Here is a 115,343-nt window from a genome sequence, read left to right as displayed (position 1 = left end):
AATCTTAGCGAAGTATAAGGATGAAATGTCCAAGGATAAATGGACACCGCATACACTATTAACAATGGCATCCTTAATTGAAGAAGAAGCAACTGAGAAGGTGGATAGGGATAAAATATCTGCTGTGTTTAAAAACAGGATGGAGAAGGATATGCGATTGCAAACTGATCCAACTGTTCTGTACGCATTGGGAGAGCATAAAGATCGGGTGACATACAAAGACTTAGAAGTCGACTCACCATATAATCTTTATCGACATAAGGGGTTAACCCCTGGACCAATTGCCAATGCAGGTGAAACCTCTATTCAGGCGGCATTAAACCCTGCAGATATTGATGACCTATATTTCCTTGCTACTAAATCGGGAGAAGTCATCTTTAATAAAACATTAGAAGAACATAATAAAGATAAGGCAAAACATATAACGAATAATTAAGCATTTGGAGGGGAACTATGGAAGAGAAGAAACGTTTCGCTTCTTTCCCCTAAATATGCTAAAATATTCGAAGTGCATAAAAATAGTGTATGTATTTAAAGAAAGCCACCTGGCTTTCTCATTTTTTTGAATTAAGCAAAGTACAGGGTTTGGAGGAATAAGGATGAATAAGAATCTTGATCACTATTTACAGACTCTTGTACCTTCCCGAAATGATTTATTAAGTGAAATGGAAGAGTATGCAAGGGAAAATGGTGTTCCGATTATGGAATTAACCGGTATGGAGTCTATGTTACAGATTCTAAAAATCCAAAAGCCGCGAAAAATTTTAGAAATTGGAACAGCAATTGGTTATTCTGCTTTACGAATGGCGTATACGCTGCCAGAAGCTTCAATACTGACAATTGAAAGAGATGAGGAACGTATTGAAAAATCTCATCATTTTATTGAAAGAGCGGACATGAAGAGTAGAATAAAGATTATAAAAGGTGACGCCCTTGAGACAGAATCAGCTGTCTCTCCAGAAGGACCTTTTGATTGTATATTTATCGACGCAGCTAAAGGACAATATAAACGTTTCTTTGAAATATATGAAAAGTCTTTGGCAGAGGGAGGAATTATCCTTTCCGATAATGTTCTCTTTAAAGGCTTGGTGGCTCTTGAACAGGAAGAGATTGAATCTAAACGAACAAAAAATTTAGTTAATAAAATAAAAGGCTATAATGAATGGCTCATGAATAAGGAAAACTTTGATACTGTCATTATCCCTGTCGGGGATGGTTTGGCTATCAGTATTAAACGAGGTGAAAAGGCATGAAAACCCCTGAGCTATTACTAACACCTACTAAGGTTGAAGATATCATCCCATTAATTGATGCAGGTGCAGATGCATTTGTTATAGGGGAACAACGTTATGGACTGAGACTGGCTGGAGAATTTAACAGAGAGGCTGTTAAAGAAGCAATCCAGCTAGCCCATTCAAAAGGAAAGAAAGTATATGTGGCTATGAATGCCATCTTCCATAATGAGAAAGTGGACGAGCTGTCCGATTATTTGCGTTTCTTAGATGCCAATCAAGCTGATGCTGTCATCTTTGGAGATCCAGCTGTTTTGATGGCTGCTCGTGAAGCAGCTCCGAACCTGCCACTGCATTGGAATACAGAAACAACAGCGACCAACTGGTTCACGTGTAATTACTGGGGAACAAAAGGAGCTAAGCGTGCAGTCCTTGCCCGGGAAATTAATATGGACGCTATCATTGAAATTAAAGAACATGCCAAAGTCGAGATTGAAGTACAGGTGCATGGAATGACAGCCATGTTTCAGTCAAAACGGACGCTTATCGGGAATTACTTTAATTACCAAGGCCGCAATATGAAAGTGGATAGCCTGGAGGATCAAAAAAGCTTATTCCTGCACGATCCTGAGCGTAACGCTAAATACCCAATCTTTGAAGATGAAAACGGCACTCATATTATGAGTCCGAATGATATTTGCATTATTGATGAATTGGCAGAAATGCTCGATGCTGGGGTAGACTCCTTTAAAATTGATGGAATCTTAAAGGATTCTGACTATCTTATTGAAGTAACCAAATTGTATCGCGAGGCAATTGATTTATATGCAGAGAATCCGGATCTATACGAAGATAAGAAGGAAGAACTGCTGCAGAAAGCTGAAGAAATTCAACCGGCAAACAGATCGCTGGATACAGGCTTCTTTTTCAAGGAGACTGTTTATTAACAGGGAATGGAGGATGACCGAATGTCCGTGTCAGAAAATAAAATTTCCGAGATTATTGACGGAAAACGCGTTATTGTAAAAAAACCGGAATTACTGGCTCCTGCCGGTAACCTGGAAAAATTAAAAATCGCTGTCCGTTATGGTGCCGACGCAGTATTTATTGGCGGTCAGGAATATGGATTGCGCTCCAATGCCGGAAATTTTTCATTGGCAGAAATGAAAGAAGGCGTGGAGTTTGCTAAACAATACGGCGCTAAAATATATGTGACCACTAATATTTTTGCTCATAATGAGAACATCGATGGACTTCCGGAGTATTTAAAAGGGATTGAAGAAGCTGGAGTAACAGGTATTATAGTAGCTGACCCGTTAATAATTGAGACCTGTAAAAAGGCTGCTCCAAAGCTGGAAATCCACTTAAGTACACAGCAATCCTTATCAAACTGGAAAGCTGTACAGTTTTGGAAAGAAGAAGGGCTGGATCGTGTTGTTTTGGCACGTGAGACGAGTGGAGAAGAAATCAAGCTAATGAAAGAAAAGGTTGATATTGAAATTGAAACCTTTATTCATGGGGCGATGTGTATTGCTTATTCAGGGCGCTGCACGCTATCTAACCATATGACAGCCCGTGATTCTAATCGAGGCGGCTGCTGCCAATCATGCAGATGGGATTATCATTTATTCGCTAATACGGAAGATGGTGAAAAACCATTATTTGAAGATGAAGACCAACCGTTTGCGATGAGTCCTAAAGATTTGAAACTGGTTGAATCCATCCCAACTATGATAGAGATGGGAATCGACAGCTTAAAAATCGAAGGCCGTATGAAATCCATTCATTATATTGCAACAGTTGTCAGTGTTTATCGCAAGGTTATAGATACTTATTGTGCGGATCCGGACAATTTTGTTTTCAAAGAGGAATGGATTACAGAGCTCAATAAGTGTGCGAATCGGGAAACAGCTCCCGCATTCTTTGAAGGTGTACCAAGCCATAAGGAGCAAATGTTTGGCAATCATAATAACAAAACAACGCATGACTTTGCCGGGCTTGTCTTATCGTATGATGAAAATACATCTATAGTCACGTTACAGCAAAGAAATTACTTTAAACCGGGAGACGAAATTGAATTTTTCGGACCTAATATCGAAAACTTTACGCAAACAGTCGGAACAATCTGGGATGAGGACGGCAATGAATTAGATGCTGCAAGACATCCGCTTATGACTGTCCGCTTAAAAGTCGATCAACCGGTTCATCCATATGATATGATGAGGAAGGAGAACAACTAAAAATGACTAAGCCAATTGTAATTGGGGTTGCAGGTGGCTCGGGTTCAGGGAAAACGAGTGTAACAAAAGCAATCTATGAAAAATTCAAGGGTCATTCCATCATGATTCTAGAACAAGATTATTATTATAAGGATCAAAGCCATCTTCCTTTTGAGGAACGACTAAAGACAAACTATGATCATCCATTGGCTTTTGATAATGATCTATTGCTGGAGCATATTAACAAATTGCTTCGTTATGAAGCAATTGAAAAGCCGGTTTATGATTATGCTATGCATACACGCTCTGAGGATGTAATTCCTGTTGAACCTAAGGACGTTATTATTCTCGAGGGAATCTTGGTACTTGAAGATGAGAGATTACGCGATATAATGGATATTAAACTATTTGTTGATACCGATGCAGATCTTCGTATAATACGTCGTTTAATGCGTGATATAAAAGAACGGGGCCGTTCAATTGATTCAGTCATTGAACAATACACATCTGTGGTACGTCCTATGCATAACCAATTTATTGAGCCTACTAAGCGCTATGCGGATATTATTATTCCTGAAGGCGGACACAATTACGTGGCTATTGATGTAATTGGTACTAAAATCCAAACGATTTTGGAGCAAAAATCCCTTTTATAGGAATATTTTGTTTTTACACCAATTTCCATAAAAATAACAAAAAAGTTACTCATTTTTGAAAAAATTTTGATAAAATTAATAGACAAATCGATAAAAAGAAATTAAGCTAACAATGAGTGTAAATTGCGCGTTCGATTGAGAACGCGCAATTCCTATACCAATAAAGGTATATACATAGTTATTAAGTGCATATATATACACATGATCACATGGAGCGGTTGGTGCTGCATGGTGAAAGTACAGAAGGAGTGAAATTTTTTGGCTACTGAAAAAGTATTCCCAATGACTAAAGAGGGAAAAGAAAAATTAGAGAAAGAATTAGAACTTTTAAAAACGGTTAAACGTAAAGAAGTTGTAGAACGAATTAAAATTGCACGCAGTTTCGGTGACTTATCCGAAAACTCTGAGTATGACTCTGCTAAAGAAGAACAAGCATTTGTTGAAGGAAGAATCACTACACTTGAAAATATGATTAGAAATGCACAAATTATTGAGTCAGGTGCATCTCAGGATGGAACGGTTACATTAGGAAAATCCGTAACATTTAAAGAATTACCTGATGGTGAAGAAGAAACTTATATAATTGTCGGTTCTGCAGAAGCTGACCCATTTGAGTATAAAATTTCAAATGATTCTCCTATTGCCCGCAGTTTAATGGGAAAAAAACCAGGTGATGAAGTAACGGTTTCTACTCCAGGTGGAGATATGGAAGTCGTAATCGTATCCGTTCAATAATTTGAAATTTAAGAAAGAACCAGCAAGGCGCCTATTTTAGGTGCCTTTTTTATTTGTTCAATTATAGTTTGAAATAGGCAAGCCCCGTCGAAACTGGTAACAGTAAGGGGTGTGTTAAATGAAAAAAAGAATATTGGGGACAGGAATTATTTTTCTATTTCTGTTTACTTTATTAATAGCCAAGCTGGTACATATACAGATAGTGAAGCCAAAGGAATATTCCAAACACCGGGTAAATTTATTAGAGAATAGTGTGAGACAAAGAATTGACGAAATCACTTTGGATGATGGGAGAGGTGGATTTCTTGATAGAGAAGGTAAGTCGATATCCTATCAGGACAAATCGGTGTTAGTACTCTTTCCATTTGTTAAACATTTAGATTGGCCTGCAGATAAAGTGGCAGACATTCTTGAGATAGAGAAAGAAATACTACTACAAAGGCTAAAGAGTGAAGAGGAACCATTTATTTATGAAAATAAAGGTATAACAGAATTAACAGATAGCCAAATTGCGCAAATTAACAATCTTCATATTCCAGGTATTATAGGTGTAAAGAAGAGAGAGGTTATAGCAAATCCTTCAGCAAGCCATCTTCTAGGGTCCCTGACATTAAATAAGAATGAAATAGATGAAGCTAATAAAATAGGCTATACACCGGTTGATTATCAAACAAAAGTAGGGAAAACAGGATTGCAAAAAGCCTTTCAGATCTTCCTGCAGGGTAATGGCAGTAAAAAACTAGTTTATCACAAAGCAGCCAATGGACTGCCAATGTTTGGAGTGGATATCCGTTATTTGGACGAAGGTCAATCTGGTGAAAGAATTAATATACAGACTACTTTGGATCAGGACTATCAAAAACTTGCAGAACAAGTTGCTGATGATAGTGGGCTGAAAAAAGGCGGAATCATCATTTTAGATGTTGAGACTAATGATATTCTGACTATGTTTTCCACACCGCTTGTAAATAAAGATGTAAACAATGAGGGTAACCATAATCAAATGATTACTCCACAGACTCCTGGTTCCGTATTTAAAACGGTTATAGCAGCTGCTGCCATAGAAGAAGGCCTAAACCTGAATGGAAGAGAATTTAACGGTAATTTGGATCATTTAGGGCGACCTGTTGATAAAAATACAGGAAGATTGCTAGGAATGGTTGATTTTAAGCGAGGGTTTGCATTAAGCAGCAACCAAGTTTTTGGAGTTCTGGGAAAGGAATTGGCAGATAAAAATCCGAATCTTATTGAAGAGTATGCTGAGCGGCTTGGCTTAATTCAACCAATTGGGTGGAATGGAAGTGTATTCCATACATCTCTCATTAAACAACTGCCGGAAGAAAAATCTGGGGTCATATGGACAGAATCCTCCATGAAGAAGGATGAGAATTTTGTGGCGAATACATCGATTGGTCAACTAAATGTAAAAGTAACTCCGCTTGCCATCGCCAATATGATGGCCACGATTGCCAGAGGCGGTGAAAGAATGATGGCTAGAGCTGCCACTAAAGCGGTCGATGATGACGGATTAACCATTGCCACCTTCAAAGAGCAGCCTATAGAAGGTAAAGCCATTTCAAAAATAACAGCCAGCAAGCTACAGCAATTATTAAGAGGAGTAGTAACAACAACAGGGAAATATGCCACTGCGGGTAATCTACATACAGCCAAGTACGATGTTGCTGGTAAGTCAGGAACAGCAGAAATTGGGGCCAAGGAAGATAAAACAAAACAGATGTACAATAAATGGTTTGCAGGTTATTTTCCTTTTCAAAAACCTAAATATGCGATGGTGATTGTAAATCTGGATACAGCGAGCAAGTCGGGTGCGGTAACTCCTTTATACTTACAAATGGTCAATGGGATACATGCAATTAATCAAAAAAGAGGCCTGGAATAAAAAATATGACGAAAAATTGAATAACTTTTAGTGATTACCTATCCATGTTAAAATAATCTTTATTATAAATTTGAGGAGGAAGTGTATATGGATAGGCAAGATAAATATCCTTCGCGTATGGATAAACGTCAGGATAAAAAGGTAAACAAAGTCTACAATATACTGATTACAGTTGTAGTTCTCCTTATTGTCGTTGTGGGAGCTACTATATTTTTAGGTAATAATGATGAACCGGCAAGTCAGAAGGCTGATACCAATCCTGAAAGTAATCAATCGGCAACCAATAAAGAAGACGAAGCTGACAAAGAAGAAACTGCAATGAATGAAGATGAGCAAGCATCTGAGAATGAGGACGAAGAGGGCCAAGATCAAGACCAAAACGCTGATCAAGATTCCTCTGAATCTGAAGATGCAGTAGAGTCTGAGAAAGTTGAAGAAACAGCTTCTGATGGAAATGTGGAAGAAGCGTATTCTGATCCTTCATGGAAGCCAGTAGGTACGGAACAAAGTGGAGAGCATGTTACACAATACGAGAAAGGTTCCACTGATTGGAATGAAATGGAGCAAGCCATTGCCTATGGAGCTGGCATAGATCAAAGTAATATGACCTTATGGTATTTACAAAATGGCGGTGAACCGAATAAGGCAATTGGTACTGTATCACCTAAAGATGGATCAAGCACGTATCGTGTATATATCGAATGGGTTGATGGTGAAGGATGGAAACCGACAAAGGTAGAAAAACTTATAAAGAATGACAAAGCTAGTTAACCAAATAAAAATACTTTTAAAGCTGCCGTGTTTGGCAGCTTTTTTGATTGTTACTTTTAAGGGAAATCCAGATAATTTGAAGAGTGGAAATACAAAGAGGTAATCGTAGCCATTTCAAAAAGGATGTATCATGTCAGTCAATATCTCTTAAATGTGTTCGAATCTCGGATGCGGTTTTTGTGGGATTTTCACATTGGAAAATAATATATCTATACTTTTTATGTCCTTGCAATTCTATGATGACCAACGGTATCCTACCGCTGTATGAAAGAAAATACCATTCATTCTGATATTTATAACTTCCTTCATAAATATTTAAGAATGAAATAGAAGAACCAGGCATCCGTATCATCCGTGTAGGAGCGTCGAAATAATCTACTAAAACATTTTTTATTAGAGGGTAGGGCATTTGAATCTTTCGTTTTAAAGCAAAAAAAGTTGTTAAACCTGTAAGAGTTAAAATCAGTTCATGCTTATCGTCATCAAACTTTATTTCTCTCCCCATATATAGCACCTCCTATTATTCATTTCTGCAGGTCATAAAGGCGTTGCCGCACGAAGTAGTGTACTTAAGCCTTTAATCCCTAATAAGCTCCCTACGGTGCCTCCTCTTATGCTTCGGAGGCCTAAAAGATGTAGGTCATGAAGATGTTGCCACAGGACGTGACGATTTTAGTCTTTGTTCCTTAATATACCCGTTTTTGGATTTTTAGTTAATCCAGCTTCGACTCCTAGTCCCTCAAGTCATAAGCAAATACTCTGCGGGAGGGAAGAACGTCTCCCTCTGAGTATTCGTCTTATGCTTTTCGGGCCTGAACAGTCGTCTCAGCTTTTTAGTTAATCTAGCTTCAGGGCCTAACCGCTCGAGTCATAAGTGTAGCTGCTGCGGGAGAAAAAAGCGTTCTCCCTACGCAACTCCTCTTATGCTTGTCGCGGCTGAGCAAGGCCCTTCAGCTTTTTATCTAATCCAGCTTCAGGGCCTAGGAGTTCGGGACATAAGCATAGCCTCTATGGGGGAGAAACATCCCCTTCGAGCCTATGTCTTATGCGGGCCAACAGGATGTTGGTCATGAAGACGTTGCCACAGGACGTGGCGCCTTTAGTCTTCGTTCCTTAACATGAGCCGTTTCAGCTTTTTAGTCAATCCAGCTTTGACTCCTAGTCCCTCGAGTCATAAGCAAATACTCTGCGGGAGGGAAAAACGTCTCCCTCCGAGTATTCGTCTTATGCTTTTCGGGCCTGAACAGTCGTCTTAGCTTTTTAGTTAATCCAGCTTCGACTCCTAGTCCCTCGAGTCATAAGCAAATACTCTGCGGGAGGGAAAAACGTCTCCCTCCGAGTATTCGTCTTATGCTTTTCGGGTCTGAACAGTCGTCTCAGTTTTTTAGTTAATCCAGCTTCAGGGCCTAGGAGTTCGGGACATAAGCATAGCCTCTACGGGGGAGAAACATCCCCTTCGAGCCTATGTCTTATGCTTCTCACTCCTGAACAAGGCCCTTCAGCTTTTTAGTTTATAGTGTACTACGGCTGTGTATATGGGTTTGCCTTCGGGGGTGGTGTGGATTTGGTGGGATATGTGGTGTACGGATAGCATGATTGCTTTGTTTTGATCTATTTTTTGCTGGATTTGTTTTTCAAGGTTTTGAATTGAGGATGCCTCGAAAAATTCAACTTTGTCTTCAATTAGTTCTAATTTAAATTCCACTTTTTTTTGCCTCCTTCATTTTCAAACTAAGTCTACCAAAAATGCCTAGAATACTCTAGCTCCAATAAAGGATTAGTGGTCTGTTTATGCAGATGATTTATGGTAAAATGGTACATGTCATTTTAATCTTTGTAATATAAAGGAGTAATACTAATGAAAATTGCTATTATTGGCGCAATGGAAGAAGAAGTTGCTTATTTGCGTGAGAATATAGAAAGTGCCGAGTCTGTTGTCATTGCTAATACAGAATATACAACTGGACAGATGTTTGGTGTGGATGTTATTTTGTTAAAATCCGGTATTGGCAAAGTGAATGCTGCCATGGGAACAGCTGTCCTTCTTGAAAAATTCAAGCCTGATTTTATCATCAACACTGGCTCAGCAGGTGGCTACAACCCAGAATTAAATGTAGGAGATATGGTCATTTCAACTGAGGTACGTCACCATGATGTGGATGTTACGGCGTTTGATTATGAATACGGACAGGTTCCACAATTACCTGCAGCATTTATTGCTGATGAAAAGCTTGTATCACTTGCAGAGAAAGTGGCCGCAGGCATAGACGGGGTTGGAGTTGGAAAAGGGTTAATCGCAACCGGTGACGTATTTATGTCTGATCCTGAACGTGTTCGATTTGTAAGAGAAAAGTTTCCACAGCTGCAGGCAGTTGAAATGGAAGCAGCCGCTATTGCGCAGGTGGCTTATCAGTTTAATGTTCCATTTGTAGTAACGCGCGCATTAAGTGATATTGCTGGCAAAGAGTCAGATTTATCATTTGATCAATTCCTGGAAAAGGCTGCATTGCATTCAGCTCAACTGGCAATGGGAATTGTAAAAGAATTAAAATAAAATTTTTAAGTTCTGTCGAAATACTAAGACAGAACTTTTTTGTTTTCTTAAAAAAATAATGTGATTGTTCATAACTATTGATACCATTCTGTCCATATATTTTAGTGGTTCGCCTGCCACTATTTACATTAGCATAGGGAGGAATATCGTGTTACTGTATTACTAGTTTATTTGAAAGGTGGTAGTTTCCTTGAAAGAGAAAATGATAGATTATAAACGTTTTGGTACAACTCTCCTAATGTTTGCTGTATTTCTTTTTTTAGGATCCATATTGCCAAAGGAAGGTATGAGTGAAGTAGTAAAGGAATACTTAACTTTTGCTACTGCTGGAGTATTGGCGTTATCCGCATTATTTTTTGCTTTATCCAAGAAATATGGGAAGTTAATACAAGACGAAGAATAAATTCTATAAAATACAGGTCAACTCATTTAATGAGTTGGCTTTTTTTTATAATCTTTTAATCAAGAATCTTTACAGGTACTTGATAAATTTATCATTGACATTGATAATCATTATCAATAATATTAATATATCAAAATAATAATGTACGGGTGGTTTCTAATGATATTGTTGACATTACATAAACTTTCTTTTTTTATTTGCTTATTCTTTGGGGTTTTACACCTGTTTAAAAAGAATAGACCGATAAAACTTACTCATAGATGGAGTGGTTGTATAGCCTTGATAAGTATATTTATATATTTATTTCAAATGAGTTCTAATTTATTTGGTTATATCATTTATATGCTTATCATTGCTCTGACAGCAATAATTCCTTTTTTAAAGAAACAAAAAAATTGTACGGCCGTTCATATAGTTGGAGGGTTAGGCTCTATAGTATGGCTTGTATTGATACATATTTAGTGGGGGAAGACAGATGAAAAAACTAATTTTACTGGGATTGGGATGGATATCTCTATTGTTTGGTTTAATTGGAATCGCAGTTCCTATTTTACCAACGACACCTTTACTATTACTGACAGCAATTTTATTCGCTGGTAATTCAGTTAAATGTGAAAACTGGCTGAAGAAACAGTCATTTTACGAAAAATATGTAGTGAGCTACCAAAGGGATGGTGGTCTTACTTTAAGAAGAAAATTAACGATTTTACTAACCGTGTATTTATTACTTCTAATCAGCGGTTTAATGGTCAATCATTTGCACGTTCGCATTGTTCTATGCGTGTTGGCAGTTGTTAAATTGATTGTTTTTATAAAAATTCCTACGATTAATAATCAAGAGGAAGTGCAACAAATATGATTCAAAAAGAAATGATGATTTATGCAAAAAAGTATGGAATCATCCCTGTTTTGGTTCAAGTTACATTATTGCAATTATTGAATGTTGTTATAAATATAGTGATTGTATTTGAGATTGCGGAATTATTTTCTGCCTTGTTCTATGTTCATAATATCGTTATGGATATGTACTACATTTTATATATTGGATTGATTATAGCTATAAAGTTCGGCTGTCATTATTACTCGACAAAGCTCACACATTATACATCATTTGAGCTAAAGCATAAGGTGCGGAGAGAACTGTTTGAAAAGCTTCTTTCACTGACCCCTCAAGAGATTACCAAACTGGAAATCAGTAAAATTAGCCAGCTCGCGGTAGAAGGTATCGAGAATATCGATGTTTATTACAGTCGTTATCTGCCGCAATTTTTTTATAGCCTGTTGACTCCTGTCCTGCTATTTGTGGTAATGGCAAAATTGAATTGGAAAATTGCGCTTATGTTGTTGATCAGTGGTTTTTTAATTCCGGTTGCCATTGTGGCCGGCGTAAAAATTGGAAAGAGAATTTTTAAAACATATTGGAATAAATACTTGGATGTTGGTAAAAAGTTCGTTGAAGGTGTAGAGGGACTGCGCACCTTAAAAATTTATAACGGAGAAAAGGCATACGGAGAGATTATGAATAAGGAAGCAGAGGAATTCCGCTATATGACGATGAAGGTGCTTAGGATGCAATTGCAATCTATCACCATTATGGATTTAATCGCCTATTTAGGAGCAGCTTTGGGAATCGTCTGCTCAGTGATTGCCTATAAAAATGGAAACTTAAGTTTAACTGGCTTTATCTGTTTTTCTCTGCTGGCGATTGAATTTTTTGTACCATTTCGACTGTTGGGATCCTATTTTCATGTAGGTATGAATGGTACGAGTGCCTTGAATTTATTATCCTCCATTTTAAAAATTGACTCGCAAAAAGAAGAACCAGCTGTTCATAAGGATATCACAGGAGATTTATGCATTAAAAATATAACCTATACTTATCCATATGCTGAAAAACCGGCTTTGCAGGATTGCAATCTTGTCATCAAGCAAAGCGAGGTGACGGGAATTGCAGGTGCTTCTGGTGCAGGAAAAACGACTATTACACATATTCTGCAACGTTTCATTGAACCGGAAAATGGAACAATTGAAATCGGTGGGACATCTTTAGCGGAACTGCCTATTGATCAGGTGCATCGATTGATTGGCTGTGTCAGTAACCGTTCCTATATTTTTGAAGGTACGATTTTTTCTAATTTAATGATGGCTAAACCAACTTTGGAGGTAGAAGAGGCAGAAGAGATTATTAGGTTTGTGAAGCTAGATCAATTTGCTGCTAACCTTCATTATAAAATTCAAAGCGGAGGGACGAATCTTTCAAGCGGACAGCGCCAAAAATTAGCAATTGCCCGAATGCTGTTAAAGAATCCTAAAGTGTTTATTTTTGATGAAGCTACTGCCAATATCGACCGTAGTAGTGAAGATGATATTCTTGATATTATTCAAAGAATCAGCCGTCAGGGAAAAATGGTTATCATGATTACCCATCACTTGCAGCGTTTAGTAGATGCAAATCAAATCTATGTATTCTCCAATGGAAAAATAGCTGAACAAGGCAATCATCAAACACTTATGAACAATGGGAACATTTATGCAGAGCTATTTGAAGAACAACAATCAATCGGAAGGTGTGCAGTATGATTAGCAGCGGAAAGAATTTGATTCAATTAATGAAAATATTAAAGCCGCTTATTCCACATATGATGCTGACAATCCTTCTTGGTACATTAGGTTATTTGGCGGTTTCAGCCATAAGTCTTATAGGAGGGATGGCTTTCTTGGATGTAATGGGCCTTAAGGACTTTGGAAATGGAAGACTGTTGCTTATTATGATTATTACAGCAGGTATAATGCGTGCTGTTTTTCGTCTGTGCGAGCAATATATGACCCATTACATTGCATTTAGTCTTCTGGCTACTATCCGGTCTCATATCTTTAGATCCCTTGGAAAGCTTGGGAATAGGCAATTAATGAGCTTTCAAAAAGGGGAGCTTATGAATGTTATTACTAAGGATGTAGAAATGCTTGAAGTGTTTTATGCGCACACAGTAGCTCCTGTTTGTATTAGCTTTATCACAGGAATTGTTTATCTGGCGATTTTTTGGTCTTTTCATCCATTTTATGCTGTTGCAGCGTTGTTCTCATATTTGTTAATAAGCTATGTTGTTCCGAAAAGTGTGTACAGAAGCGGACAAGAAGCAGGAGAAGCTTATCGTGTTCAATTTGGCATGCAAAGTCAATATATCCTTGATCGATTAAAAGGGTTGAAGGAACTGTACATTTTTGGACAGGAGCAACAGACAATTAATCAAATTGACGAATATAGTGAGGAATTAAATAATTCTACTTTGTCCCTTAAGAAACATGAAGGTCTACTCAAGGCATTGACGGATGGGGCATTATACCTTTCAGTGTTTATACAAATTGGTATATCCATTTATTTATACGGAATTGGTAAAGTGGATGCAGGTACAGGGCTTTTAGCTGTGCTGCTGCTTTATTCTTCCTTTGGTCCTGCACTAGCTTTATCGCAGCTTAGCTCGAGCCTTGTTCATACATTTGCCAGTGCTAAACGTGTCTTAGGAATCATGAATATTACTCCTGAGGTAAATGAGGGAGGCAGTCGTGAACTCGTCCATATTGGTAATATTAAATATAAAGATGTTCAATTTGAGTATGAAAAAGGCAAACATTTATATAAAAACGTTAATTTTGAATGGAGAATAGGAGAAATTATTGGCATCAGGGGAGATAATGGTACGGGAAAATCAACATTGATTTCATTACTGCTGCGGGATATTCCAGTTACGAAAGGTACCATACTATTAAATGGAGTGCCAGCCGAGGAGTATGATGCCGATTCTTACCGGAATCATTTCAGTATGGTTGATGCTCATACAATTGTATTTTCGGATACATTGCGCCGGAATCTGACGATGTATAAAAAATATAAGGATGAAGAAATTTGGGATGCTTGTGAGAAAGCAGGATTGTATCAATTTATAAAAAGTCTTCCAGAAGGATTGGATACACATCTTCAGGAATTTGGTGAAAATCTTTCAAGTGGACAGCTCCAACGATTAGCGTTGGCCAGATTATTCCTGGATGATGCCTCGGTTTTCATCCTGGATGAACCTACGACCAATCTTGATGCGTTGAATGAATCCTCCATTCTTCAGGCCATTAAAGCCCATGCGGGAGATAAACTTGTTATTCTCATCAGCCATCATCCGGAGGTACTGGCTATGGCAGACCGTATTTTTGAAGTGAGCAATGGACAAATAAACGAAATGGAATGCCAGCATTGTAAGAATGTGTAATATAGGCAGTGGGATGATATCAAGACACACTTAAACACTTGTCGGTTCATGAACAACTTGGACAAAACATGATATAAGCCTGGCATTAGAGCTGCAGAATAATTTTCTGCGGCTTTTTGCTTTGTTTAAAATTTATGATATGTAGATACTTACCCATTCTGGTTTTCTAAAGGTCTGTAATGGTCTATATTTTGGTGAAAAATAGTAAATTAAACTATAGGATTTTTATACAATTTTAGTTCTATATTGGTGGTGTGATGAATATATTGATAAAGTGTGCTAAAAACACCGATGATTTGAAGCTTAAGGAGGTAATTGCATGACCTTTAATATGATTCTGTTCACGGTTACAATCAAGTCAAATAAATTGGGCAGGTCTGAATACGTTTCAATACGTCAGGCGGAAAATGAAATACTTGATCGAAAAACAACTATAATTAATAAATTCTATTAATTATATTCCATACTCGAGTATGCGAAGGTTGACCGGTCCAAAAAAATTTGCTCAATCGGAAGGAAGGCGATAGATATGACTAGCAATATGATAGTAAAGACATCAAAATTTTTCTGGATTAATAAGGATAGTGCATAACGAACTGTTCACATTCCTGTAAAGAATTAGTCAATTATTCTTCACATCACGTCGCTTGGGACACCCCTTTATTATGTTAAATTTAGGTAAATGGGAAGAATAAGGGGTTGGTTACCATGTTATTATTCGTAATGGGGGTTGTTACTGCCGTTACAATCACATTTGTCATTGTAGCTGATATCACAACTATAGAATTATAAAAAGAAGAAAAAAACTTATGCAGAGCATAAGTTTTTTTCTTTATTTAGGACCAAGGTATCCCCCGCTCCAGAAACCCCAAAAGCCAAAGAGGAATAATAAAATGAATAGAATAATTAAGATCGCAAATCCGGCGCCATACCCATTTCGGCATGGTGGAGGAGGATAGCCCCAACCGCAACTGGGTCCTCCAAAATGATAAGGATACATAGGTGCACCTCCTTATATACCGTAGATTATTATTATAATATGGGATGATTGCTTATATGGTTGGGCATAAATCAAATATCTTATTTTCAGAAGGACAGGCAAGGGATAGAGGCTGCTGTCATACATATCTAATAGTCTAACTGGTTGGAAACAGTGAGGAGCTGATTTAATTGGCAGGAGTTTTAGCAACGTTTGGCTATTTTATTAAAGAATTGGTTTTTCTCGTCTCCTATGTTAAAAACAATGCATTTCCTCAACCATTATCAGCAAAGGAAGAAAGGGAATGTATTGAAAGAATGGCGGAAGGAGATGCGGAAGCAAGGAATTTATTAATTGAACATAACCTAAGGCTTGTAGCTCACATTGTAAAGAAGTTTGAAAATACTGGGGAAGATACTGAGGATCTCATTTCAATCGGAACGATTGGCTTAATCAAGGGAATCGAATCTTATTCCTCAGGTAAAGGCACGAAACTTGCTACATACGCGGCCCGCTGTATAGAAAATGAAATTTTGATGCATCTAAGAGTGATAAAAAAAACAAAAAAAGATGTTTCGTTGCATGACCCGATTGGCCAGGATAAAGAGGGAAATGAAATTTCATTGCTTGATATATTGAAGTCTGAGTCTGAGGATGTAATTGACACAATTCAGCTTAATATGGAACTTGAAAAAGTGAAGAAGTATATTGATGTGCTTGAGGACCGTGAAAAGGAGGTTATTGTTGGCAGGTTTGGCCTAGATCTAAAAAAGGAAAAGACACAAAGAGAGATAGCGAAAGAACTGGGTATATCTCGCAGCTATGTTTCAAGAATTGAAAAGAGAGCATTAATGAAAATGTTCCATGAATTTTATCGAGCAGAGAAAGAAAAAAGGAAGAAAAAATAGTCAAAACGGGCAAAAGATACTTGTCCGTTTTTTTCGTTAAAAGGAAATAATATTGTCACGCTCAAAAAATTGAGGTGTCAATATGCACGAATCTAAACCCCAACATAATTCTTCTTATTTTTACCGTTTTGGCTGTAAGGTCATTCAATATTATAAAGTTATCCTGCTAGTTTGGGGATTACTGTTTCTTGGCGGAATAATGCTAATACCATCTTTTTTTAACCATCTTTCACCACCGCAATTAAATGTAAAAGGTTCACAATCAGAACTAACTCAAAAATTAATGGAGCATAACTTTGCAGATGATATGGGTGAACAAAATTTTCTTGTTTTTCATTCGAATCAATGGAAAGTAAATGAACAAAAATTTTACGAACCGGTAGATAATGTTCTGGCTGAAATCCAAAAGATAGAAGGGGTAACTGTAGTTGCAAATCCGATGGAGAACCCTCTGCTGGAGGGGGAGAATCAAGTTTCAAAGGATTTGCACACTTGTTACGCGTTACTTTTTATTGAAGGGAATAAAGGTCGGGTTTTAGAAACGATTGATGTACTTAGTGAATATTTGGATGCGCAGAAGGGTGGGCTTGAACTATATTTGACAGGGGCCACTCCGACAATAAAGGATTTGACCCATATGGAAAAGCGGGATCTTACCTTTGCGGAAAAATTGGGCATGCCTTTTGTTCTTGTGGTTCTTTTATTTGCATTTGGTTCTCTTACAGCGGCTTTAATCCCGATTATGTTAGGAGGAATGGCGGTAGTCATTACCTTTGCATGTTTAAGTCTTTCGGGATATCAGGATTTTGACATTATTGTACCAAGTGTAGTCACGATGATTGGACTGGGAATAGGAATTGATTATTCTTTATTTTTGATTATTAGATATAGGGAGGAACTTCAACAAAATGATTCTCATCAGGCAATCGCCATAGCCATTTCCACAAGCGGAAAGTCTATATTTTTATCTGGGTTGACGGTTATGATTTCATTAATCGGACTCCCTCTTGTTCATGCAAAATTATTTCTTAATATAACAGTGGGCACATTTGCTGTTTTATTTATATTATTGTTGCTGACACTTACCTTTTTACCTTCATTATTATGTTTGCTTGGACATCGTCTGAACAGTTTCTCCATACCATATAAAAAGAAGACTAATCAGAGAAAATATCTGTATCGATGGACAAAGCATATCATGAAGTACTCACTTCCTTATTTAATTGGGAGTTTGCTTATTCTAGCAGCATTGACCGCTCCATTATTGCAGATGCATTTGGGAATAGGGCTTAATCAAGATGCCTTAAAGGATTATCCATCTGGAAGAGGAAATACGCTTTTAGAGGATAAGTTTGTGTCCGGTCTATACTCACCGGTTCTCCTGGTAAAGAAGGCTTCAGGTAGTCGGTTCAGTATGGAAGAGCTTAAGGAAATTTCGACTGTTGGAGATATCCTCAAAACCTTTGATGAGGTCCAAATGGTTTCATCCATTACAGAATTGACTGACAATCTTTTAGGTGATGATGATACATACAATGAGGTGGCAGAATTAATAAAACTACCTGAACTTAAGGAATATACCAGTTTTTTGATTAATGACGATTTTAATGTAGCCCCTGTAATGATTACGTTGAAATATGCCCCAGATTCTACTGAAGCAAAAACTTTTGTCTCTAAGCTAAATGAGCGGTTTGAGAAACAGGTGAATGAAGGGAGCCTTTATATTGGAGGGCTTACAGCTCAAGTGAATGATTTGCATGAAGAAACAGCAAAAAAAACACCCATCGTCATTGTGGTTGTTTTAATGATTTCCTATTGTTTCTTGGTAATTGCTTTTAAGAGCATTTTTATTCCAATAAAAGCAATTCTATTAAATATTATTTGTGTAACAGCAGCATGCGGAATGACAGTCTTAGTCTTTCAATTTGGATGGGGAGAAGAGTATCTTCAATTTACTTCTCCAGGATTTATACAGTCTTATTTGCCTGTATTAACCTTCGCAATTTTGTTCGGACTTTCTATGGACTATGAGGTATTTTTAGTCGGAAGGATTAAAGAAGAATGGGAATCATCCCACGATAATGAAGAATCAATAGCAAGGGGAATCGAATCTACAGGTCCTTTTATTACCCAGGCTGCCTTAATTATGATCATTGTTTTTATTTCATTTATCCTGACACGCGTATTAGAAATTAAACAGCTGGGCTTTACTTTAGCGATTGCTGTTTTATTGGATGCGACGATTATTAGGTTAATCCTTGTTCCAATCCTCTTGAAAATGATGGGAAAATGGAATTGGTGGTTTCCGAGTATGAAGAGACGATTTAAATTGAAATGATGATATACTTGACTGTATCAGTAAGAAAAATCTTTCCCTTCCTTTAAAGGAATAGTAAACTAAGTAGAGACAAACACCCTCAATCGTCATGGGTGTTTTTGTTAATTTTATATCCAATCGAAAGATAGCTAAATGTGAGTAGCTATATAACAAGAAAATAGGTGAAGAAAGTGAAGGAAAAGGTATATCAATTATTAATCGAATTAACCAATGGCAGATGGACTTCTTCCCTTTTAAGAAAATTTGCAAACTCTAAAGCAAGCAGGCGGATAATCCCATCTTTTGCAAAGCAATACAAAATTAATTTGACTGAGATGGATCGTCCCATTCAGGAATACACATCCCTGCATGACTTTTTTACAAGGGCTTTAATAAATGGAGCGCGCGAAATTAATCATGAGGAGGGGACTGTTGTCAGTCCTGTAGATGCCGTATTGGAGGATAGTGGGCCCATCCATGAAGATTCTTCTTTCCAGGTGAAAGGGAAGGTATATTCAGTTGAGGAAATGCTTGGGAACACAAAAGATACAGAAAAATATCTAGGCGGCAGATATATGGTACTATATTTAAGTCCAAGCCATTATCATCGTATTCACTCTCCAGTTGAGGGATTGGTTACACGGAAAAGTACTCTTGGACGAAAGTCATATCCAGTCAACAAGTGGGGGATGACATTAGGTAAATACCCTCTATCAAAAAATTACCGTGAAATCACAGAAATCCAGCATGCCGGAGGATTTCTATCTGTTGTAAAGGTTGGTGCCATGTTTGTTAATTCAATAGAGAGAACACATTCGGGGGATACTCTACATAAAGGGGAAGAAATCGGGTATTTTTCTTTCGGTTCAACCGTGGTTCTATTATTTGAGAAGGAAACCTTTACTCCATACATAACAGGTGCTTTGCCGCAACCAGTACATGTCGGTGAGACAATAGGGTATATAAAATAATAATACAAAAAAATTGCCCTGGATCTTAACCAGGGCGCATGATACAAATGAGTTTGGCTCTGCTTAAAATATTTTATAAGATAAGGATCTCCTGTCAATTTCTCTTTCAATTAGACGGATAAATTCTTGGCTTAAGTTTAAATGCCTGGCTTTGTAATATGATTCAATTAAAAGATCATCTGGTAGTTTTTGCATTATTTTGCCTTGCGGCTTCACCTCCAATTTACTGTTCTAAATGGGTGGCAACGACAATATATTAGTAGTTTGCCTTGGTGTACCCTTAATTTAACAGAATCAAGAGGATGGAACAACCGTTCTGTTATCCACAGGGATAGGTGTATAACTTGTGGGTAAATTGTGTGTATCTATAATTTTTATTGGGAAAACGTATCGTATAAAAAGGTAAATGATCTGTTAGTGATGTGCATAAACTTATCCACAGATTTAAATAATGGCGCAATGTGTCGAAAGGTTTTATATTTCGACTGCACTTTTCATCAAATTTAGCTATTTGGCTATGACATAAATTAAAATATCCGTTATGATGGATAGCGGTGAAAAAGAATTAATAGAGGTGTATAGAGTGATAAAAGCATTTTTACCTTCCAAGCATGTTAAAAGTATTTATGAAATCAAACCTCAGGAATTAAAAGATAATGGTATAAAGGGGATTATTACAGACCTTGATAATACCCTTGTGGAATGGGATCGTCCTCTTGCCACGCCAGAACTGATTGCTTGGTTTGAAATGATGAAGCAACATGGTATTAAAGTGACAATTGTGTCCAATAACAGTGAACTACGTGTAAAGTCCTTTGCTGATCCACTTCAAATCCCCTTTATTTTTAGAGCGAAAAAACCTATGGGAGCTGCATTCAGAAGAGCTGTAGAGATTATGGGTATTAAAAGAGAAGAAGCAGTCGTGATCGGTGACCAGCTTTTAACCGATGTGTTGGGCGGCAATCGTAACGGGTTTCAAACAATCCTTGTCGTTCCTGTTGCTCAAACAGATGGCTGGACAACTAAAATAAATCGTAAAATTGAACGCAGAATATTAACATGGTTCCGTAAAAAAGGACAGATAACATGGGAGGACTAGACTTGGAAAAAGAACAAATTAGCTGTGTGGGATGCGGTGTGACTATTCAAACGGAGCATCCTGAAAAAATAGGATATGCACCATCTTCCTCACTTCAAAAAGAACAAATCATTTGCCAAAGATGTTTCCGACTTAAACACTATAATGAGGTACAAGATGTATCCCTAACGGATGACGACTTTTTAAAAATTCTGAATGGAATTGGAAGTAAGGATGCTTTAATCGTCAAATTAGTGGATATATTTGATTTTAATGGAAGCTGGCTGCCGGGAATTCAACGATTTGTCGGCCATAATCCAGTTGTTTTAATCGGTAATAAGAGTGATTTATTACCGAAATCAGTCAAGCCTAATAAGCTGATTACCTGGATGAAGCACATGTCGGCTGAATTTGGCTTACATCCTGTTGATATTATGCTTGTCAGCGGTGCTAAAGGACATGGAATTGAAGAAGCAATGGAGCGTATAGAGGAATTGCGTGAGGGACGTGATGTATATGTCGTAGGCTGTACAAACGTCGGTAAATCCACTTTTATCAACCGTATTATTAAACAGGGCAGTGGTGAAGAAAATGTGATTACGACTTCATACTTCCCAGGAACAACTCTGGATATTATCGAAATTCCACTGGATGATGAAAGAGCGTTAATAGACACGCCCGGAATCATTAATCACCATCAAATGGCTCACTTTGTGGGTAAAGAAGATTTAAAAGTGATTACTCCAAAGAAAGAGATTAAACCAAGAGTTTTTCAATTAAATGCTGGCCAAACTCTCTTTTTCGGTGGCTTGGCTCGATTTGACTTTATTCAGGGTGAACGGAATTCATTTACTTGTTATTTGTCCAATGAGTTAAATATCCACCGGACGAAATTAGAAAAAGCAGACGAGCTGTACAAAACACATGTAGGCGAATTATTGGTACCGCCGCATCCTTCTGAATTAGATTATTTTCCACCGCTAGTAGCTCACCAATTCTCTATAAAAGAAGGGAAGACAGACATCGTATTTTCTGGTCTGGGCTGGGTAACGATTAACAAGCCGGGAGCAGTTATTTCCGCACATGTTCCTAAAGGAGTGCAAGTGACGATCCGTAAATCATTGATTTAAAGGAGAGTAAAATGAAGAAGCTGTTCGGGGTATTAGGGAATCCAATTGAGCATTCAATGTCTCCGCTTATTCATAATGACGCATTTGATAAATATTTAGTAGATGGAGTATATTTGCCGTTTTGTGTTGAGGATATTGAGCTACAACAGGCAGTCGAGGGAATGAAAGCTTTGGGGGCCGGCGGATTTAATGTAACGGTACCTTTTAAAAGTCGCATTATTCCTTATATCGATGTCTTAGACGAATTTGCAAATGAAGTTGGTGCTGTTAACACTGTTGTCATAAAGGATGGACTGTTATATGGGTACAATACGGATGGTCCTGGGTTTATTAAAGGACTGCTGACTATAACCGATCGTATAGATGGTCAAAATGTCTTGATTATTGGTGCAGGCGGTGCGGCAAGAGGAATTTATTTTGCACTGGCTAAAACAGGTGTAGCAAAAATCGATCTCGCCAATCGGACTCATATTTCAGCAGAACAGTTGCTGGCAGATTATCATGGGAATATAAATTCGAGAGCAATCAGCCTGAAAGAAGCAGAGAGCTCTCTCGGCCAATATGATATTATTATTCAGACAACCTCGGTTGGGTTAGCAGACGTACATGCATCACCACTTTCTCTGACAGAACTAAATCAAAATGCAGTTGTGTGTGATATTATTTATAACCCTCTTGAAACCAAAATTTTAAAAGAGGCAAAAGACCGTGGTAATAAGGTTCAAAACGGTGTGGATATGTTTGTAAACCAGGGAGCACTGGCTTTCGAGTTATGGACAGGTGTTATGCCGGATACAGAAAGAATGAAACAATTAGTTTTACAACAATTAGGAGGATCATAAATGTTAAAAGGTAAACAAAAAAGATTTTTGCGTTCGAAGGCACATTCCCTTCAACCGATATTCCAGGTTGGAAAAGGCGGAGTGAATGAAAATATGATTAAACAAATTGGTGAGGCTCTTGAAGTTCGTGAGCTTATCAAGGTCAGCATCTTGCAAAACTGCGAAGAGGACCGTGATACGGTGGCTGAACAGCTTTCAAAAGGTGCACGTGCGGAATTGGTTCAAGTCATTGGTAATACGATTGTTTTATATAAAGAATCAAGAGAAAACAAACAAATTATTCTTCCATCATAATTAAATTCCTATTTAGGGAAGGGGGCACACTATATGAAAAAAATTGGTATTTTAGGCGGAACATTCGATCCCCCTCATATCGGTCATTTAATTATTGCAAATGAGGTTAGGGAGCAATTAGATTTGGATGAGGTACGTTTTATGCCTAATAATGTGCCCCCGCATAAAACCAAAACTTCAACGTCTAATCAAGAGCGCTTGGATATGCTTACATTAGCAATCGGTAGTAATCCATGTTTTATGATTGATACAATAGAATGGGAAAGAAATGGGCCATCATATACGATAGATACCATTAAACTCCTGAAAGAACGGGATACAAACTCAGAAATTTATTTCATTATCGGTGCTGATATGATTGAATATTTACCGAAGTGGAAACAAATAGATGAATTGAGTAAATTAGTCCGCTTTACAGGTGTTAAACGCCCTGGTTACAGTACTGAGACATCCTATCCTGTCACATTGGTGGATATTCCGGAAATCGCTGTTTCCTCTTCGTGGATTCGTGAAAAAATAAGCAATGGAAAGACAATCAAATATTTGGTTCCTGATGCGGTAAAGATATATATTGAGGAGAATCAGTTATATGGATCAACAAAAAGCATTGGAAATCGTTAGGCAGCAATTACCTGATAAACGATATATTCATACATTGGGTGTATTGGAAAGTGCTCAGGAATTGGCAGAACGGTACGGTGCAGATATAGAAAAAGCTAAATTGGCAGCAATCTTTCATGATTATGCCAAATATCGTCCTCTGGATGAGATGGAACAAATCATTAAGAATGAGCAATTACCCCAGGATTTATTGGAATATAATACTGAATTATGGCATGCACCGGTTGGAGCGGTTTTAGTTAAGAAAGAAGCAAATCTTCATGATGAAGAAATCCTTTCAGCAATCAAAAACCATACTTCGGGCTGTGTCGGAATGAGTATGCTTGATAAGATCATTTATTTGGCTGATTATATAGAGCCTGGGAGAAGTTTCCCTGGAGTAGATGAAGTGAGAGCGTTGTCCTTACTAAGCCTGGATAAAGCTGTGCTTCAGGCAATGGGAAATACAATCACATTTTTGATTAAAAAAAATCAAACAATCTATCCGGATACCTTCCATGCCTATAACGATCTTGCAAAGCAGATAGGGAGGAACAATTAAATGAATGGTAAAGAATTATTAGAGGTAGCTGCAAAAGCAGCTGATGACAAAAGAGCAGAAGAGATACTCGTTTTGGATATGAAGGGAATTTCGTTGATTTCTGATTACTTCATTATTTGCCACGGTAACTCAGACAAACAAGTACAAGCAATTGCACGCGAAATGAAGGAAAAAGTCGAAGAAAACGGAGCGACAGTCCGCCGAATGGAAGGCTTTGATGAAGCGCGTTGGGTTCTAGTTGATATGGGCGATGTTGTAGCGCATATTTTCCATAAAGATGATCGTTCATACTATAAATTGGAAAGATTATGGGGAGATGCCCCAGAAGTATCATTGCAGGAACTTAATATATGAATGTAAGTTATCAAAACTTTGCTTATGTTTATGATTACTTAATGAAAGATGCTCCCTATCAGGAATGGGTTGAGTTTTTAAAAAAAATTGCCCGAAAATATCAATTAGATGAAAAATCAATTCTTGATATTGGATGTGGGACTGGTGAGCTTGCTATTCGTTTGAAAGAAGCAGGCTTCCAGCCAACCGGCGTTGATTTATCAGAAGAAATGCTGGCTGTGGCAATTCAAAAAGCAAGCGAGAATCAGCATGACATCCCGTTTTATCACCAGGATATGCGAGCTTTAGAAGGATTGAATCTATATGATATAGTTGTCATCTTTTGTGACTCATTAAATTATCTTGGTGATGAGAATGATGTAAAGGATACTTTTAAAGGTGTTTTGAACCATATGAAAGAGGATGGTTTATTTATCTTTGATGTTCATTCTGTGAAAAAAATGTCCACTTTTTTTAGTGATCAAACCTATGCAGATAATGGAGATGATATTTCCTATATCTGGAATGCGTGGAAAGGGACAGATATTCCTCACAGTGTCGTACATGAGTTGACTTTCTATGTTTATGATCATGAGCTTGATGCGTATAACCGGTTTGATGAAGATCATTTTCAACGTACATACCCGATCGATATGTATAAAACTTGGCTTGATGAGATTGGATTTGAGCTTGTGGAACTGATGGGTGACTTCGGAGGAAATTCCCTTGATGAGGCCGATCGAATCTTCTTTGTTTGTAAAAGGAAATAATGTAAAAAAACCAGGAAACGTGATGTTCCTGGTTTTTTAGTTATATTGACACAATGTTTTCATAAATACCTTTGTTTTCGTAAAGGACTTTTATAATATGATTAGAATTAATGATATGAAACCCCAAACTGATTTTCAATTCCCTTTAAATCCTCTTCAAATTTCCGATGCGTAGCCTGAAAAACATGACTAAAAACCTCACCTAATTCACTTTCCAGCACTTTGATACCTTCACCTGTAATACCGCCTTTCACACACACCTTTTCTTGCAAAGCAGGCAATGAAAAATGCTGCTGACGTAATAATTCACCGAGCCCAATCAGCATTGATTCGGTTAGCTGGGTGGCTTCTTCAGTGCTTATTCCCGTATGATCAACCGCAGCTTCGATAAAGTTTCTTGCAATAAAACTAAAAAAAGCCGGACCGCAGCTAACAATATCTGAGGATACTCTGGTATATTTGTTGTCGATTTCGAGCGGCTTTGAAATTGCTGCTGCCATCTGCTGAAGTTGGTTCCGCCAATATGGACTGCAGGATTCACCAAATGTCAGCAGTGTTGCGCCTGCCAAGGCGCGATTGGTAATAGATGGAATAAATCTAGCGCATGAGCAGGGGACGACAGCTTCCAATTGTTTGATGGAGATTGGACTTGTGATGGAAACAATGCAATTATCCGAACTTAGATGAGGTTCAAGAATTTCAATTAATGGATACATTTCATGCGGCTTTACACATAAAAAGATTAAATCCGCTTGTTTTGCAAGTTCAATACTTGTGTGTGCTGTATGGATTCCTGGTAATTCAACAGCCAGGGATTGGGCTTTGTGTTTAGTCCTGTTCATGATGATTACATCCTTTGCTGCAACGGCCGAAGACCCAATTAAACTTTGAATTAAGATGGTTCCCATATTACCTGTGCCAATTATGCCGGTAATCATTATAAATCCTCCTTATCGGATAAATATCACGATATCCACTATTCCTTATAACAAATTTATGCAAGTAAATATCAAATATGAAGAGGAGCGTAAATTAAATGAATGAGAAAATCGTACAGTTTATCAGGCGAAATGGAATCCTACTAGCAGGTGCAGGCGTAGCCTGTACTGCACTCTTCTTTTGGAATATGCAATCTGAAGATGGGCAAATCGAACAAAGTGAAATAAATTGGACGGAGGAGAGTGCAATAGAAAAAAAGAATGAAGATACGGAAAAACTGGTGGCAGAACCTGAGGTGAGTGCTACTTATAAGGTTGATGTGAAGGGTGCCGTTCAAAAACCTGGTGTATATGAATTTTTGAAGGGGGATCGAGTAACGGATGTCATTCAAAAAGCAGGTGGATTGAAAAATGGGGCTGATAGTAAGCAAGTGAATATGGCGCAATTAGTAGAGGATGAAATGGTCATCTATATCCCAATCAAGGGTGAGACAGCAGAGGCTTCTAATCATACAGCTGGGGAAAGTTCAGGGAATACAGTCTCAGCGGCCAAGGGGGATGGTACAATTAATTTGAATAAAGCAACATCTGAAGAACTGCAGGAACTTCCGGGAATCGGTCCGAGTAAAGCGACAGCGATTTTACAAAAACGGGAAGAACTTGGATCATTCAAAACGATTGAAGATTTGAAGGAAGTTACAGGCATAGGTGATAAAACATTTGAAAAGCTCAGGGAATTAATAACTGTTAAGTAAGAAAAGAATAGTTGTAGGAAGGATACAATTCTTGTTAAAGTGAAGGAAAGTTCATTGAAAGAGGAGAGAGAAATGGAACGTATTTCATGGGATCAGTATTTTATGGCGCAAAGCCACTTACTTGCATTAAGAAGCACATGTACAAGGTTAATGGTTGGAGCGACAGTCGTAAGGGATAATCGCATTATTGCCGGCGGGTATAACGGATCAATTGCTGGAGGTGTGCATTGTGTGGACGAAGGATGCTATGTTATTGATAACCATTGCGTTCGAACCATCCATGCTGAAATGAATGCCTTGTTGCAATGTGCTAAATTTGGTGTACCAACTGAGGGGGCTGAGATTTATGTTACTCATTTCCCTTGCTTGCAATGCTGTAAAGCCTTAATTCAAGCAGGAATTAAAACAATCTATTATGCCGAATCCTATAAGAATCATCCATATGCTGAAGAATTATTTGAACAGGCAGGTGTGCGTGTTAAACAGGTGATTGTTGATGAAAAGTGGGTTGATTTCCATGATGAAAAGAAAATGAATTTTGTCATGGAGCTTATTAATGAGCTAAAAGAAAGAGGAGCTTCTGAATCTGATCTTGCACGCTATCTGAAAGATGCAGCAAGTTTATTTCCGCAATTTGACTGATATGAGCAACCGATTTTTATTTTATAGTGCTGTAATTGCTATTTCAGGGATTACAGCACCCATTTACTTAAGTAAAACTTTTCTTCTGCTAATAGTCCTCGTATTTTGTTACATTCTAAACAAATTTCCAATTAAGCAATCGATTCTCCTGTATATTATCTTTTCAATATTTTGTGTCCATAGCTTTTTTTGGGATCGTTCAAATACCAGCCAGTTGACCGGGGCTGAAACTCAGCTTTTAATCCATTTTACATCCTATCCCCAGATTAAAGGGGACCGGGTTAGTGGTCTTGCTGAACTCTCAGATAACGAGAAAATATGGATTACTTACCGGATTAACAATGAAGAGGAGGCAAATGTCTTAAAAAATACGATTCTAACGGGAAAGTCCTTTCGCGTAAACGGAAATCTGACAAAACCAACTCGTGCAACGGTCGAGAATGGATTTGATTTTCGAACCTATCTAAGGTTTAATAGAGCGCATTGGATTTTGGAAATCGAAAATAAAGAAGATATATCCAAAGATAGCCGCAATTTGTTTGTAAAACTGGCACAAATGAGAGAGCGGGAAATTAAGCGGATTGATCATTTATACTTAGGAACCGCTGGCAGCTTTACTAAAGCACTCATATTTGGTGAACAAAGTGGTATATCAGAGGATATGTATAACCAATTTAAGAAACTGGGGATTGTCCATATCTTGGCTTTGTCAGGGATGCAAGTTGCATTAGTGGCTGCTATTTTATTTTATGGATTCTTAAGAATCGGCTTTACTCGGAGGCAAACCTTTTTGCTGCTAGCTTGTTTACTTCCTTTTTATGCGGTCATCACCGGATTGTCTGCTTCGATTGTCAGAGCATGCATGATGGCTTCCATATTTATGTTTGGTCAGTTTATCGGACTGCGGTTGACAGCTTTTAAAACAATAACGATTTGTCTAATGGGATATCTACTTATTAATCCGTATCAAATTTTCCATATCGGTTTTCAGTTATCCTTTTTGCTGACTTATGGGTTAATACTTTCAACAAAAATCCTTCAAAAATCGCCGCATTCACCTGTTTTCAGTCTTTTTATTATGACGGCAATATGCCAAATCATCTCCACGCCAATCATCATCTATCATTTTTATGAAATTTCCCTCATTAGTTTTATTTCTAACTTACTTTATGTACCGTTGTTTACTTATTTATTATTTCCTTTAACCATTGGTGTTTATTTGCTGATAATCCTTGAAATTCTTGTTGAGCCGGGATTGCTGATGCTCAATTTTATTTATTCTTTATTGGAGAAATCTACAGAGCTTATGTCTGCCTTGCCCTCCTCCACTCTTATATTTGGTAAGCCATCCAAACTGGTAATGGTATGTATTGTGGTTTGTTTTATCTCTATTCTTAATGGAATAGAAATCCGCTCGAAACACCTGTTTAATACGTGTCTAATCACGATTTTAATGCTCTTTTATCAATATAACAGTCAGTTTTTTTCAGGAAATGGAGAGATAACCTTTATAGATGTAGGGCAGGGGGATTCAACGTTCATTCAATTACCTGGTGATAATGGAACATATCTTATTGATACAGGTGGAGCCACTCTGTTTGGAAAGGAGGAGTGGGCAGTACATAATAGCCAGTTCGATCCTGGAAAAGATACTATATTACCATTTTTAAAAAGTAAAGGAATTAAAGTCATTGATAAACTAATCCTTACGCATGCTGATCAGGACCATGTCGGAGGAGCAAGAGCCATTGTTGAGGAATTGAAGATTGGTGAGATATTGATACCATTTGAACAGCGTAAGGAGTTTAGAGAGACGGAAGTAATAAAGGAAGCGATTGATCAGAAAATCCCCGTTAAAGAGGTTCAAGCAGGAATGGGGTGGACTGCGGGAGATGCTAAATTTACCATTTTATCGCCAGTAGAGAAAGTGGAGGAAAAGAATGAGTCTTCAATTGTTATAAAAGCAAGTATTAATCAGGTAGATTGGTTATTTGTTGGAGATTTAGGTGAACTCGGAGAAGACAAGCTTTTGCAAAATAAAATGAACCTAAGGGCTGATATTTTAAAAGTGGGACACCATGGCAGCAGAAACTCTTCCCAAATAGATTTTATAAGAGAGGTAGATCCTAAAATAGCTGTCATTTCATCGGGAAGAGATAATCGTTTTGGCCACCCGCATGAGGAAGTCATTCATTTGCTTGATAAAGAAAATATTATTATTTACAGAACAGATTTACAGGGCAGTATTCAATATACGTATACGAACAAAAAAGATGGAACGATTTCTATTCAAAGTCCATAGTATGTGTAAGAAATGAAAAACGGCCATGAGGCCGCTTGAAAAAATGAACTATGCACCGATTAATTGGATGACCATGGCAATAATAAACATGGTAGCGAAAAAACCAAATGATACAACAAATCCCATGATGGAATCTGATACGTCATTTGTTTTTGATTGTACATTCTTTTCAAACTCGTTCATTAATCCACCCCCCGACCTCTTTTATCATAGAACATTTAGTAAAAAAAATCCACAATCTCCAAATTTATATAATTATTATCCTGCTATTTTCCAAATAAACATTTCAGTACATGAAAGAGTCATTTAAATGGTAACTGATCTATAGCGCTTTTTCGCTTTTTTGTTAGGTATCCCGGGTCCGGCAAGAAGGCGTTGATATAGATTCTGGGAACCGGTTATTTTTTCCGGTTCCTCTTGAAAGACTTGTCAAAATTGATGGTGGGGATTAGGATGAAAGAAGGAATTTATAAACAGAGGCGATTATATTGGTAATGGATTTATGGAATACAATTAAAAGTAAACGGTTTAGTCCTGTCTACCTTTTATTTGGCGAAGAAGAGTATTTTATAAAAAAAACAAAGGCTTTAATCTGCGAGCATGCTTTATCAGAGGATGAAGCAGAGTTTAATTTGGCTACTATTGATCTGGAGGAAACACCTGTAGAGTTGGCAATCGAGGAATTGGAAACCTTACCGTTTATCGGGGAGCGCAGGGTTGTTATATTACATAATCCCATATTTTTGACAGCCGAAAGAAAGAAGGAAAAGGTTGAGCATGATCTAAAAAGATTGGAAAGCTATCTGGCTAATCCTTCACCGACATCAATTGCCATCTTTATAGCTCCATATCCAAAGCTGGACGAGCGTAAGAAAATAACGAAGGAATTAAAGAGAAATTCTGCAGTCTTGGAAGCGAAACCGCTATACGAAAAGGAATTATCTAAATGGATCACTGCCAACGCTAAATCCTTAGGAGTGAAAATTACACCTGAGGCGGTAGAAACTTTATTATCTCTGACGGGGAATCACTTAATGATGGCTGCAAGTGAGTTAGAAAAGCTCGCTTTGTATGCGACGGTCGAACAGGAAATTGACAAGGCAATGGTAAATAAACTTGTTCCCAAGACCTTTGACCAAAATGTATTTGATTTGGTCGATTATATTATGAATGGCCAAAAAAAAGAAGCTATCCAGTTATATAAAGAGCTTCTGATTTTAAAGGAAGAGCCAATTCGTATATTAGCAGCCATTGCACGGCAATACAGGATTATACTTCAGGTTAAAAAACTATCAGGACAGGGCTACAATGCCCAGCAAATAGCATCTAAATTAAAAATGAGCCCTTATCCGGTAAAACTTGCACTGAAGCGTGTGAATGATTTTACAGAAATGAAATTGATGCGTGCTCTCTCTGAATTGGCAGAGCTGGACTATAAAATGAAGAGCGGTGCCGGAGACAAAGAAATCCTTTTAGAGCTATTTATATTAAAATCATAACAGTACCTGGTAAAACGAAAGGTATCATGGCGAGTGCATGATACCTTTTTTGTAATCCTATCTTTTAATGGTTGTGAAGTTGTTTTCTATTAGGAGCCAGTTCTGCGGAAACGATAATCCTAATTTCCAATAACTCATCCCCCGAAGATTTAATTCCTTTAGTAGATTAAATTTTGCCTGTATGGAGCGAGCATCCTCAAACCATACCTCGTGTTCTCTTCCTTCGGCATCCCTGTATCTAAAATAGGGTGCCTGAGCATTATTGTCATAAAGAATTGGTACGTTATTACGTCGTGCCAGATCAATGGCCTGCTGAGGGGAGAGCGCTCTGGCTGTAGTACCCTGTACGAAGGGGAGTGTCCAATCATAGCCATACAGATTTTGCCCCATCATAATTTTACGTGATGGAATCTCTGAAATCGCATAGGTAAGCACCTGGCGAACAGGTCCTATAGGAGATACAGCCTGAGCTGGCCCACCGCTGTATCCCCATTCGTACGTCATTATGAGCGCCCAATCTACAACTGCACCCTGTGCTTTGTAATCATGTGCTTCATACCACTTACCTGTTTGAGTAGCGCTGGTTTTAGGAGCGAGTGCGATTGATACCTGCCAGCCCTGCGGTGAAAATCTTTCCTTTGCCCTTCTTAAGAAGTTTGTATATGCTTCCCGATCTTCACCTCTAAGACTTTCAAAATCAAAATGAATATCTCTAAATCCTTGAGCTTTGGCAGTATCTTCAATGTTGGTAAGTAATTTATTTTGGATATCTGTATTGTTTAAAATAACTTCCCCGAGTTCACTACTGAATGCGTCATTTTCTAAATTAGTGATAACCATTGCAAGCACATTATTATTTTCTCGAGCAATCGTCGGAAAATCACCCAAAAGAGGTGGTTTCAATGTTCCATCTCTTTGTACCTGATAGCTGAACGGTGATAAGTATGTAAGGTGAGGTGCTGCAATTCTTGCTTCTCGTTCCAGATTGGGAGAAACAGTATTTCCTCTTGGTTCCACATAGGCATTAAATTCAGCTTCACGTCTAGGGATTGGAGGGATATACAGCCTTAATCCTACAGTTAATGGTGTGTTTAATGAAATATTATTTACTTCTGCAATTTCTTGAGCAGTTCTTCCAAACCTCCGGGCAATTGTATATAGGCTATCTCCTGGTTGCACAAAGTAATAGCTCCCTGTAATCGGAATAACAAGTGCCTGACCTATAACCAAATCATTTGGATTTTCTAATTGATTTGAAGAGATAATTTGTTCAGGAGTAGTATTAAAGGTCTGCGCAATGGAATAGATACTCTCTCCTTGTCTGACAACATGTATTTGCATTTCTTTTCTCCTTTCAGTGGCTAATTATATTAAATGTATGTAGAGGAAGGAATAAGAATAACCAAAATGGATATTGGTCTATGCAAGAGGATAAAATAGAAAGTTCTTTATTTGTTCATATTTAGAACATGGAAGTTTGCTATTCGAATTAATTTGGTATAAAAAATAGACTATAATTTAAATGTGAAGTTTGTTGCATCATAGAGGAGTGAAATTGTGTTAAATAAGAAGTATAAGGGATTGCATCCCATTACCATACTACGGATTACGGGAATACTGGATGGTATCTCACTGCTTTTATTATTGGGCATAGCCATGCCGCTTAAATACTGGGCAGATTTACCCTTTGCCGTTACTCTTGCGGGTTCAATCCACGGTGGGATATTTATTGGATATATAGCTTCCATTATTTATACTCAAATTCGAATACAGTGGAAAATAGGCTGGTCTCTGTTAGCCTTCCTTGTTGCTTTCATCCCATTCGGTAATTTTTGTTTTGATGTGTGGCTGAAAAAGCATCAATCATTGTACGATGTAAAACCCTTACCGAAGCTGTGGATTGTATATGCCATTATCATGTTTACGTTTATCGATTTATTTACACAGCTACCAGTTATGAGTACATATGCTACTTCGCTTGGCGCAAGTGTAATGATTGCAGGGGTTGTTGTGGGAATGTATTCATTGACGAATACTTTTGGGAATATATTGTCTGGGATTTTTACGGATAAATATGGATCTTTTATTGTACTTTGTACAGGCTTGCTTATGACGAGCATTTCTTTACTGCTTTATAATTTTGTAAATGATGTACCTGAACTGATCATCGTACGTTTCCTCCATGGCTTCCTTGGTGGATTAATTGTACCTGCTGCTTTTACGTACTTAGCTAACCAAATGGATAGTAAGAAGCAAGGCAGCCAAAGTGCTGTGACAGGTTCATTTATTGGAATCGCAGCTATTTGCGGTCCTGCATATGGCGGTATTATGGCTAGCAGGACATCTGTGCCATTTGTTTTTACGACCATTGCTGCGTGTGGAATTATTCTTTTGCTTGCAACATTGTTGTTTTTGAGAACTCATTCTGAATCGAAACAGCATAAGACGGAGAAGAGGGGAAAACTTATCTTTAATAAAGGGATACTCCAAGCCTACACCGGAGCATTCTTTTTAATGTTTTCACAAGGGGCACTTGCGTATTTGCTGCCCTTGCACATTGATGTATTAGGTTATAGTTCAAGATTAAGCGGTACTTTAATGAGTATATTTGGATTGGTTGCTGTTGCTATATTTATTCTGCCGACGAATAAATATTTTGATCGAATTCCGCCATTGGTTAGCTTTTCGATTGGATTAGCATGTATGGGGATCAGCCAAGTTTTACTGGGGCAATCAAGTGAGCTAATGATTCTTTATTCTATAATGGTTTTATACGGGATTGGGTTTGCTTTCTTATTTCCTGCCGTAAATTCATTATTGGTTCAATCGACTACTAAAAGGATGCGCGGGAAGGCATATGGATATTTTTATGCGTTATTTTCATTAGGGGTTGTTGCCGGATCATCAGGTCTCGGATTAATACCAGCTTCTATATCCACGCAATTTAGCTTAATTGGAATCTTATTACTAGTTTGTGCAACAGTAATATATATGCAGGCAAAGCAACCGGAAACAGATACTGTAGAAGACAGTGTTGAAGGCTAAATAGAGTTTTTATCGGAAGGAGCTATCAGGCTCCTTTTTTTTAGGCCTGAAAAAGTGAGGGTGTTATACAGGGTTCGTCTTTATAAAAGTTAAAATGGAAGCTGCAATGCTGCTCCTGCAGCTTTCTGTTGTGTACTAATTTCGTTCAAGCTCCCAAAATTCAACTGGTAATCATCTCTAAAGTGATTTCCCATCAATGAAATAATCCATATTCTCATAATAAATCACACAAAAAAAAACGACCCTCTAGAGGGTACGTTTCATTAAGCGTTCAACTTGTTTACTTTTTTCATAAGACGAGATTTTTTACGAGCAGCAGCATTTTTGCTGATTAAGCCTTTAGTTGCAGCTTTATCTAGTCCTTTAACAGCAGCAACGATAGATTCGTTAGCAGCAGTAGCATCGTTAAGAGCAATTGCAGATTCTACTTTTTTAACGTTTGTACGTACAGCAGATTTTTGAGCAATATTGTTAGCTCTAGCAGTTTCGTTAGTTTTAACGCGTTTAATAGCTGATTTGATATTAGCCATTCTTTTCACCTCCAGAAGAACCGAGATTATGTCAACTCGATATTCTAATCAAATAACATTCACAACATATGATATTCTATCAAAATGTATGTCTTTATGCAATACTCAGATGCATCAAATCAAAAAAAACCATAGTGATAAGTAGTTTTTTCTGTTTAAACAAAGCTCTTTACATATTAAAAGAATGAGAAGAAAGAAATACGGGGAAAATAGCTCCTAAAGATCATTTCATGGAGGTAATCATTTGAATAAAGATTTAGATATGAGTCAGTATCAAATAAGGACTGATTTGGCTATTGAGGCTAGGGAACTGGCTATTCCGCTATCTGACGCACCGGACACATCGAATATCGAAGGTGTAATTTTTAAAGAGCGAGAGATGGATGGGATTAAATTATCGCATGTTGAAATAACGAAAGAAGGCGAAAAACAGGTAGGAAAAAAGCCTGGCTTTTACATAACACTGGAAGTTCAAGGAATTCGTGAGCAGGATTCTGAGCTGCAAAAAAAAGTCGAGGTTGTGTTTGCTAAACAACTGGCCTATCTAATAGACAGAGTTGGATTAAAAAAAGATGCACATTGTCTTGTTGTAGGATTGGGAAATTGGCATGTAACACCGGATGCTCTTGGTCCTACGGTAACGGATAATTTAATCGTAACTAGGCATCTGTTTAAATTTCAGCCTGAATCTGTTTCTGAAGGATTTCGTCCGGTCAGTGCCATCTCACCAGGGGTTATGGGTGTGACGGGAATTGAAACCAGCGATATTATTAAAGGAATCGTAGACAATATTCATCCTGATTTCATCATTGCTATTGATGCACTGGCAGCTCGTTCTATTGAACGTGTAAATACTACCATTCAAATTACAGATACCGGAATTCATCCTGGATCTGGTGTGGGCAATAAACGGAAAGAACTTAGTAAGGAAACATTAGGAGTGCCAGTTATCTCGATTGGTGTACCAACAGTGGTGGATGCTGTATCGATTACCTCTGATACAATTGATTATATATTGAAGCATTTTGGACGTGAATTAAAAGAGGGAGACCGTCCTCGCCGAGCTCTTGCTCCGGCCGGGATGACATTTGGAAAGAAACGTAAATTAACAGAAGAAGACTTACCGGAAGAAGAACACAAAAAGACATTTCTTGGTATTGTAGGCACACTATCCGATGAGGAAAAGAGAATGCTGATTCGTGAAGTGCTCGCTCCTTTGGGACATAATTTGATGGTTACGCCTAAGGAAGTGGATGTATTCATAGAGGAAATGGCAAACTTGATAGCCAATGGTATGAATGCAGCTCTGCATGAGGCCATAAATCAAGATAATACAGGCTATTACACACATTAATCTCCGAGTATGGTTCTAGTTACTCTATCAAAGCATACATTTTACTAGAATGCTTCTGAAAGGGTGGAACCATGAAAGCAAAAAAACCTAGTTTTGTCGTAGTTGCACTTCAAGCAGCCACCATCATTCGTTTCATACTGATTATACTTGTTACGATGGTTTTTATATTTTTGGTAACCGGATTATTGACATCGCTTAAACCAGAATTTCGACCAAGTTCAGATTCGGTGAATGAAGCGACTGGACAAGTTCCCGGTAAAATTTTATATAAGTATTTAGGGCAAGGGAATAAGTACTTTTTGCAATCATTCCCCGAAGAGGAGACAGAGTCTGTTTCGAGGCAGATTTTCCAATCACTGACAAATATCTCATTAAATGATCCACGGAGTTTATTGGGACATGAGCTACCGGGATATTCCTTGTTTGATGGGGAGATTTTAGTGGCAGGTGAGGGTACTAATTACACAAATATGCCAATTGAGTCTCCTCCATCAGAGGAAGCTATGGAAAAAGATACAGAGACTGAGGAAATCGTGGATGAAGAAGAACCTGTTAAACCAGAACAGGCTGGTACTCAGAAAACGAAAGAAGAAGTAATGTACATCTATTTCTCACATACAAGGGAATCGTATCTTCCTTTATTAAAAGGTGTGACAAATCCTAATTCTGCCTTTCATTCAAAAGCAAATGTCACGCTTGTCGGTGAGAAGCTCAAGAAGTCGCTTGAAGCGAAAGGCATTGGGACAAAGGTAGATAAAACAGATGTTAATGCCATATTGAACAAGAAAGGGCTGCAATATGGCAGTTCATACAGCCAATCGCGAAGTCTTGTCCAAGAGGTTATGGCTAACGACAAAAACTTGAAATATTTTATTGATGTTCACCGTGATTCGCAGCGAAAAAAAGTGACGACTATTTCAATTAACGGAAAAGCTTATGCTAGATTATGCTTCATAATTGGTGGTGAAAATCCAAATTATGAACAGAACTTAAAGTTGGCAGAGGAGATGCACAAGAAAATTTCAGAAAAATATCCTGGTTTAAGTCGCGGTGTCTTTGAAAAAAGAGGTGCGGGGACGAATGGGAAGTTTAATCAAGATTTATCCGGAAATGCCATGTTAGTTGAAGCTGGCGGTGTGGATAATACATTGGACGAATTAAGTGCTTCAATGGAAGTGTTAGCTGATGTATTAGCTGAGCATTATTGGGATGCCGAGCCAGTACAGGGAAATGCTGCAGAGTGAGAAATAAATAAAGGAGAATGCCAAGATGGGTAAATTTATTTTAAAAATAAGTATGCTTCTTTTCCTCCTTCTCTTTGGGGTCATCCTGGGAATGCAGCTGGCCAATCAAAATATGAAAAAAATGCAGGGATATGATGATCCAAAAATGTATGAAGCCTTTACAATTGATAAACAGGATGACGGAGACATTAACGCTACGGTTCTCGGAAATCAGGTTTCGACAACTGACCTGGAGGAAAAGAAAAAGGAAATGGAAGAATGGAAGGCATTTAATGTTTTATCCAGTGCAGGGAAAGGCATATCTGATACCTTAACAAGTTTATTTAAAGGGATGGCAGGAATGATTTCAGATGAATAATATAATCCAAGCGAGCTCGTACGGAGCTGATTAAAACTCCGCGAGCTTTCTTTATTTATCTATTTAATTCCCTCATTTCTCCTAAACCGTTTACGGTTTGAATTTATTTCTGCTATAATCAGTAATATCTGTGTTTTGAAAGTAACAGGAGTGAACAGAATGAATAATCAGGAACGGCTAAAACGACAAAGTAAAATCCGTAACTTTTCGATTATTGCTCATATTGACCATGGGAAATCGACATTAGCGGACAGAATATTAGAAAAAACGAATGCTCTTACTTCCAGAGAGATGAAAGACCAGCTTCTTGATTCCATGGATTTGGAAAGAGAGCGCGGAATAACAATCAAATTGAATGCTGTTCAATTGAAATATAAGGCGAAAGACGGCGAGGAATATATTTTCCATTTAATTGATACTCCGGGACACGTGGATTTCACGTATGAAGTATCCAGAAGTTTGGCAGCTTGTGAAGGTGCTGTGCTAGTGGTCGATGCTGCACAGGGAATCGAAGCGCAAACTTTGGCCAATGTTTATTTGGCATTAGACAATGATTTGGAGATCTTGCCAATCATTAATAAAATAGATTTGCCTAGTGCTGACCCGGAACGCGTTCGTGGTGAGATTGAAGATGTAATTGGGCTGGATGCATCTGAAGCTGTTCTTGCCTCTGCTAAAGCTGGTATCGGGATTGAAGAAATCCTCGAACAAATTGCGGAAAAAGTACCTGCTCCAACTGGAGATCCCGAAGCTCCTCTGAAAGCATTGATTTTTGATTCAATCTATGATGCATATCGTGGAGTCATCGTATCCATTCGAGTGATGGAGGGTACGGTAAAACCGGGTGATAAGATCAGAATGATGGCGACAGGTAAGGAATTTGAAGTTCTCGAGGTGGGTGTCCATACTCCAAAAGCAACTCTATGCGATGAACTAACAGTAGGAGATGTTGGATTCCTGACAGCTGCCATTAAAAATGTCGGCGATACACAAGTCGGGGACACAATCACCAATGCTAAAAATGGAGCAACAGAACCATTACCGGGGTATCGCCGTATGAATCCGATGGTTTATTGCGGTCTATATCCAATTGATACAGCAAAATTTAACGATTTACGTGAAGCACTTGAAAAACTGGAGCTAAACGATTCTTCCTTGCAATATGAACCAGAAACCTCTCAGGCGCTTGGATTTGGTTTCCGTTGCGGATTCCTTGGATTATTGCATATGGAAATTATCCAGGAAAGAATTGAACGTGAATTTAATATTGATTTGATTACAACGGCACCAAGCGTAATTTATAAGGTTAAGATGACAGATGGCAGTGAGATTAATATCGATAATCCATCTAACATGCCTGACCCGCAAAAGATTGAAAGTATTGAGGAGCCATATGTAAAAGCTACCTTGATGGCACCAAATGATTTTGTCGGTGCAATTATGGAGCTTTGTCAAATGAAGCGTGGGAATTTCATCGATATGCAATATGCTGATGAGAACCGCGTAACTATCATTTATGAACTGCCATTATCCGAAATTGTTTATGATTTCTTTGACCAATTAAAATCAAATACAAAAGGATATGCATCTTTTGACTATGAGTTAATTGGCTACCAAGAATCTAAACTGGTTAAAATGGACATCTTATTAAACGGTGAAACCGTTGATGCATTGAGCTTTATCGTTCATAGAGACTTTGCATATGAGCGTGGAAAAATTATTGTAGAAAAGTTGAAGGAGCTTATTCCTCGACAACAATTTGAGGTGCCTATACAGGCAGCAATCGGCAATAAAATCATTGCACGTTCTTCGATTAAAGCAATGAGGAAGAATGTACTTGCAAAATGTTACGGTGGAGATATTTCACGTAAACGTAAACTATTAGAGAAACAAAAAGAAGGTAAAAAACGCATGAAACAAGTTGGTTCTGTAGAAGTTCCGCAAGAAGCGTTTATGGCAGTTCTGAAGATGGATGACTCCAATTCAAAAAAATAAAATAGTAAGAAAAGCAGGCCAGACATTTTTGTTCTGGCCTCTATTTTATTATGATAGATATAACGTTTTTTTTCGATCTTAGAAAGGGGTGTTGGAATTGGTTAAAAGTTTATATATCCACATTCCATTTTGTACACAAATATGTCACTACTGTGATTTTAATAAATTTTTTATTCAGAACCAGCCGGTGGATGAATATATCCAAACATTATTGACTGAGATGGATTTATATAATCTGTCTCAAAATGAACCCTTATCCACTGTTTTTATTGGGGGAGGTACTCCATCTGCTTTAGAACCTCTGCAGCTGGAACAATTGTTATTTTCCATGAAAGAAAAAGTTACGCTTGCGCCAGGGTATGAATACACAGTTGAGGCCAATCCAGGTGATTTGTCAAAGGATAAATTGAGAATTATGAAGGAAGCAGGCGTCAACCGATTAAGTCTGGGTGTTCAATCATTCAACGAAGAACTATTGAAAAAGATTGGCCGTGCGCACAATGTCAAAGATGTGTATGAGACCATTGATATGGCAAGAGAAGAAGGTTTTGACAACATTAGCATTGACTTGATTTATTCCTTGCCCGGTCAAACACTCAGTGATTTAGAGGATACAGTAGATCGCGCTTTACAATTAAATCTTCCGCATTTTTCAGCTTACTCTTTAATTATTGAACCGAAGACTGTGTTTTATATCATGCTCAATAAAGGTAAATTATCCTTACCGGGTGAGGATGCTGAGGCTACTATGTATGAATATGTCATGGAACGTTTAGTAGAAGTGGGCTACAATCAATATGAGATTTCAAATTTTGCAAAAAAAGGATTTGAAAGCAGGCATAACCTCGTATATTGGAACAATGAAGAATACTATGGTCTTGGTGCTGGTGCTCATGGATACCTCGATGCTGTCCGTTATCATAATCATGGACCCTTGAAGAAATATATGAATGCTATTCAGGATGGCAGGAAGCCGATCGTTGAGCAAGCAACCGTTACGCGAAAGGAACAAATGGAAGAAGAGATGTTTTTGGGGCTTAGAAAAATGGAGGGAGTTTCTCTGGAACATTTCCAAAAGAGATTTTCTGTAAACATAAATGACGTATTTGGGGAAACAATAAAAAGAATGGTTTCAGAGGGGTTATTGGAGTTGGTAAACGGAAGAGTCCGACTGACACATCCGGGTAAATTAATGGGGAACGAAGTGTTCCAGGCATTTTTATTATAGTTTAAAAATGAGAGAGAAAACATAATCATAACCGTTGACACATAACGACGGTTTTGTTACTTTATTTATAGACTTAGCACTCAGTAGTAAAGAGTGCTAACAGGGGTGATTATCGATGTTAACAAATAGACAACTGGCAATTTTACAGGTGATCATCGATGATTTTATTTCTACCGCCCAACCTGTGGGGTCCAGAAATATTTCCAAAAAAGAAGGCATTTCGCTAAGTTCTGCCACAATCAGAAATGAAATGGCTGATTTAGAGGAAATGGGGTATCTCGAAAAAACACATACCTCTTCAGGGCGTATTCCCTCTGAAAAAGGGTATCGGTACTATGTGGATCATCTTGTTTCACCTCAGCAGCTGCAAAAGGATGATGTTCTTAAGCTTAAATCTGTTTTTAAAGAGAGATTATTTGAGTTAGAGAAGATAGTGCAACGTTCTGCCGGCATACTATCCGAAATTACGAATTATACGGCGATTATGCTTGGACCTGCTGTTTTAGAAAATCACTTACGTCGAATCCAAATTGTACCGCTTGATACAAATAAGGCAATTGCTATCATCGTGACGGATACTGGTCATGTTGAAAATAAAATGATTTATCTTCCTCCAGGATTTGATATGAATGAAATGGAGAGAGTGGTAAATATCCTGAATGATCGCTTGAGCGGTGTACCATTGGTGCAGCTTAAAGATAAGATTTTCAGGGAAGTAGCTGTATTATTAAAACAGCATATTACAAATTATGATATGGTTCTGCAAATGCTAGCAACATCTCTGCAATTGCCGGAGAACGAGAAACTTTTCTTTGGCGGTAAGGCGAATATGCTAAGCCAGCCTGAATTTCATGATATTGAAAAAGTAAAGGCAATCTTTAAAATCATGGAACAGGGAAGAGACTTGTATGAGTTGGTCAGTAAAACACATGAAGGAATCAATGTGAAAATAGGCACCGAAAATAATAATATGGCGCTTGAAAACTGCAGTATTATCAGCACTACCTACTCCATTGGAGACGAGAATCTTGGAACTATAGCTATTCTTGGACCTACTCGGATGGATTATTCCAGAGTGATGAGTTTATTGTCATTTTTTGCGAATGACTTAACTGAGATGCTGACAAAACAGTATCAAAATAAAAAGTAACGGTAATAGTAGTAATACTGCTTTAACGTATATAGAACAACACTTTCAGGGAGGTGAGAAGCAGTGTCTGAAAAAAATCAAGATAATATTGAAGAAATATTTGATGAAGCAGAAGAAAATAAAATGAATGATACAGCCTCTGAGGAAACCACTGAAACAAGTGAACCTGTTGAGGAAGCTTCCGAAAATGATGGGGATAGCAAAGTAGCTGAACTAGAAAAGAAATTGCAGGAAGCTGAAGCAAAATATGTTCGTCTTTATGCAGATTTTGATAACTATCGCCGCCGTGTTAAATTGGATGCTGAAGCAGCGCAAAAATATAGAGCTCAATCTCTTGTAACAAATCTTTTGCCTGCTTTAGATAATTTTGATAGGGCGATAAATAGTACAACTGAAACAGATGAAACAAAACCGCTTCTTCAAGGAATGAATATGGTTTTAACAAGTATTTTATCTGCCTTGAAAGAAGAAGGTGTAGAGGTAATCGAATCAGTAGGTCAAGAATTCGACCCTCATGTTCATCAAGCGATTATGCAGGACAATAACGAAGAATACGGTTCAAATATCATTGTGGAAGAATTCCAAAAGGGTTATAAATTAAAAGACCGGGTTATTCGACCATCAATGGTTAAAGTGAATCAGTAATCAAACACATAGGCTACATAATTAATGGGAGGTAAAAAGTAAATGAGTAAAATTATTGGTATTGACTTAGGAACTACCAACTCTTGTGTATCCGTATTAGAAGGCGGAGAACCAAAAGTTATTCCAAATCCAGAAGGTAATAGAACCACTCCATCTGTTGTTGCATTTAAAAACGGAGAACGTCAAGTTGGGGAAGTAGCGAAACGCCAAGCTATCACAAACCTGAATACGATCAGCTCCATCAAACGCCATATGGGTACAGATTACTCAGTAAATATCGAAGGAAAAGATTACTCTCCACAAGAAGTATCTGCGATTATTCTTCAATATTTAAAATCCTATGCTGAAGAATACCTGGGAGAAAAAGTAACAAAAGCTGTTATTACAGTACCTGCTTACTTTAACGATGCTGAACGTCAAGCAACAAAAGATGCTGGCCGTATCGCTGGTTTAGAAGTAGAACGTATTATCAACGAACCAACTGCTGCTGCATTAGCGTATGGTTTGGATAAAACTGAAGAAGATCAAAAAATCCTTGTATTCGACCTTGGCGGCGGTACATTTGACGTATCCATCCTTGAGCTAGGTGACGGTGTATTCGAAGTACGCTCAACAGCTGGTGACGCACGTTTGGGTGGAGATGACTTCGATAACGCAGTAATGGAATATTTAATCGAAGAATTCCGCAAAGAAAATGGAATCGATCTATCTAAAGATAAAATGGCTCTTCAACGTTTGAAAGACGCTGCTGAAAAAGCGAAAAAAGATTTGTCAGGTGTAACATCTACACAAATTTCCTTGCCGTTCATCACTGCGGGTGAAGCAGGTCCATTGCACATGGATTTAACATTAACACGCGCGAAATTCGATGAAATCACTGCTTCTTTAGTAGAAAGAACAATGGGACCTACTCGCCAAGCTCTTCGTGATGCAGGCTTGTCTCCGGCTGAGATTGATAAAGTTATCTTAGTTGGTGGTTCTACTCGTATTCCTGCTGTTCAGGAAGCAATTAAAAAAGAAACTGGTAAAGAGCCTCATAAAGGGGTAAACCCTGATGAAGTTGTTGCTATGGGTGCAGCAATCCAAGGTGGAGTTATCTCCGGTGACGTTAAAGATGTTGTATTACTTGATGTAACTTCTTTATCTCTTGGTATTGAAACAATGGGTGGAGTATTTACTCGTTTAATCGACCGTAATACAACAATCCCAACTAGCAAATCTCAAATTTTCTCTACAGCAGCTGATAACCAAACAGCAGTAGATATCCATGTTCTTCAAGGGGAACGTCAAATGGCAGCAGATAACAAAACGCTTGGTCGCTTCCAATTGACTGATATTCCACCGGCACCACGCGGAATCCCGCAAATTGAAGTAACGTTCGATATTGATAATAACGGTATCGTTAATGTACGTGCAAAAGATCTTGGTACAAATAAAGAGCAGGCGATTACGATTCAATCAGCTACAAGCTTAAGCGATGAAGAAATCGATCGCATGGTTAAAGAAGCGGAAGAAAATGCAGAAGCAGATAAAAAACGTAAGGAAGAAGCTGAATTACGTAACGAATCTGATGCTTTAGTATTCCAAACAGAAAAAACATTAAAAGATCTTGAAGGTAAAGTAGAAGAAGCTGAAGTTCAAAAAGCAACAGAAGCTAAAGATGCTTTAAAAGCAGCAATTGAGAAGAATGATCTTGCTGAAATGAAAGAGAAAAAAGAAGCATTGCAGGAAATTGTGCAAGCTCTTAGCGTGAAACTTTATGAGCAAGCTGCTCAAGCTGCGCAACAACAACCAGGTCAAGATGGTGCGGGCAAGGCTGATGATGTCGTAGATGCAGAATTTACTGAAGTTGACGACGACAAAAAATAATGATTGAACGTAAAAAAGTCAAAGTCAGGATCTCCTTGACTTTGACTTTTTTTAACAAATTGGACATTTTCTGTTTATATTGCGCCGCAGCTTAGTCAAGTGGTACAATGATTTTTATGTGAAACGACGGATTATATAGAATCAGGAGTGTGAGGAATGAGCAAACGGGATTATTATGAGGTGTTGGGGGTTGGCAAAAATGCCTCGAAGGATGAGATAAAAAAAGCATATCGCCGCCTTTCCAAGCAATATCATCCTGACCTCAATAAAGCAGCAGATGCTACGGAAAAATTTAAAGAGATCCAGGAAGCTTATGAAGTGTTAAGCGATGATCAAAAGAAAGCGAGATATGATCAATTTGGCCACGAAGATCCAACACAGGGATTTGGTGGAGGCGGAGCTGGTTTCGAAGGCTTCGGTGGTTTTGAAGATATATTCAATTCTTTCTTTGGCGGAGGGGGAAGAAGAGATCCAAATGCTCCCCGTCAAGGTGCAGACCTGCAATATACAATGACATTATCATTTGATGAAGCTGTATTTGGTACAGAAACGACCATTGAAATACCGAAAGAGGAAGAGTGTGATACATGTAAAGGGTCAGGAGCAAAACCTGGCACAAAACCGGAAACATGTTCTCACTGTAATGGTACAGGCCAATTAAATGTAGAACAAAATACTCCATTCGGACGAATTGTGAACCGCAGAGTATGTCAACATTGCAGTGGTACAGGAAAAATTATTAAGCAGAAATGTGCTACCTGTCACGGTAAAGGTTCTGTGAAAAAACGGAATAAAATTCAAATCAAAGTACCTGCAGGTGTTGATGATGGTCAACAATTACGTGTTCCTGGTAAAGGTGAACCTGGTATTAATGGCGGCCCTCCGGGAGACTTGTTTGTTGTGTTCCAAATCAGACCGCATGAATTCTTTGAGCGTGATGGTGACGATATTTACTGTGAAATGCCTATTACCTTTGCACAGGCTGCATTGGGTGATGAAATTGAAGTTCCAACCATGCATGGTAAAGTGAAACTGAAAGTGCCGGCTGGAACACAAACAGGTACTCGCTTCCGCTTAAAAGGAAAAGGTGTTCCTAACGTTAGAGGATATGGTCAAGGTGATCAGCACATCCGTATTTTAGTTGTAACGCCAACCAAATTATCCGATAAACAAAAAGAATTAATTCGCGAATTTGCTGAAATCAGTGGTCAAGGACAATTAGATGAACATGATGAAGGTTTTTTTTCGAAAGTTAAAAGAGCAATCAAAGGTGAATAAACAGGTAGGAGTTGGTAGAAAATGAAATGGTCCGAATTATGTATTCATACAACGAATGAAGCGATCGAACCAATATCGAATATATTACATGAGGCTGGTGCAAGCGGGGTAGTGATTGAAGATCCGCTTGAATTGGTTCGTGAAAGGGAGAATGTATTCGGAGAAATCTATCAACTTAATCCTGCTGATTTTCCTGAAGAAGGCGTACTTATTAAAGCTTATCTCCCTGTCACAAGTTTCCTTGGTGACACAGTAGATGGCATTAAGGACCTTATCAATAATCTAATAAAATATGATATCGATCTAGGTCATAATAAAGTAACCATCAGTGAGGTTAATGAGGAAGAATGGTCCACTGCATGGAAAAAGTATTACCATCCAGTCAAGATTTCGGAACAAGTCACAATCGTTCCGACGTGGGAGGAATACACTCCGGTTCATACAGACGAAAAAATTATTGAATTGGATCCAGGCATGGCATTCGGCACAGGTACACATCCTACAACTGTACTTTGTATTCAAGCACTTGAGAAAACAGTCAAACCTGGGATGAAGGTCATTGATGTAGGGACTGGTTCAGGGGTACTTACAATCACTGCTGCTAAATTTGGCGCCGAGTCTATTTTGGCGCTTGATCTGGATGAGGTAGCTGTGAACAGTGCCAGGGTGAATTGTAAATTAAATAAGGTACATGATAAAGTTACAATTAAACAAAATGACCTTTTAAAAGGAATTGAATTTGAAGCAGATATAGTTGTAGCCAATATTTTGGCTGAAATTATTGTACGTTGTACAGAAGATGTAGCCAGAGTGCTTAAACCAGGCGGAACCTTTATATCTTCCGGCATCATCCAGCAAAAACGCCGGGAAGTGGAAGAAGCTATTCAGAAAGCCGGACTTGTAATTGAGGATGTCATGACAATGGAAGACTGGGTCTCCATTACAGCTCGTAAATTATAAGTTTTACTTGTTTTAAGTGAAATCACCACATCAAGGTGGATGTTAGAGTATAGTGGGAGTTCAAACTCCCACTTACTTAAGTTAAGGACTCTAGCGGAAGACCGGAATTTCGTAAGGGATTATTAGGCAGGAGCCTAAACGTTTTTCCGCCGCAATAATGCTTTAGGCGTTATTGATTTTAAGGATAGAAAGGTGCAGGCCATGCAGAGATATTTTATTGAGAAATTAGAAAATCAATTTGAAGTAACGATAACCGGAGATGATTTTCACCATATGACCCGGGTCATGCGAATGAATCCAGGTGATACATTTTATGGAGTTATTGATAAAAAAACGGCGATCGTCAAAATTGAATCCATTCAAGATAAAGCTCTGACTGGCCGCATTATTGATTGGATAGAAGGAACAAAAGAACTGCCCATTCAAGTTACCATTGTGAACGGTTTGCCTAAAGGGGATAAACTAGAATTGATTATCCAAAAAGGGACAGAATTGGGTGCAAATACCTTTATCCCTTTTAATGCAACTCGTTCTATTGTAAAATGGGATTCTAAAAAAGCTGCAAAGAAAACAGAACGGCTTCGGAAAATAGCGAAGGAAGCTGCAGAACAATCCCATCGTACTGAAATACCCAGTGTTTACGATCCTGTAGATATTCGCAGATTGTTAGATCTTGCTGAAAGCTATGATTATAAGCTAGTTGCTTATGAAGAAGACGCTAAGCAAGGGGAATCTTCGCAATTGGCGAAAACAATTAGAGGGATGGTACCAGGGCAGTCTCTTTTAATGGTATTTGGCCCTGAAGGCGGCTTGGATACCGCGGAAGTGAATCAACTTTTAGAAAATGGCTTTCAAACATGCAGTCTTGGACCGCGTATTTTACGTACAGAGACTGCTCCTTTATACGCATTGTCAGCCATATCTTATCAATTAGAATTAGCGAGGTGAAGGGAATGGCAACTGTAGCGTTCCATACATTAGGATGTAAAGTGAATCATTATGAGACAGAAGCGATATGGCAGCTGTTTCAAGCTTCAGGATATGAAAGAGTCGATTTTGAACAACGCTCGGATGTTTATGTTATTAATACATGTACTGTTACGAATACAGGAGATAAAAAAAGCCGGCAGATTATTCGCAGGGCAGTGCGTAAGAATCCTGATGCTGTTATTTGTGTAACGGGTTGTTATGCACAAACCTCACCGGCAGAAATTATGGCGATTCCAGGAGTGGACATAGTTGTTGGAACGCAGGACCGTGATAAATTAATAGGTTATATCGATACGTATTTAACTGAAAGACAGCCTATTAATGGCGTAAGAAATATCATGAAAACGAGAGTTTATGAAGAAATGGATGTACCTGCTTTTACAGATCGTACGCGTGCCTCCCTGAAAATTCAGGAAGGATGTAATAACTTCTGTACATTCTGTATTATTCCTTGGGCGCGCGGATTGCTACGCTCCCGTGATCCGCAGGAAGTTATTCGTCAAGCTCAGCAGCTTGTCGCAGCGGGCTATAAAGAAATTGTCCTGACAGGTATTCATACAGGTGGTTATGGTGAAGACTTGAAGGATTATAATCTCGCTATGCTATTGAGAGAACTCGATCAAAAAGTGGCAGGTTTGAAACGAATTCGTATTTCATCCATTGAAGCCTCTCAAATAACAGATGAAGTGATTGAAGTATTGCGTGAGTCTGATAAAGTAGTGCCTCACTTGCATATTCCGATACAATCAGCTTCTAATACGGTCCTTAAACGTATGCGTCGTAAGTATTCTACTGAATTCTTTGCAGAAAGACTGGAAAGATTGCGTGAAGTACTTCCTGACTTAGCGGTTACATCAGATGTGATTGTTGGGTTCCCTGGTGAAACAGAGGAAGAGTTTATGGAAACATATAATTTCATAAAAGATCATCGTTTCTCTGAACTGCATGTATTCCCTTATTCCAAACGTACTGGTACACCAGCTGCCCGCATGGAAGATCAAGTGGATGAGGATGTTAAAAACGATCGAGTGCATCGCTTGATTTCACTATCTGAGCAAATTGCGAAAGAATATGCTTCCAGCTATGAAAATGAAGTTCTAGAAGTGATTCCAGAGGAACTATATGAAGATGGAGAGACAAAAGGACTCTATCAAGGATATTCAGATAACTATTTGAAAGTCGTGTTCCCTGCAACGGAAGATATGGTTGGAAAGATTGTGAAAGTAAAAATTACAAAAGCCGGATATCCATACAATGAAGGACAATTTGTCCGTGTGATGGATGATATGGTCGAACAAGCTGTAGTTAATTCATAATATTAGGCAGTGGGGCTGGTGCAGATTGCATCAGCCCGTTTTTATTTTTTTAAAATGAGGTATATATAGATAGGAAGATTGGAGAGTTTAAATCTGTATTATAAATATCATTTAATTAACCTACACGATTATAGGAATAACAGTTGACCTTGAACGACACATATATTATAATTTGAAGGTACATGGTTTCCTTCTATGTGTAGGAAATTAGAGTTGTTGTGCTCGGAGGGAGGGAAAGAGATGTCTAAAACAGTCGTTAAGAAAAACGAATCGCTTGAAGATGCTCTTCGACGCTTCAAACGCACAGTTTCCAAGCAAGGTACTATGCAGGAAGTAAGAAAGCGCGAATTCTATGAAAAACCTAGTGTAAAACGTAAGAAAAAGTCTGAAGCTGCGAGAAAACGCAAGTTCTAAAAGAGGTGCCCTTAAATGAGTCTTGTTGAGCGTTTAAACAGCGATATGAAACAAGCTATGAAGAACAGAGAAAAAGACAAGCTCTCCGTCATCCGAATGGTGAAGGCTTCTCTTCAAAATGAAGGAATAAAGCTTGGTAAACAAGAATTATCCGAAGATGAAGAGTTAACCGTACTTTCTCGCGAATTAAAGCAACGCAAAGACTCCCTCCAGGAATTTGATAAAGCAGGACGCCAAGATTTGGTCGAAAAGCTTCAATCAGAAATCGAGATTGTCGAGGCATATTTGCCACAGCAATTATCCGAGGATGAGTTAAATGCGATTGTTACTCAAGCGATTGCCGAGACGAATGCCACTTCCAAGGCTGACATGGGCAAAGTAATGTCCGCAGTCATGCCAAAAGTGAAGGGTAAAGCTGATGGATCTTTAGTCAATAAACTTGTACTGCAAAATCTTACAAAATAAGACGTTTAAAACCCGCAATTTTAATTGCGGGTTTTTTATATCCCGTAAATTAATTATATGATGAATATCAAAGTATTGTGAAACTTATGCATGTAAATAACGTATAATGAATTAAGACGTCAAAAATGGAGAAGAAAGGAGGGGTGAACAGGTATGAGGAAAAGATGGTGGTCAATTATGATCATCTTTGCATTTTTTTTAATTGGAATTGCAGGTCCGCCGTCAGGAAATGCGAATACTGATAAAGTATACATAGTCCCTCTGCAAAATGAGGTGGAAAAAGGTCTATCTAACTTCCTGAAAAGAGCAATAGCAACCGCTGAGAAGGATGGGGCAGAAGCGATTATATTCGATATTAATACACCTGGCGGGGCGGTAGATGCAGCAGATGAGATCGGTGAAACATTTGCAAATACTAAATTAAAAACAATAGCCTTTGTTAATAACCGAGCCCTATCTGCCGGTGCATTTATTTCTTTAAATGCTGATGAGATCTATATGGTACCCGGTGCAACAATGGGTGCAGCTGCTGTCATAACATCTGATGGTAATGCAGCTGATAAAAAAGCGCAATCCTATTGGCTTGCAAATATGCAAAAGGCTGCTGAATCAAGTGGAAGAGATCCGTTATATGCTAAAGCAATGGCTGATGAGGATATTGATTTGCCAGAGTATGGAGCGGAAAAAGGAGAGCTGCTTACGCTGACAGCAAACCAGGCTGTAAAGGTTGGTTATAGTGAAGGTACAGTTGGAAATCAAAAGGAATTATTAAAAACGCTGGGATATGAAAAAGCTGAATTAATTCAATTTGGTGAAAGCTTTGCTGATAAAGTAGCCCGTTTCCTTACGAATCCTATTGTGATTCCTATTTTATTGTCGATTGGCACAATAGGTCTTGTCGTTGAGCTTTATTCACCTGGTTTTGGCTTACCTGGTTTTGCCGGTATTACGTCTCTGTTATTGTTTTTTTATGGACATATGGTATCAGGTCTGGCCGGATATGAACCGTTAATCTTATTTATAGTTGGAATAGCATTCCTATTACTGGAATTATTCCTTCCTGGCGGTATTGTAGGAATTATTGGTTTTATGGCAATTATAGCAAGCTTCTTTCTTGCTGCGGGGGATGTGGAGCATATGGCAATCGCAATATTAATTGCATTGATTGCAGGATTTATAGCAAGTGTGATATTAATTAAAGTATTTGGAAAGAAAATGACAGCCTTTAATAGGATTATACTCACAGATTCTACGAATACGGAGAGTGGATATGTTTCCAATATTAATCGTCATGATTTAGTTGGAAAAGTAGGTGTTCTTGTCACTGACCTGCGTCCTTCTGGAACACTCTCGCTTGAAGGGGAAAGAATTGACGTGGTAAGTGAAGGTAGTTTTGTAACGAAGGGAACGCATGTCAAAGTAATTAAAACAGAAGGTTCCCGTATAGTAGTACGACCATTAGATTCATAATAATTAGAAGTATGAAGGGAGTTATAAACAAATGGTATTAACATCAGCATCTATTTTTGCTCTTGTGGGCATTGCTTTAGTTATCATTTTATTGGCAGTACTATTCACTTTTGTACCAGTTATGCTTTGGATTTCAGCGATCGCTTCAGGAGTGAGAGTAAGCATCTTTACATTGATTGGGATGAGATTGCGTCGAGTATCTCCAAGCCGTGTTATCAATCCTTTAATTAAAGCGTCAAAAGCAGGTCTAAATGTAACAACGAATCAACTGGAAAGTCATTATCTAGCCGGTGGTAATGTAGATCGGGTTGTTAATGCGCTAATTGCGGCTCATCGTGCCAATATTGATTTGACATTTGAACGTTGTGCAGCTATTGACCTTGCAGGACGTGATGTGCTGGAAGCTGTACAAATGAGTGTTAACCCTAAAGTCATAGAAACGCCGTTTATTGCGGGTGTTGCTATTAATGGGATTGAGGTTAAAGCAAAGGCTAGAATCACTGTACGTGCCAATATTGAGCGTTTGGTTGGGGGTGCAGGTGAAGAGACTGTTATCGCGAGGGTTGGTGAGGGTGTAATCTCCACCATTGGTTCCAGTGAAAGTCATACAACTGTGTTGGAAAATCCGGAACGTATCTCTCAAACTGTCTTAAGTAAAGGTCTGGATGCCGGAACAGCATTTGAGATTTTATCTATTGATATAGCTGATGTGGATATCGGCAAAAATATTGGTGCAGAGCTGCAAACAGAACAAGCAGAAGCAGATAAAAAAATTGCGCAGGCAAAAGCTGAAGAGCGCCGTGCTATGGCGATTGCACAAGAACAAGAGATGAAAGCAAGAGTAGAAGAAATGCGTGCAAAAGTTGTTGAGTCTGAAGCCGAAGTACCGCTTGCAATGGCTCAAGCTTTCAAAGCGGGGAATATGGGCGTTATGGATTATATGAACTATCAAAACCTTGCATCTGATACACATATGAGAGAATCCATAAGCAAAGCCAACAAGGATGATCGAAATACAGATGATGAATAATTTCCCTATCTGATTGCTGGGAAAGGAGGTCCTGCCCATGAGTATGGGAGCTATATGGGATAATCCCATTATCCTGTTTTTGATTATAACTTTAATAAGCTGGTTCTTTCAAAGGGATAAAGGTACAGAGAAGCCTGATGAAACGCAAAATAGAAAATATACATCTCCTCCAAAAAACAAAAGTGAACCTGTTAAGGGACAATCACAACCTATTGGGGGGAAACAGGATGATGATATCCGGAAAAAAATCCAGGAACGCGAAAGAGAAATTAAAAAGAAATTAAGCGGGCATCCTGATTTGCAAAGAGAAGCAACCTCTCTTGCTCAAACAATAAAGGAGCAGTACGAAGCTCAGAAGAAGAAAGTACAGCAAGCTGAGAAGCCGGTTGTTATAAAGGAAACCCCGGTTGATGTAATTGTCCCGAGGGAATTCAAGCCAATAGTTCAAAAAGCAGTAAAACAAGCAACAGAAAGACATGTCAAGCCTTCTAAACAGGGATTTGATGTACGGAATATCAACCTGCAGGAAGCGTTTGTTATGTCAGAAATATTGGGTCCTCCCCGTTCAAAAAGGAAACAGATTAGATAAAAGTTACTTATAGTGCCTGCAGACAGAAACTTTTTGAAGTTTTCGTCTGCAGTTTTTTTATTGTTAAAAATGAAATTTTTCCAGAATTACATAGATCAACGCAGAGAGTTTGGCGTCTATCAAGAATAAGGGAAATCGAGAATTTGGCTATCTAATCTTACTTTGTTTAATTATGCCTAATATGATGGGGATAGAAACACCCACTATTAATACTGGTAAGAACCATGCTCCAAGTCCGTCGCCCCATTCTAACGCGATTGAAACGGATTCAATAATAATTAATGTAAAAATAATGAGACAAATAGCTTTTAATTGATTTGTTATTTTTCTGCTATTTAAATAAAATTCTTTAGCGTTCTCTTTGTTTAATCGTTGAGGATAATTATGTGATTCTGGAAATTTCTCGACAAAATGCATTGATACAGCAAGAAATGCACCTATAATAGGCAAAATAAGAAGTTCTAGTTTTGAACCCCAACGATCAACTTCGCCCTTAGCATTAAAATGAGCTGGTACTTTATCTGGAAGTTCACCCCAAATATAGATTAAAAAAAGTAAAGATCCAATATAACATGAATAACCAATAGTATCCCATATCCTCTCACTTTTTGTTTTCGGTATGTGTATTTTAGGTCTTGCATTAGATTTTGGCATTCCGGTCAGCTCCTTTATTTACCCTCAATTATATAGTTGAAAGTCCACTTTTACATGATTTAGGTTATTTAATTGAATAGTCTGAATTAACTTTTACAAAATATTTTAACATTTAATCCCAATTCTTTCTATGGTAATTGGTCATAGCTTTTACTTGATTGATTTAAACAGATGAAATCTGACCAATCAAACTCTACAACACTATTTGCTAATCAAGTAAACGTTAGAATGTACATCGGATTATAAATGATAACAACGTCTTCTCTCCGTCAGATTATTGATAACGGAACGTTTTAATTAAGCATTTAATGACCTCTTAACGAATAAGTATGATTATGAGGTGATTTTACAGAACAGCCTGTAACGATTACGAAGATATTAACCGGCGGAAAGGGAGGTTTCCTTATGGCTCGTGCATGGGGGTATCGTTTGAAGAGGTGGGTCACGGCCGCAATGGACCTGCCCCAGGATATCATGATGGATTTGCCAAGGATTACGATGGTGGGTCAAATTCATATTTACATAGAGAATCATAAAGGCTTACTTACATTTTCAGACCAGGAATTAAGATTGCTGCTTAAGAACGGACAACTCCTTGTCAAAGGTCAGGCTTTTGTATTAAAAACTATTCTTCCGGAAGAAATCTTACTTGAAGGGAAAATTGATCAAGTTATATTCCTCGAAGAATAACCTAATAGGAGGTTCTTATGAAAAACCAATGGACGAATACTATTACTGGCTATATTAAAGTGAAAATAAAGGGACAAGGTACAGAACGATTTATAAACAGAATGCTTAAAGAGGGTATTCAAGTTTGGGATGCGAAAAATATGGGCACAGAAACAGTTGTTTTTTATATGAAGCTATCTGACGTTCCTCAATTGAGGAAGGCAGTAAGAAACAGCGGCTGTAAGGTCTCTTTTTTAGAAAGAAGAGGAGGGCCTTTTTTTGCCTTAAAGCTGAAAAGGTACAGTGGTCTCGTGGTCGGTGTGATGATGTTTTTTATGATCATTTTTATTCTATCCAATATGATTTGGGGGATAAAAATAGAAGGAGCCAGTCCGGCAATTGAACATCAAATCAGTAAAGAATTGGATGATATGAATATAAAAGTTGGGAAGCTCCAGTTTGCTGTTGGGGATATGGAAGATATACAAAAGGAGCTCAGTGAACGGGTACCGTCCATTACCTGGATTGGCGTACAGCTGGAAGGGACGACCTTTCATTTTCAGGTTGTTGAAAAAAAGCAGCCTAAAAAGAATTCTGCTGATTTATATGTGAATCTCATTTCCGCAAAAAAAGCGACCATTGTCCAAACGATGGTTGAAAGAGGACAAGGCTTAGTAGAAAAGCATCAGGTTGTCAGCAAGGGGCAAATCCTGGTTAGCGGTTTTATTGGTAAAGAGGATAATCAAAAATTTGTAGGAGCTAAAGGAAAGGTCATGGGTGAAGCCTGGTATAAAACAAGCGTGGAGGTTCCGCTCGAAACGAATTTATATGTGTTTAATGGTGATGCTAAAAATAAATACAGTCTAAGTTTTGAAAATGCCCATGTGCCGATATGGGGATTTGGTGAACATAACTTCAAAGAATATGAAGTGGAAGAGGATGAAAAAACATTTAAATTTTTGAAGTGGGAGGTTCCTATTGCCTTTCATAAAAAGATCTATCGCAGTAAAGAAAAGGTGACACGGATCTATACAAAAATCGAGGCGGAGAAGCAGGCGATGAATATGGGGAAAAAGGATGTTCTAAAGAATGCCCCTGATGATGCAACTATTTTGAATGAAAAAATTTTGAAAAACCAGCTTGACAATGGTAAAGTTAAAATGACTATACATTATAAAGTTTTAGAAAATATTGCAATCGGACAACCGATGATTCAAGGAGACTAAGGAATGTCAGAGAAGTCTAAATTGATTAATTTACAATTGGAATCACCAAATGAGGCAGTTGAACTATTTGGTGTACATGATAGTAATCTGAAGATATTGGAAAGCGAGCTTGGAGTCAGTATTGTTTCCAGGGGCGAAACAATAAGTGTGTCCGGTAATCCTGAGAACTTAGAAAAAGCGGATGAGATTCTGCAAACGCTTTTAGTCATTATACGAAAAGGAATTAAAATCGGACCTCGTGAGGTTGTTTATGCCATAAATTTATCCAATAGCGGTACATTGGAGTATTTTTCTGATTTATATGATGAGGAAATTGCCAGAAGCGCTAAAGGTAAATCAATTCGTGTAAAAACATTGGGCCAGAAAGAATACATCTCTGCTATTAGAGCAAAAGATCTAGTATTTGGAATTGGACCTGCCGGAACAGGAAAAACGTATTTAGCTGTTGTTATGGCTGTGACTGCGTTGAAAAATGGACATGTTAAACGAATTATTTTAACAAGGCCAGCTGTCGAAGCAGGTGAAAGCTTGGGCTTTTTACCGGGAGATCTAAAAGAAAAAGTGGATCCATATTTACGACCTCTTTATGATGCTCTTCATGACATCTTAGGATTAGAACAAACAACCAGGCTGATTGAGCGTGGCACAATCGAAATAGCTCCCTTAGCCTATATGCGGGGAAGAACGCTTGATGATGCATTTGTAATCCTGGACGAAGCTCAAAATACAACACAGGCCCAAATGAAAATGTTTTTAACTCGACTGGGATTTGGCTCTAAAATAGTTGTTACGGGTGATACTTCACAAATAGATCTGCCACGTGGTGTCCAATCAGGGTTAAGGGAAGCTGAACGAATATTAAAAGATGTTTCAGGCATTAAGTTTATCCACCTAGATCAAACTGATGTGGTCAGGCATCCGCTTGTTGCAAAAATCATTCAGGCATATGAAAATTTTGGACCAACTCAACAGTGATAATAAAGTTAAGAAACATGCCACAGAATCAACTGTGGCTTTTTTTATTATAAATTTGTTATTCTTACAATTGTAAGTGAAAGGAACAATAAAACCTGTTATTATTACAGAAAGTGTTAGAAAATTATATATAAATAAAATCCTCCGCCGGAAAGGGAAACGTATGAAATTCAAAACCATAGGCAGCTCTTTTAAAAATTGGGTATCCAAACCAGTTTCGCAGATAGGTGTTCTTTTATTAATGGCGTTCATTTCCTTTATTTTTTTGTTTGACAGTGTTAAACCGGAAAAACTTAATGTTGAACTTTACAATGTTGCTGAAACGACAATTCGGTCTCCGAAGACAATAGAAGATCCAGTCGAAACAAAAGAAAAGCAGCAAAAAGCAGTTAATAGTGTTGAGGATGTTTATACAGTTAATAAAGAATATGTGAAAAAGAGAGTTAATTTAATAAATGAAATCTATACATCGGCAGAGAGTGTGGTTAGTGCCGGTTTGAAAAATCAAGAGGTGGAGAAAGATGAGAAAAATACGGCACAAACACTCTTGAAGCCATCAGATTATGTATCTGATTTAAGAGGGAAATTATCTGATAATGTTAATAAAGATCTAACTGATGAAACATTGATTAATCTACTGGGATCATCCTTATCTGACTTATCGATAGCTAAGGATATTACGATGACCAGCATTAATGAAACCATGAAGGATGGCATAAGGGCAAATGAGGTGGAAAATGCCAAGATGAAGGTCGAAGAGGGGATAAAATACTCAAGTCTCCCTGTTCGATTAAAATCTGCTTCGATTGATTTAGGAAGGTATGCAATCATTCAAAACGTGTTTTTTGATCCTGAGTCAACAGAGAGAGCAAGGGAAAATGCAAGTGAATCCGTTGAACCTGTCAGGATTCTTCAGGGACAGATCATTGCCGAGGAAGGATATTTAATTGACGCAGATGTTTATCGCCAATTAAAGCTGGTTGGTCTTCTGAATAGTGAGGATTCCCTTCTTCCGTATGTTGGATTGGCTGCAGTCATTGTGTTAGTTTTTGCTGGTGTCTATGTAATGTTTGGTAATACAATCAGAAACGAAGAACATGAAGACTATCGGGATAATCTATTCATCTTCAGTATTGTTTATCTGCTGGCATTACTACTTATGAAGATAATTCATATATTTGTTGGGTTAAGCCAGGAATCAATCGCTTATTTCTTTCCCGCAGCGATGGCGGCAATGCTTGTAACAATCCTCATGAGAGAGCGCTATGCTGTGGGAATAACTATTGTCCTTTCCGTTATCGGCAGTATAATGTTTAAAGAGGAATTAGCGGGAACTGTACATGTGACGATGGGGATTTATATTCTTGTAAGCGGCATCTCGGGAATCCTTCTATTAAAACAAGGGATAGCGCGTACTAGCATATTAAGAGCAGGTATGATTAATGCAATTATTAATTTGATAGTGGTATTAGGCCTGATCTGGATCGGCGGAAACGGTATTAATCACATTATGATTCTTGTCGCGGCGATTGCCTCAGGGGTCATCTCTGCTGTCTTTACGATTGGAATTCTTCCTTTTATTGAAACAGGGTTTGGTATTTTCTCTTCTATGAGGATGATTGAATTATCAAATCCGAATCATCCGCTTTTGCGAAAAATATTAACGGAGGCTCCCGGTACCTATCATCATAGTGTGATGGTTGCTAATCTTGCTGAAGCAGCTTGTGAAGCGATTGGAGCCAATGGATTGCTTGCGAGGGTTGGATGTTACTATCATGATATAGGGAAAACGAAGAGACCGTATTATTTTATCGAGAATCAGGTCAATATTGAAAATCCGCATGATCATCTATCACCGGAGAAAAGTACAAAAATTATTGTTTCCCATGTGACTGATGGTGCTGAGTTGGTGAAAAAATATAAAATGCCGAAAGAGATTGTCGATATTGTTGAGCAGCATCACGGGACAACCCTGCTAAAGTTCTTTTACCACAAAGCATGTGAAGCAGGGGGCGAGGTTAAGGAAGAAAACTTCCGATATCCAGGGCCGAAAGCACAAACGAAGGAAGCAGCAATTATTGGGATAGCGGATAGTGTAGAAGCAGCTGTGCGATCCTTAAAGTCTCCTACGCAGGCTACAATCGAAAAGCTTGTAAAGTCCATAATTGCTGATAGACTAAATGATGGACAGTTGAATGAGTGCGATTTAACGTTTAAGGAATTGAATAAAGTAAGTCAGTCTTTGTGTGAAACGTTAGCTGGTATATTTCATAATCGCATTGAATATCCAGAATTAGAAAAAGAATAGAGTAGGTGAAAGAAATGAGTTTAACCATTGATATCTTAGATGAAACGGAGCAAGTAACTCCAGAACAACAGGAGCTCGTCACAAAATTGCTTGAATTTGCAGCTATTCAGGAAAAGGTGACAGAAGGCAGCGAAGTTTCTCTAACTTTTGTAAATAACGAACGTATTCATGAAATTAATAAAGAGTACCGTCAAAAAGATGCGCCAACCGATGTTATCTCATTTGCTATGGAAGAAATGGGAGAGGGAGAAATTGAAATTATCGGAGAGGACGTTCCGGCAGTCTTAGGGGATATTATTATTTCTATTGACCGTACGAAGGAACAGGCTGAAGAATATGGCCATTCTTATGAACGTGAACTTGGTTTTTTAGCAATCCACGGATTCCTTCACTTGCTGGGCTATGACCATATGAATGAAGAGGACGAAAAAGTAATGTTTTCACGACAAAGAGAATTGTTGGAACAGTATGGACTCACAAGATAAGAAACCATTGTACCGTTTTTTTAAAGGATTTTATTATGCTTGGCAGGGAATCCTCTATGGAGCAAAAAAAGAAGCAAATTTCAAGTTCCATTTGACTGCCGCTATAGTTGTTTGTATAGCGGCTTCTTACTTCTCTATTACAAAAATAGAATGGTTATTTGTCCTTATTGCGATTGGCGGTATGCTGACGTTAGAGCTTATTAATTCAGCGATAGAAAAAGTGGTGGATCTAGTAACAGGAGAATATCATCCGCTAGCAAAGGCAGCAAAAGATTTAGCTGCCGGAGCAGTATTGGTGTATGCTATTCTTTCGGCTATTATCGGTTTTATAATTTTTCTGCCTAAGATCTGGAGCATGCTTGTTTAATTGAAGAAGAGAAAGTAAGATATGGATAATCAAGGTTTAATTATTGAGTAAAAAGCGCGGTAAGATATATGCACTAACCCTATTGGAAGCAGATGCCGGAAAAGGTGACTGATTCATTGCTGTTACATAAAAGTGCAGCTTATTCTATGTATGGCTGTGCAAGAAGCATTTTTTCAGTCTTTTTCTCATGGATTAACCAAATATAAAAAAATTGGCGATAGCAGCTGATACTGATCATCCTGTTACTTCTTGTGGAGCTGCCGGTAGGTAATTTTAAGCTAATACAAGGTGTGACAAAAGAGGATTCGAAAGATCAGGAGCTGTTATCCGGAGCCTTACACCGGAGGAAATGCATGACTAATCAAACTAATAAACCATTTAAATCAGGATTTGTATCTATTATTGGAAGACCAAATGTGGGTAAATCGACTTTTATCAACCGAGTTATTGGGCAAAAAATTGCCATTATGAGCGATAAACCGCAAACCACACGTAATAAAGTTCAAGGCGTATTAACAACAAATGAAAGTCAAATCATTTTTATTGATACACCGGGAATTCATAAACCAAAGCACAAGCTTGGTGATTTTATGATGAAAGTGGCTTCAACTGCGTTGCAGGAAGTTGATGCTATTCTCTTTATGGTAAACGCCGAGGAGGGCTTTGGGCGCGGTGAGGAATTTATTGTTGAAAAGTTAAAAACATGTAAGACACCTGTTTTCCTTGTCATTAATAAAATTGACCAGATTCATCCCGATGAATTATTCAGCATCATAGATACGTATAAAGAGAAATACGATTTTGCTGAAATTGTTCCTATTTCTGCTCTTGAAGGAAATAACATAGAAACTTTATTAAAGCAAATTAATGCTTATTTGCCAGAGGGGCCGCAATATTATCCAGCTGATCAAATAACAGATCACCCAGAACGTTTTATTATTTCAGAGATGATTCGTGAAAAAGCGCTGCATTTAACAAGAGAAGAAGTCCCACATTCCCTTGCAGTAGTGATTGATAAAATTGAGCGAAAAGAAAAATCAGAGACCGTCCACATTATGGCAACGGTGATTGTAGAACGTGATTCCCAAAAAGGAATCATTATTGGAAAAAAAGGCGCGATGCTAAAAGAAATAGGACAGCGCGCCCGCACAGACATCGAAAACCTACTAGGCTCCAAAGTATTCCTAGAACTATGGGTAAAAGTCCAAAAAGACTGGAGAAACAAAGCCTCCCACCTAAGGGACATTGGATTTAGGGAAGATGATTATTAAGATGCTGAGACGGCTTGGTCAGGAGCGAGGAGCATAAGACAGAGGCACGAAGGGGAAGGTTCTCCACCGCAGTGGCTATGCTTATGTCCTGAGCTCCTAGCCGTCGAAGCTCGATTTTAACCAAGATGCTGAAGGGCTCAATTAAGGAACGAAGACTAAAAACGCCACGTCCTGTGGCAACGTCTTCATGACCTACTTCCTATAGGCCCGCGACAAGCATAAGACGAATACTCGGAGGGAGGATTTTTCTCCCGTAGAGTATTTGCTTATGACTCGAGCTCCTAGGCCCTGAAGCTCGGATTGCATAAAAAGCAGGACGTAGGAGCTGAATCAAGGATCAAAGACTAAGAACGCCACATCGTGTGGCAACGTCTTTGTGACCAACATCGTGTAGGCCTCCGCAGTGGCTATCCTTATGACTCGAGGAGTTAGGAGTCGAAGCTCAATTGCGTAAAAGCAGGACGTAGGGTCTGAATCAAGGATCAAAGACTAAAAACGCCACATCCTGTGGCCAAGTCTTCATAACCTGCTTCCTTCAGGCTTTTCCATTGAAAAATAATTTTATTCGGCAATATAGGGAAACGGAATTAGTAAATTTTTAATCACATGATTTTTTTCAGGTTGGTGAAGCTAATGTTAGGTAAGGGGAGACAATTAGCGTTTCTATGAACGAAAGGTGGAATAAGTATGATTAGCTTTACCTGGAATGTTTTTAGACAAACCGGCAGTGTGGATACTTATCTTCTTTTTAAGGAACTTGAAAGACAGAATGAAGGCCAACCTGATGTGATTAAAGAGGATCACGAAGAAATGGAAATCCCTATAATTTAATAATCTTGCCGTCATATTGGAGTGAGTGACGTGCTAACAAAGTGCGAAGGAATTGTCATTCGCAGTACTGACTATGGTGAAACAAATAAAATTATTACGTTATATACCAGAGAATTTGGAAAAATTGGAGTGATGGCTAGAGGAGCGAAAAAGCCAAACAGCCGCTTCTCAGCTGTCACTCAGTTGTTTCATTATGGTACATATTTATTTCAGGCGAGCCGTGGGCTGGGTCAATTACAGCAAGCGGAGACCAAAGAATCCTTCCGTTCCATTCGTGAGGATATTTTCTTAACTGCCTATGCTGCCTTTATCGCTGAATTACTGGATAAAGGAACAGAGGAGAGAAAACCTCACCCATCCTTATATGACCTAATTTATTTATCGCTCCATTATATCAATGAGGAATATGATCCGGAAGTCATTATGAATATAGTCGAATTGAAGATGTTAAACGTTTTTGGATTCGGACCTGAGTTAAGCCGATGCGTGAATTGTGGAGCACAGGACGGTACATTTTCCTTTTCTGTAAGAGAAGGCGGGTTATTATGTCATCGATGCGAGCATATTGATCCTTATAAAATTAAGATATCACCGGCTGTCGTTAGGATTTTGCGTATCTTGTATTACATGGACTTAAATCGCCTTGGTACCATATCTATTAAAGATGAGACCAAACAGGAAATCCGAAAAGTCCTGGATGCGTACTATGGCGAGTACTTAGGTGTAGAATTAAAGGCAAAGCGTTTTTTAAATCAAATGAATAAATTTAAAGGGAATTTTTAATCATTTCCTTTATATGATTGTATTGACAATGTAGGTCGTTATTGTATAGAATGTGAGATAAATTAATATGTAGTTACAGTGAAGGAAAGTAGTATTTGGATTACGATATGCCAAGCGAGTCCGGGGCTGGTGTAAGCCGGAACATATCAACCAAAGAAGGCAGTCTGGAGTAACGCATACAAAGTGGCCGGAAAACCGGCAAATAGGGTGGAACCGCGGGTTAACTCTCGTCCCTATGCTCTTAAAAAGCATAGAGACGAGAGTTTTTTTAATTTGTACAAAGGAGAGAACGAATATGACAGTATCAATGGATCAAATTGTGTCACACGCGAAACATAGAGGATTTATTTTTCCCGGCTCCGAAATCTACGGAGGACTTGCGAATACGTGGGATTATGGCCCTCTTGGCGTAGAGGTAAAAAACAATATTAAAAAAGCATGGTGGAAGAAGTTTATTCAAGAATCACCATACAATGTGGGCCTTGATTCTGCAATATTAATGAATCCACGTACGTGGGAGGCTTCCGGTCATATCGGAAACTTTAATGATCCAATGATTGATTGTAAGAAATGTAAAGCTCGTCATCGTGCGGATAAATTGATTGAGGATGCATTGCAAGCTAAAGGTACAGAAATGATCGTGGATGGCTTATCTTTTGATAAAATGCAAGAATTGATTCAAGAGAATGATATTGCATGTCCAGATTGTGGAGCAAAGGATTTTACGGAAATTAGACAATTTAACCTAATGTTTAAAACATTCCAGGGTGTTACTGAAACAAGTACAAATGAAATCTTCCTTCGTCCTGAAACAGCACAAGGTATTTTTGTTAATTTTAAAAACGTACAGCGTACAATGAGAAAGAAATTGCCTTTTGGTATTGCTCAGGTTGGTAAGAGCTTCCGTAACGAGATTACACCAGGTAACTTTACATTCCGTACACGTGAATTTGAACAAATGGAATTGGAATTCTTCTGCAAACCAGGTTCTGAACTGGAATGGTTCCAATATTGGAAAGATTATGCTGAAAATTGGCTGTTATCATTAGGTATGAAAAAGGAAAACTTCCGCCTTCGTGACCATGAGGAGGAAGAACTATCTCATTACAGTAATGCAACCACTGATTTTGAATATAAATTCCCATTTGGCTGGGGAGAGCTTTGGGGGATTGCTTCTCGTACAGACTTTGATTTAAAGAGACATATGGAGTATTCAGGAGAAGACTTCAACTACTTGGATCCTGAGACAAACGAAAAGTATATTCCTTATTGTATTGAGCCATCTCTGGGAGCAGACCGCGTTACATTGGCTTACTTAATTGATGCATATGAAGAAGAACAGCTTGAAGATGGTACTTCCCGTACGGTAATGCATCTTCATCCGGCACTGGCGCCATACAAAGCTGCAGTATTGCCGTTGTCCAAAAAGCTTTCTGAGGGGGCAAAAGAAGTATTTGCCAAACTGTCAGAGGACTTTATGGTAGACTATGATGAAGCTGGTTCTATCGGTAAACGATATCGTCGTCATGATGAAATTGGAACACCTTTCTGTATCACATATGATTTTGATTCAGTTGAGGATAAGCAAGTAACTGTACGTGACCGTGATACAATGGAGCAAACTCGTATCAGTATCGAAGAACTTCCAGCCTTTTTACAAGCAAAAATTAAATTTTAAGGTAAAGCTTGCTCAATAAGGAATGCGATGTCCCCTTATTGGGCAGGCTTATTTTAAATTAAGTGGATTTATTACACTTCATGGATAAATAGTTTATAATTAAATTATATAATTTAAGTATATGGGCACTTTAGGGTGGTGAGTAAGATCGAACTAAGCAAAAGACAAGAACAGATCCTTCAAATTGTTAAAGATAATGGGCCGATTACAGGCGAAAATATTGCCGAACAATTAAATTTAACACGTGCAACATTGCGCCCAGACTTAGCGATTCTGACAATGGCTGGTTATTTGGATGCAAGGCCGCGTGTAGGGTATTTCTACACAGGCAGGACGGAAACCCAATTGCTCACGGATAATCTTAAAAAGCTATTGGTCGGAGATTATCAGTCTATACCGATTGTTGTCAGTGAAGGTGTATCTGTTTATGATGCAATATGCACCATGTTTTTGGAAGATGTGGGTACTTTATTTGTTGTGGATAAAGAGTCGCTTCTTGTTGGTGTTCTTTCCAGGAAAGATCTGTTAAGAGCTAGTCTCGGTCAACAGGAATTAAGCAGTATTCCGGTACATATTATTATGACAAGGATGCCTAATATTACGATATGTACGAAAGAAGATTTGCTGATTGATGTGGCAGAGAAATTAATCGATAAGCAGATTGATGCCCTACCGGTTGTTAAAAAGAGTCCAAAAGGCTTTGAAGTCACAGGCCGGTTAACTAAAACAAACATTACAAAGGCGTTTGTTGGTTTGGCGAGAGACGACCATTAACCAATTTTAGATAAAAGAGAAATTATTCATTACTGGAGGAGACAATGAATCAATCTATCATATATGTGGTTTCGGATTCAGTGGGTGAAACAGCTGACCTTGTGACAAAGGCAGCAGTGAGTCAATTTAGTAATCATAATATCACGCTTAAGCGAATACCATTCGTGGAAGATATATCGACCATTGATGAGGTATTGAGCTTAGCTGAAATGGATAATGCAATTATTGCTTATACATTGGTAAAGCCGGAAATACGCGAGTATATGGCTAAAAAAGCTGCAGAAAAAGAGATCGTATCCTTTGATATAATTGGACCTTTCATCGATACGCTTGAAAATAAGTTTGGAGAACAAGCTTTAAATGAACCTGGATTGGTTAGAAAGCTGGATGAAAATTATTTTAAGCGTGTTGAGGCAATTGAATTTGCAGTGAAATATGATGATGGAAGAGATCCAAAAGGAATTGTCAAGGCTGATATTGTACTATTGGGTGTATCACGTACCTCAAAAACTCCTTTATCTCAATTTTTGGCACATAAACGATTTAAGGTGGCGAATGTCCCGCTTGTTCCAGAAGTTGAACCTCCTGAAGAATTATTCAAGATAAATCCTAATAAGTGCATTGGATTGGCGATTAGCAGTGAAAAATTAAACAATATCAGAAAAGAACGTTTAAAGTCTCTTGGATTGAATGATAGTGCGGTTTATGCAAATATGGATCGCATAAAAGAAGAATTAGCTTACTTTGAAGCAATTGTTAATAAATTAAATTGCCCAGTTATTGATGTAACTAATAAGGCCGTAGAAGAAACTGCAAATATTATTGTTAATATCGTAAATAAACAACAATAAAAAAGGCATGCGGAAGCATGTTTTTTACATGTAAAATATAGGATTATGTTATACGAGTGAAAAGTGTGGCAATTTGACAAGATTTATTTTATAATAAAAAATCGTGATAAAATACCTTTCATCAGGTTTAGAGTTATTTATAAAGGAATAAACTAGAATAAGCTTTTAAAAAACAAAAAGTCAAGAAGTCCTAAAAAAAATAATTCGACAAATGGATAATCAGCCTGGAAAAAAGAAGGATTAAGATGAGAGATGTAGAAATACAAAGGAAGAGTCGTTTAACGGTTTTTGTAGATGCGGATGCCTGCCCGGTTAAAGAAGAGGTTTTGAGCGTATGCAAACCATATGAAGTAGATATTAACTTTGTGGCAGCCTATACCAATACTACCGACCGTTATCCTGATGTTACCTGGAAATGGGTAGAACCGGGAAGAGATGCGGCAGATTTATATATATTAAATCATTTAAAGCGGCATGATATTGTAATTACTGAAGATATAGGATTGGCTGCAGGATGTCTTGCTAAACATGCTTACGTCTTAACATCAAGAGGTAAAGAGATAACAGATAATGAAATTGATTCATTTCTTGAAACCAGGCATTTGAATGCAAAAGCAAGGAGATCCGGCAAGTATGAAAAAGGGCCAAGGAAAATAAAGGACCTTGATAAAAATAAATTTTCGGAAGCATTACAAAAAATATTGTCGAAAATTGAAGGATTTCAGGGACCGATATAGAATTAAGTTATTCATGCTTATTATGAAACAGGTGTTAAAATTTGAAAAACCAATTAATACCAGAAGAAACAGTGAACGCAATTCGCAATAAAAATGATATCGCTGATGTCGTTGGTGAATATGTTCAGCTAAAAAAACAAGGTCGAAATTACTTTGGTCTATGTCCATTTCATAATGAAAACAGTCCATCATTTTCTGTAGCCCCTGATAAACAAATCTTCCATTGTTTTGGATGTGGTGCCGGAGGGAATGTATTTACATTTTTAATGGACATAGAAGGATATTCCTTCACAGAAGCTGCAAAAAGTTTGGCTGAGAGGGCCAATATACCATTAGATATTCATGAAAATGAATCTTCGGATGGGACAAAGCCCCGTCATGAACTCGATGATATGAAGGAAGCACATGAGCTGTTAAGGAAATTTTACCATCATTTGCTTGTAAATACAAAACAGGGTCAGGACGCCCTGGAATATCTGCTGAGTCGTGGATTTACAATGGAATCCATAGAAAAATTTCAGATAGGGTACTCATTGGATTCCTGGGATTATGTGCATAATTTCCTAAAGAAGCGAAACTTTTCAATCGAACGTATGGAAAAAGCAGGTTTGCTGGTTAAACGGGAAGACGGACAGAATTATTTCGATCGATTCCGAAATAGAATTATGTTTCCGATCTTTGACAGGCAAGGTAAAACAATTGCTTTTTCTGGAAGAGCGCTTGCAGCCGGTGATGAACCAAAGTATTTAAATAGTCCTGAGACACCTCTATTTAACAAGAGCAAAATAGTATATAACTATCATCTGGCTCGCCCGTTTATAAGAAAAAAAGGCGCAGCTATCTTGTTTGAAGGATTTGCTGATTGTATATCTGCAGATCGTGCAGAGGTACACAATGGTGTTGCAACGATGGGTACAGCATTAACGGAACAGCACCTTCAATTGCTTAAACGAAGTACAGATACCATTATCATCTGTTATGATTCGGATGCCCCGGGGATAGAGGCAGCAAATAAAACGGCTGATTTGATCCGGGAGAGCGGCTGTCAGGTGAAAATTGCAGTCATGCCTAATGGGTATGATCCCGATGACTATATCAAGGAATTTGGAGAAGAAAAATTCCAAAATGATATAATAGGGGCCGCTCATACGTATATCTCTTTTAAAATGATTTACCATAAAAGAGGGAAGAACTTTGCAAACGAAGGAGATAAGATGGACTACATCGATCAAGTCCTTCGTGAAACAGCAAAGCTTGATAGTGAAGTGGAAAGAGAATTTTATTTGAGGCAAATTGCTACAGAATTCACACTTTCTCTTGATTCTTTGCTTAATCAACAGAGCAAAGTGGGTAAACATAATAAGAAGGCAAAAAACTCTCCTAATCCGAATAACCAAATGCAAGCATTTGCTACTGTGCGTAGGGATAATCGGATGAAACCTGCTTATATAAAAGCAGAGGAGACTTTGCTGGCTTTAATGCTCCATGATCGTGAACTTGCATTTCGTATTCAAAAAATGCTTGGAGAAAATCAGATGATAGTGGATGATCACCAGGCCATTATTACGTATTTATTTGCTTTTTATGAAGAAGACCACGAAGCTGATACAAGTTTGTTTCTGCATTTTCTTCCGGATCCAAATTTACGTAAGATTGTAACAGAAATCGAAATGATGACCTATAATCACGATCCGAGTGAACAGGAATTAAATGATTATGTCCACCAAATCACTAAATATCAAAAATTATTAGTCATTAAGGAAAAAGAGGCAGAGCTACTTGAGGCCACAAGAAGACAGGACACAAGCCGTGCTGTCGAATTAGGAATCGAGCTCATCTCGTTAAGAAATTCTTTATGACTTTAAATAAGAAGTGGATTGAGAAGGAGGGGAACAAATGGCTGAAAAGTCAGCACGTTCCAAAGAAAAAGAAGTAGATAACAACACAGAAATGACATTAGATCAGGTAAAAGAATTTATTACAGAGCTAGGGAAAAAGCGAAACCGCCTTACCTATGAGGATGTAGCAGAGAGACTTTCCAGCTTCGTGCTTGATTCAGAACAAATGGATGAATTTTATGAATATCTTGGAGAACAGGGTATTGATATAGTGAATGAAAGTGATGCTGATGATAATCCAGGGACTCAGGAACTTGAAAAAGAAGAAGAGTTTGATTTAAATGATCTAAGTGTTCCTCCAGGTGTAAAAATTAATGACCCTGTACGCATGTACCTAAAGGAAATTGGTCGTGTTGATCTATTATCTGCTGAAGAAGAAATTGTTTTGGCAGAGCGTATAGAAGAAGGCGATGAAGAAGCGAAAAGACGTCTGGCGGAAGCTAACCTTCGTCTCGTTGTCAGCATTGCGAAAAGATACGTAGGACGCGGCATGTTGTTCCTTGATTTGATTCAGGAAGGTAATATGGGGTTAATTAAAGCAGTTGAGAAATTTGACTACCGTAAAGGTTTCAAATTCAGTACGTATGCAACATGGTGGATCAGACAAGCTATCACTCGTGCTATTGCTGACCAAGCCAGAACAATCCGTATTCCGGTGCATATGGTAGAAACCATTAATAAACTAATCCGGGTCCAAAGACAGCTCCTTCAAGATTTAGGACGCGAGCCTTCTCCAGAAGAGATAGCTGAAGAAATGGACTTAACACCGGAAAAAGTTCGCGAGATTTTAAAAATTGCTCAAGAACCTGTATCATTAGAAACACCAATTGGTGAAGAAGATGACTCTCACCTGGGAGATTTCATTGAAGACCAGGATGCCACATCTCCTTCTGATCATGCAGCATATGAATTATTGAAAGAACAGCTGGAAGATGTATTGGATACTTTAACAGACCGTGAAGAGAATGTTCTTCGTTTACGTTTTGGGTTAGATGATGGCAGAACCCGTACATTGGAAGAGGTTGGTAAAGTATTTGGTGTAACACGTGAGCGTATTCGACAAATCGAAGCGAAAGCTCTTCGTAAATTACGCCATCCGAGTCGCAGTAAACGTCTTAAGGATTTCTTAGAATAGAATATACCATAAATTGGTTTGAAAATAAAACAGCTCTACTGGATTTTCTAAGTAGAGCTGTTTTTTTATTGTAATAAAGTAGACCTTTTCATTTTGACCTCGAGTGGTTCGGTTTATCAGTACATATTAATGTTGTTTGAAATCAATAAACTGGCTTAGGGGAGTGTATGTAAAGAGTTTTCAGTGGGGTGGAATATAGAGAAATACCATGTCATTGACTGGGAATGTTATCCCGAAAATTGATTTGAATTGTAGAAACTATGGAAAACTTTGAAGAAAATGCAAGTTATAACTTTTCCAAAATTGGTTTTTACAGTAAAATAAAGAAGGGTAAATGTAAGTTGATGGTTAATTAGTATTTACATAGGGGAGGGGAACTACTATGAAAAACAATGCATTTATGCCATACATTTTAATTATGGTGATTGGTCTTACACTAGTCTTTTTCTTATCCATTAAGGGCCTTGGGGATGCTGATAAAATGGCCAAGGAGAAAGAAGAAGGTGGAAAAACAGAAGAAACAGCAAGTGCTGATAAACCTGAAGACATTTATAAAGCACAATGCTTATCTTGTCATGGCGGTAATTATGAAGGTGGAGCAGGTCCGAAGCTAACTGGGGTTACGGATAAAGAGCTTATTAAAGATCGTATCGTAAATGGTAAAGGCATGATGCCTGGCGGACTTGTCCCAGAAGACAAAGTTGACGATATGGTTGAGTTTATAGCTGGCTTAAAATAAGTATACGAGCGGGACTCTAAAAGAGGTTCCCTATTTTAAAAACAGGTTAAGGAAACGATTTCGTTTTCCTTAGCCTGTTTTTGTCTTTTTCTGTTATTTGAGAATAAGCTTGCTTAAGTGGAAAGTTCTTTACATTAGCTAAGCATATCCTGTCGGGTAAATACAATAAAGGAAACAAGCAGGGCGCCAAGTCCCCATATTGCTAAAATGGACAAGGAGAAAGGTAAAGTCATTCCATCAACCATGGGCATACTACCTGATAGATAGTCGATTAATTCCATATTCACACTGTAAATATATTTTGCCCCATCCCAGGCCGTTGCAAATCCTTTTAAAATAGCGCCTGCAATAAGGGAAGCAAACATAACCCCCATACCACCAGGCGTGTTACGAATCAGTATAGAGACCATAAGAGCGATTGTACCTACGATAACGCTGACATACCAAACGAGTCCTGCTGACATTAAAATATATTGCCACTGTGGAATGAGCCGGATGGAATCAGTAATCAAGTTGCCATTAGCATATTCGAACCCTGTCGCTATCGGTAATTTCCAGCCCGAAAAATTAAAGAATATTCCAGCTAACAAATAAGCCATAGCTATAACAATTAAAACAATTAATGAAATAAATAGGAGCAGTGTCACATATTTGCTTAAAAGAATCTTCCACCTTTTCACAGGTCGGGTTAGCAATAATTTTATTGTGCCGTCACTGCGCTCTCCGCTGATTATATCAATCGCCACTATCATCACGAGTAAAGGTATAAACATGCCGATTCCCTGCTTTAGGAACTCCCTTACAAATGTTGGAGCACCCGGAGAGCTTGGATTAATATCATGCTCCAAATAGTATTGTTGCTGTTTAACCTGAATGCTTAAATAATGTTTCCACTCTTCTGATATCCCGGTACTGCTAAGGCGGTTCTGACCTTCGACAATTCTCTGCTGAAGAACAACGCGCCAGTCATCTGTACCCATCCGTTTCTCAGTTTCTTTTGTCTGTTGGTTTTGAGCATAAAGGAAAATTGGAATCAGAACTAACAGGATTAGGATGATAACCGCAATACGCCGCTTTTTAATTATTTTTTCTGCTTCGTTAAATACGAGTTTACCGAACTCAATCATGATTGATTCCCCCTGTCAGCTCCATAAATAGATCCTCTAAGGTTAATGTCTTTTCATAAACAGAATGTACGTTAATCCCATTTTCAATCAATAATCGATTGTATGTACTGATTAAATCCGATTGTAAACTGCAAATCAGCAGATTATCTTTTATTTGTAGATCTTGTATGTTTTCTTTTGTTTTCAATAGGTCATATGCTTCTCTTATAGGAGTGACCTTCCACTCGACCCTGTCTCTGGAATGATCAAGTAAATCCTTAACCGTAGAAACGGTAATCATTTTTCCTTTATTGATAATGGCTACCCGGTCACACATTAATTGGATTTCACTTAATAAGTGACTGGATATAAATACGCTGATACCTTCTGTTTCAACTAAATAACGGACAAATTCACGTAATTCCCGTATTCCCGATGGATCAAGGCCATTAGTAGGTTCATCTAATATTAATAATTGCGGATTTCCTAGTAACGCTTGGGCAATTCCAAGGCGTTGCTTCATCCCAAGAGAATAAGTTTTAACTTTGTCGTGTATTCTGCTTTCAAGATTTACCTGCCTTATAATATCCTCGATTCTGTTATCCGGGACATCTCCGAGCATCCGGGCAAACTGTTTGAGATTTTCCCAGCCTGTCAGATACGTATAGAGCTCGGGGTTTTCTACAATCGAGCCTACCTGGCGCATGGCTTGCTTAAATGATGTTCGCAGGTTGTAACCAGCAATTGTAATGGTTCCTTTTGTTGGTTTAATTAAACCGACCAGCATTCGGATGGTAGTTGTCTTACCTGCACCGTTAGGCCCTAAAAAACCAAAAACTTCTCCATGCTTCACTTCAAAGCTGATATCTTCAACAAGGTGATTTCCCTTAATGACTTTGGTTAAATGATCTACTTTTAATACAGATTGACTCATTAATCAATCCCCTCCCAACTGTTGTTGGCTTGCGATGGACTGGATTAATCGTTCTGATATAGCCTCGTAGCCTTTTTTATTTGGATGAAAATGATCCGTGTACAAAAAGTTTTTTCCTTGACCCTGAAATAAGTCAAATACCGGAATGATATGTAATTCGGGGTATTGGGTAGCTAATGTTTGCAGCTGGTGATTCCAGTCAATAACAAACTTAGACGTGTCCCCTAATTCCTTGAATTCTTCAAAGGGATTGTACAGGCTGATCCAATAGATAGGTGCATCCGCATTATTTGACCGGATTATCTCGATAATTTTCTTGCTGTTATTAACAAAAGTATTTGTATCTGGTGTATATTCAGCGAGGTTGGTTGTTAATGTTTCGACACCGGGAAAGAGATCATTTCCTCCAATTGTCATAACTATTAAATCAGCATTCTTAAGAGTATGCTTGGTGCCTGAAGTATCAAGAAGGGTTAGTAAATCGGTTGTTTTAGCTCCGCTGATTGAGAGGTTGGACAAGCTAATCTTCTGATTATAGTCCTCTGTTAATTTGGTGCTTAATCTTTTTACATATCCATCTCCGCTATCATCGCCAACACCTCGAGTTAAAGAATCGCCAAGAGCAACAATAGACAATTTTGTGGTGTCTTTTTTAGTAAGCGGCTCTTTCTCTTTTACCGTTTTATACTGATTAATCTCCTTAGGGTTTATAACTGCCCTGGTACCCTGAATAAAGCCAACGAGTAATAGAAACGTTGTCAGTAAACTAATGATAAGGATTGTACCGGTTACCCACCTTTTTCTCATTTACGCACCTGCTTTACTATAGTTTGGATGTTGATATAGTTTCAGTTTTCACGTTCCTATCTCTATTAAACCAAAATATTGAAACAAGGAGGAATATTTTGGCTGAAAAATATGTTCTGAAGAAAGTCCTTTGCAATAGGGGATGAGTTTTCTTATACTAAAGAAATAAATGAATTCCTATTAAGAGTGGAGTATGAAGTAATGAATGTAGATAAATTATCAAAAAGATTAACGCGAGTAACCTCCTATGTGCCAAAGGGCAGTGTTTTGGCTGATATTGGATCTGACCATGCTTATTTGCCTTGCTATGCAGTTAAAGAAGGCATCGTGCAAAAAGCTATTGCAGGAGAAGTAGTGGAAGGTCCGTTTCAATCTGCGTTAAGCCAGGTGAGGGAATCTAAGCTAGAAGACTCTATATCCGTTCGTAAAGGAAATGGGCTGGAAGTCATATCTCATGGAGAAGTAACATCCATTACAATATGCGGTATGGGTGGGTCTTTAATAACGAGTATTTTAGAAAACGGAAAATCTAAACTATCAGGACGGGAGACCTTAATTCTTCAACCCAATATTGGTGCTCAGTTTATCCGGAAATGGCTGATTGCCGAGGGTTGGGAATTGAAAGCGGAAGAAATCCTGGAAGAGGACGAAAAAATATATGAAATTTTAGTAGCGGAAAAAGGAGAGCCATTGAAGTCTTATCGAGAATTACCTTTTGAAGCAGCAGAATTAATGGGGCCATTTTTATTGAAAGAAAAGAATCCTATCTTTATGAAAAAGTGGACAATGGAGTTAAAGCATTGGAATAAGATTTTGAAACAAATAGAGTCCAGTGAAAACGAACGGACTCAGGAAAAGAAAGAAGAAATCCAAAAATCCATAGAGTTGGTAGAGGAGGCGCTTCAATAATGAAAACACCGAATGGTTATGAAGTCATCCAGCTTTTTGAAAGCTTTTCTCCCAAATATTTAGCTGAGGATGGAGATCCAATTGGATTGCAGGTAGGTAGTCTTGCTAAAAAAGTAAAGAAAGTTATTGTGGCATTGGATGTAACGGAAGAAGTGGTTGATGAAGCTGTAAATCAAGGTGTAGATTTAATAATTGCACATCACCCGTTAATTTTTCGGCCATTAAAAAAAATCATCCCTGATCAGCCTGCAGGGAGAACGATTGAAAAATTAATTAAAAATGATATTGCTCTGTATGCAGCGCATACGAATCTTGACATCGCGGAGGGCGGGGTCAATGATATGCTTGCTGATGCATTGGGACTAGAGAATACTTCTGTTTTGAAGGTTACCCATCGAGAAAAACTTTACAAATTAGCCGTATATACGCCTACTTCAGCTGAAACTGAAGTGCGTGAAGCATTAGGAAAAGCTGGTGCAGGCAATTTGGGCAATTACAGTCATTGCAGTTTTACCCTATCAGGCACGGGTAGATTTAAGCCAAATCAAGAGGCAGATCCGTATATTGGGTCTTCTGGCGAGTTTGAATACGTAGAAGAAGTAAAAATAGAAGTAATTGTTCCGGAATCTATTACAAACAAAGTCGTAAAAGCAATGCTCAAAGCTCATCCTTACGAAGAAGTCGCTTACGATTTGTATGTTCTTGAAAACGAGTCAGGTAAGGAATTTGGTTTAGGTCGAGTAGGTGCTATCTCAGAGGCTATGTCTTTAAGAGAATATGCAGAGCATGTCAAACAGGCACTGGATGTAACTTCTGTTCGTGTAATCGGGAATCTGGACGCGATAGTGAAGAAGGTAGCTGTTTTAGGCGGAGACGGTGATAAATTTGTAAGAACAGCTCAATTTGCTGGTGCTGACGTATTTATTACTGGAGATATTTATTACCATACAGCCGTTGATTTTAAACAAGAAGGGATGAATATCATTGACCCTGGCCATAATGTTGAAAAAATTATGAAACAGGGCGTCGCCAAAAAAATGACATCCCTATGCAAAAACTCCGGCTATGAAATAGAATTCATAGCATCTCAAATAGACACAAACCCATTCCAGGTAATCTAAAAAGCTGAGGCGGCTTGCCCAGAAGCGAGGAGCATAAGACAGGGGCTCGGAAGGAGGTGTTCTTTCCTCCTGTAGAGGTCATGCTTATGTCCTGAGCTTCTAGCCGTCGAAGCTGGATTGACTAAAAGGCTGAGACGACTGGTTGAGGAACAAAGACTAAGAACGCCACGTCGTGTGGCAACATCTTTGTGACCTACATCCTGTAGGCCTCTGAAAAGCATAAGAGAGAGGCTCGGAGGGGATGTTCCTCCCCCGCAGAGGCTATCCTTATGACTCGAGGGACTAGGAGTCGAAGCTAGATTAAATAAAAAGCTGAAGGGCCTTGCTCAGGAGCGAGGAGCATAAGACAAAGGCACGTAGGGGATGCACTTCCCCCGCAGTGGCTTTGCTTATGTCCCGAGCTCCTAGGCCCTGAAGCTAGATTACATAAAAGGCTGAAGGGCTGTAAAAGGAACGAAGACTAAAAGCGCCACGTCCTGTGGCAACGTCTTCATGACCTACATCCTGTAGGCCCGCGAGGAGCATAAGACAGGGGCTCGGAAGGAGGTGTTCTTTCCTCCTGTAGAGGTCATGCTTATGTCCTGAGCTTCTAGCCGTCGAAGCTGGATTGACTAAAAAGTTGAGACGATTGGTTGAGGAACAAAGACTAAGAACGCCACGTTGTGTGGCCACGTCTTTGTGACCAAAACGTCCTGTCTTATGATGACTCGAGCGGTTAAGGCCTGAAGATAGAGTAATACAAAGAAAAAAGGACCCCTGGGTCCTTTTTTCTTTGTAGCTATTGCATTATTTCACTTTCACTTTAGGTAATATTTTGGAAAGAGGTACTTTCTTTTCCGTTTTCCATGTCGATGAATCAGCCGGGTCGAACTGTTCCAAGAATGTAATGACTTCTTTGGTAATAGGTGTTGGTGTGGATGCTCCAGCTGTTACACCAACTACTTGAGCATCTTTAATCCATTCTATTTCCAACTCGCTGACATCAGCAATTCGATAGGCTTTTGTATGGGCGATTTCTTCCGATACCTGTGCTAATCTGTTTGAGTTATTACTCTTAGGATCTCCAACTACAATAAGAACGTCAAGGTCTTTTGCTTGCTCAGCAACAGCTTCCTGACGGACTTGAGTAGCCATGCAAATTTCTTTATGAATTTCTGCTGCAGGATATTTTTTCTTAACTTCATCTATTAAGTCGGCAACATCCCACTGACTCATAGTTGTTTGGTTGGTCACAATGATTTTCTCGTTTTCAATTGTGAGGTCATCAATATCTTGTTTGGACTCAACGAGATGGACGATATCCGGGGCTACACCAACGGCGCCTTCAGGTTCCGGGTGGCCTTTCTTACCGATATAAATGATATCATATCCTTCTTTTTCTTTTGCTTCAATTAAATTATGAGTTGCTGTTACATCCGGACAGGTTGCGTCAATCGTTACAAGCCCCTTTTGTTTGGCAATTTCTCTTACTTCAGGTGAGATACCGTGAGCAGTAAAGATGACAGTGCCGGAATCAACCTTCTCGATTATTTCTTTACGGTCTTTGCCGTCGAGGGTGATAATCCCATCTTGTTCAAACGCTTCCGTTACATGCTGATTATGAACAATCATACCCAGAATATAAATAGGGCGTGGCAAAGTTTTATCTAAAGCGGCATTTCTGGCGATAACCATCGCATCAACAACGCCGTAACAATATCCTCTTGGGGAAATTTTAACTACTTTCATTAATTCAAAAAAACCTCCTTGCTCCATGTCTGTTTGACAGATGGAGTGTTTCTTATATTATAAGCGAGTGATTAAAAACTTACAAAAAGAAATCCTTCGGGAGATATTGCATATGTAGAAAAGCGCTCCTTTTAGGGGCGCTATATAGTTAGATGAAAAGCTTTGGCAGGGATGGTTTCACATTTTGAGGTTTCGATTTTATTATTGTGCTTCCAGGAAGCTCGTGTGAATAGTCTATTTCGCTAGATTCATTCTTTTCCTTTTTAGAGCTTTTAAGAGAAGCTGAAGATTCTATATGGTTGGATGACTCCAAAATGTTTGAGTCGACCTGATCGATAGCTTCTTCTTGATCTTCTGCTGTAGTTGCATTTAATCCCCGATAAATTTTCCACATGGATGGTAAATTTTTAATTAAAGGTCCATATTGCTGAACTTGGCGAACCATTGGTACCACACGTTCCCCTGCTGCTAACACCTTTTGCGTACTGTTCATAAAATTTGTTAAAGTGGAACCTCCTCCGGCAGCTTTAGCAGCTGTACCGGCACCCTGTGCCAAGCCGGAACCTCCTCCTCTGCCAAACAAAGAAGCCAGAAATCCTCCTCCTTGCTTGGGAGCACTTGCTGCTCCAAAAGGAATTCCTCTCCTTGGCATAGGTGGACCGAATAATCCTCTTGTATTAAATTGTGGTGGGGCAGAACCTCTGATAAAGCCTGGTCCTCGTGGCGGGCCGAAAATGGGTGGTCTCATAGGCGGCATATTTAACCCTCCTTTCTATTCAATATTTTACTTAAGTTCCCATAATAGAATATGTCAGTTAGGGACGGTAAAGTGCGAATATATGAAAGAATAGGCTTTTAATCTACAAAAACTTGTTATTAGTCCTTCACATAAGGTAATATGAGAAGGATAGTTGCTAAAAAGCTTGTAAGCATGTCAGAAAGTTGGTAAAAAATGAGTTCATTTAAAATGTTTAAGTTACCCGAATATGTATTGGAAGCTGTTGAGAAGGTAGGATTTAAGGAGCCGACAATCATACAGGAAAGAGTCATTCCAGCTGTATTTAGCGGTAAGAGTATTATAGGGCAGTCACAAACTGGCACTGGAAAAACCCATTCTTTTCTATTGCCGATCATGGCTAAAATCAATCAGGAAAAGATGGAAGTACAGGCTGTAATTACGGCACCGACGAGAGAATTAGCGGCCCAAATTTATAAAGCTGCTGTTTCTTTGAATGAGAAATTTCCTGAAGATAAACAAATTCATATAAAAAGCTATGTAGGTGGAACAGATAAACAACGTTCAATTGACAAGCTCACCGTTCAACCACAGCTTGTGATCGGTACACCTGGTCGTATTAAAGATTTATCGGAAGAAAATGCGTTGAGTGTTTTTTCTGCCGATATTTTAGTAGTTGATGAAGCTGATTTAATGATTGATTTAGGATTTATGGAAGATGTGGATAAAATCGCTTCAAGGATGGCTCCTAAGCTGCAAATGCTAGTATTTTCTGCGACAATTCCAGAAAAGCTACAGCCATTCTTGAAAAAGTATATGAACAATCCGAAACATATCCATGTGGATCCGACAAAAGTGTCTGTAGAAAAATTGGAGCACATTCTCGTTCCTGTTAGACACCGAGACAAGGTTCAATTGGTTAAGTCAATTATTGAACTTCAAAATCCTTTCCTTGTGCTTATTTTTGCTAACACAAAGCAAAACGCAGATGAGCTGGCAGATGCCCTCCTTGAAAAGGGATTGCAGGTAGGAAGACTACACGGTAACTTACCGGCAAGAGAAAGAAAAAGGGTTATGAAAGAGATTAATGCTCTTAAATATCAATATGTTGTAGCGACAGACCTAGCAGCAAGAGGTATTGATATTGAAGGTGTAAGTCATGTGATTAACTATGAACTTCCTCAGGACTTGGATTTCTATATCCATCGCTGTGGCCGTACAGCGCGCGCAGGTATGTCCGGAGTCGCTGTTACCCTTTATGAAGAGAAGGATGATCAAGCTCTGAATAAACTCGAATCCATGGGTGTAACATTCAGCAACCGTGACGTAGTAAAAGGTGAATGGGTTGAAATTGATGACCGCAATAAGCGTAAAAAACGTAAAAATTCACCTAAAGCAGCCGGTGAGGTAAAGAATTATGGTAAATTCTCTAAGCATTTACGTAAAGTAAAGCCTGGCTATAAAAAGAAAGTTAAAGCAGAAGTAGAAAAAATCAAAAAGAGAGAAAGACGCTTAAAGAAAAGATAAAAGGGGGCAAATGGATGCTTAAAATTGGATCACATGTTTCCATGAGCGGAAAGAAAATGCTTTTAGGCGCAAGTGAAGAAGCAGCTTCTTATGGTGCCAATACATTTATGATTTATACAGGCGCTCCTCAAAACACAAGAAGAAAGAAAATCGAGGATTTAAATATTGCAGCAGGCCTATTGCATATGGAGGAAAATGGAATGAGCGATATCGTTGTCCATGCTCCTTATATTATCAATATCGGTAACGCAGTAAATCCCGCTACTTTCCAATTGGGTGTTGATTTTCTTCGTTCGGAAATCGAACGGACGGAAGCTCTGGGGGCCTACCAAATTGTATTGCATCCAGGTGCTCATGTCGGAGAAGGTTCAGAAGTAGGTATTAAAAAGATCATCGAGGGATTAAATGAAGTCATTACCCCTGATCAAAAAGTCCAAATCGCATTAGAAACGATGGCCGGCAAGGGCTCAGAGTGTGGAAGAAGTTTTGAAGAATTAGCGATGATTATCGATGGAGTTACACACAATGATAAGCTGAGTGTTTGCTTTGATACTTGTCATACGCATGATGCGGGTTATGATATTGTGAATGATTTTGATGGCGTTTTAAATCATTTTGATAAAACTGTCGGTGTAGATCGTATTAAAGTGCTGCATATTAATGACAGTAAAAATGAATGTGGAATGAGAAAAGACCGACATGAAAATATCGGGTATGGAAATATTGGTTTTCAGCCTCTTCATTACATTGTCCATCATCCACAATTAAGCTCTGTACCAAAAATATTGGAGACTCCATTTGTAGGTACGGATAAAACAAACAAAAAAGCACCGTATAAACATGAAATTGATATGCTAAGAGATGGAGCTTGGGTAGATTTTCAAGCTTCCATGCTTGGACAAACGGTATAAAGAGAAGGGGAGCAGTACAGATGTACTGCTTCCTTTTTAAATTCCGATCATGCTATAAAATATTTTCTCGATTTTCTGCGCTTTCTCAGCACCGGTAATTTTCTCGATATTTTTTAAAAGCTGTTTTCGTTCAGTCTGATCAAAAATATTAACGGATTTCCCCCGGATTAGTTTGGTTATTTCCTCAGCTTCCGTTTTTGTTAAAGTTAAACCATTCTGCCCGGCAAAATCAAGCAATTCACTGGCAGTGATACGATTGATTTTTAAGTTAACAATGCTTTCAAATAGCTTCAAATTACCACCCCATGTTTACCATATGAAAAGGACAGAAAAAAATGAACTAAATTATACAATATTAAGTAAATGTGTTTACTTTACTGAAATTGTCCTGTATACTACTTGAGGTAAATCGTAATCATTCTTATTAACAGGTGGCCGATTATGAATAATGACTTAATTAAAATTGAACATGTTACTTATAAATATGAGAGAGAAAACGTTCTGGAAGATATTAATTTATCCGTCAAGGATGGAGATTTTCTAGCTATTGTCGGACCGAACGGTTCTGGCAAATCAACATTGCTGAAGCTGATGCTTGGATTAAATAAAGTACAGCAAGGAGAAATTTTCTTATTCGGTGAGAAAATAAACAAATTTAAAAATTGGGAGAAAATTGGCTATGTATCACAAAAGGCCAATTCCTTTAACAGTGGTTTCCCAGCTACAGTGGAAGAAGTTGTAGCAAGCGGATTAACGAAGAAAATAGGACTTTTTCGTTTCTATAATAAAACTCATCGCCAAAAAGTGGTGAAAGCGCTCAAAGAAGTAGGAATGCAGGATTTCATCAAAAGACCAATTGGAGAATTATCGGGCGGTCAGCAACAACGGGTATTCATTGCAAGAGCACTGGTCAGCGATCCTGCTATGTTAATACTGGATGAACCTACAGTTGGTGTAGATGTAAAGAATGTTACTAATTTTTATGACCTGCTTTACGATTTAAACCGTAACCTTGGATTGACACTTATTTTGGTTACTCACGATACTGGTACCATTACAGAAAAGGTCACTCATATTGCATGTCTAAATAAACAATTGCATTTTCACGGGAATACATGTGAATATGAACATTTAGATGATAAGGATATGTCAGCTTTTTATGGCCATGATGTTTATACATTAACACATGATCATTAATTTGGAGGAAGTAGTATGTTATCAATGTTTCAGTATGAATTTCTACAAAATGCCTTTCTAGCGGGGATTGTGATTGGTATTATTGCTCCGCTGTTGGGTGTATTTATTGTAGTTCGAAAACTCTCCTTAATTGCAGATGCCCTTAGCCATGTAACCCTGACTGGAATTGCATTCAGTTTGTTACTAAGTAAGGAAGTGCCTGCACTGGGTCCTATCAACCCTTTATATATGGGGATGGCCTTCTCGGTAACGGGATCGCTTTTTATAGAGCGACTGCGTTCAGTCTATAAACATTATCAGGAACTTGCCATTCCAATCATTCTTTCCGGAGGAGTAGGGTTGGGAGCGATTTTTATCTCGCTCGCTAATGGCTTCACGACTGATTTATTTGGATATTTATTTGGGAGTGTCAGTGCGGTAAGTCGGACAGACTTATGGATTGTTTTGGCAATCAGTATTGCTGTTATCGCAATTGTTATATTCTTATATAAAGAATTATTCCTTTTATCCTTTGATGAGGAGCATGCTAAAACTTCCGGAATACCGGCTAAAGCGATTCACTTTATCTTTATCGTGCTCGTTGCTTTGGTCATTGCCATTTCTATGAGAATTGTGGGTGTCCTGCTTGTTTCTTCATTAATGACTTTACCGGTAGCGGCTGCCTTAAAAGTAGCGAAGGGGTTTAAACAAACCATTTTTATTTCCATTCTGTTTGGAGAATTGGCTGTAATAGGCGGATTATTCACATCCTATTACTTAAATCTTGCTCCGGGTGGTACAATCGTTGTATTGGCAATTATCATTCTTTTAATCACAATTTTTATCAAGAAATGGAGAATGACTGCGTAAGGAGGTATCTGAAGATGGATGTTAAAGAAGCAATACAACTCTTGAAAGATAAGGGCTACAAATACACTGAGAAGCGTGAAGACATGCTTGAACTTTTTTCGAAGAGCAATCGTTATTTAACAGCCAAAGAAGTCCTTGAAAAATTGAAAAGTTCGTACCCAGGTATGAGCTATGACACGATATACCGAAATTTATCCTTGTATGCAAACTTAGGGATTCTAGAAACCACTGAGTTATCTGGTGAAAAAAGATTTCGATTTGCTTGTGTTGGAAATCATCATCATCATCATTTCATTTGTATGGAATGCGGAAAAACTCGTAATGTAGAGTTATGTCCAATGGAAAAAATAACAGAGGATTTTAAAGGATATGATATTTCAGGACATAAATTTGAAATATACGGAAGATGTCCAGATTGTTTGCAGGAGAATATACAACAAAGTAACTAGAAAGGAGCCATTCTGCGATTGGAGAGTGGCTCCTTTTTATTACCGATTTTCCTTAGTCCAATGGTTTACCCACTGATAGGCTTCTGCCCAATTTTCCACCCTGATCACATTGTTTGGGATAGCCATTCGATTATAAGGTGCGTCAAATAAGATGACTGGAATTTCACATTCTTCAGCAATTGCAACAGCGTTATCGTGCTTATCCTCAAAGAAAAGATCGATTTCGTGTTTTTTTACCGTTGCAATTTTATTATGCGTACCGATTAATTCGATGTGGTGATACAGTAAATCGTTTTTACTGAACCACTCCTTTGTAACCGGCAATAAAGTTTGATTTCTGGCACTGATGAAAAACAGTTCATATATTTCTTTCCATTCCTGTAAAACTCGTTTGGCATCCTTTGCCATAGGTGATTCAGAATAGATGATGGGTTCGTGTTTTTGAAACCAAAGATCAAATTCATGCTCTGGAACATTTACAAACGGATAAAATTCATATTGGTTAATATCCTCTAATGTTAATTGTAAGCGAAAGGCTTTGTTGATATAAGGAAGCATGGAATCCTGTGTAGTGATGGTACCATCAATATCTATTCCAAAACGTTTAGGTTTTGACATGAAGCATTTCCTCCAAAATATGTTTGTATGTAGTTTACATCAAAATGCGACAAATTGCTTTTCTAAATTTTGTAGATTCATGCAACAATCTCTGCTTATGAGTAAGCCTTTTATGGAGCAAACTAGGAAGGCTTCAATAAAGGAAGGTAGGGAATGCTATTGTCAGCCTCAAAAAGACATTGGAATGCAAGAAATAAAAGAGATAAATTTAAAAATGAAGTCGTGTGTCAAAAGCTAAATTATCATGAGGAGACCGGAGCAGAATTTATGGATTCTGCTGAATACAGACGTCATAGTCAAACAGGAAATAATAATAAGACCACTTCTAAAGCTAGCAGCTTTGGTATAGTGGCGTTAGCCTTGTCAATTGCCTCTCTATTTTTTATGCCGGTGATTTTTGGAACAATTGGCATTGTCGCAGGGATTTTTGCGATGAAAACTGAATCGCGTATGATGGGGATAGCAGCAATAGTAATTGGTGTATTTTCTGTTGTTGCTGGTCTTTTGGTATATCCCTTTTTCTAATACAGTAGGCATGCTATCGTTTATGGGCTTTCAAATCTCAAATAGTTTAGGGGTTGGATTTTTATCCAATCCCTCCAATCATAAATAACAGATATAAAACAAAGAACTTCAAAATAATTATTATTTTGAAGTTCTTTGTTTACATATACTAGGCAAAAGAATAAATTCTCATACCTTTAATAAAGTTTAAAGTTTTTGGTTCGAACCTGAATTGCTTCTGCTTAATTTAAGACAGGCTTGCTTTTTCTTTTTCAATTCTTTGTTTTTCGTAATACTCTTCAGCAAGGATATCGATTTCTTTTTTTAGTTCCTCAACCATTATTTCTTCTGGTACTTTACGAACGATTTTACCCTTGCGGAACAATAGACCTTCTCCGCGAGCACCAGCAATGCCGATATCTGCTTCTCTTGCTTCGCCAGGTCCGTTAACGGCACATCCTAATACCGCCACTTTAATTGGAGCTTTAATTTTTTGAATATATTCATCCACTTCGTTAGCAATGGAAATTAAATCAATCTCTATACGTCCGCACGTCGGACATGATATTAAGGTAGCGGAATTGGCTGATAAACCAAATACTTTTAACAGCTCTCTGGCTACTTTGACTTCTTCAACCGGATCAGCACTTAAAGAAATACGCAAAGTATTCCCAATACCTTTACTTAATAAGGCACCTATGCCGGCAGAACTCTTAATCGTTCCTGAAAATAACGTGCCGGATTCTGTGATTCCAAGGTGAAGTGGATAATCAAAGGCCTGTGCTGCCTTTTCATAGGCTTCAATTGCCAAGCGTACATCAGATGCTTTCATTGATACAATGATGTCATGGAAGTCTAAGTCTTCTAGAATTTTTATATGATGTAAAGCACTCTCAACCATACCGTCTGCAGTTGGGTAACCGTATTTTTCAAGGATTTTACGTTCTAAAGATCCTGCGTTGACCCCGATACGAATTGGAATCCCTTTCGCTTTAGCTGCTTTTACAACGGCTTCCACTTTTTCGCGTCTGCCAATATTGCCCGGGTTAATACGGATTTTATCAGCTCCGCCTTCAATCGCGATTAAAGCAAGACGATAGTCAAAGTGAATATCAACTACTAAAGGTATATTAATGCGTTTTTTTATTTCAGAAATTGCATGAGCAGCCCGTTCATCAGGACAAGCTACACGTACAATTTGGCAGCCCGCTTCTTCTAAACGATTTATTTCCGCGACTGTTGCTTCTACATCATGTGTTTTCGTTGTCGTCATACTTTGTATTATAACTTCATCGTTGCCACCGATAGTCAGTGGTCCCACTTTTACGGGGCGGGTTTTTGTACGATGTATTAGTTCACTCACTGGTCATTCTCTCCTTTTAGGCTGTCTGCCTCAATACCAATAAATATATTATCTTCTAAATTATTGTATCAGCGTTTTAGCTAAAATAACAATAAAGTTGATTATGAATTGGCTATTTAGTAATTTTTAAATCGGTAAGTTTGTCCGATTTCTATTTCTTCCGGTTTCATTCCGTTATTTAATAAAGAAAAGTCTTCAATCATTTGATCAATCGGTACTGGTATAGTACCTTCATTTTTCTCTATTATAGAAAGAACGGTATCTCCCGGCTCTACTTTTATATTATAGTAGTTTTCATTCATTTTATCCATATTCTCGGAGGAGTAGGCAGGAAGGGTGCCTACACTTATATCAAAATATATCGAGTAAGCTACTATACAAAAGCCGATAAACAGGATTATTCTTTTCATCTCTTTTAGCACTCCCTCCATCTTTTACTAGAGTATATGAAGTTAGTAGAGATAATAGAATTGATTTTGAAGGATTTTTTTAGAGCTAACGTTTAGATAGAATAGAGGACATGTTGACCTGGATGACCCGCATTTAATACTAGAGGCTAAAGATAAACCCTTCCGCAGAAATTCGGAAGGGCTACACTTTATGATTGTACGGTCTTTTGTTTACTTTTTTGAATAGGCATTTCTTTAATAGTCAGGTAGATCATCATTAGTGTAATAAACCATTTGACATAAACATCACCTATTACAGGAACCTGAATAAAATTCATAAACGTAAAGAACGTTACGGCTAATGTAAAGCTGTAAGTGGCTATCCTCCACTGCTGTCCAAAAGTAGCTTTTCTGTTCATGGAAGTTACAAATAAGCCGGTAAGGTAGGCTAGAAGTGTAATCTCCAAGAAGAATATTGCTGTTGTAAATAGATACATGACTAACATACATAGACCGATTATTATGTATAAAGATGTTTTTGCAGATTTAATATAATCGCTGGCCTTTTCATTGGTTAATTCAAGACCGGGTATCATAGAATAAGGAATTGTTTGTGATTCCCCGTCTGCAGCAATGACAAATTCATCCTTTAGAATTCCAAAGTCTACTCCGGTAGGGCTGGTGATATCATTTGCATTCAAACTACCGGTGCTGTCAAAATGGAACGTAGCTACATCATCATTAATAATGACAGGTAATGATTCATCTGAATGAAGTCTGCCATCTTTAATTTCAAATTCAGGAAAATCTGTTGTTAATGTTTTTGCCATATGATCTGCCCCATCTAGGATTGCATTTGTAAGATAGATCGATGATGGTAAAATAGTTATTAGAGATAATAAAAAAGCATAGAGGATGGCTTTCCCTATACCCTGAAAGCGAAAGGACGCAATATGCTTTGGCGAGTATAGACTTTTAATAAATTGTGAGAATATATTCATGGGCTACAACACCTTTTTTTAAATTCATTCTTTATTCTATCTGGCTTATGTCGATAAGACAAGAAAGTTCTGCTTATTATAGCGAAACAAATCGAAAAAGTGTTAAGTGTGTATTGAATTAGGGTATTTGAGAGGAGTGTCGAAGATGGATTGGATGAATTGGCTTATTATTTGGCTGGTATTTATTATTGGGTTTGTAGGATTGATATATCCTATTATTCCAAGCGTTCTATTTATAGTAGGTGGAATGCTTTTATATGGGGTATTCTTTTCATTTGAACCGTTTTCGTGGTTTTTTTGGATTGTACAGGGAATGTTTGTTTTACTTTTGTTTGGTGCAGATTATTTGGTTAATCTTTTTGGTGTTAAGAAATTTGGGGGTTCAAAAGCAGGTGTTTGGGGTAGTACGATAGGATTGCTGATTGGACCGTTTGTTATTCCTTTTCTTGGTATTATACTGGGGCCGTTTTTAGGTGCAGTCATAGCTGAATTGTTGGTACATAAACAGTCGCTAAAAAATGCAGTGAAAATTGGTATGGGTTCTGTCGTTGGATTTGTCGGCAGTGTGATAACCAAATTTATCATTCAGACCATTATGATTGTGTATTTCTTTATCCGAGTGCTTTGATAAGGCATAAAGGTTGAAATAAACGGTTTCAATTGCTAATCTAAAGATAAAGACTTTCGTAACACACGAACTTACAGAATTGCCCGAAAGTACTTATTCTTACAATTATTAGGAGGAGAGAATTATGGCTTATTCTTTACCACAATTACCGTATGAGTATGATGCGTTGGAGCCTCATATCGACAAAGAAACAATGAATATTCATCACACAAAACATCATAACACGTATGTGACTAACTTAAACAATGCTTTAGAAGGACAGGAAACATTGGCAGCAAAAAGCTTGGAAGATCTTTTAGCTGACATCGACTCTGTACCTGAAAGCATTCGTACTGCTGTTAGAAACAATGGCGGTGGACATGCTAACCACACATTATTCTGGAATATTCTATCTCCTAATGGGGGCGGACAACCAGAAGGTGAATTAGCTGATGCACTAACAGCTAAATTTGGAAGCTTTGAAAACTTTAAAGAAGAGTTTGCGAAAGCTGCTACAACTCGTTTTGGTTCCGGTTGGGCTTGGCTTACTGTTAAAGATGGTGAGTTAGAACTTTCCAGCACTGCTAATCAGGATTCTCCATTAATGGAAGGTAAAACACCAATCCTAGGTCTTGATGTTTGGGAGCATGCATACTACTTAAACTACCAAAACCGTCGTCCTGAATACATTAATTCTTTCTGGAATGTTGTAAATTGGGATGAAGTTTCTAAGCGCTACGCAGCAGCAAAATAATCGTATAATAAGTGTGGATACAGGAAATGAATCCGATTCGTTTCCTGTATCTTTTTTTGTGCAAAAAATAAAGGATTGTGCTGTTAACAAATACCAAATGATTTAATTCTACATAAGAGGATTATCTACAGGAAAACTAACCGGAAGTGAAGGGGAGTTTTTATGAAAATGGATAATCAATTTGTCAATAAAATAAAAACAAATAAAGAACTTTATATCCTTTTGTTAATTGGAGCACTTTATTCATTGAGTACGGCTCTTTCCAATACTTTTGTCAATATCTATTTATGGAAACAGTCTGAGGCATTGATCAATCTGGGGATTTATAATCTGTCCGTTGTAATCCTACAGGGAGTTACCTTTATTTTAGCTGGGAAATTGGCTAAACGCATAGATCGTATTATTGTACTGAGGATTGGAATCTTGTTTTTAGCTGCATTTTATATAGCGGTCCTGACATTCAGTTCTACCTCTCACCTTTATCTTGTTCTGATTGGTGGTTTACTTGGAATAGGATATGGATTCTATTGGCTTGCATATAATCTCATGACATTCGAAATTACCGAACCTGAAACTAGAGATACATTTAATGGGCTCCAAGGGATAACTGGGTCTATCGGCGGAATGATTGGTCCTTTTTTTGCGGGATATATTATTACGGTTTTGACTGATAACAATGGTTATCTGTTCATTTTTGGAGTTTCCCTGTGTTTGTTTATCGTGGCAGTACTTGTCAGTTTCTTATTAAAAAGCAGAGCAGCTAATGGGAAGTATATGCTGAAGCGTATTCTTGATGAAAGAAAAAATAATAAAGATTGGAGAAGAATTACGTATGCTAATTTTTCGCAGGGGCTAAGGGAAGGGACGTTTCTCTTTGTTGTTTCCGTTTTTGTATTTGTCGAAACGGGTAGCGAAATGGCTTTAGGTACATATGGATTAATTAGTTCAGGAGTATCATTTATTGCTTATTTTTTAGTCAGCAGATATATAAAGGTTCGTTACCGAAAATGGTCGATGCTGGTGGGGGCCATTTTCCTTTATGGTTCAATCTTTTTTCTGATATATCAAGTGTCATTCACTAAACTGCTTACATATGCGTCTATTCTTGCAGTAGCTTATCCCTTATTGCTTGTCCCCTATATGTCTGTCACGTATGATGTAATAGGACGATCCTGGGAAGCGGGGGAACATCGTATCGAATATGTGGTAATCCGGGAATTATTTTTAAATATGGGAAGAGCCGCATCGATTCTTATGTTTATATTGTTCATTAAAATTTTGCCGGAGAGTACCGGCATCAAAATATTGCTATTATTATTAGGGTCCGGACATCTGTTTGTTTATTATTTTGTAAAAGACATCAAGATGTAAGAAACTAAAAGTTGCTGGAATCTTTTACTTCTGTTAATCTTTAAAAATTGATAATAAAATGATAAGAAATGTGTATTAGAAGGGATGGGGACAGTGAAAGTCAGAAAAAAGAAAAAGAAAAAACATGTACCTGTTCGCCTGAATCTACTGTTTTTTGCAGTATTTGTAATGTTTTCTGCATTAATACTCCGTTTAGGAATTGTTCAGATTGTATATGGAGATGACTATAAGCGTGAAATAGAGCGGACAGAGGATGTAACTGTGAGCAATTCTGTGCCGAGGGGAAAAATATATGATCGAAATGGAAAAATCATCGTTGATAATCAACCTTTATATGCGATAACTTACACACGTACACAAAAAACCTCAAGCAAAGAGATGCTTGAAACTGCTGAAAAACTTTCCAAGCTAATTGAGGTTGATACTGATAAAGTTCGTGAAAGGGATATGAAAGACTTTTGGATTTTAAATAACCCAGAAGCTGCTAAAAAGAAAGTAACAGAAAAAGAATATCAGCAATTAAGTGATGGAAAGCTGACAGATGATGATATATACAAATTACAGCTTGAGCGAATTACTGAAAAAGAAATAGATTACAGTCAAAGTGAGTTGGAAGTGCTGGCGATCTATAGCAAGTTTATTGCCGGTTACTATTTAACTCCGCAAATTGTGAAAAATAAAGGAACGACATATGAAGAGGTAGCGAGAGTTAATGAGCAGATTGAATCTCTTCCAGGCGTTGATACAACAACAGATTGGGAACGTAAATATGCGTATGGCGATACGCTTAAATCTGTTTTAGGTAAAGTATCAAGTGCCAGCGAAGGATTGCCCTCTGATAAAACAAGTTATTATTTAGCTCGGGGCTACAGTCGAAATGATAGAGTTGGAACCTCCTACTTAGAACAGCAATATGAAGATTTATTACGCGGTCAACAGGAGAAAATTAGAAATGTAACTAATACATCCGGCGATATTGTCAGCACGGAGGTTATTTCTGAAGGACAAAGAGGTAAGGATCTTGTATTAACAGTTGATATGGATCTTCAAATAGCCACAGAAGAAATTATTGAAAAGCAATTGAAGGAAAAGAAAGCAAGCGGGAATACAAAATATCTCGATCGTGCTTTTGTTGTTGTAACGAATCCTAATACTGGTGAACTCCTAACTCTGGCTGGTAAACAATATGCAGCCGATGATAATGGAAAAATGCAAATGAATGATATGGCATTGGGAACTTTTACTTCATCCTATGCCATGGGCTCTTCAGTTAAAGGAGCAACTATTTTAACGGGATACCAGACCGGTGCAATAAAACCTGGACAAGTCATTTATGATGGACCAATGAAGATTAAAGCCACGCCAATTAAAAAATCATGGAAGAATTTTGGGAATATTAGTGACATTGAAGCACTGAAAGTATCCTCCAATGTCTACATGTTTAAAACAGCGATTGCTCTTGGTAAAGGAAACTATGTTCCGGGAGGCTCTCTGAAAGTTAATAACTCAGCATTCAGCACAATGAGGAATTATTACAGTCAATTTGGCTTAGGTGTTAAAACAGGTATAGACTTACCTGGTGAACAAATCGGCTATAAAGGATCCTCGCAGGGTGCCGGATTATTAATGGACTTTTCCATTGGCCAATACGATACGTATACTCCATTGCAGTTGGCTCAATATGTTTCTACCATTGCAAATGGAGGTAACCGTATAAAACCGCATGTTTTAAAACAAGTCCGTGAGCCAGTGGATGATGATGAAGATAATACGCTTGGACCGGTTATTAAAGAGGTTAAAACAGAAGTGATGAATACTCTTCCAATGAAAACTGAATGGATTGAACGTGTCCAGGAAGGATTTAGACAAGTTACCCAATCCACCGGAGGAACCGCCTACTCTTATTTTGGAAATGCTGACTATAAACCAGCAGGTAAAACAGGTACAGCGGAAGCCTTTTATGATGGACCTAAATGGGAAAAGGGTACTGTACAGCCAGAAACCTATAATATAACCTTTGTTACCTATGCTCCTGCCGATAACCCGGAAATTGCCATGAGTGTAGTAGTACCATGGGCTTACCAAAATTCGTCAGGACATAAAATGAACCTCGAAATCGCAAAAGAAGTTTATGAAAAATATTATGAATTAAAAGAAGAACGAGCTAAACAAAAATAAAAGATTAATAGAAAATTGGGTCTGCCTTGATTTATGGGGCAGACCTTTTTTATTTACTGCCAGCATAATTTAGGTAAGTATCATTCTTTTGGATTATTATTACAAATAAATAGTGCGGTTTCTAGGATTTTGCAGTCATCTTTACAATAAACTTTTGATTTTTTACACTACGTTTACAATTCTTTAACACAGTATTTAAACTTTATCTTTACTATAGAAAATGTAAAGGGTGAAAATTAAAAATTACAAATAAATAGCCAAAGTATATGGGAGGATTGGAAATGCGTAGAAGGAAAACAGCATTTATGATTACTTTGATACTTATAATCGGATTGCTGGCAGCTTGTACCAGTAATAATGGAGGAGGAGCAAAGGCGGGAAGCGGCTCTGAAGAAGAAGGATACACAGGAATCATAAATGCAGCTGGTTCTACAGCTTTACTACCATTGGCAGATGAAGCAGCAACTGAATTTATGGCGAAAAATCCAAATGTATCGGTTACTGTTCAAGGCGGTGGAAGCGGAACAGGTATAAATCAAGTGGCGAGTGGTGCAGTCAATATCGGAAACTCTGATCTACCTTCAGCAGATAAAATTGAAGATGAGAAATTAGCAGAAGAACTGGTCGATTATAAAGTAGCCGGTATTGCGTTTGGCATAGTGGTGAATGATGATGCCAATGTAGATAATTTAACAATTGAACAAATCCAAGGAATCTTCTCCGGAAAAATTAAAAACTGGAAAGAGGTTGGCGGAGCTGATTCAGAAATAAATGTCGTGAACAGACCAGAATCATCAGGCACCCGATATGCCTTTGAAAAAACAATCATGAAGGATGTCAGCATGAATACAGGGGTTGGAACAACTCAGGATTCTAATGGTGCTGTAGAAAACTCGATTAATTCCACACCTGGTTCTATTAGTTATCTGGCTATGAGCTACCTAGCTGAGGGGAAAGGCTCATCCTTAAAACCGGTAACTATTAATGGAGCTGAACCCACAATTGAGAATGTGGTAAATGGCAGCTACCCTTTTTGGTCCTATGAATATATGGTAACGAAAGGAGAAATAGGCGGAGCTGTTAAAGGTTATATGGATTTCATTAGGAGTGATGAGTTTGCTGAAACCGTTACAAAAATGGGATACATTCCAATGTTAGAGCTAGAAAATAAAGAATAATCCCAAGGATAAAGTAAACAGGAAGTCAAACAGCCTGGTTATCATCTGTTTGTCGGAAGGAGCGAAAAGGCTTGAATGATCATAAACCAATCAACTATTGGAAGAGTGAATATATCGGTCGGATTCTTGTTACATTATGTGGACTATTAATCGTCGTAACAACTTTGGCTATTATCGTTTTTATAACAGGAAAAGGTATTCAGTCATTTACAAACAGTAATATCTCTATCGTGGAGATGTTGACCTCAACAAACTGGAGTCCCAATGATGGGGAATATGGAGCTTTGATCTTTATCATTGGTTCTATACTTGTATCAATTGGTGCTATTGTTATCAGTGCACCTATTGCAATAGCTCTAGCAATATTTACGAACTTTATTTCCCCGAAATTCGGAAAAAAGGTCTTGCAGCCGGTTTTGGAATTGCTGGTTGGTATTCCATCCGTTGTTTATGGTTTGCTGGGTGTGACTTTATTAGTTCCCCTACTTAGAAATACATTCGGCGGAGTGGGATTCAGTTTAATAGCCGGGATAATAGTACTTAGTATCATGATATTACCGACAATTGCAAGCTTGGCAACAGATGCGTTAAAAAATGTCCCGCCACAACTTCTGGAAGCCTCCTATGGGCTCGGTTCCACGAGATGGCAGGCAATCAGCCGAGTAATCATTCCTGCCGCAAAGAATGGCATCTTTACAGGAATCGTTATGGGGCTTGCCCGTGCTTTTGGTGAAGCACTTGCCGTTCAGATGGTTATCGGAAATACGGTTAAATTGCCGACTGGCTTAAATGATCCCACGGCAACGTTAACTGGAATTTTAACGATGGACATGTCTAATACAATGAATGGAACTGCATGGAATAATGCATTATGGAGCCTCGCGCTAATTCTTTTAATCATGTCATTCTTATTCATCATGATTATTCGTTTTATCGGGAATAGGGGGGCACAGAAATGAGCGCTAGAACAGTAAATAAAATCTGGACGGGTATTTTCTATATCGTTGCTATTTTTGTCATTATTTTATTGAGTTATTTAGTATTTGAAATACTCAAAAAGGGCTGGGGTTTCTGGGATCCATCTTTTCTAACTGGTCGTTCCAGCAATATAGATGCTGGTGGGGGAATAGGATATCAGCTATTTAACTCTTTCTATATGTTAATTATTACTCTGATAATCTCTGTACCGCTTGGCTTAGGCGCAGGTATTTATTTGGCGGAGTATGCCAAACCCGGAAAGTTATTAACATTTATCCGGTTATGTATTGATACGATGGCATCTCTCCCGTCCATTGTAGTTGGTTTATTTGGTTTATTGGTATTTGTCACAGCTACAGGTTGGGGGTACACCATTATCGGAGGGGCACTAGCAATTACGATCCTGAATTTACCGAGTTTAACACGTGTCAGTGAAGCGGCAATTACAGAGGTATCAGCCGGCGTTAAAGAAGCCAGTCTGGGACTTGGGGCTACCAAATGGCAGACAATTGTAAAAATTGCTCTTCCTACAGCAATGCCTCAAATTATAACGGGAGTTATCCTGGCAGCCGGTCGTATTTTTGGTGAAGCAGCAGCGTTAATTTTTACAGCAGGATTGACAACACCAATCTTGAATACAGCAGCCGATCTAACAAGTCCGGTTAATCCTTTTAATATATTCAGACCTGCAGAGACATTGGCTGTTCATATTTGGAAATTAAATTCTGAAGGAATTGTTCCGGATGCAACGGCAATCGCAACTAAATCAGCAGCAGTATTGATTATAATGGTATTAATCTTTAATCTCCTTGCACGTTTATTCTCAAAAATTATCCAAAAACATTTTGAAGGCGGCAAAAGTAAAACAAAACAAAAGGCATCTGTGTCTTAAGTGAAATCACCATTACCAAGGGGGAAATTGAGATGATAGAATTAAAAGAAGCCAACCCGGCTAAAACGGAAAAGTCTAGTAAACTTGTTTACGATACACAGGGTTTGGATTTGTGGTATGGTGATCACCATGCTTTAAAGGATATTAATCTTGCCATTAATGAAAATGAAGTTACAGCCATTATTGGCCCATCTGGATGTGGGAAATCTACTTATATTAAAGTATTAAATAGAATGATTGAGCTTATTCCAAGTGTTCGTACTTCTGGTGATATATTTTACCGGGGACAGAATATCTTTGATAAAAATTTTCAAGTTGAAGAATTACGGACAAAAGTTGGAATGGTATTTCAGAAGCCAAATCCTTTTCCAAAGTCTATTTATGAAAATGTAGCATACGGACCTAAAATACATGGTATTAAAAACAAAAAAGAATTGGATGAAATTGTAGAAAAAAGCTTACGTGGCGCAGCAATCTGGGACGAAGTTAAGGATCGATTGCATACAAACGCCAACGGACTATCAGGCGGACAGCAGCAACGTATTTGTTTGGCACGATGCCTTGCCGTTTCTCCTGATGTGATATTAATGGATGAACCGACTTCCGCATTAGATCCAATTTCAACATTAAAGGTTGAAGAACTCGTACAAGAGTTGAAAGAGAAATTCAGTATTATTATCGTTACGCATAATATGCAGCAAGCAGCTCGTATATCTGACAAAACTGCCTTCTTCTTGAATGGTGAAGTCATTGAATATGACAAGACAGATAAGATTTTCTCAAACCCATATGATAAGAGAACAGAAGATTATATAACAGGACGTTTTGGATAAGCCAGATCATTTTGAAGGGAGAATAAAAAATGGTTTTAAGAGAAAAGTTCGAGAGCGAGCTAAAGGAATTAAAGCTTAAAGTAATAGATATGGAACGTTTTGCTTCATCTGCCTTGAATAAATCGTACCAAGCATTGCTGAAAAATGATGTAGAGCTAGCACTTTCTGTTATAGAGGATGATAAAAAACTTGATAAAATGGAAGAAGAGCTTGATGAACTGGCTATCTTGATGATTGCAAAGCAGCAGCCTGTTGCAACGGATTTAAGGCATATTGTTTCAGCTATTAAAATCGGTTCTGAAATTGAACGGGTTGGTGATTATGCAAAGAATATTGCCAAAACTGCGATTAGATTATCAAAGGAAGAAAAGCCCTTTGTTAATGAGGCTGTAGGCGAAATGCACGCCACTTGTATGAAGATGCTTGATATGTTCAATAAATCCTTTATGGAGGAAGATATTGTCCTTTCTAAGGAACTTGCAGAGCTTGATGATACAGTGGATGATTTATATGGACAGGAAATCCGTAAAATACTTGAAATGAAGCATCCTGAGTCTGCTACGGTTAACGAAAATTCTCAGTTATTGTTTATTGTCCGCCACTATGAAAGAATAGGCGATCATATAACTAATATGGCGGAAGAAACCCTTTATATGATTAAAGGAAGACACTATCATTTAAATGAATAGAATTGTGATAATAAAAATGGAGATTCCCATATAGGGTACTCCATTTTTTTCTTGTGCCTATTTTTAATGCTTAAAAAAACAGTGTCTTTATGCCCTGAAAACCAAAGTATGCCCCAAAACCGATTAGAGAAAGTCCTGAAAAGGCTGATATAGCTTTCAAGCTAGTGTCATTTAAAAATCTTCTGAACCCGGTTGTTAGAAAGGCAACGGTAATGTCCCAAAAGGTTAAGCCGAGGAAAATCATCAAGCTGTATACGAGAAGAGAGCTTGTTCCGTACGAAGTAACTGTTTTAGCGAGAACCGACCCATATATCCCTATCCAAAAGAGGATGGATAATGGACTTGTAATGGACATTATAAATCCAGTTAAAAAAGATTTCGATAACGAGTCCTTCGTACGATAATCTTCTAATGAAAGTGTATGGACCCTCAAAATGCTTTCAATTCCGGTATAAATAAGAACAAATCCTCCGAAGAGCCACAGGAAAATCTGGACATATGGAATCGTAATAAATTGTACAAAACCCAAATAGACCAATAACATGAATATTCCATCCGCAATCATAGATCCTGCGCCTACTATCCAGGCGTGTAAAAAACCATTTTTGATCCCCTTATCAATTCGGGCTGAGTTAACCGGACCAATGGGTGCCGCTAATGTTATTCCTAACAAAAAATAACTAAACATAATATGTCCGCTCACGCTTTCACTCCATCTTCTTATGTATTAGTAACTTGTACATATTATGAGGAAAGGTGGATAAGTATGTATAACAGTTTTATTGAGGCTGTAAAAAGTGTTTAACTAAACTCTAGCTTTATCTGACTAACGGACAATTCTTAAAGAGGTTTATAAATTGGTGACTTGGATATAAGAAAATAACATTTATTCATAAAAGGAGAATGAGAAGAATGAAGGAAAAAGAGACAGTAGAAGTGGACGGAGTACCTATAACCTATTTTCTGAGTGAAAAAGCGGTTCATATAGACAATAATAAAGAATTGGAATCCATCATCCCAAACCCTAAAACAGCCATTAAGCTGGCAAGGAAACTGAAAGCAAACTATCAAAAGAAATACGGAAGGGAATTATCGGTATCTGAGCTCTCTATGGCTATTGAAATCTACGGGCATATCTATCCAGAAAAAATGGCCAAAGCGATAAAAGAACTGCCTTTACCCGGTTTTGTTGATCAAGCGATGGAAAATTTGATTGAAAAAGCCGATATTATCGATTCAGGGGAAGAGAGTATTGATCAAAACAGAAAAATCTGGGATGTTATCGCAAAGGTCATCCCAGTTTGAAAATCTGCCACTTTGATGCACTATTTACCCTTCGTTAAAATGGCAGATAAGGCAGCATAGTCCATGTTTTTATAAACTGTATAGGTCCCAGTCTGAATCTTTTTTGTGAGATCCCGATCATTCAAGTAGGTAGAAAACTTTTCAGTATCCTCAATCACGCGCTCCTCTTTTAAAAGGCTGATAATCTCGTCGGTAGCCATTCCAGGCTTAATCGATAATTTAATGGCTACAGTTTCTTCTTTATTACTTTGTTGATTTTCTGTTTTTAGTTGATTAATAGATTGAAGGTTCTTTTGATAGTCATCCCACTCACTTTTTGATAAAACATGATAACCATCCTCCTGTAGAGTTTTATGAGCGTCCTCGCTTGAAAGAGGCACCCTTTTAGCTGTTGATTCATCTGCAGAAAGATAATATGCCGTAAATACGCTTGTGGCTAAAAAAATACCTGCAGCTGCTCCAGATATGTATGGTCGGTTCAATGAAGATCGCCTCCCTGACTTTCAAGGATTCTAATTACCTCATTGTTTGATAATGCAGATTGTCTGGAAATTTGTTCAATCGATAATCCTTGTTTGTACAAATGAATGACCTGATTTTGAATAACCTCGTGTATGGGCGAGGAATTAGTTAAAAAAGATACCTCTGATAACGATTCCTCGTGCAGGATTTCCTCTTCAAGTGCACGAATTCGTTTTTTATTATATACATTTCCTGTACATGCTCTAATGAAAGCTGTTCAATCTCTTTTTCTACTTTAGTTTCCTGTCCTTTATAAAATAACCATAGCAAGAACAGTAAGGCAGATAGAGAAAATAAACAAATCATAATGACTATCATGAATACCTCCCAAATTAAATTACAATCCCTATTGTACAACAATTTTCACTTGATTTTGGTAAAAATATATGAAAAAGGAAGTATTACTCATAATTTGGAAGTAGGTAGTGCTTCTTCGACAATTTGCGTTCATTGTCATCTGGTTCATGGAGTGTTAGGATTTAATGGAAGATATTAGTGGTTCGCTAAAGAAGGCAAGATGAATGAAAGGGGTGGGACCGCATGGACCAGTTAGACTCTTTAAATAAAAATACTAAAAAAGCCAGCTGTAAAAGGCTTGTCGATGATAAATCCGGATTAATTGTACCCTATCTTTGGTGCAAAAACGATCAAGATCAAGAGGGGATATCTGCTGCAGTACAGTTAACAAATAATGATTATTTCGATAGAGTAGATGTAGTCTGCAAAAATGATGGGGATCGGCCACTTGAGATGAAGATATTTTTTGTCCATGAGGCCTTCAGTGAAGTATCAGCAAGTTTTTATAGTCCTGCGGATTCTTTAATCTATTTATATGGTAAGAATACGATAAGCTTATTAAATGGAAATGATTGTGCATCTATATCGATAATGGAACGAAAACATAAAAAAGCGGTGTACGAATTAATGGAAAATGGCCAAATTATCCACTCTCCTTTAGCCAGAGGCCTAGTTGTCTGTACAACGATGTACAAGCTTTTAGTTGAGCCCGGAGTAAAAATGGGGGTCTCTAATTGGATAATTACAGGCAAGAATAAAGAGGAAGTTATGCTGTTTGATTACTTGGTCAAAAATCAGACTAGCATTTATTAGTGAAAGGTGATATTATAGAAAAGTCGTATAAAATGAAGTTTTGAATGAACTGGAGGGACTCACATGCGTGTAAACATTACTTTAGCTTGCACAGAGTGCGGTGAGCGTAATTATATCAGCACAAAAAATAAACGTAATAATCCTGATCGTCTTGAGCTTAAAAAATATTGCCCAAGAGAGAAGCGTACAACTGCACACCGCGAAACAAAATAAAACAACAGGAGGTTCTCTCCTGTTGTTTTTTTTGGAATTATATAGAATTTAAGGGGATTTAACGTAATGTTAAAGGGAGAATTGAGATCGACTTATCGGAGTTTATTAGCGGAATTTCCATCATACGAGCGGGATATATATACATCTAAAATTGTCGAATACTTATTTAGTCATGATATATGGAAGAATGCAAAGACAATCGGAATCACAATTTCTCGGCATCCTGAGATTGAAACCAAAGGGATTATCGAGAGAGCGTGGAAAGAGAATAAGAATATCGTGATTCCAAAATGCTATCCACATACAAAACAAATGGAATTTTATGACTATTATCCGAATACGATACTTGAGTCAGTTTATAGTGGCTTAAAAGAGCCCAGACCGGATAAAACACAAAAGATAGAATCCGACCAAATCGATATAATGGTTGTTCCGGGACTCCTATTCTCAACATCTGGATATCGGATTGGATTTGGCGGCGGCTATTATGATCGTTATTTGACATCATTTTATGGAATCAAACTTTCGCTGGCGTTTATGATGCAAATAAGAGATGATATCCATACAGAAGAGTTCGACATCCCTGTCGACCATCTATTCACAGAACAAGGGGTAATAAATTGTGGGTAACTTAATCATTTATGGCGCTGTTGCTATCGGCTCCTACGGGGCTTATCGGCTTAAAGCTCTGAGTAAATCCGGTGCTCTCGCAGCATTTCTTTTGGGAGCTTCGATTGTTATAGGACTTGGATGGGAAGGTTTACTGCTAATTGGTTTGTTTTTTTCCTCATCTAGTTTGTTTTCCAGCTACAAAAAAAGAATTAAGCAGAGTATTGATAAAAAATTAGCAAACGGAAGCAGGCGAAATTGGGCCCAGGTGGCAGCAAATGGCGGTCCTGCTGGTATAAGTTCTTTATTTTATTTTATATCTGACGGTTCGGATATCTGGTTAATTTCCTTTATCGTATCAATTTCAGCAGCTACTTCTGATACATGGTCATCTGAACTTGGAGTATTGAGTAAATCTGACCCAATCCATATAATCAGTTTGAAAAGATGTGAACGGGGTACTTCAGGGGCAGTCTCAGTCCATGGAACTCTGGCCGGGCTGTTTGGCTCCATATTCATTGCAGTAATAGCAGGTATACTGTTTAATCTGTCATTTTCAACAATTCTCCTACTGAGTGCATTCGGATTTCTGGGCAGTATTCTGGATACCTTACTGGGGGCTTTCCTGCAAGTCGAATATATATGCCCAGTTTGTTCGGTTCATACGGAGAAAAAAGTGCACTGCAATACACGGACTGTTAAAAGGAAAGGAATTAACTGGATTAATAACGAAACTGTAAATCTAAGCTCAATTCTGATAAGCACTATTTTTTGTATAATAACTTGGTATAGTATCACATAATACTAGGGTATAAAGAGCTTGTATGCAGTGTGAAAAGGTGGTTTTTGTTAATGAAAAAGAATGTAAATCGTGTTGTCCTTGTTGGTACAGGTTTTGTTGGAAGCAGCTATGCATTCGCTATGTTAAATCAGGGAATTGCTGAAGAATTTGTTTTAATTGATTTAAATAAGGATAAAGCAGAAGGCGATGCAATGGACTTGAATCATGGAACTCCATTTGCACCGAATAGAACGAAAATTTGGTTCGGAGATTATTCAGACTGTAAAGATGCAGACATTATCGTTCTAACTGCAGGAGCGAATCAGAAGCCTGGTGAAACACGCTTAGATTTAGTTGAAAAAAATATGAAAATCTTTAAATCCATTGTTGGAGAAATTATGGCTAATGGATTTAATGGGATCTTTCTTGTGGCTGCGAACCCAGTTGATATCCTTACATATGCAACATGGAAATTTTCAGGTCTTCCTAAACATCGCGTACTTGGCTCTGGTACGATTCTTGATACGGCCAGATTTCGATTTATGTTAAGCGATTATTTTGAAGTGGATCCTCGAAATGTCCATGCCTATATCATTGGAGAACATGGGGATACAGAATTACCTGTATGGAGCCATGCCAATGTAGGCGGAAAGAATATGAACGAACTGATTAAAGATAAACCTAATCATTCCATGGAAGATTTGGATAAGATTTTTATTAATGTACGTGATGCAGCTTATGAAATCATTAATCGAAAAGGTGCAACATTCTATGGAATTGCCATGGGTCTGGTTCGTATTACAAAAGCCATCCTTCAGAATGAAAACAGCATTTTGACAGTGTCAACCTTCCTAGATGGGGAGTACGGACAAGAAGATGTGTATGTAGGTGTCCCTGCGATAGTAAACCGTGAAGGAATTTCTGATATCCTCGAACTGAAATTATCAGATGATGAGCAAGAGAAATTTTCACATTCTGTTAAAGTATTAAAAGAAACGATGAATCCAATTCTTGATCAGTTACTATAAGTAGAATAAAAATCCCTCCTGTTCACCAAACTATATGGTAATACAGGAGGGATTTTTACATGAATAAATTCTTAATTATTTTCGTATCTGGCATAATAGGGTATATAGTGTTTCAAAAGAGGTCTTCCATTATGAAGAATCAAGTACTGCGCAACATCCTTATAGCCGTTCTAATGGAATTGCCAATTTTTAAAACTGTGCAAGATCAAACATAATGACCAGAGGAATTATTTCTGTTCCTCTTACGTAATGATAAAATAGATATAGAAACTTTTTAGGGAGAGAAAGTAGGGGAATCCGTGAGTTTTAAAGAAGAATATATCTATTGGTCCTTTATCAATCAATTGATTACGAAAAAAGGGTATCGATTTATATCTGCATCCACTGATCAGCAAGAAATATGGCTTGAAAATCAGTCGAGTCGGATAGATCCCCTAATCCGTATAAAAAGAGAAGATTTGGATTGGTCCAATAATATGAAGCGTGACCGAAATCTTGTACTGCAGAATGCAGAGAAGATTCGTAGGTTTCTTTCCAGGAAGGAACTAACGGTTAAAACCATTTATGTTAGTCAATATGCTCCGGTTGATGATTATTCGGATGTCCTTGGAAGATACTCAAACGAAAGTCGTGCAAAAATTACGATTGATACCATGATTTTTCAAACAGAGGCTATGGAAGAATCTTTGACGGAATTGGAAAGCTTTCTGGGGTTTCCGTTGGAAGTGGTCAACAGGGATTATGAGTTTATAGAAGAAAATGAAATTAACCATCTTAAAGAAGATGCTTTGGCTGCTTCTTACCAAAAGCAGAAACAAGATGAACAAATCTTTAGCCATGGCAAACCAATCTTTACATACTTGTTAATGGCCATCCAAGTTCTTGTGTTTATTTTACTCGAGATGCGTGGCGGAAGTACAAACACTGAAACCCTCATCCAATTTGGTGCAAAGTATAACCCATTGATTATGGAAGGGGAATGGTGGAGATTCTTCACACCCATCTTTCTTCATATTGGATTTACACACTTGATTCTGAACACCTTAAGTTTGTATTTTGTCGGAGTTATTGTTGAGCGTATTTATGGAAGCTTAAGATTTCTGGTTATTTACTTTTTTGCAGGCTTTATTGGTTCGGTAGCAAGTTTTATTTTGATGCCCAATCTATCAGCCGGTGCCAGTGGTGCGATATTTGGCTTACTCGGTGCCTTGCTATTGTTTGGTATACTCCACCCCAATCTCTTTTTCAGAACAATGGGATGGAATGTGATTGTAATTTTGGCCATCAACCTGGTTATTACATTCTCTGCAGATGCTATAGATAGTGCCGGCCATATCGGCGGTTTAATAGGTGGATTCCTCGCAGCAGCGATTGTCAGATTGCCGAAAAATCCTAAGCTTGCCGTGCAAATGGGTGCGCTGCTCCTGACCGTTTTGTTAACAATAGGAGCTTTAGTATATGGGTATTCATCAAATGAATCTGACCATAAATATCATAATGATGTCACTCTTGCTCATGAATATGTGAATTCTAAGGAATATGCCAAAGCCTATGAGCTTATCGAAGGCTATCTAAAGGAAGAAGACGCTCCAGAAGCATATTTTTTAGCAGGATATATAAAGTATCATCAATATGATCTGAAAGCGGCTGAGACGTATTTTCTAAAAGCCATTGAACAGCAAGAAGTGTTTCCAGAAGCATATTATGATATTGGACTGCTCTACTGGCAACTGGGACAAATCGATAAAGCTAAAGATTATATCCAAATAGCAGTTTATCAGGAACCGGATAATGAAGATTATAAAACAACGCTGAATGAGCTTGATTCCGAATAGTTATCTTACTTTAAGGCAGCTGCTGATAATATTCATGTATATTGCCTGATTTATCCTGAATAAGAATAATTAGTTTGTTTGAGTCTTGTTTACGCAAAATCAAGGGGATGGTACTGTCTATCGGATTTATGACTGTACCATCCTGTTTTTTTATTCCTGAAACATAAATGGAATAAAAAGCTTCCCATAGCTTTTCCGTAATCTCCAGACGCTTTTGCTCTGAATATCCGGCTAATAATCTTTTTTCTTCAGTCGAAAACTGTGTCAGGGGAACTACGTGATACCTTGTAATATCAATCTTTTTGTTATCTGTATAGCGATTGAGCACTTTAGTCAGCCTGGAATTACTTACAGAAGACAGGGTAAAGGCCCATTCCTTTTGTTCCTCGGTTTCAGGAGAATGAAATGATTTGGTTGGTCCATAACGTGAAGCAATGACAAACAGATTACTATCAGTTAATTTAAATGAGCTGGTAATCTTGTCGTTTTCCGTATGAATCTCAGCATAATGAATGGTAACCACTTGAAATAAAGAAGATTCATGAGCTTTTACGGTTGTCTTTTGGGATATTCGATCTGTATTCTGCTCCCATTTCTTTGTAAACTCTTTTAAACGACCGTTTTGAAAAAGAAGTGAGAAATCCTGTCTGAGATAACTTGTTTGATTTAAAATAGATTCAGTCGATAACGCAACATCGTACTGTTCTGTATCTTTTTCCTGCTTAGGCATGACAAGGGAAGAGGTTGTTTTAATAAACGCAGCCTTTTGATTAAGTGGAAAATATTTAATAACAGCTATATCCCTTTGTATATAAAGCTGTTTCCACCACATAAAGGTAAATATGAGTACTAAACCGACTATTAGGTAACCAATATATTTTTTCAAAAGGATTCTCTCCTCACTTTAGATTATTGCCTTACGTATATATTCTTAAATGGATGTCAAATGATAAATAGACGGATGCTTTGTCCTAAGCAATATATGTGTAACTCTAAATACATATGCTTTGTTTATAAATGTCACAATTGACGGAATACAGAAAGAAAGTATCTTGAGGAGAACAACTAAATTCAGATATACTAAAGAAGCAGGAAGGAATGTGACAAAAATGAAATCCGTATATGAAATTCAACAATATTTAAAGAGGTTTGGAACCATCATATACATGGGTGATCGATTAGCTGATCTAGAGATGATGGCAGGAGAATTAAGAGAGCTATTTCACTCTCAATTGATTGAAATCAGAGATTATCAAACGGCAATTTTAATCTTGAAACAAGAAATAGAGTATGAGAAGGAAAAGCAACAGCTAAAACAAAAACAATCGAAAAGGTGAATCAATATGCTGGGGAAACAAGATTGGTTACTGGGAATTGATATTGGCGGTACAACGATTAAGCTTGCTTTTATAGATAAAGAAGGGACCATTGTACATAAATGGGAAATCATAACGAGAACGGAAGAAAATGGTCTGCATATTGTTTCTGACATCGGCAAATCTGTCAGGGCAAAATTGGAAGAATGGCAGGATGGTAATTTAGTAGGTGTCGGAATGGGTGCTCCTGGTCCAGTTAATTTTGAGAACGGTTCAATCTATGTGGCCGTGAATATCGGTTGGAGAGATTTTCCTTTAAAGGAGTTGCTGGAAAAAGAATTAGGAATTCCTGCAGTGGTTGATAACGATGCGAATGTAGCATCCTTCGGTGAGTTTTGGAAGGGAGCAGGAAAAGGTACAAATGATTTAGTCTGTATCACTCTCGGAACTGGTGTGGGTGGCGGTGTAATCACTAATAAGCATTTGGTGCATGGAATTAGTGGGGCAGCTGGTGAGCTCGGTCACATAACGGTTCAGCCAGAGGGTGGAGCTCCTTGTAACTGTGGGAAAACAGGCTGTGTTGAAACGATCGCCTCAGCTACCGGTATCGTAAGGCTGGCGTTAGAGAAGATTAAAGAGAAACCAGATTCGGACCTCTCGATTGTTTTTAACGAAAATGGGTTGATCACTTCTAAAGACGTAGTTGATTGTGCTATAGGCGGAGACCAGGCAAGTCAGGATGTCCTTGATGAGGTAGCTAAATACCTTGGACTTGCAGCTGCCAATGTGGGCAATATGATTAACCCCGACATCATCGTAATCGGTGGTGGTGTTTCAAAAGCTGGGGACATTATTTTAAAACCAATTGAGAAATACTTTAAGCAATTTGCCTTTCCGCGGGTTGCGGAATCAACTGAAATCAAAGTTGCATCTCTTGGTAATGATGCGGGTGTTATAGGCGCAGCGGGCTTAATCATGCAGCAACTAGGACAAGAGATTTAAGAGTCCACGTGCTGAGGTAAACGTTAATTACTTAGTAGAATTTAATTAATTTTGGAAGCATTTCAATGTATTTTGTTGAAGTGCTTTTTTATTTGCAAAAGTTTTTATAAAGGAAAATAAAAACCATATGTCGAAATTAATTTGATGAGTATAACATGAAAATCCGATGATAGAGGGTTTGGGGGATGAGGGTGCCGAAGCATATTGTATCTGCAGCAACGGTTGTATTAAACGATGCTGGGGAAATTTTGTTGATTAGGGGTCCGCACCGGGGGTGGGAAATGCCTGGAGGACAAGTCGAGGAAGGCGAGTCACTCAAAGATGCTGCGATAAGAGAAACAAAAGAGGAATCGGGGATTGATATCGTAGTAACTAAATTTTGTGGTGTTTTTCAAAATATAGACCATTCTATTTGTAACACCTTATTCTTGGGTAAGGCGATTGGAGGTACTCCCACTACCAGCCCTGAAAGTTTAGAGGTAGGTTTTTATCCCATAGCAGAGGCATTGGAAATGGTAACCTGGAATAATTTTAGACAAAGAATCGAGTATTGTCTGGACGAAAGCATTCAGCCGTTTTATGTAGAATTTAATGGTAAGTATCGTGAGGGAGCTATAGGTGAATGAAGCCAATCAAAATCAAACAGCGGGTGTCATTTATTTAGTTTTAAAAGGGGGTTTCCATTTGTTTAATAGTGTTCTGTCTCAAACCTTTATAAATTTTGCTGAAAGAGAATGTATAGGCTCCAGCAGGCTATACGAGCACTTATCTATAAAAATTTCTGGAGATGAAGCGCTTTTAGAGATATGTATGAATGCGAGGGAGGGTCAGCCAGTACCAAATCTCTTATTCGGTGCTGTCCACTATCTTCTGTTAAAGGGTAAAGAACATTCACTGAAAGAGTATTATCCTAGTTTGGTTGAGTATCCGAAAGCATATATGGAATCTTATGGACCTTTTAGGGATTTTTGCTTTACTTATCGAGAAGAGATTGAATTTATTCTTAGATCGAGACGGGTTCAAACCAATGAAGTGCGAAGATGTGCATACCTGTACCCCGCCTTTTGTACTGTTCATGAGATAGCAAAGAAACCCTTGGCACTTATTGAAATTGGAACAAGTGCAGGATTACAGCTTCTTTGGGATCACTATTCATATACATATGGGCAAGAAAGTACCTATGGAAATTCAGAATCTAAACTTACAATTTCAGCAGAAATAAAAGGAGAAAATGTACCAAACCTTCCCTTCATACCGCCGCCAGTTTCAATTAGGATTGGCTTGGATTTACATACGGTTGATTTAAATGTTGAGGACGAAAAATTGTGGCTTAAATCCTTAATATGGCCCGAGTATGCGGAGCGGCTGTCTATGTTTGAAAAAGCTGCAGCCTATGTGAAGGGGAGTTCCTTAAGATTGATAAATGGTGATGGCGCTGATCTATTACCTGACTGTATACAGGATATCCCAGAGAATCATGCTGTTTGTATTTTTCATACACATGTTGCTAACCAAATGCCAATGGATGTGAAAAAGCATCTGTTGGAAACCATCAAGGATATTGGGAAGATGAGAGAGGTATTTCATATTTATAATAATATTCAAGATAGATATTTGCATCTGGATTATTATTTGGATGGCATTCTGAACAAAAATACGATTGCAGAAACCGACGGGCACGGCAGATGGTTTAAATGGTTATGGGAGAGTGAGCGGACAATTAGTCAGTAGGAAATGAAATTCGCCCTTTTGAATTTGTTTTCTTTGAAGGGATATTTTTAACTAAATCAATTAATTAGGTATTAATCCAATACGGGTTAATGCCTTTTTTTTTCGTTGACCCAACTGTTTTTCATTCGGTTTGAATTGGATAGTTGAGTGAGGATGTAGGAGGTACTTGTCAAAGGACAGAGATAGCCGCACCAAACCATATGCCGGGGTAGTAAAGGTGCCTGAAAGGTGGGTGAAGTATGTAGGAAAGCAGCTATGCCCCACCTATGAAGTACCTATGCCCCAGCTATACCGGGGTAAAGGTGCCTGAAAGGTGGTTGAAGTGTGTAGGAAAGCAGCTATGCCCCACCTATGAAGTACCTATGCTCCAGCTATACCGGGGTAAAAGTGCCTGAAAGGTGGTTGAAGTGTGTAGGAAAGCAGCTATGCCCCACCTATGAAACACCTATGCCCCATCTACACCCTGCCTTTCCCCAGCCCATACCCGTTAAATGGCATACTAAAAAGGCTTATACAGTTAAAGGCAACTATAATCAAGCTGTTTTTTACGAATCTATACATAATATCTGTTAGCTTCTGTATTTTTTGATCGGAGTATTCATAAAATGAGTAGAAAAGGATGTGATTCTATGGAAGTCATCATAAAGAAGCCTGACTTATTATCGAGATTGGCCGTTTTGTATTCTATACCGATCGCACTTTTACGGGAATGTAATTTACATATTAGTAATAATGGGCTATCTGTTGGCGATATGGTTCATATACCTGGATATTGGACAAGGGAGGAAAGGTTATCGTCCTTGGATATCACACACCCTGTAGAACGTGAAAGAATTCAGGTAGCTAATTCAATGGAGAGTATGGAAGAGAATTCGAAGCAATCTGTTAGATTGCCTGTGAAAATTCAACATAGTATTGTGGATCAGACTTGTCCATATTCATCAAGTAAATGCATGAATGACATGGAAATACTTACAACCATCTATCCTTTCCTGCAGATGAAATCTATCGGGAAATCTGAACTTGGCCAGGATATTTGGGAACTGCGAATTGGTATTGGTCCAAAAAAAGTCCATATGAATGCCTCGATGCATGCGAATGAATGGATTACTAGCTTGGTTTTAATGAAGTGGCTGAATGATTATTTACTGGCATTAACAACGGGGACAAATTTAGGAGAATGTTCAGCATTGGAGCTATTCCTGGAGTGTGATTTGTCACTTGTTATGATGGTGAATCCTGATGGTGTAGATTTAGTAGTAAATGGTCCATCTGAAAAAATGAAAAAAGATTTAATTAGGATGAATGATGGAAGAGAAGAATTTTTAGGCTGGAAAGCGAATATTAGAGGAATTGACTTAAATAATCAATTTCCGGCAAACTGGGAGATTGAGAAAAAGAGAAAACGGCCCAAAAAACCAGCAGCAAGAGATTTTCCTGGAATCGAGCCATTAACAGAAAGTGAAGTGAAATCACTGGTTGCACTTGTGCAGAAGGAAGGGTTCGATCGTGTAGTTTCTCTGCACACTCAGGGAGAAGAATTTTATTGGGGATATGAGAAAAAAGAGCCGGAAATCACCTCTGTTATGGCTATGGAATTTACTGCAAGATCAGGCTACAAGGCCGTTCGCTATATTGATAGCCATGCAGGCTTTAAGGATTGGTTTATTGATCAGTTCAAGAAGCCTGGATTTACATTAGAGCTGGGTAAAGGAATCAATCCTCTTCCTTTATCACAATTTGAACAAATTTATCGGGATACAAAACCAATTTTAAATGCTTGTCTTTATTTATAGAAGACAGGAACTGTTGAACGAAAAAGAGGAATCCTGTTTAAAGGATTCCTCTTTTTCAGATGTAAAGCGTATACAATAATTAATGTACAGCAGGATAGCCGTCTCTAATGAAGGTCATGATGGCGAACCAGCCAAATACAACGGCAGTACCCAAAGCGAATACTAGACCAAGGAAATTTTTGTTTTTAAAGGCGCTGATTAATGCGAAAATAGCCAAAATGGCAACTAAACCAAAAATAATTACCAATCCCATTTCATATACCTCCCCTGGAATTATTAAGTAATAAAACCCAATAAATCATTAAATTGTAAAATAAATGCATTCAATAGTATTTTAATTCTTTTCAGATTATTTGTCGAGATATTATAGGCGATTTGGAAGGAATAGGAACAATAAAGTATAAGACTCTTTATACAAAACCATCACTTGTGTAAAATAAAAGAAACTAAACTGATACTTCAGGGGGAAAGACATGAAGAAAACATGGAAAAGAGTTCCTTTAGGGCCTTTGCAAACAAATTGTTATTTATATGCCAAGCAGGATGGTGAATGTTTAATCATCGACCCGGGCGAGGAAGCAGAAAAGCTGATACAAATCATTCGTGAAAAGAAATGGAAGCCGATTGCGATCTTATTAACTCACGCTCATTTTGACCATATAGGGGCAGTGGACAGGGTACGGGAAGTATTTAGTATTCCGGTTTATGTACACAAAAAAGAAACAGAATGGTTAACAAATCCAGCTTTGAACGGTTCGCGATTTTTCCAACTTGGTGAGATTAAGGCTGCTCCCGCAGAAAATGTGATTTCAGAGGAAGGTATTCTAAAAATCGGGGATTTCACATTTAATGTACTGTTTACACCTGGACATTCTCCAGGAAGTGTTTCTTATTATGATAAGGACGAGGCGATTGTATTTTCAGGGGATGCATTATTTCATATGAGTATAGGCCGGACCGATTTACCTGGTGGAAATCATCAACAGCTAATGGATAGTCTTCATAAAAAATTATTAACTCTTCCAAAAGATACGCTTTGTTTATCTGGACATGGGCCGGAAACCATCATTGAAGATGAGATGAATCATAATCCATTTTTAAGGTAATAGGTGTACTAATTGTAGACCCTCCTTAACAATTAGATAAGGAGGGTCAGGGGGTATTTCCTATAAAATGGGAGGGGCCATTTTAAGTTATACCATAAATTTACAATAGGGATAATGTGATGTCAACGCCTATTGTGGAAATATTTATAAAATTAGGTGGATTTATGAAAGACATAATCATTCGGTCCATTGAGGAAACAGAAGATTTATTTTTACCGTATGACAAATATATAGAGTTGGCATTGTATCATCCTGAATATGGCTATTACCAACGGAGAAAGGATAAAATTGGAAGTAGCGGTGATTTCTATACTTCGGTGAGTATGTCCCCTGTCTTTGGTGAATTTATAGGTAAATGGGCAGGAAGGAAGCTAATTGAATCTGACCTGCCTCCCGCTATATGTGAGCTTGGCGGCGGCACCGGGAAGATGGCATGTGATTTTTTGAGAGGATTGGAACTGTACAACCCAGAGCTGGCATCTAATGCAATTTATTATATTGTTGAATCCAGTTCCTATCATCGAGAATTGATTTTAGATACGGCGGCAAAGGATGATAGAATTCGTTTGTTAGATTCTATCAAGGATATGCCACTAATAGAAGGTTTCATTTTTTCAAATGAATTTTTTGATGCTTTTCCAGTTCATGTTTTGATTAAAGATAAGAATCAGTGGAAAGAAGCGGGCGTCACAGTAAAGAATGGAGAGCTATTTGAAACGACCAGAGATCTCAATAATCAGATGATTTTAGCCGTTATAGAGAAGTTGAATATCCCGGAGTTTATTTATCGTATAGAGGTGCCATGCCCAATGATGGTTGCCTACGAGCAAATTGTCGATAAAATGAAGAGTGGATATCTCATGACGATAGATTATGGAATGGATGCGGAGGATTTGTATATACCTGCCCGTAAAAATGGTACCTTAAGAGGATTTAAGGACCATCAATTAATCGGCTCAATTCTCGAAAATCCAGGAGAAACAGATATAACGAGTACCGTCAATTTTTCATTGCTTAAATGTGAAGGGAAGAGAAGAGGGCTTGATCTAGAGTACTGGGGAGGACAACAGTCATTTTTATTAGAGGAAGGGATATTGGATGAGCTGGTTCCACATGCGGATGCAGATCCTTTTTCTCCTGTCGCCAGGCGCAACAGACAAATCAAACAATTAGTTCTGGGAGACTGGATTAGTGATAGTTTCAGTGTTTTAGTTCAATCTAAGAATATAAAAAAACCTTGATTGCTCCAGCTCAATCAAGGTTTTACTGTAAATTAATGTCCCGCTCCAGGAGTCATCATGAACGTTGTCCAATAGGTGAACCCTGCAAAGAAAACTGTTAAATAAGCACCGAAAACATATAAGTACATTCTTTCAGACAATTTTAAATAGCTTAAAATAACAAAGAAACCAGTTTGACCGAAAAAGATGAGTGATGTAGTATGCATACCGCCAACAAAGAACATGACTGCCATAATTCCAGTCCAGAAACCACATACTCTGAACATTCTGTCCATTCCTTAACCTCCCTTATCCCCTTATAATTCCATCACTACTATTATAAGGATATTGTTAAAGAATGTAAACTATCTTAAAATAGGATGACTGAATTGTGTGATTAATTTCCGGCAAGCATCTTGTATGTGCAAGCTTGGCAACCTGCATGATCAAACATATTTTCCTCTTCTATTAATTCGATTGAATCAAAAAGGACGCTGAACATACCGCGTAAAAACTCATAATGCATTCCGCATACGGCTTCTTTTTGCTCAAAGGCAATTTCTTTAAAAGGACAGTTGTGTATTCTAAAGAAAATGGTTGAATGATCCTCAGCTGTTATGAATTCCGGATAGAATCCAGCAGTAGTCGATGCATCTTTTATGATAGAGAGTTTGTGGTCGAAAGACAGGCTGTCCTGACTTTCTCCAATTCCTTTCATATGCTGTTCAGCCAAATCTTTCCCAAATAATCTTCCGGTATTGAATAACGCTTCCTTACCTGCTTCTCCCAGTGAGAACATTGTCTGAAGGGCTATTTTTGCAAGCAGTTGGTAATCGCGGTAAGGGAAGTTTAATTGTATGACATCATCTGATAATCTATATAATCTGCTTGGTCTTCCACCTTTTCCTGTTTTCTTAGTTTCAGAAACAAGCATATTTACATCTTCGAGCTTTGTTAAATGTAAACGCGCAACATTGGGGTGAATCTCAAATATATCCGCAATTTCCTGTACCGTCACCTCGCTGTGCCTTTTAGCTATATGCTGATAAATATAGTATCTGGTCGGATCTGATAATACATTGGTAATTTTTAATGTTTGGTCCATTGTGGTCCACCTCGCGCTCCTTAATAGTTCCATTATAATACAGTCAATCAAGCATTGATATGCTGTTCTTGGCTATTCTGACTCTTTGGAAACATATGTTGTAATTTAGCCACATTTTGATAAATCAATATTTAACATGTATATATTACTATCTTAATTTTAAAATTAATCTGTAAATATGTTAACAGAATAAAAGGGATGAAATATTTCATGATTATGAAAAATTACCCAAATTAACGACGAATTGTGACAGATTTTGAAACTTTCGTTATGCCAGCAGGGATTGAAAAATTAATGTCTAATAACATAAGAGAGTAACATATAAGGAGGTGAAACGAGAATTGCTCACCATCGATAAGTTAGCTGAAAAAGTTGTAACAGAAGCAGTAAAATTCAAAGCCTCAGATATCCACATTGTTCCCCAACGCAAGAAAACCCATCTTTACTATCGGATTCACAATCGCTTATTTTCAGAAGGCAGTTACCAAAGAGACAGGGCCCAACGACTCATCTCTCATTTTAAATTTATGGCCGGCATGGATATAGGAGAAAAAAGACGTCCTCAGTCAGGGGCCTTAACGATGTTTGTTTCAAATAAATGGATTGGTCTCCGATTATCCACCTTGCCTACCCCATACTCTGAATCTCTCGTCATTCGTATTATTCCAAGTTTACAAACTCTCCCAATCGAAGAAATCTCCTTATTTCCAAAAATGTCAACTACGTTAATTTCCATGCTTAAACATTCCCATGGATTAATGATCATCTGTGGACCGACTGGAAGTGGTAAAACTACAACTTTATATTCCATGCTCCATCATGCCAAAAATGCCGTTAACCGAAATATTATTACACTTGAAGATCCTGTTGAACATCAGTCCGATGATGCCATTCAAGTCCAGATTAATGAAAAAGCCGGTATCAGTTATTCAGTAGGCTTGAAAGCTGCCCTGCGCCACGATCCCGATATTATCATGATAGGAGAAATCAGGGATGCCGAAACGGCCAGAATAGCGGTGCGCGCTGCTTTAACAGGCCACTTAATCTTAACTACGATGCATGCCAGTGATGTATTGGGTGCAGTTAGAAGGCTTTTGGAATTTGGGATAGACAGGGAGGAGGCAAAGCAAACTCTTTTAGGTGTAACCTCGCAAAGATTATTGGAATTGCACTGTCCTTTTTGTAAGGGTGAATGCTCACCATATTGCCTTATGGAAAAGAGCAGAGGGCGGGTAAGTGTGCATGAAATGATTTATGGCAATGAATTGGCGAAGGTTTGGGCAGAGATGGAGGGAGATGATGTGAACTTTCATTATCCGGAATTATCTTCTCTCATCAGCAAGGCTGTTGCCTATGGATTTGTGGATCAAAAAGAGTATGAGAGGTGGGTGCATGAGGAGTAATCTAAAGTCCCGATGGTCTTGCAGGGATCAGGCGAGATTTCTTCAGGAATTGGGCGATTTATTGGAGAATGGCTTTACTCTTTATGAGGGTATTGAATTTTCTCTTATTCATGGAAAAAAGAAGTATCGAGAAGAAATTAAGGATGCATTGGAACTATTGAAAGATGGCCATACTTTTAGGGACTTTTTAGAATGGCTCGATTTTGAACAAGAGCTCGTTGGTTTAGTATCCTACGGTGAAAAACACGGACAGCTATCCAAATCCTTGCAGAATGGAGGCGAAATATGGCTTAAGAAAAGTGAGGATCGCGCAAAACTAAAAAATTTATTGTATTACCCAGTCTTCCTACTTGTTTTTACATTTACCTTGCTGCAAGTATTTACAAATTATTTGTTGCCAAAATTCTCAAGTATGTATCAGGGCGCAGGGCAGGAATCAAACATATTCTTAAAGTTATCCGTTTTACTGGCAACCCTAGTTAACAATCTTCCATTTTTTATCATTGTGCTCCTAACCATGCATTTGTTTATATACCACTATTATTTAAAAAAACTATCCAAAATAAAACAGGAATTACTGATGAATAAAATTCCGTTCCTGCGTTCTTTTAGAAAGCTTTCCACAACGTATTATTTTTCTATGCAGCTGGGCTCATTATTAAAGGGTGGTAT

General features: G+C 38.1%; 122 protein-coding genes (2 of these 122 cut by a window edge). 97 read left to right on the top strand and 25 right to left on the bottom strand.

All coding sequences use genetic code 11. The features are described from left to right. From mltG to FHY45_RS16895, 8 genes are all read left to right on the top strand, one after another. On the top strand, nucleotides 1–436 hold the end of the coding sequence (mltG, locus tag FHY45_RS16930) for an endolytic transglycosylase MltG (protein ID WP_373925493.1). It extends 689 nt beyond the left edge of the window; the window shows 436 of its 1,125 coding nt (coding positions 690–1,125); the start codon falls outside the window, past its left edge; the stop codon is at nucleotides 434–436. A 163-nt stretch (nucleotides 437–599) separates the two neighbouring features. Beyond that, complete coding sequence (locus tag FHY45_RS16925) at nucleotides 600–1,253, top strand: O-methyltransferase (protein ID WP_139892607.1); 654 nt, start codon at nucleotides 600–602, stop codon at nucleotides 1,251–1,253. Beyond that, complete coding sequence (locus FHY45_RS16920; RefSeq protein ID WP_066105387.1) at nucleotides 1,250–2,179, top strand: peptidase U32 family protein; 930 nt, start codon at nucleotides 1,250–1,252, stop codon at nucleotides 2,177–2,179. Before FHY45_RS16925 ends, FHY45_RS16920 begins: the two co-directional genes overlap by 4 nt. Before the next feature lie 21 nt (nucleotides 2,180–2,200). After that, nucleotides 2,201–3,472 (top strand): peptidase U32 family protein, encoded by a 1,272-nt coding sequence (locus FHY45_RS16915; protein ID WP_066105385.1) that lies wholly within the window; start codon nucleotides 2,201–2,203, stop codon nucleotides 3,470–3,472. A gap of 2 nt (nucleotides 3,473–3,474) precedes the next feature. Then, nucleotides 3,475–4,107, top strand: coding sequence for a uridine kinase (gene udk / locus FHY45_RS16910; protein ID WP_066105382.1), 633 nt, complete (start codon nucleotides 3,475–3,477; stop codon nucleotides 4,105–4,107). Nucleotides 4,108–4,365: 258 nt separating this feature from the next. Continuing rightward, nucleotides 4,366–4,842: a transcription elongation factor GreA gene (gene greA, locus FHY45_RS16905; protein ID WP_066105374.1), complete on the top strand. Its 477-nt coding sequence runs from the start codon at nucleotides 4,366–4,368 to the stop codon at nucleotides 4,840–4,842. A gap of 118 nt (nucleotides 4,843–4,960) precedes the next feature. Further along, nucleotides 4,961–6,742 (top strand): peptidoglycan D,D-transpeptidase FtsI family protein, encoded by a 1,782-nt coding sequence (locus FHY45_RS16900; protein ID WP_139892606.1) that lies wholly within the window; start codon nucleotides 4,961–4,963, stop codon nucleotides 6,740–6,742. An 87-nt stretch (nucleotides 6,743–6,829) separates the two neighbouring features. Then, a complete protein-coding gene (locus tag FHY45_RS16895; protein WP_257469163.1) occupies nucleotides 6,830–7,513 on the top strand; it encodes a YrrS family protein in 684 nt (227 codons plus the stop codon). Nucleotides 7,514–7,646: 133 nt separating this feature from the next. Here FHY45_RS16895 and FHY45_RS16890 read toward each other — a convergent pair whose 3' ends face one another. Continuing rightward, complete coding sequence (locus FHY45_RS16890; protein WP_066105359.1) at nucleotides 7,647–8,018, bottom strand: hypothetical protein; 372 nt, start codon at nucleotides 8,016–8,018, stop codon at nucleotides 7,647–7,649. A 993-nt stretch (nucleotides 8,019–9,011) separates the two neighbouring features. Next, nucleotides 9,012–9,218, bottom strand: coding sequence for a DUF2536 family protein (locus FHY45_RS16885; RefSeq protein WP_066105356.1), 207 nt, complete (start codon nucleotides 9,216–9,218; stop codon nucleotides 9,012–9,014). Nucleotides 9,219–9,371: 153 nt separating this feature from the next. On the opposite strand from FHY45_RS16885, the gene mtnN reads away from it, so the two are divergent. The 6 genes from mtnN (at nucleotide 9,372) to FHY45_RS16855 (ending at nucleotide 15,183) form a co-directional block, all read left to right on the top strand. Further along, nucleotides 9,372–10,067: a 5'-methylthioadenosine/S-adenosylhomocysteine nucleosidase gene (gene mtnN / locus FHY45_RS16880; RefSeq protein ID WP_139892605.1), complete on the top strand. Its 696-nt coding sequence runs from the start codon at nucleotides 9,372–9,374 to the stop codon at nucleotides 10,065–10,067. 190 nt (nucleotides 10,068–10,257) lie between these two features. Beyond that, on the top strand, nucleotides 10,258–10,470 hold the full coding sequence (locus FHY45_RS16875) for a YrhC family protein (RefSeq protein WP_077248071.1): 213 nt from the start codon (nucleotides 10,258–10,260) through the stop codon (nucleotides 10,468–10,470). A 475-nt stretch (nucleotides 10,471–10,945) separates the two neighbouring features. After that, nucleotides 10,946–11,329, top strand: a complete 384-nt coding sequence (locus FHY45_RS16870) for a DUF454 family protein (protein ID WP_066105347.1) — start codon at nucleotides 10,946–10,948, stop codon at nucleotides 11,327–11,329. Beyond that, nucleotides 11,326–13,050: an ABC transporter ATP-binding protein/permease gene (locus FHY45_RS16865; RefSeq protein WP_066105343.1), complete on the top strand. Its 1,725-nt coding sequence runs from the start codon at nucleotides 11,326–11,328 to the stop codon at nucleotides 13,048–13,050. Before FHY45_RS16870 ends, FHY45_RS16865 begins: the two co-directional genes overlap by 4 nt. After that, nucleotides 13,047–14,729 carry an amino acid ABC transporter ATP-binding/permease protein gene (locus FHY45_RS16860; RefSeq protein WP_139892604.1) on the top strand — a complete coding sequence of 561 codons (1,683 nt, stop codon included), beginning with the start codon at nucleotides 13,047–13,049 and terminating at the stop codon, nucleotides 14,727–14,729. Before FHY45_RS16865 ends, FHY45_RS16860 begins: the two co-directional genes overlap by 4 nt. Before the next feature lie 319 nt (nucleotides 14,730–15,048). Next, nucleotides 15,049–15,183: a YrzI family small protein gene (locus FHY45_RS16855; RefSeq protein WP_077248070.1), complete on the top strand. Its 135-nt coding sequence runs from the start codon at nucleotides 15,049–15,051 to the stop codon at nucleotides 15,181–15,183. A gap of 378 nt (nucleotides 15,184–15,561) precedes the next feature. On the opposite strand, the gene FHY45_RS20655 is transcribed toward FHY45_RS16855, so the two are convergent. Then, a complete protein-coding gene (locus FHY45_RS20655; protein WP_180350008.1) occupies nucleotides 15,562–15,729 on the bottom strand; it encodes a hypothetical protein in 168 nt (55 codons plus the stop codon). A 170-nt stretch (nucleotides 15,730–15,899) separates the two neighbouring features. Between FHY45_RS20655 and sigK the strand changes: the two genes are divergently transcribed. From sigK to FHY45_RS16840, 3 genes are all read left to right on the top strand, one after another. Continuing rightward, on the top strand, nucleotides 15,900–16,616 hold the full coding sequence (sigK, locus tag FHY45_RS16850) for an RNA polymerase sporulation sigma factor SigK (protein ID WP_066105338.1): 717 nt from the start codon (nucleotides 15,900–15,902) through the stop codon (nucleotides 16,614–16,616). Between the two features lie 82 nt (nucleotides 16,617–16,698). Then, entirely contained in the window at nucleotides 16,699–18,954 is a 2,256-nt protein-coding gene (locus tag FHY45_RS16845) for an MMPL family transporter (RefSeq protein ID WP_139892603.1), read from the top strand. 170 nt (nucleotides 18,955–19,124) lie between these two features. Continuing rightward, the gene (locus FHY45_RS16840) at nucleotides 19,125–19,904 is read left to right on the top strand and encodes a phosphatidylserine decarboxylase (RefSeq protein ID WP_066105333.1); all 780 of its coding nucleotides are present in this window, start codon (nucleotides 19,125–19,127) and stop codon (nucleotides 19,902–19,904) included. A 63-nt stretch (nucleotides 19,905–19,967) separates the two neighbouring features. Here FHY45_RS16840 and FHY45_RS16835 read toward each other — a convergent pair whose 3' ends face one another. Further along, the gene (locus FHY45_RS16835) at nucleotides 19,968–20,099 is read right to left on the bottom strand and encodes a sporulation histidine kinase inhibitor Sda (protein WP_066105330.1); all 132 of its coding nucleotides are present in this window, start codon (nucleotides 20,097–20,099) and stop codon (nucleotides 19,968–19,970) included. A 349-nt stretch (nucleotides 20,100–20,448) separates the two neighbouring features. On the opposite strand from FHY45_RS16835, the gene FHY45_RS16830 reads away from it, so the two are divergent. From FHY45_RS16830 to FHY45_RS16795, 8 genes are read left to right on the top strand one after another with little or no spacing between them, the layout of a single operon-like run. Continuing rightward, nucleotides 20,449–21,003 (top strand): YqeG family HAD IIIA-type phosphatase, encoded by a 555-nt coding sequence (locus FHY45_RS16830; RefSeq protein WP_175354283.1) that lies wholly within the window; start codon nucleotides 20,449–20,451, stop codon nucleotides 21,001–21,003. Beyond that, a complete protein-coding gene (gene yqeH, locus FHY45_RS16825; RefSeq protein WP_373925492.1) occupies nucleotides 20,991–22,112 on the top strand; it encodes a ribosome biogenesis GTPase YqeH in 1,122 nt (373 codons plus the stop codon). Before FHY45_RS16830 ends, yqeH begins: the two co-directional genes overlap by 13 nt. A gap of 11 nt (nucleotides 22,113–22,123) precedes the next feature. Continuing rightward, nucleotides 22,124–22,954 (top strand): shikimate dehydrogenase, encoded by an 831-nt coding sequence (gene aroE, locus FHY45_RS16820; RefSeq protein WP_139892601.1) that lies wholly within the window; start codon nucleotides 22,124–22,126, stop codon nucleotides 22,952–22,954. Next, complete coding sequence (yhbY, locus tag FHY45_RS16815) at nucleotides 22,955–23,248, top strand: ribosome assembly RNA-binding protein YhbY (RefSeq protein ID WP_066105322.1); 294 nt, start codon at nucleotides 22,955–22,957, stop codon at nucleotides 23,246–23,248. Between the two features lie 33 nt (nucleotides 23,249–23,281). Continuing rightward, nucleotides 23,282–23,869, top strand: coding sequence for a nicotinate-nucleotide adenylyltransferase (locus tag FHY45_RS16810; RefSeq protein ID WP_066105318.1), 588 nt, complete (start codon nucleotides 23,282–23,284; stop codon nucleotides 23,867–23,869). Then, nucleotides 23,838–24,410 (top strand): bis(5'-nucleosyl)-tetraphosphatase (symmetrical) YqeK, encoded by a 573-nt coding sequence (gene yqeK / locus FHY45_RS16805; protein ID WP_066105314.1) that lies wholly within the window; start codon nucleotides 23,838–23,840, stop codon nucleotides 24,408–24,410. The genes FHY45_RS16810 and yqeK overlap by 32 nt, the downstream gene beginning before the upstream one ends. Beyond that, nucleotides 24,411–24,764, top strand: a complete 354-nt coding sequence (gene rsfS, locus FHY45_RS16800; RefSeq protein ID WP_066105311.1) for a ribosome silencing factor — start codon at nucleotides 24,411–24,413, stop codon at nucleotides 24,762–24,764. It abuts the gene before it with no gap. Then, the gene (locus tag FHY45_RS16795; RefSeq protein ID WP_139892600.1) at nucleotides 24,761–25,513 is read left to right on the top strand and encodes a class I SAM-dependent DNA methyltransferase; all 753 of its coding nucleotides are present in this window, start codon (nucleotides 24,761–24,763) and stop codon (nucleotides 25,511–25,513) included. The genes rsfS and FHY45_RS16795 overlap by 4 nt, the downstream gene beginning before the upstream one ends. A 107-nt stretch (nucleotides 25,514–25,620) precedes the next feature. On the opposite strand, the gene comER is transcribed toward FHY45_RS16795, so the two are convergent. Further along, entirely contained in the window at nucleotides 25,621–26,451 is an 831-nt protein-coding gene (comER, locus tag FHY45_RS16790; protein WP_066105304.1) for a late competence protein ComER, read from the bottom strand. A gap of 98 nt (nucleotides 26,452–26,549) precedes the next feature. Here comER and FHY45_RS16785 point away from each other — a divergent pair, with 98 nt between their 5' ends. The 3 genes from FHY45_RS16785 (at nucleotide 26,550) to FHY45_RS16775 (ending at nucleotide 30,150) form a co-directional block, all read left to right on the top strand. Beyond that, the gene (locus FHY45_RS16785; RefSeq protein ID WP_139892599.1) at nucleotides 26,550–27,206 is read left to right on the top strand and encodes a helix-hairpin-helix domain-containing protein; all 657 of its coding nucleotides are present in this window, start codon (nucleotides 26,550–26,552) and stop codon (nucleotides 27,204–27,206) included. Between the two features lie 72 nt (nucleotides 27,207–27,278). Continuing rightward, nucleotides 27,279–27,848, top strand: a complete 570-nt coding sequence (locus FHY45_RS16780) for a ComE operon protein 2 (RefSeq protein ID WP_066105301.1) — start codon at nucleotides 27,279–27,281, stop codon at nucleotides 27,846–27,848. Beyond that, nucleotides 27,817–30,150 (top strand): DNA internalization-related competence protein ComEC/Rec2, encoded by a 2,334-nt coding sequence (locus FHY45_RS16775; RefSeq protein ID WP_139892598.1) that lies wholly within the window; start codon nucleotides 27,817–27,819, stop codon nucleotides 30,148–30,150. The genes FHY45_RS16780 and FHY45_RS16775 overlap by 32 nt, the downstream gene beginning before the upstream one ends. Before the next feature lie 48 nt (nucleotides 30,151–30,198). On the opposite strand, the gene FHY45_RS16770 is transcribed toward FHY45_RS16775, so the two are convergent. Next, a complete protein-coding gene (locus FHY45_RS16770; protein ID WP_066105296.1) occupies nucleotides 30,199–30,333 on the bottom strand; it encodes a YqzM family protein in 135 nt (44 codons plus the stop codon). A 311-nt stretch (nucleotides 30,334–30,644) separates the two neighbouring features. Here FHY45_RS16770 and holA point away from each other — a divergent pair, with 311 nt between their 5' ends. Beyond that, nucleotides 30,645–31,649, top strand: coding sequence for a DNA polymerase III subunit delta (holA, locus tag FHY45_RS16765; protein WP_077248089.1), 1,005 nt, complete (start codon nucleotides 30,645–30,647; stop codon nucleotides 31,647–31,649). Nucleotides 31,650–31,706: 57 nt separating this feature from the next. Here the strand turns inward: holA and FHY45_RS16760 are convergent, their stop codons facing one another. Next, nucleotides 31,707–32,990: a glycoside hydrolase family 18 protein gene (locus FHY45_RS16760; protein ID WP_139892597.1), complete on the bottom strand. Its 1,284-nt coding sequence runs from the start codon at nucleotides 32,988–32,990 to the stop codon at nucleotides 31,707–31,709. Nucleotides 32,991–33,206: 216 nt separating this feature from the next. On the opposite strand from FHY45_RS16760, the gene FHY45_RS16755 reads away from it, so the two are divergent. Next, a complete protein-coding gene (locus FHY45_RS16755) occupies nucleotides 33,207–34,694 on the top strand; it encodes an MFS transporter (RefSeq protein WP_139892596.1) in 1,488 nt (495 codons plus the stop codon). 263 nt (nucleotides 34,695–34,957) lie between these two features. Here the strand turns inward: FHY45_RS16755 and rpsT are convergent, their stop codons facing one another. Continuing rightward, nucleotides 34,958–35,224 (bottom strand): 30S ribosomal protein S20, encoded by a 267-nt coding sequence (rpsT, locus tag FHY45_RS16750; RefSeq protein ID WP_066105290.1) that lies wholly within the window; start codon nucleotides 35,222–35,224, stop codon nucleotides 34,958–34,960. A 262-nt stretch (nucleotides 35,225–35,486) separates the two neighbouring features. Here rpsT and gpr point away from each other — a divergent pair, with 262 nt between their 5' ends. The 17 genes from gpr (at nucleotide 35,487) to FHY45_RS16665 (ending at nucleotide 53,579) form a co-directional block, all read left to right on the top strand. After that, complete coding sequence (gene gpr / locus FHY45_RS16745; protein ID WP_175354282.1) at nucleotides 35,487–36,578, top strand: GPR endopeptidase; 1,092 nt, start codon at nucleotides 35,487–35,489, stop codon at nucleotides 36,576–36,578. 71 nt (nucleotides 36,579–36,649) lie between these two features. Next, the gene (spoIIP, locus tag FHY45_RS16740; protein ID WP_139892595.1) at nucleotides 36,650–37,822 is read left to right on the top strand and encodes a stage II sporulation protein P; all 1,173 of its coding nucleotides are present in this window, start codon (nucleotides 36,650–36,652) and stop codon (nucleotides 37,820–37,822) included. A 25-nt stretch (nucleotides 37,823–37,847) separates the two neighbouring features. Then, nucleotides 37,848–38,180 (top strand): DUF3679 domain-containing protein, encoded by a 333-nt coding sequence (locus FHY45_RS16735; protein WP_066105283.1) that lies wholly within the window; start codon nucleotides 37,848–37,850, stop codon nucleotides 38,178–38,180. Nucleotides 38,181–38,339: 159 nt separating this feature from the next. After that, nucleotides 38,340–40,175, top strand: a complete 1,836-nt coding sequence (gene lepA / locus FHY45_RS16730; protein ID WP_066105279.1) for a translation elongation factor 4 — start codon at nucleotides 38,340–38,342, stop codon at nucleotides 40,173–40,175. A gap of 97 nt (nucleotides 40,176–40,272) precedes the next feature. Then, nucleotides 40,273–41,403 (top strand): radical SAM family heme chaperone HemW, encoded by a 1,131-nt coding sequence (gene hemW / locus FHY45_RS16725; protein ID WP_066105276.1) that lies wholly within the window; start codon nucleotides 40,273–40,275, stop codon nucleotides 41,401–41,403. 115 nt (nucleotides 41,404–41,518) lie between these two features. Next, on the top strand, nucleotides 41,519–42,553 hold the full coding sequence (hrcA, locus tag FHY45_RS16720) for a heat-inducible transcriptional repressor HrcA (RefSeq protein WP_066105273.1): 1,035 nt from the start codon (nucleotides 41,519–41,521) through the stop codon (nucleotides 42,551–42,553). 63 nt (nucleotides 42,554–42,616) lie between these two features. Then, complete coding sequence (gene grpE, locus FHY45_RS16715) at nucleotides 42,617–43,198, top strand: nucleotide exchange factor GrpE (protein WP_066105271.1); 582 nt, start codon at nucleotides 42,617–42,619, stop codon at nucleotides 43,196–43,198. A 42-nt stretch (nucleotides 43,199–43,240) separates the two neighbouring features. Continuing rightward, nucleotides 43,241–45,067, top strand: a complete 1,827-nt coding sequence (gene dnaK, locus FHY45_RS16710; protein WP_066105268.1) for a molecular chaperone DnaK — start codon at nucleotides 43,241–43,243, stop codon at nucleotides 45,065–45,067. Nucleotides 45,068–45,223: 156 nt separating this feature from the next. After that, nucleotides 45,224–46,345, top strand: a complete 1,122-nt coding sequence (dnaJ, locus tag FHY45_RS16705) for a molecular chaperone DnaJ (RefSeq protein ID WP_066105265.1) — start codon at nucleotides 45,224–45,226, stop codon at nucleotides 46,343–46,345. 21 nt (nucleotides 46,346–46,366) lie between these two features. Continuing rightward, complete coding sequence (prmA, locus tag FHY45_RS16700) at nucleotides 46,367–47,305, top strand: 50S ribosomal protein L11 methyltransferase (protein WP_066105262.1); 939 nt, start codon at nucleotides 46,367–46,369, stop codon at nucleotides 47,303–47,305. A 201-nt stretch (nucleotides 47,306–47,506) separates the two neighbouring features. After that, nucleotides 47,507–48,253 (top strand): 16S rRNA (uracil(1498)-N(3))-methyltransferase, encoded by a 747-nt coding sequence (locus FHY45_RS16695; RefSeq protein WP_066105259.1) that lies wholly within the window; start codon nucleotides 47,507–47,509, stop codon nucleotides 48,251–48,253. A gap of 5 nt (nucleotides 48,254–48,258) precedes the next feature. Continuing rightward, nucleotides 48,259–49,611, top strand: coding sequence for a tRNA (N(6)-L-threonylcarbamoyladenosine(37)-C(2))-methylthiotransferase MtaB (gene mtaB, locus FHY45_RS16690; protein WP_139892594.1), 1,353 nt, complete (start codon nucleotides 48,259–48,261; stop codon nucleotides 49,609–49,611). Nucleotides 49,612–49,851: 240 nt separating this feature from the next. Then, nucleotides 49,852–50,025 carry a 30S ribosomal protein S21 gene (gene rpsU / locus FHY45_RS16685; RefSeq protein WP_066105253.1) on the top strand — a complete coding sequence of 58 codons (174 nt, stop codon included), beginning with the start codon at nucleotides 49,852–49,854 and terminating at the stop codon, nucleotides 50,023–50,025. A 15-nt stretch (nucleotides 50,026–50,040) separates the two neighbouring features. Further along, on the top strand, nucleotides 50,041–50,490 hold the full coding sequence (locus tag FHY45_RS16680; protein WP_066105252.1) for a GatB/YqeY domain-containing protein: 450 nt from the start codon (nucleotides 50,041–50,043) through the stop codon (nucleotides 50,488–50,490). 153 nt (nucleotides 50,491–50,643) lie between these two features. Continuing rightward, complete coding sequence (locus tag FHY45_RS16675) at nucleotides 50,644–51,960, top strand: NfeD family protein (protein WP_066105250.1); 1,317 nt, start codon at nucleotides 50,644–50,646, stop codon at nucleotides 51,958–51,960. A gap of 31 nt (nucleotides 51,961–51,991) precedes the next feature. After that, on the top strand, nucleotides 51,992–52,990 hold the full coding sequence (floA, locus tag FHY45_RS16670; protein ID WP_066105247.1) for a flotillin-like protein FloA: 999 nt from the start codon (nucleotides 51,992–51,994) through the stop codon (nucleotides 52,988–52,990). A 37-nt stretch (nucleotides 52,991–53,027) separates the two neighbouring features. Then, nucleotides 53,028–53,579: a hypothetical protein gene (locus FHY45_RS16665; RefSeq protein WP_066105245.1), complete on the top strand. Its 552-nt coding sequence runs from the start codon at nucleotides 53,028–53,030 to the stop codon at nucleotides 53,577–53,579. Between the two features lie 147 nt (nucleotides 53,580–53,726). On the opposite strand, the gene FHY45_RS16660 is transcribed toward FHY45_RS16665, so the two are convergent. Beyond that, a complete protein-coding gene (locus FHY45_RS16660) occupies nucleotides 53,727–54,233 on the bottom strand; it encodes a DUF1648 domain-containing protein (protein ID WP_066105242.1) in 507 nt (168 codons plus the stop codon). 405 nt (nucleotides 54,234–54,638) lie between these two features. On the opposite strand from FHY45_RS16660, the gene yqfC reads away from it, so the two are divergent. From yqfC to cccA, 16 genes are all read left to right on the top strand, one after another. Next, on the top strand, nucleotides 54,639–54,923 hold the full coding sequence (gene yqfC / locus FHY45_RS16655) for a sporulation protein YqfC (RefSeq protein ID WP_066105239.1): 285 nt from the start codon (nucleotides 54,639–54,641) through the stop codon (nucleotides 54,921–54,923). A gap of 17 nt (nucleotides 54,924–54,940) precedes the next feature. Beyond that, nucleotides 54,941–56,128, top strand: coding sequence for a sporulation protein YqfD (yqfD, locus tag FHY45_RS16650; RefSeq protein ID WP_139892593.1), 1,188 nt, complete (start codon nucleotides 54,941–54,943; stop codon nucleotides 56,126–56,128). A 3-nt stretch (nucleotides 56,129–56,131) separates the two neighbouring features. Further along, on the top strand, nucleotides 56,132–57,103 hold the full coding sequence (locus tag FHY45_RS16645; RefSeq protein ID WP_139892591.1) for a PhoH family protein: 972 nt from the start codon (nucleotides 56,132–56,134) through the stop codon (nucleotides 57,101–57,103). Nucleotides 57,104–57,266: 163 nt separating this feature from the next. Further along, nucleotides 57,267–59,411 carry an HD family phosphohydrolase gene (locus FHY45_RS16640; RefSeq protein WP_066105230.1) on the top strand — a complete coding sequence of 715 codons (2,145 nt, stop codon included), beginning with the start codon at nucleotides 57,267–57,269 and terminating at the stop codon, nucleotides 59,409–59,411. Between the two features lie 14 nt (nucleotides 59,412–59,425). Beyond that, a complete protein-coding gene (gene ybeY / locus FHY45_RS16635; protein ID WP_066105227.1) occupies nucleotides 59,426–59,896 on the top strand; it encodes an rRNA maturation RNase YbeY in 471 nt (156 codons plus the stop codon). Then, nucleotides 59,880–60,263 carry a diacylglycerol kinase family protein gene (locus tag FHY45_RS16630; RefSeq protein ID WP_066105225.1) on the top strand — a complete coding sequence of 128 codons (384 nt, stop codon included), beginning with the start codon at nucleotides 59,880–59,882 and terminating at the stop codon, nucleotides 60,261–60,263. Before ybeY ends, FHY45_RS16630 begins: the two co-directional genes overlap by 17 nt. 353 nt (nucleotides 60,264–60,616) lie before the next feature. Further along, nucleotides 60,617–61,534: a GTPase Era gene (era, locus tag FHY45_RS16625; protein WP_066105222.1), complete on the top strand. Its 918-nt coding sequence runs from the start codon at nucleotides 60,617–60,619 to the stop codon at nucleotides 61,532–61,534. A gap of 687 nt (nucleotides 61,535–62,221) precedes the next feature. Further along, complete coding sequence (locus tag FHY45_RS16620; protein WP_066105219.1) at nucleotides 62,222–62,365, top strand: YqzL family protein; 144 nt, start codon at nucleotides 62,222–62,224, stop codon at nucleotides 62,363–62,365. A gap of 30 nt (nucleotides 62,366–62,395) precedes the next feature. Then, nucleotides 62,396–63,148, top strand: a complete 753-nt coding sequence (gene recO / locus FHY45_RS16615; RefSeq protein ID WP_066105218.1) for a DNA repair protein RecO — start codon at nucleotides 62,396–62,398, stop codon at nucleotides 63,146–63,148. Nucleotides 63,149–63,443: 295 nt separating this feature from the next. After that, on the top strand, nucleotides 63,444–64,826 hold the full coding sequence (locus tag FHY45_RS16610; RefSeq protein ID WP_066105215.1) for a glycine--tRNA ligase: 1,383 nt from the start codon (nucleotides 63,444–63,446) through the stop codon (nucleotides 64,824–64,826). Between the two features lie 138 nt (nucleotides 64,827–64,964). Then, a complete protein-coding gene (gene ccpN, locus FHY45_RS16605) occupies nucleotides 64,965–65,600 on the top strand; it encodes a transcriptional regulator CcpN (protein ID WP_175354274.1) in 636 nt (211 codons plus the stop codon). A 44-nt stretch (nucleotides 65,601–65,644) separates the two neighbouring features. Beyond that, nucleotides 65,645–66,451, top strand: a complete 807-nt coding sequence (locus FHY45_RS16600; protein ID WP_066105209.1) for a pyruvate, water dikinase regulatory protein — start codon at nucleotides 65,645–65,647, stop codon at nucleotides 66,449–66,451. A gap of 245 nt (nucleotides 66,452–66,696) precedes the next feature. Next, a complete protein-coding gene (locus FHY45_RS16595) occupies nucleotides 66,697–67,188 on the top strand; it encodes a YaiI/YqxD family protein (RefSeq protein WP_066105206.1) in 492 nt (163 codons plus the stop codon). Nucleotides 67,189–67,229: 41 nt separating this feature from the next. Continuing rightward, nucleotides 67,230–69,047, top strand: coding sequence for a DNA primase (gene dnaG, locus FHY45_RS16590; protein ID WP_139892589.1), 1,818 nt, complete (start codon nucleotides 67,230–67,232; stop codon nucleotides 69,045–69,047). Between the two features lie 37 nt (nucleotides 69,048–69,084). Next, on the top strand, nucleotides 69,085–70,221 hold the full coding sequence (gene rpoD, locus FHY45_RS16585; RefSeq protein ID WP_066105200.1) for an RNA polymerase sigma factor RpoD: 1,137 nt from the start codon (nucleotides 69,085–69,087) through the stop codon (nucleotides 70,219–70,221). Between the two features lie 382 nt (nucleotides 70,222–70,603). Continuing rightward, the gene (cccA, locus tag FHY45_RS16580; RefSeq protein WP_066105198.1) at nucleotides 70,604–70,960 is read left to right on the top strand and encodes a cytochrome c550; all 357 of its coding nucleotides are present in this window, start codon (nucleotides 70,604–70,606) and stop codon (nucleotides 70,958–70,960) included. A gap of 134 nt (nucleotides 70,961–71,094) precedes the next feature. Here cccA and FHY45_RS16575 read toward each other — a convergent pair whose 3' ends face one another. Genes FHY45_RS16575 through FHY45_RS16565 form a run of 3 tightly spaced genes read right to left on the bottom strand, consistent with a single transcriptional unit; the run spans nucleotide 71,095 to nucleotide 73,807 of the window. Beyond that, a complete protein-coding gene (locus FHY45_RS16575) occupies nucleotides 71,095–72,087 on the bottom strand; it encodes an ABC transporter permease (protein WP_066105195.1) in 993 nt (330 codons plus the stop codon). Continuing rightward, nucleotides 72,080–73,000, bottom strand: coding sequence for an ABC transporter ATP-binding protein (locus FHY45_RS16570; protein ID WP_066105192.1), 921 nt, complete (start codon nucleotides 72,998–73,000; stop codon nucleotides 72,080–72,082). Before FHY45_RS16570 ends, FHY45_RS16575 begins: the two co-directional genes overlap by 8 nt. Before the next feature lie 3 nt (nucleotides 73,001–73,003). Continuing rightward, the gene (locus FHY45_RS16565; protein ID WP_139892587.1) at nucleotides 73,004–73,807 is read right to left on the bottom strand and encodes a GDSL-type esterase/lipase family protein; all 804 of its coding nucleotides are present in this window, start codon (nucleotides 73,805–73,807) and stop codon (nucleotides 73,004–73,006) included. 201 nt (nucleotides 73,808–74,008) lie between these two features. Here FHY45_RS16565 and FHY45_RS16560 point away from each other — a divergent pair, with 201 nt between their 5' ends. After that, a complete protein-coding gene (locus FHY45_RS16560) occupies nucleotides 74,009–74,716 on the top strand; it encodes a tRNA (adenine(22)-N(1))-methyltransferase (protein ID WP_066105189.1) in 708 nt (235 codons plus the stop codon). After that, a complete protein-coding gene (locus FHY45_RS16555; RefSeq protein ID WP_139892584.1) occupies nucleotides 74,716–75,837 on the top strand; it encodes a Nif3-like dinuclear metal center hexameric protein in 1,122 nt (373 codons plus the stop codon). The genes FHY45_RS16560 and FHY45_RS16555 overlap by 1 nt, the downstream gene beginning before the upstream one ends. 786 nt (nucleotides 75,838–76,623) lie before the next feature. On the opposite strand, the gene FHY45_RS16550 is transcribed toward FHY45_RS16555, so the two are convergent. Together FHY45_RS16550 and vrrA are read right to left on the bottom strand one after the other, a co-directional pair. Next, nucleotides 76,624–77,565: a 4-hydroxy-3-methylbut-2-enyl diphosphate reductase gene (locus FHY45_RS16550; protein WP_066105183.1), complete on the bottom strand. Its 942-nt coding sequence runs from the start codon at nucleotides 77,563–77,565 to the stop codon at nucleotides 76,624–76,626. Between the two features lie 148 nt (nucleotides 77,566–77,713). After that, nucleotides 77,714–78,322: a VrrA/YqfQ family protein gene (vrrA, locus tag FHY45_RS16545; RefSeq protein ID WP_139892582.1), complete on the bottom strand. Its 609-nt coding sequence runs from the start codon at nucleotides 78,320–78,322 to the stop codon at nucleotides 77,714–77,716. Between the two features lie 210 nt (nucleotides 78,323–78,532). On the opposite strand from vrrA, the gene FHY45_RS16540 reads away from it, so the two are divergent. Further along, nucleotides 78,533–79,828, top strand: a complete 1,296-nt coding sequence (locus FHY45_RS16540; RefSeq protein ID WP_225983608.1) for a DEAD/DEAH box helicase — start codon at nucleotides 78,533–78,535, stop codon at nucleotides 79,826–79,828. Nucleotides 79,829–79,842: 14 nt separating this feature from the next. Beyond that, complete coding sequence (locus tag FHY45_RS16535) at nucleotides 79,843–80,739, top strand: deoxyribonuclease IV (RefSeq protein WP_139892580.1); 897 nt, start codon at nucleotides 79,843–79,845, stop codon at nucleotides 80,737–80,739. Between the two features lie 36 nt (nucleotides 80,740–80,775). On the opposite strand, the gene FHY45_RS16530 is transcribed toward FHY45_RS16535, so the two are convergent. Beyond that, entirely contained in the window at nucleotides 80,776–81,033 is a 258-nt protein-coding gene (locus FHY45_RS16530; protein ID WP_066105175.1) for a DUF2624 family protein, read from the bottom strand. A gap of 147 nt (nucleotides 81,034–81,180) precedes the next feature. Between FHY45_RS16530 and FHY45_RS16525 the strand changes: the two genes are divergently transcribed. From FHY45_RS16525 to FHY45_RS16515, 3 genes are read left to right on the top strand one after another with little or no spacing between them, the layout of a single operon-like run. Then, nucleotides 81,181–81,936 carry a metal ABC transporter ATP-binding protein gene (locus FHY45_RS16525; protein WP_066105172.1) on the top strand — a complete coding sequence of 252 codons (756 nt, stop codon included), beginning with the start codon at nucleotides 81,181–81,183 and terminating at the stop codon, nucleotides 81,934–81,936. A 15-nt stretch (nucleotides 81,937–81,951) separates the two neighbouring features. Continuing rightward, nucleotides 81,952–82,785, top strand: a complete 834-nt coding sequence (locus tag FHY45_RS16520) for a metal ABC transporter permease (RefSeq protein WP_066105169.1) — start codon at nucleotides 81,952–81,954, stop codon at nucleotides 82,783–82,785. Between the two features lie 14 nt (nucleotides 82,786–82,799). Then, the gene (locus FHY45_RS16515) at nucleotides 82,800–83,234 is read left to right on the top strand and encodes a Fur family transcriptional regulator (protein ID WP_066105166.1); all 435 of its coding nucleotides are present in this window, start codon (nucleotides 82,800–82,802) and stop codon (nucleotides 83,232–83,234) included. 39 nt (nucleotides 83,235–83,273) lie between these two features. Here the strand turns inward: FHY45_RS16515 and FHY45_RS16510 are convergent, their stop codons facing one another. Further along, nucleotides 83,274–83,852: a 5' nucleotidase, NT5C type gene (locus FHY45_RS16510; protein ID WP_066105163.1), complete on the bottom strand. Its 579-nt coding sequence runs from the start codon at nucleotides 83,850–83,852 to the stop codon at nucleotides 83,274–83,276. A 153-nt stretch (nucleotides 83,853–84,005) separates the two neighbouring features. On the opposite strand from FHY45_RS16510, the gene FHY45_RS16505 reads away from it, so the two are divergent. Further along, on the top strand, nucleotides 84,006–84,377 hold the full coding sequence (locus tag FHY45_RS16505; protein WP_066105160.1) for a DUF308 domain-containing protein: 372 nt from the start codon (nucleotides 84,006–84,008) through the stop codon (nucleotides 84,375–84,377). A gap of 226 nt (nucleotides 84,378–84,603) precedes the next feature. Here FHY45_RS16505 and ispG read toward each other — a convergent pair whose 3' ends face one another. The 3 genes from ispG to FHY45_RS16490 form a co-directional block, all read right to left on the bottom strand. Continuing rightward, complete coding sequence (gene ispG, locus FHY45_RS16500; protein ID WP_139892578.1) at nucleotides 84,604–85,719, bottom strand: flavodoxin-dependent (E)-4-hydroxy-3-methylbut-2-enyl-diphosphate synthase; 1,116 nt, start codon at nucleotides 85,717–85,719, stop codon at nucleotides 84,604–84,606. Nucleotides 85,720–85,835: 116 nt separating this feature from the next. Continuing rightward, complete coding sequence (locus FHY45_RS16495; protein WP_066105152.1) at nucleotides 85,836–86,129, bottom strand: hypothetical protein; 294 nt, start codon at nucleotides 86,127–86,129, stop codon at nucleotides 85,836–85,838. Between the two features lie 188 nt (nucleotides 86,130–86,317). Beyond that, nucleotides 86,318–87,109, bottom strand: a complete 792-nt coding sequence (locus tag FHY45_RS16490) for a DUF1189 domain-containing protein (RefSeq protein WP_139892576.1) — start codon at nucleotides 87,107–87,109, stop codon at nucleotides 86,318–86,320. A 145-nt stretch (nucleotides 87,110–87,254) separates the two neighbouring features. Here FHY45_RS16490 and FHY45_RS16485 point away from each other — a divergent pair, with 145 nt between their 5' ends. From FHY45_RS16485 to phoU, 9 genes are all read left to right on the top strand, one after another. After that, complete coding sequence (locus tag FHY45_RS16485; RefSeq protein WP_066105145.1) at nucleotides 87,255–87,737, top strand: DUF456 domain-containing protein; 483 nt, start codon at nucleotides 87,255–87,257, stop codon at nucleotides 87,735–87,737. 124 nt (nucleotides 87,738–87,861) lie between these two features. After that, nucleotides 87,862–88,470 carry a superoxide dismutase gene (locus tag FHY45_RS16480; protein WP_139892575.1) on the top strand — a complete coding sequence of 203 codons (609 nt, stop codon included), beginning with the start codon at nucleotides 87,862–87,864 and terminating at the stop codon, nucleotides 88,468–88,470. Between the two features lie 162 nt (nucleotides 88,471–88,632). Next, on the top strand, nucleotides 88,633–89,841 hold the full coding sequence (locus tag FHY45_RS16475; RefSeq protein WP_066105141.1) for an MFS transporter: 1,209 nt from the start codon (nucleotides 88,633–88,635) through the stop codon (nucleotides 89,839–89,841). 93 nt (nucleotides 89,842–89,934) lie between these two features. After that, nucleotides 89,935–92,019: a peptidoglycan D,D-transpeptidase FtsI family protein gene (locus FHY45_RS16470; RefSeq protein WP_254654710.1), complete on the top strand. Its 2,085-nt coding sequence runs from the start codon at nucleotides 89,935–89,937 to the stop codon at nucleotides 92,017–92,019. 281 nt (nucleotides 92,020–92,300) lie between these two features. Beyond that, on the top strand, nucleotides 92,301–93,197 hold the full coding sequence (locus tag FHY45_RS16465) for a phosphate ABC transporter substrate-binding protein PstS family protein (RefSeq protein ID WP_139892573.1): 897 nt from the start codon (nucleotides 92,301–92,303) through the stop codon (nucleotides 93,195–93,197). Nucleotides 93,198–93,268: 71 nt separating this feature from the next. After that, the gene (gene pstC, locus FHY45_RS16460) at nucleotides 93,269–94,156 is read left to right on the top strand and encodes a phosphate ABC transporter permease subunit PstC (protein ID WP_139892570.1); all 888 of its coding nucleotides are present in this window, start codon (nucleotides 93,269–93,271) and stop codon (nucleotides 94,154–94,156) included. Further along, the gene (gene pstA, locus FHY45_RS16455; protein ID WP_139892568.1) at nucleotides 94,153–95,067 is read left to right on the top strand and encodes a phosphate ABC transporter permease PstA; all 915 of its coding nucleotides are present in this window, start codon (nucleotides 94,153–94,155) and stop codon (nucleotides 95,065–95,067) included. The genes pstC and pstA overlap by 4 nt, the downstream gene beginning before the upstream one ends. A gap of 32 nt (nucleotides 95,068–95,099) precedes the next feature. After that, entirely contained in the window at nucleotides 95,100–95,900 is an 801-nt protein-coding gene (gene pstB, locus FHY45_RS16450; protein WP_139892566.1) for a phosphate ABC transporter ATP-binding protein PstB, read from the top strand. 29 nt (nucleotides 95,901–95,929) lie between these two features. After that, on the top strand, nucleotides 95,930–96,589 hold the full coding sequence (gene phoU, locus FHY45_RS16445; RefSeq protein ID WP_139892564.1) for a phosphate signaling complex protein PhoU: 660 nt from the start codon (nucleotides 95,930–95,932) through the stop codon (nucleotides 96,587–96,589). A gap of 70 nt (nucleotides 96,590–96,659) precedes the next feature. On the opposite strand, the gene FHY45_RS16440 is transcribed toward phoU, so the two are convergent. Then, complete coding sequence (locus FHY45_RS16440; protein ID WP_139892647.1) at nucleotides 96,660–97,277, bottom strand: LysE family transporter; 618 nt, start codon at nucleotides 97,275–97,277, stop codon at nucleotides 96,660–96,662. A 224-nt stretch (nucleotides 97,278–97,501) separates the two neighbouring features. Here FHY45_RS16440 and FHY45_RS16435 point away from each other — a divergent pair, with 224 nt between their 5' ends. Next, entirely contained in the window at nucleotides 97,502–97,894 is a 393-nt protein-coding gene (locus FHY45_RS16435) for a hypothetical protein (protein ID WP_139892562.1), read from the top strand. Nucleotides 97,895–97,914: 20 nt separating this feature from the next. Here the strand turns inward: FHY45_RS16435 and FHY45_RS16430 are convergent, their stop codons facing one another. Then, entirely contained in the window at nucleotides 97,915–98,376 is a 462-nt protein-coding gene (locus tag FHY45_RS16430; RefSeq protein ID WP_139892560.1) for an MltG/YceG/YrrL family protein, read from the bottom strand. A 580-nt stretch (nucleotides 98,377–98,956) separates the two neighbouring features. Between FHY45_RS16430 and FHY45_RS16425 the strand changes: the two genes are divergently transcribed. The 7 genes from FHY45_RS16425 (at nucleotide 98,957) to FHY45_RS16400 (ending at nucleotide 103,992) form a co-directional block, all read left to right on the top strand. After that, nucleotides 98,957–99,526, top strand: a complete 570-nt coding sequence (locus tag FHY45_RS16425) for a hypothetical protein (RefSeq protein ID WP_139892558.1) — start codon at nucleotides 98,957–98,959, stop codon at nucleotides 99,524–99,526. 63 nt (nucleotides 99,527–99,589) lie between these two features. Further along, nucleotides 99,590–99,739 carry a 50S ribosomal protein L33 gene (gene rpmG, locus FHY45_RS16420; RefSeq protein ID WP_066105110.1) on the top strand — a complete coding sequence of 50 codons (150 nt, stop codon included), beginning with the start codon at nucleotides 99,590–99,592 and terminating at the stop codon, nucleotides 99,737–99,739. 66 nt (nucleotides 99,740–99,805) lie between these two features. Beyond that, entirely contained in the window at nucleotides 99,806–100,369 is a 564-nt protein-coding gene (locus FHY45_RS16415) for a 5-formyltetrahydrofolate cyclo-ligase (RefSeq protein WP_139892556.1), read from the top strand. Then, complete coding sequence (locus tag FHY45_RS16410; protein WP_180350006.1) at nucleotides 100,362–101,150, top strand: DUF92 domain-containing protein; 789 nt, start codon at nucleotides 100,362–100,364, stop codon at nucleotides 101,148–101,150. Before FHY45_RS16415 ends, FHY45_RS16410 begins: the two co-directional genes overlap by 8 nt. A gap of 50 nt (nucleotides 101,151–101,200) precedes the next feature. Next, nucleotides 101,201–102,157: an L-lactate dehydrogenase gene (locus FHY45_RS16405; RefSeq protein WP_066105102.1), complete on the top strand. Its 957-nt coding sequence runs from the start codon at nucleotides 101,201–101,203 to the stop codon at nucleotides 102,155–102,157. Nucleotides 102,158–102,216: 59 nt separating this feature from the next. Then, nucleotides 102,217–102,372, top strand: coding sequence for a hypothetical protein (locus tag FHY45_RS20650; RefSeq protein ID WP_175354273.1), 156 nt, complete (start codon nucleotides 102,217–102,219; stop codon nucleotides 102,370–102,372). 84 nt (nucleotides 102,373–102,456) lie between these two features. Continuing rightward, nucleotides 102,457–103,992, top strand: a complete 1,536-nt coding sequence (locus tag FHY45_RS16400) for a rhomboid family intramembrane serine protease (protein ID WP_139892552.1) — start codon at nucleotides 102,457–102,459, stop codon at nucleotides 103,990–103,992. Between the two features lie 10 nt (nucleotides 103,993–104,002). On the opposite strand, the gene FHY45_RS16395 is transcribed toward FHY45_RS16400, so the two are convergent. Beyond that, complete coding sequence (locus tag FHY45_RS16395; RefSeq protein WP_066105093.1) at nucleotides 104,003–104,878, bottom strand: hypothetical protein; 876 nt, start codon at nucleotides 104,876–104,878, stop codon at nucleotides 104,003–104,005. Between the two features lie 223 nt (nucleotides 104,879–105,101). Between FHY45_RS16395 and FHY45_RS16390 the strand changes: the two genes are divergently transcribed. The 5 genes from FHY45_RS16390 (at nucleotide 105,102) to FHY45_RS16370 (ending at nucleotide 109,837) form a co-directional block, all read left to right on the top strand. Continuing rightward, a complete protein-coding gene (locus FHY45_RS16390) occupies nucleotides 105,102–105,329 on the top strand; it encodes a YqgQ family protein (protein ID WP_066105666.1) in 228 nt (75 codons plus the stop codon). 6 nt (nucleotides 105,330–105,335) lie between these two features. Continuing rightward, nucleotides 105,336–106,310: an ROK family glucokinase gene (locus FHY45_RS16385; RefSeq protein WP_066105090.1), complete on the top strand. Its 975-nt coding sequence runs from the start codon at nucleotides 105,336–105,338 to the stop codon at nucleotides 106,308–106,310. Between the two features lie 185 nt (nucleotides 106,311–106,495). Then, entirely contained in the window at nucleotides 106,496–106,936 is a 441-nt protein-coding gene (locus tag FHY45_RS16380) for an NUDIX hydrolase (protein ID WP_139892551.1), read from the top strand. Nucleotides 106,937–106,994: 58 nt separating this feature from the next. Further along, nucleotides 106,995–108,041, top strand: a complete 1,047-nt coding sequence (locus FHY45_RS16375) for a DUF2332 domain-containing protein (RefSeq protein ID WP_139892646.1) — start codon at nucleotides 106,995–106,997, stop codon at nucleotides 108,039–108,041. A gap of 605 nt (nucleotides 108,042–108,646) precedes the next feature. Then, complete coding sequence (locus tag FHY45_RS16370) at nucleotides 108,647–109,837, top strand: M14 family metallopeptidase (protein WP_257469161.1); 1,191 nt, start codon at nucleotides 108,647–108,649, stop codon at nucleotides 109,835–109,837. Nucleotides 109,838–109,916: 79 nt separating this feature from the next. On the opposite strand, the gene FHY45_RS16365 is transcribed toward FHY45_RS16370, so the two are convergent. Beyond that, on the bottom strand, nucleotides 109,917–110,090 hold the full coding sequence (locus tag FHY45_RS16365; RefSeq protein ID WP_066105081.1) for a DUF2759 domain-containing protein: 174 nt from the start codon (nucleotides 110,088–110,090) through the stop codon (nucleotides 109,917–109,919). Between the two features lie 220 nt (nucleotides 110,091–110,310). Between FHY45_RS16365 and FHY45_RS16360 the strand changes: the two genes are divergently transcribed. After that, nucleotides 110,311–110,943, top strand: a complete 633-nt coding sequence (locus FHY45_RS16360) for an MBL fold metallo-hydrolase (RefSeq protein ID WP_139892550.1) — start codon at nucleotides 110,311–110,313, stop codon at nucleotides 110,941–110,943. Between the two features lie 164 nt (nucleotides 110,944–111,107). Next, the gene (locus tag FHY45_RS16355) at nucleotides 111,108–112,184 is read left to right on the top strand and encodes a class I SAM-dependent methyltransferase (RefSeq protein ID WP_180350005.1); all 1,077 of its coding nucleotides are present in this window, start codon (nucleotides 111,108–111,110) and stop codon (nucleotides 112,182–112,184) included. A 32-nt stretch (nucleotides 112,185–112,216) separates the two neighbouring features. Here the strand turns inward: FHY45_RS16355 and FHY45_RS16350 are convergent, their stop codons facing one another. Continuing rightward, nucleotides 112,217–112,459, bottom strand: coding sequence for a DUF2626 domain-containing protein (locus FHY45_RS16350; RefSeq protein ID WP_066105073.1), 243 nt, complete (start codon nucleotides 112,457–112,459; stop codon nucleotides 112,217–112,219). A gap of 101 nt (nucleotides 112,460–112,560) precedes the next feature. Next, a complete protein-coding gene (locus FHY45_RS16345) occupies nucleotides 112,561–113,268 on the bottom strand; it encodes a helix-turn-helix transcriptional regulator (protein WP_066105070.1) in 708 nt (235 codons plus the stop codon). A gap of 341 nt (nucleotides 113,269–113,609) precedes the next feature. Here FHY45_RS16345 and comGA point away from each other — a divergent pair, with 341 nt between their 5' ends. After that, a complete protein-coding gene (gene comGA / locus FHY45_RS16340) occupies nucleotides 113,610–114,671 on the top strand; it encodes a competence type IV pilus ATPase ComGA (RefSeq protein ID WP_139892547.1) in 1,062 nt (353 codons plus the stop codon). After that, nucleotides 114,661–115,343, top strand: the 5' portion of a protein-coding gene (gene comGB, locus FHY45_RS16335) for a competence type IV pilus assembly protein ComGB (RefSeq protein WP_180350004.1). Its footprint extends 358 nt past the window's final position; only the first 683 of its 1,041 coding nucleotides appear in the window; the start codon lies at nucleotides 114,661–114,663; its stop codon lies beyond the right edge, outside the window. Before comGA ends, comGB begins: the two co-directional genes overlap by 11 nt.

This window comes from Bacillus sp. D386 (genome assembly GCF_006346415.1).
This window is presented reverse-complemented; position numbering and strand designations above follow the sequence as displayed.

What these genes read in the sequence shown, in the direction of transcription:
- FHY45_RS16925 (WP_139892607.1), top strand. Translation starts at nt 600, where the DNA reads ATGAATAAGAATCTTGATCACTATTTACAGACTCTTGTACCTTCCCGA.
- FHY45_RS16920 (WP_066105387.1), top strand. Translation starts at nt 1,250, where the DNA reads ATGAAAACCCCTGAGCTATTACTAACACCTACTAAGGTTGAAGATATC.
- FHY45_RS16915 (WP_066105385.1), top strand. Translation starts at nt 2,201, where the DNA reads ATGTCCGTGTCAGAAAATAAAATTTCCGAGATTATTGACGGAAAACGC.
- udk (WP_066105382.1), top strand. Translation starts at nt 3,475, where the DNA reads ATGACTAAGCCAATTGTAATTGGGGTTGCAGGTGGCTCGGGTTCAGGG.
- FHY45_RS16900 (WP_139892606.1), top strand. Translation starts at nt 4,961, where the DNA reads ATGAAAAAAAGAATATTGGGGACAGGAATTATTTTTCTATTTCTGTTT.
- FHY45_RS16895 (WP_257469163.1), top strand. Translation starts at nt 6,830, where the DNA reads ATGGATAGGCAAGATAAATATCCTTCGCGTATGGATAAACGTCAGGAT.
- FHY45_RS16890 (WP_066105359.1), bottom strand. Translation starts at nt 8,018, where the DNA reads ATGGGGAGAGAAATAAAGTTTGATGACGATAAGCATGAACTGATTTTA.
- mtnN (WP_139892605.1), top strand. Translation starts at nt 9,372, where the DNA reads ATGAAAATTGCTATTATTGGCGCAATGGAAGAAGAAGTTGCTTATTTG.
- FHY45_RS16870 (WP_066105347.1), top strand. Translation starts at nt 10,946, where the DNA reads ATGAAAAAACTAATTTTACTGGGATTGGGATGGATATCTCTATTGTTT.
- FHY45_RS16865 (WP_066105343.1), top strand. Translation starts at nt 11,326, where the DNA reads ATGATTCAAAAAGAAATGATGATTTATGCAAAAAAGTATGGAATCATC.
- FHY45_RS16860 (WP_139892604.1), top strand. Translation starts at nt 13,047, where the DNA reads ATGATTAGCAGCGGAAAGAATTTGATTCAATTAATGAAAATATTAAAG.
- FHY45_RS16855 (WP_077248070.1), top strand. Translation starts at nt 15,049, where the DNA reads ATGACCTTTAATATGATTCTGTTCACGGTTACAATCAAGTCAAATAAA.
- FHY45_RS20655 (WP_180350008.1), bottom strand. Translation starts at nt 15,729, where the DNA reads ATGTATCCTTATCATTTTGGAGGACCCAGTTGCGGTTGGGGCTATCCT.
- FHY45_RS16845 (WP_139892603.1), top strand. Translation starts at nt 16,699, where the DNA reads ATGCACGAATCTAAACCCCAACATAATTCTTCTTATTTTTACCGTTTT.
- FHY45_RS16835 (WP_066105330.1), bottom strand. Translation starts at nt 20,099, where the DNA reads ATGCAAAAACTACCAGATGATCTTTTAATTGAATCATATTACAAAGCC.
- FHY45_RS16830 (WP_175354283.1), top strand. Translation starts at nt 20,449, where the DNA reads ATGGATAGCGGTGAAAAAGAATTAATAGAGGTGTATAGAGTGATAAAA.
- yqeH (WP_373925492.1), top strand. Translation starts at nt 20,991, where the DNA reads ATGGGAGGACTAGACTTGGAAAAAGAACAAATTAGCTGTGTGGGATGC.
- aroE (WP_139892601.1), top strand. Translation starts at nt 22,124, where the DNA reads ATGAAGAAGCTGTTCGGGGTATTAGGGAATCCAATTGAGCATTCAATG.
- yhbY (WP_066105322.1), top strand. Translation starts at nt 22,955, where the DNA reads ATGTTAAAAGGTAAACAAAAAAGATTTTTGCGTTCGAAGGCACATTCC.
- FHY45_RS16810 (WP_066105318.1), top strand. Translation starts at nt 23,282, where the DNA reads ATGAAAAAAATTGGTATTTTAGGCGGAACATTCGATCCCCCTCATATC.
- yqeK (WP_066105314.1), top strand. Translation starts at nt 23,838, where the DNA reads ATGGATCAACAAAAAGCATTGGAAATCGTTAGGCAGCAATTACCTGAT.
- rsfS (WP_066105311.1), top strand. Translation starts at nt 24,411, where the DNA reads ATGAATGGTAAAGAATTATTAGAGGTAGCTGCAAAAGCAGCTGATGAC.
- FHY45_RS16795 (WP_139892600.1), top strand. Translation starts at nt 24,761, where the DNA reads ATGAATGTAAGTTATCAAAACTTTGCTTATGTTTATGATTACTTAATG.
- comER (WP_066105304.1), bottom strand. Translation starts at nt 26,451, where the DNA reads ATGATTACCGGCATAATTGGCACAGGTAATATGGGAACCATCTTAATT.
- FHY45_RS16785 (WP_139892599.1), top strand. Translation starts at nt 26,550, where the DNA reads ATGAATGAGAAAATCGTACAGTTTATCAGGCGAAATGGAATCCTACTA.
- FHY45_RS16780 (WP_066105301.1), top strand. Translation starts at nt 27,279, where the DNA reads ATGGAACGTATTTCATGGGATCAGTATTTTATGGCGCAAAGCCACTTA.
- FHY45_RS16775 (WP_139892598.1), top strand. Translation starts at nt 27,817, where the DNA reads ATGCAGCAAGTTTATTTCCGCAATTTGACTGATATGAGCAACCGATTT.
- FHY45_RS16770 (WP_066105296.1), bottom strand. Translation starts at nt 30,333, where the DNA reads ATGAACGAGTTTGAAAAGAATGTACAATCAAAAACAAATGACGTATCA.
- holA (WP_077248089.1), top strand. Translation starts at nt 30,645, where the DNA reads ATGGATTTATGGAATACAATTAAAAGTAAACGGTTTAGTCCTGTCTAC.
- FHY45_RS16760 (WP_139892597.1), bottom strand. Translation starts at nt 32,990, where the DNA reads ATGCAAATACATGTTGTCAGACAAGGAGAGAGTATCTATTCCATTGCG.
- rpsT (WP_066105290.1), bottom strand. Translation starts at nt 35,224, where the DNA reads ATGGCTAATATCAAATCAGCTATTAAACGCGTTAAAACTAACGAAACT.
- gpr (WP_175354282.1), top strand. Translation starts at nt 35,487, where the DNA reads ATGAGTCAGTATCAAATAAGGACTGATTTGGCTATTGAGGCTAGGGAA.
- spoIIP (WP_139892595.1), top strand. Translation starts at nt 36,650, where the DNA reads ATGAAAGCAAAAAAACCTAGTTTTGTCGTAGTTGCACTTCAAGCAGCC.
- FHY45_RS16735 (WP_066105283.1), top strand. Translation starts at nt 37,848, where the DNA reads ATGGGTAAATTTATTTTAAAAATAAGTATGCTTCTTTTCCTCCTTCTC.
- lepA (WP_066105279.1), top strand. Translation starts at nt 38,340, where the DNA reads ATGAATAATCAGGAACGGCTAAAACGACAAAGTAAAATCCGTAACTTT.
- hrcA (WP_066105273.1), top strand. Translation starts at nt 41,519, where the DNA reads ATGTTAACAAATAGACAACTGGCAATTTTACAGGTGATCATCGATGAT.
- dnaK (WP_066105268.1), top strand. Translation starts at nt 43,241, where the DNA reads ATGAGTAAAATTATTGGTATTGACTTAGGAACTACCAACTCTTGTGTA.
- dnaJ (WP_066105265.1), top strand. Translation starts at nt 45,224, where the DNA reads ATGAGCAAACGGGATTATTATGAGGTGTTGGGGGTTGGCAAAAATGCC.
- prmA (WP_066105262.1), top strand. Translation starts at nt 46,367, where the DNA reads ATGAAATGGTCCGAATTATGTATTCATACAACGAATGAAGCGATCGAA.
- FHY45_RS16695 (WP_066105259.1), top strand. Translation starts at nt 47,507, where the DNA reads ATGCAGAGATATTTTATTGAGAAATTAGAAAATCAATTTGAAGTAACG.
- mtaB (WP_139892594.1), top strand. Translation starts at nt 48,259, where the DNA reads ATGGCAACTGTAGCGTTCCATACATTAGGATGTAAAGTGAATCATTAT.
- rpsU (WP_066105253.1), top strand. Translation starts at nt 49,852, where the DNA reads ATGTCTAAAACAGTCGTTAAGAAAAACGAATCGCTTGAAGATGCTCTT.
- FHY45_RS16680 (WP_066105252.1), top strand. Translation starts at nt 50,041, where the DNA reads ATGAGTCTTGTTGAGCGTTTAAACAGCGATATGAAACAAGCTATGAAG.
- FHY45_RS16675 (WP_066105250.1), top strand. Translation starts at nt 50,644, where the DNA reads ATGAGGAAAAGATGGTGGTCAATTATGATCATCTTTGCATTTTTTTTA.
- floA (WP_066105247.1), top strand. Translation starts at nt 51,992, where the DNA reads ATGGTATTAACATCAGCATCTATTTTTGCTCTTGTGGGCATTGCTTTA.
- FHY45_RS16665 (WP_066105245.1), top strand. Translation starts at nt 53,028, where the DNA reads ATGAGTATGGGAGCTATATGGGATAATCCCATTATCCTGTTTTTGATT.
- FHY45_RS16660 (WP_066105242.1), bottom strand. Translation starts at nt 54,233, where the DNA reads ATGCCAAAATCTAATGCAAGACCTAAAATACACATACCGAAAACAAAA.
- yqfC (WP_066105239.1), top strand. Translation starts at nt 54,639, where the DNA reads ATGGCTCGTGCATGGGGGTATCGTTTGAAGAGGTGGGTCACGGCCGCA.
- yqfD (WP_139892593.1), top strand. Translation starts at nt 54,941, where the DNA reads ATGAAAAACCAATGGACGAATACTATTACTGGCTATATTAAAGTGAAA.
- FHY45_RS16645 (WP_139892591.1), top strand. Translation starts at nt 56,132, where the DNA reads ATGTCAGAGAAGTCTAAATTGATTAATTTACAATTGGAATCACCAAAT.
- FHY45_RS16640 (WP_066105230.1), top strand. Translation starts at nt 57,267, where the DNA reads ATGAAATTCAAAACCATAGGCAGCTCTTTTAAAAATTGGGTATCCAAA.
- ybeY (WP_066105227.1), top strand. Translation starts at nt 59,426, where the DNA reads ATGAGTTTAACCATTGATATCTTAGATGAAACGGAGCAAGTAACTCCA.
- FHY45_RS16630 (WP_066105225.1), top strand. Translation starts at nt 59,880, where the DNA reads ATGGACTCACAAGATAAGAAACCATTGTACCGTTTTTTTAAAGGATTT.
- era (WP_066105222.1), top strand. Translation starts at nt 60,617, where the DNA reads ATGACTAATCAAACTAATAAACCATTTAAATCAGGATTTGTATCTATT.
- FHY45_RS16620 (WP_066105219.1), top strand. Translation starts at nt 62,222, where the DNA reads ATGATTAGCTTTACCTGGAATGTTTTTAGACAAACCGGCAGTGTGGAT.
- FHY45_RS16610 (WP_066105215.1), top strand. Translation starts at nt 63,444, where the DNA reads ATGACAGTATCAATGGATCAAATTGTGTCACACGCGAAACATAGAGGA.
- FHY45_RS16600 (WP_066105209.1), top strand. Translation starts at nt 65,645, where the DNA reads ATGAATCAATCTATCATATATGTGGTTTCGGATTCAGTGGGTGAAACA.
- FHY45_RS16595 (WP_066105206.1), top strand. Translation starts at nt 66,697, where the DNA reads ATGAGAGATGTAGAAATACAAAGGAAGAGTCGTTTAACGGTTTTTGTA.
- rpoD (WP_066105200.1), top strand. Translation starts at nt 69,085, where the DNA reads ATGGCTGAAAAGTCAGCACGTTCCAAAGAAAAAGAAGTAGATAACAAC.
- cccA (WP_066105198.1), top strand. Translation starts at nt 70,604, where the DNA reads ATGAAAAACAATGCATTTATGCCATACATTTTAATTATGGTGATTGGT.
- FHY45_RS16575 (WP_066105195.1), bottom strand. Translation starts at nt 72,087, where the DNA reads ATGATTGAGTTCGGTAAACTCGTATTTAACGAAGCAGAAAAAATAATT.
- FHY45_RS16570 (WP_066105192.1), bottom strand. Translation starts at nt 73,000, where the DNA reads ATGAGTCAATCTGTATTAAAAGTAGATCATTTAACCAAAGTCATTAAG.
- FHY45_RS16565 (WP_139892587.1), bottom strand. Translation starts at nt 73,807, where the DNA reads ATGAGAAAAAGGTGGGTAACCGGTACAATCCTTATCATTAGTTTACTG.
- FHY45_RS16560 (WP_066105189.1), top strand. Translation starts at nt 74,009, where the DNA reads ATGAATGTAGATAAATTATCAAAAAGATTAACGCGAGTAACCTCCTAT.
- FHY45_RS16555 (WP_139892584.1), top strand. Translation starts at nt 74,716, where the DNA reads ATGAAAACACCGAATGGTTATGAAGTCATCCAGCTTTTTGAAAGCTTT.
- FHY45_RS16550 (WP_066105183.1), bottom strand. Translation starts at nt 77,565, where the DNA reads ATGAAAGTAGTTAAAATTTCCCCAAGAGGATATTGTTACGGCGTTGTT.
- vrrA (WP_139892582.1), bottom strand. Translation starts at nt 78,322, where the DNA reads ATGCCGCCTATGAGACCACCCATTTTCGGCCCGCCACGAGGACCAGGC.
- FHY45_RS16540 (WP_225983608.1), top strand. Translation starts at nt 78,533, where the DNA reads ATGTTTAAGTTACCCGAATATGTATTGGAAGCTGTTGAGAAGGTAGGA.
- FHY45_RS16535 (WP_139892580.1), top strand. Translation starts at nt 79,843, where the DNA reads ATGCTTAAAATTGGATCACATGTTTCCATGAGCGGAAAGAAAATGCTT.
- FHY45_RS16525 (WP_066105172.1), top strand. Translation starts at nt 81,181, where the DNA reads ATGAATAATGACTTAATTAAAATTGAACATGTTACTTATAAATATGAG.
- FHY45_RS16520 (WP_066105169.1), top strand. Translation starts at nt 81,952, where the DNA reads ATGTTATCAATGTTTCAGTATGAATTTCTACAAAATGCCTTTCTAGCG.
- FHY45_RS16515 (WP_066105166.1), top strand. Translation starts at nt 82,800, where the DNA reads ATGGATGTTAAAGAAGCAATACAACTCTTGAAAGATAAGGGCTACAAA.
- FHY45_RS16510 (WP_066105163.1), bottom strand. Translation starts at nt 83,852, where the DNA reads ATGTCAAAACCTAAACGTTTTGGAATAGATATTGATGGTACCATCACT.
- FHY45_RS16505 (WP_066105160.1), top strand. Translation starts at nt 84,006, where the DNA reads ATGCTATTGTCAGCCTCAAAAAGACATTGGAATGCAAGAAATAAAAGA.
- FHY45_RS16495 (WP_066105152.1), bottom strand. Translation starts at nt 86,129, where the DNA reads ATGAAAAGAATAATCCTGTTTATCGGCTTTTGTATAGTAGCTTACTCG.
- FHY45_RS16490 (WP_139892576.1), bottom strand. Translation starts at nt 87,109, where the DNA reads ATGAATATATTCTCACAATTTATTAAAAGTCTATACTCGCCAAAGCAT.
- FHY45_RS16485 (WP_066105145.1), top strand. Translation starts at nt 87,255, where the DNA reads ATGGATTGGATGAATTGGCTTATTATTTGGCTGGTATTTATTATTGGG.
- FHY45_RS16480 (WP_139892575.1), top strand. Translation starts at nt 87,862, where the DNA reads ATGGCTTATTCTTTACCACAATTACCGTATGAGTATGATGCGTTGGAG.
- FHY45_RS16475 (WP_066105141.1), top strand. Translation starts at nt 88,633, where the DNA reads ATGAAAATGGATAATCAATTTGTCAATAAAATAAAAACAAATAAAGAA.
- FHY45_RS16465 (WP_139892573.1), top strand. Translation starts at nt 92,301, where the DNA reads ATGCGTAGAAGGAAAACAGCATTTATGATTACTTTGATACTTATAATC.
- pstA (WP_139892568.1), top strand. Translation starts at nt 94,153, where the DNA reads ATGAGCGCTAGAACAGTAAATAAAATCTGGACGGGTATTTTCTATATC.
- pstB (WP_139892566.1), top strand. Translation starts at nt 95,100, where the DNA reads ATGATAGAATTAAAAGAAGCCAACCCGGCTAAAACGGAAAAGTCTAGT.
- phoU (WP_139892564.1), top strand. Translation starts at nt 95,930, where the DNA reads ATGGTTTTAAGAGAAAAGTTCGAGAGCGAGCTAAAGGAATTAAAGCTT.
- FHY45_RS16440 (WP_139892647.1), bottom strand. Translation starts at nt 97,277, where the DNA reads ATGTTTAGTTATTTTTTGTTAGGAATAACATTAGCGGCACCCATTGGT.
- FHY45_RS16435 (WP_139892562.1), top strand. Translation starts at nt 97,502, where the DNA reads ATGAAGGAAAAAGAGACAGTAGAAGTGGACGGAGTACCTATAACCTAT.
- FHY45_RS16425 (WP_139892558.1), top strand. Translation starts at nt 98,957, where the DNA reads ATGGACCAGTTAGACTCTTTAAATAAAAATACTAAAAAAGCCAGCTGT.
- rpmG (WP_066105110.1), top strand. Translation starts at nt 99,590, where the DNA reads ATGCGTGTAAACATTACTTTAGCTTGCACAGAGTGCGGTGAGCGTAAT.
- FHY45_RS16415 (WP_139892556.1), top strand. Translation starts at nt 99,806, where the DNA reads ATGTTAAAGGGAGAATTGAGATCGACTTATCGGAGTTTATTAGCGGAA.
- FHY45_RS16405 (WP_066105102.1), top strand. Translation starts at nt 101,201, where the DNA reads ATGAAAAAGAATGTAAATCGTGTTGTCCTTGTTGGTACAGGTTTTGTT.
- FHY45_RS20650 (WP_175354273.1), top strand. Translation starts at nt 102,217, where the DNA reads ATGAATAAATTCTTAATTATTTTCGTATCTGGCATAATAGGGTATATA.
- FHY45_RS16390 (WP_066105666.1), top strand. Translation starts at nt 105,102, where the DNA reads ATGAAATCCGTATATGAAATTCAACAATATTTAAAGAGGTTTGGAACC.
- FHY45_RS16385 (WP_066105090.1), top strand. Translation starts at nt 105,336, where the DNA reads ATGCTGGGGAAACAAGATTGGTTACTGGGAATTGATATTGGCGGTACA.
- FHY45_RS16380 (WP_139892551.1), top strand. Translation starts at nt 106,496, where the DNA reads ATGAGGGTGCCGAAGCATATTGTATCTGCAGCAACGGTTGTATTAAAC.
- FHY45_RS16370 (WP_257469161.1), top strand. Translation starts at nt 108,647, where the DNA reads ATGAGTAGAAAAGGATGTGATTCTATGGAAGTCATCATAAAGAAGCCT.
- FHY45_RS16365 (WP_066105081.1), bottom strand. Translation starts at nt 110,090, where the DNA reads ATGGGATTGGTAATTATTTTTGGTTTAGTTGCCATTTTGGCTATTTTC.
- FHY45_RS16360 (WP_139892550.1), top strand. Translation starts at nt 110,311, where the DNA reads ATGAAGAAAACATGGAAAAGAGTTCCTTTAGGGCCTTTGCAAACAAAT.
- FHY45_RS16355 (WP_180350005.1), top strand. Translation starts at nt 111,108, where the DNA reads ATGAAAGACATAATCATTCGGTCCATTGAGGAAACAGAAGATTTATTT.
- FHY45_RS16350 (WP_066105073.1), bottom strand. Translation starts at nt 112,459, where the DNA reads ATGGACAGAATGTTCAGAGTATGTGGTTTCTGGACTGGAATTATGGCA.
- FHY45_RS16345 (WP_066105070.1), bottom strand. Translation starts at nt 113,268, where the DNA reads ATGGACCAAACATTAAAAATTACCAATGTATTATCAGATCCGACCAGA.